This window comes from Paracoccus sp. 22332 (genome assembly GCF_052045125.1).
GTDB lineage: Bacteria > Pseudomonadota > Alphaproteobacteria > Rhodobacterales > Rhodobacteraceae > Paracoccus > Paracoccus haematequi_A.
In genome coordinates this window covers 167,562-279,778 of sequence record NZ_JBQEOI010000001.1, presented here as the reverse complement: position 1 = coordinate 279,778, position 112,217 = coordinate 167,562, and the positions used below count along the sequence as shown (strand labels likewise).

The following is a 112,217-nucleotide window of genomic DNA, read 5'->3' as shown; positions in this document are numbered from 1 at the left end:
CGCGCGGCGGCACGCCCCTATGGCTGGCGATCCTGGCCGGGGGCCTGGGATCCTTGGCCGGGGCCTGGTTCTGGTATCTGGCCGGACGGGCCTTCGGCGCCCACCGGCTGCGTCGCCTGATCGCGCGCCATGGCCGCTGGCTGACCCTGACCCTGTCCGAATTCGCCGCGGCCGAGGGCTGGTTCCGCCGCCATGGCCGGGCCGTGGTGTTCTTCGGCCGCTTCATCCCGACCGTGCGGACCCTGATCTCGATCCCCGCCGGGATCGAGCGGATGCCGCAGGGGCAGTTCCTGCTGTTCACCGCGCTTGGCAGCTTCATCTGGTCGGGGGGGCTGGCCTTGGCTGGATACCTGCTGGAAGACCGCTATGAGGCGGTCGAACACTGGATCGACCCGCTGTCCACGGCGGTCGTTCTGGGCATCATCGCCCTGTATGTCTGGCGCGTGATCCGTTGGAAGCCCGACGCGTAAGGCGCGCCGTCACATCGTGCGGTCCACCACGCCGGACCGTGCCGTGCCCGCGGCGACGAACAGCCCGTTGCCGCCGAACAGCGCGTCCACATAGGCAGCGGCATCCATCGCATTGCCGGCCTGGTCGAACACGTTGACATTGCCGTCGCCATCGACCGACAGAAGACGGCCATAGGTCTTGTGCGTCAGATCGAAGGCGCCCAGTTTGACCGCCCCGTCCTCGCCGCGTTCCAGCAGGGTGCCGGTGACGGTGAAATCGCGTTCCAGCATCGCGGCCGAGACGTTCAGGCGGCCGTTCACCTGGCCCAGATAGGCATTTTCCTTGGCCACCACGTGATTGATGTCGCCAAGCCGGGATGCATTGGCGGGGCGTTGTTGCGCAACTATCGCTTGAGGCGTGACTGCCCCTTTCCCCACTCAACTCGGGCTACGCGGACGATGTCGGCTGTGCCGAGGGCGTTGAAGCGGTTCATGAGTGCGACGCGGATGTGGACTTCGGCGGTCTGGCGATCCAGATCTCTCGCCATGATGCGTTCGCCGAAGGATTTCAGGCAGCGCATCCTCGCCTCGATCCGACTGCGGGCGTGGTATCCAGTCCAACGTTTCCAGAAAGCCCGACCGTAATGTCGGGTGGCGCGCAGGGTGTCGTTTCGGGCGCGTGCCGCCGGGCAATCTTCCTTCCACAGGGCGTTGTTGCGGATCGGAATGATCGGGGTAGCCTCACGCGCGAGGATAGCGGCGTGGCAGCGGCGCGTGTCATAGGCGCCGTCGGCGGTAACCGTGCCGATCTTCTCGTCTGCCGGGATCTGGCTGAGCAGGTCGGACAGAACGGGGCTGTCACCGTCGCGGCTAGGGGTGAATTCCACCGCGCGGATGTCGGACGTGGCCGGGTCCATCGCCAGATGCACCTTGCGCCATTGGCGCCGCCCCTGCACCCCGTGCTTGCGCGGCTGCCATTCGCCGTCGCCGAGGAACTTGATGCCCGTGCTGTCGACCAGCAGGTTGAGTGGCCCGTCGGCGCGGCGATAGGGAATCTGCACGGCCAGGGTCTTCTGTCGGCGACACGGCGTGGAAAAGTCAGGCACCGGCCAGTCCAGCCCCGCCAGCTTCAGCAGGCTCGCCACAATCCCGCCTCGTCAAGGTTCCTCGAACCAGTGGCGGAACCTGGCTCGATCTGGCGAAGCGGCAGCTTGAACAGGACATTGATCGACAGCCAGAACTGTATCGCCGCATCGGAAAACACCGCTGGCCTCCCAGGCTTCCCATCACGCGGTGCAAGCCAGGTCATGTCCGTGTCCACCCAGATCAGCAGCGACCCCCGCTTGCGCAGCGACGCGTTGTAGTTGGACCAGTTCGTCCTGCGATAGCGGGAGGGGTGATGGCTTGCTCAGGCGGCGCGTCTAACGGCAGGAATTCGCGAGGTGAATCCCTCGCCGTTAGACTTGTCCAACATGTATAACCGCCCCTTGCGCAAGAGGGTTTTCAGAGCTGTTTTGCGCGGTGTCGGGTGCTGACATGTATCCGGCCTCATGATGCGACCGTCTCCATGCCGCGGGCCCGTATGGTGTTCGCGGATCAGGTCCAAATCAACGCCGCGTGCTCAAAGGCACGTGTTGCACAACTGGTTCTCCTGACCCCGTCACACGACCGTTGCGCCAAACTGCTCTCAGCCCTCTTCCGCTCCGACGTCTCGCGACCGCTGACGGGGTTTATGCCGCCATGGCCGGAGCCCGGTAGACCTCCTTCGTCTTCAGGATCGCCCAGACGATCCGTGCCATCTTATTGGCCAATGCCACCCTGACCAACATCGGTGGCTTGCGCGTCAGCATGTTACGGAGCCACGTGCCCGGCTGCGCCGCGGCATGGCAGTGTCGCTTGATGATGACGCTGTTCGCTCCGATGATCAGAAGCCTCCGCAGAGAATGCTCGCCCATCCTGGTTGTAGCCCCTAACCTCTGCTTCCCGCCCGTCGAATGCTGCCGCGGGGTGAGGCCGAGCCAGGCGGCAAAGTCGCGCCCCTTGCGGAAGATCTCCGGAGGCGGCGCCAGTGTGGCAAGCGAAGTGGCAATCAGCGGCCCGATGCCCGGAATGGTCATGAGACGGCGCACCACTTCGCTCTCTCGCGCACGGCGATCGATCTCGGCGTCCAGAACTCCGATCTGCCGGTCAAGCTCGGCGAGCATCCCTGCCAGCACATCCAGTGAGGCCCGCGCAGTGGCGGGCAGGTCCGAAGCCTCGCTTTCGATCAGTACGATCAACCGGCCCACGTTCCTCACGCCTTGAGGCACGACATGGCCATATTCGCCCAGATGTCCGCGCAGGGCGTTGATTGCCTGGGTCCGCTGCCGGATCAACAGTTCCCGGACACGGAAGACGCTGGCAGCGCCCTGTGTTTCCTCGCTCTTGATCGGGACGAAGCGCATGCTCGGTCGTTGCGCCGCTTCGCAGATCGCCTCGGTATCGTTCGCATCATTTTTCTGACGCTTGACGAACGGCTTCACATAGGCGGGCGGAATGAGCCTGACGTCATGGCCAAGCTTGACCAATTCCCGCCCCCAGAAGTGCGCGCCTCCGCAAGCCTCCATCGCCACCACACAAGGCGGCAGCGTCGCGAAGAAAGCCAACACCTGCGCGCGCCGCAGCTTCTTTCGAAGCAATGCGCCGCCGCGAGCATCTGCTCCGTGGAGCTGGAATACATTCTTCGCCAGATCGAGTCCGACAGGGGTAATCTCCGACATGACCGCCTCCCAGAATGGATTGTTGCGATCCCACCTTGGCACATCGATGCCGTCGGGGGGCGGTTACACCATCAACGCCGTAACGATATCTTGGTAGGTGGAAAGGGAACGATATTCTCATTGGTGGGGCGGGGGCAGACACATTCACTTTCTATGCGAATGACGGCCAGGACTTCATCAACGATTTTACCGACGGTACGGACAAGATCAGGATCTTCGCCCCCGGCCAGGTGTCCAGCCTTGCCGATGTCACAGTGACGGCATCGGGCACAAGCACCCTTCTGGAGTTCGCCGGAACCAAGGTCACGCTGAATCTGACCGACCCCTCCGCCCTAGACGCCTCGGACTTCATCCTCACATGACGCTGGGGCGGCGCGCCATCCTATCCCGGACCGCGCCGCCGGAAGGCCCAATCACACCACCGACCAGCTTTTCCCGCCATCAACCGCCTGGAACAGCGTGCCCTCGCTGATGTCGTGGACCAGGCCGTGCAGCGACATCTGCCCCCCCTCGACCGCCGCGCGGACAAAGGGGAAGGTCATCAGGTTCTCGATCGACACCAGCACCGCCTCGCGTTCCAGGGCGGCGACCTGCTCGCCCTCGGGCAGATCCCTCACGCGGTCATAGCCGGGGCGCAGGATGTCCATCCAGCGGCCCACGAAGCTGGTCTTTTCCTCAAGCTCGGGCGCGTGGCCGGAACACATCGCATGGCAACCCGCGACGCCGCCGCAATTGGTATGGCCGACGACGATCAGATGCGCGACCTTCAGCGCCTGCACCGCGTATTCCACCGCGGCCGAGGTGCCGTGCTGCAACCCGTCGGGCGCATAGGGCGGCACCAGGTTGGCGATGTTGCGATGGATGAAGAATTCGCCCGAATCCGCCCCGAAAATGCTGGTGACGTGGACGCGCGAGTCGCAGCAGGAAATCACCATCGCGCGCGGGCGCTGACCGTCGGTCGCAAGGCGGCGATACCAGGCGCTGTTCTCGGCATAGGACGTGGCTTTCCAGCCGTGAAAGCGACCTGCCAGGTATTGCGGCAGAGGACGGATGTTATGCATGGCTCACCTTGTCTTGTCCCGCTGCTTGATAGGACGTGATTGAAACAAATTCGAGAGATTTCTTCTGCCGGCGGCAAGCCTTTCTTCACGGCGTGCAGGCATGGTGGCCAGACTGACATGCAAGACAGAAGGCAAGGCAGATGGCACAAATCATGGCGTTGGCCGTATCGGAACCGGTCCGGGTCGATTCCCGCCGCTTGGGCGACATCGTGACCGAACTGGGCGAAACGGCGGCGCAGAACGTCATCGGCCTGGCCCTGGAACAACTGGCGGGCGCCCTAACCGGCGCCGACAAGGCCGTGCGCGCGGGCGACCTGGCCGAAACTGCGCGCCAATGCGACTTGCTGGCCCGGCTGGCCTGGCAGATCGGGCTGCTGTCGCTGGCCGGGGTGGCGATGGATCTGGGTTTTTGCGCCGACCGGCGCGAGGCGGTGGCCATCGGCGCGGTCCATGCCAGGCTGATGCGGGTGGGTAACCGATCGCTGACGGCCATCTGGGATCGCGGCCACCTGGACTGAGACGGGGTTGCGGGGACGCATCCAGCCTGTAATCTCGCCCGCGACCGACCAAGGACAGGCCCCATGACCCCCGATTTCGCCCCCGATTCCGCCGACGCCCTGCCGCTTTGGGCGGTCTGGAAGGGCGATCCCCTGGCCGACCAGGCCGGTCCTTGGCCCGCAGCCAGCGGATTTTCCGGGAAGATGGCCGAGATTTGCCTGCTGCCAAACGCCTCGGGCGGGCTGGCCGGGGCCTTCCTGGGTCTGGGCGACCGCGCACAGGCCAGCCGCCACCGCTTTGCCCTGGCCCATGCCACGGCCCTGCCGCCGGGCACCTGGCGCGTCGCCCTGCCTCAGGGGGCCGACCCGAATGAGGCGGCCCTGGCGCTGCTGCTGGGCCAGTACCGCTTTTCCCGCTACAAGGGCGCGCCCTATGCCGGGCCGCAGTTCATCTGCCCCGAAGGCGCCGATCCCGCCCGGATCCGCGCCCAGGCGGCCGGAGAGTTCCTGACCCGCGACCTGATCAACACCCCCGCCAACGACATGGGGCCTGACGACCTGGAGGCCGCCGCCCGCGCCCTGGCGGATAAGATCGGGGCCAGCATCGCCGTCATCGCCGGCACCGGCCTTCTGGACGCCGACCTGCCGATGATCCACGCGGTCGGCCGCGCCGCCGAACAGGCCCCGCGCCTGATCGACATCCGGCTGGGCGACAGCGGCCCGCGCCTGACCGTGGTCGGCAAGGGGGTCTGCTTCGATACCGGGGGCCTCGACATCAAGCCCTCGGCATCCATGCTGCTGATGAAAAAGGACATGGGCGGGGCGGCCACCGCACTGGGCCTGCTGAAGATGCTGGCGCTGACCGGCGCGGCGGACCGGATGCGGATCCGGGTGCTGCTGCCAGTGGTGGAAAACAGCGTTTCGGCGGGTTCATTCCGGCCGGGCGACGTGCTGACCAGCCGCAAGGGCCTGACGGTCGAGGTGAACAACACCGATGCCGAAGGCCGGCTGATCCTGGCCGATGCGCTGACGCTGGGGGCCGAGGAAGCGCCCGACCTGATGATCTCGCTGGCGACGCTGACGGGGGCGGCGCGGGTGGCGCTTGGACCCGACCTGCCGCCGTTTTACTGCGACGACGACGCCACGGCCGACGCGCTGTCCCGCGCCGCCATGGCGGTGCGCGATCCGCTGTGGCGGATGCCCTTCTGGGACGGCTACGAATCGCAGATCGAGCCGCCCATCGCCGATCTGGACAACGCGCCACCGGGCGGGATGGCCGGGTCGATCACCGCCGCCCTGTTCCTGCGCCGCTTCGCCCAAGGCGCCGGGCGCTATGTCCACATGGATATCTATGGCTGGCAGCCGGTGCTGGCGCCGGGCCGTCCCAAGGGCGGCGTGGGCCAGGGGGCGCGCGCGATCCTGGCGGCCCTGCCGCAGATCCTGCCATGACGCTGGACCGCCGCCTGACCCCCGCCACGGATCGAGTCGCCCTGGACAGCCTGTGCGGGGTGATCGAACGGCCCGCCTATACCCCCGGCCAGGCCGCGCGGCTGATCGTGCCGCTGGCCGACCTGATGACCGCGCCCGATGGTCGCCGCGACCGGCAGGTGAATTTCGGCGCCGATGTCACGGTGATCGAGACGCGTGGGGACTGGTGTTTCGTGCAGGCCGCACTGGACGGCTATTGCGGCTGGATGCCCGCCGCCGCGCTGACCCGCGACCTGGCGCCCGTCACGCATCGGGTGACGGCCCCCGCGACCCATGTCTATCCCGCCCCGGACATGAAGCGGCCGGAACGGGCCAGCCTGTCCCTTGGCGCGCGCCTCTCGGTCACAGGGACCGAGGGGCGCTTCGCCCGGCTGGCCGACGGCGGCTTCGTTCCCATCCAGCATATCGGCGACCAACCCGCGTCCGACCCGGTGTCGGTGGCCGAAAGCCTGCTGGGCACGCCCTATCTGTGGGGCGGCAACAGCCGCTGGGGCATCGACTGTTCGGGGCTGGCGCAGGCGGCGCTGACGGCCTGCGACATCCCCTGCCCCGGCGACAGCGACCTGCAACGCGACGCCTTTCCGGCGGCAGACGACATCCGGCGCGGCGACCTGTTGTTCTGGCCCGGCCATGTCGCCCTGGCCATGTCGCCAGACCTGATGATCCATGCGACCGCCTGGACCATGGCGGTGATCGTCGAGCCTATCGCCCAGGCCATCGCCCGCATCGACGCGCAGGGCGACGGGCCGTTCCTGGGTGTCCGCCGCCCGCCTCTGGCGCAGCCCGCCGCCATCGCCTAGACCGCGCCGGAAAGTAAGGAGACGCGGCCATGTTCACCGTTTCGCTCATCGCATCGCCCCTGCGCGCCAACCTGACGCAGCAGACGGCGCAGGGCCTGGCCGACCGCTGGGGCGGCGGGCCGGTCCGCTGGCTGAACCCCGCCATCGCGGCGGAATTCGACCTGTCCCACAGGCCCGCCGATTTCCAGGACGCCTGGGCCGATCTGCACGCCCAGACGCTGGATCTGGCGATCCAGCCCACCTGGGGGCGGCGCAAGAAAATCCTGCTGGCCGACATGGATTCCACCATGATCGGCCAGGAATGCATCGACGAACTGGCCCATGTCGCGGGCGTCGGTCCGCGCGTGGCCGAAATCACCGCCCGCGCCATGAACGGCGAACTGGACTTCAACGGCGCCCTGACCGAACGGGTGTCGCTGCTGGCGGGCCTGAAGGACAGCGTGATCGCGGATGTGCTGGCCTCTCGCATCACGCTGGCCTCGGGCGGGGCGGAACTGGTGGCGACGATGCGCGCGAACGGCGGCTATGCGGCGCTGGTCTCGGGCGGCTTCACGGCCTTCACGCAGGCGATTGCCGACCGGCTGGGCTTTGACGAACACCGCGCCAACACCCTGCTGGCCGAGGGCGGGCTGCTGACCGGCCAGGTCGGAATGCCGATCCTGGGGCGCGAGGCCAAGGTCGAGGCGCTGCAATCGATCGCGGCGGCGCGCGGCCTGACACCGGCGGATGCGATCGCGGTGGGCGACGGCGCCAACGACCTGGGGATGATCCAGCTTGCCGGGACCGGGGTGGCGCTGCACGCCAAGCCCTCGGTCGCGGCCCAGGCGCAGATCCGCATCGACCACGGCGACCTGACGGCGCTGCTGTACCTGCAGGGCTACTCCGCCAGCGATTTCGTCACGGGCTGATCGCCAGCACCGTGTCCGCCGCTGGACGCGCGACGCTGGCGGCGGCGCCCGTCCCCGCCCAGAAGGCGCCATAGCCGTCGTTCCCCCGTGCCTTGGCGGCGGCATTCAACACCTTTCCGATGTCATAGGCCATCGGATAGCCCGCCACGGCCCGGTCGTCGATGGCGGTAAAGTCATTGACCAGGCAACGCGCCGGACGCCCCGAGATCGCCCGCGTCATCGCCGTCTGCCCGCCCGACAGGGCGGCACGATGGGCGGGCGGGGTGGCCGACTCGGGCGCGCGCAGGAAGGCGGTGCCGCATTGCACGGCGACCGCCCCTGCCGCCATCGCGGCGCGCGCCGCCGCCCGGTCCATGATCGCCCCGGCGGCAACCACCGGCAGCCCCAACGGGACCAAGGCCCGCACAAGGGCCGCCTGATTCAGCCGGGCGTCCGGCCCGTCCGGGTCGAAGATGCCGCGATGGCCGCCCGCCTCCCACCCCTGGGCCACGATCACGTCGAAGCCCGCATCGCGGATCGCCTGCCCCTCGGCGACCGAGGTCGCGGTGGCCCACAGCCTGCACCCAGCCGCTTTCAGCGCCGCGATCTGACCCGGCTCGGGCAGCCCGAAATGGCAGCCGACGATGGCGGGCCGTTCGGCCAGCAGCATCGCCAGCATCGCGTCATTGCCGCGGAAACTGGGATAGATCTCGGACAGCGCGGCGGGCGGCTCGGCCCCGAAGCGCGTGAAGACCGGGCGAAGCACATCGATCCAGCCCGCCTCTCGGGACGGATCGCGGGCGGCCGGGGCGTGGCAGAACAGGTTCACGCCGAACATCCGGTCGGTCCCCTGCCGCACCGCCCGGATCGCTCGGCCCGCCGACGCCGCGTCCAGGGCGCCGAAGGCCAGGAACCCCAAGCCACCCGCATTGCAGACCGCCGCCGCCAGTTCCGGCGTCGAGGTTCCCGCCATCGGCGCCTGCACCACGGGGTGTATCACGTCATCGAACATCGACCGCTCCTGTGTTTTGCCTTGGCACAAGTATCCCATGGGGTGAGCCGCGCCCGGAAGAAAGTCCAGTGGACTTTCTTCAGCGGCGAACGCCTGCCGCCCTGCGGCGGGCCGGGGAGGTGTGAAACCCCCGGCCTTCGCCGCTTTACAAAACCCGGCCAAAGGCGCATGGCGCGCCCCATGCTGGATTTGTCGCTGGACCTTCTGCTGATCCTTGCCGCCGCCGGTTTCGCGGCAGGCTTCATCGACTCGATCGCCGGGGGCGGCGGGCTGATCACCCTGCCGGTGCTTATGCTGGCGGGGATCCCGCCCGCTCAGGCGCTGGCCACCAACAAGGTGCAAGGGGTCTTCGGCGCGGCGACGGCGGCGGTCAGCTATGCCGCGCGGGGGCTGGTGGATCTGCGCAGCCAGTGGAAATCGGCGCTGATCGCCGGGCTGGCCGGGGCGATCGGCGCGGCGCTGGTCAGCTATCTGCCCACCGACAAGCTGAGGCTGGTGCTGCCGGTGATCCTGATCGCCATCGCCCTGTTCTTCGCGCTGAAGCCGGGCCTGAACGACCTTGACCGGGTACAGCGGATCGCGCCCGCCGCCTTTGCCCTGACGGCGGTGCCGCTGGTCGGGTTCTATGACGGGGTTCTGGGACCGGGGGCAGGATCGTTCTACATGATCGCCTTCGTCACCTTGGCGGGTTACGGCGTTCTAAAGGCCACCGCCCATACCAAGCTGTTGAATTTCGCGTCGAACCTGGGCGGGCTTGCGGCCTTCGCCCTTGTGGGCCAACCCTTGTGGCTGGTGGGCATCGTGATGGGCGTGGCGCAGATCGCGGGCGCGATGCTGGGGTCGCGGCTGGCCAGCCGGATCGGCGCGCGGCTGATCAAGCCGCTGCTGGTCGCCACCTCGACCGCGCTGGCCTTGCGGCTGATCTGGCAGATGCTTTAGGACGGAAAGCCCGGCGCCGTCCGCATCTCTCCGGTGGGGATGCCGCGCCAGTTGCGGATCGGATCGGTCAGGAACCGGCCGACCGCCGGGTCGGCCTTGTCCAGAACGCCCAGATGGACCAGCAGGGCGGTGATCGCGGCCTCGGCCGCGCGGGTGCCGCCATCGGTGATCTTCAAGGCCACGCCCAGGCCCTGATCGGGCAGGATCGCCACGAATACCGCCTCGGCCCCGGTCTTGGCGGCGACGCGGCCGCCCATGGCGCGCATCAGGACCGTGCAGGCCCGCCCCTCGCCCGCGACCAGGTCGGGATGGGCGCGCATCGCATCCACAAGCCGCCGCATCGCCCGGCCCCGCCGATCGTCGGCCGGATCGGCAAAACCCGCCATCGCCCGACCCAACCCCGCCAGCGAACAGGACCAGTTCGGGGCCGAGCAGCCGTCGATGCCGTATCCGGGGCTGACCTCTCCGGTGACCTCCTCGAACGCGGCCTTCACGGCCTGCTGGACGGGATGGCCGGGATCGACATAGTCGTCGGCGCCGCCGCCCAGATGCCGGTTCAGCGTCAGGAAACCCGCGTGCTTGCCCGAACAGTTGTTATGCAGCTGGCAGGGAGATTCGCCGCCGCAGGTCAGGCGGCGGTTTTCATCGGGGTCGCGCGGCATGTGGCAGCCGCAGCGCAGATCGGATTCGCCCAGCCCCAACGCATTTAGCCATCGGCCCACGGCGTCCACATGCAGCCGCGCGCCGCTGTGGCTGGCGCAGGCAAGCGCAAGGTGCCTGTCGGTCAGGCCCGCCGCATCGGCCGCGCCGCTTTCGATCAGGGGCAGCGCCTGGATCATCTTGCAGGAGGACCGGGGAAAGATGATCTCGCCTGGACAACCCCAGGCCTCGACCACGCCCTTGGTGTCGCAGATGACGGCATGGCCGCAATGCAGGCTTTCGCGCGGGCCGCCGCGCCGCAACTCGATCAGTTCCGCTGGTCGCATGGCTTTTCCCCTGACAATTGCGCGATTTCCGGCCTTGCGCTCTTTCTCGCGCGGTGATTTTGGCTATCGTGACCGCAGATGGTTGAAAAGACCACGGCAATCGGGAAAAACCCCCCTGATGCGGCGAAAACTATGGCAGGAGGCCAGAGCATGACCAAGACCACGCTGCGCGGCATGACCGCAGCCCTTGCCCTGATCGCGGGCCTGGGGACCGCAGGGGCGCAGGAATCCACCAATGTCGTCGCGACCGAAGGCGACTGGACCGTCTTCGCGGCGGAAAATCCCAAGGAATGCTGGGCGGTGTCGCCGCCCAAGGCGACCCAGAACACCGACGCGAACGGCGCCCCGCGCGAGGTGACTCGCGGCGATATCCGCCTGTACGTGGCCTATCGCCCCGGCCAGAACGGCGAGGTCAGCTTCAGCGGCGGCTATCCCTTCGCCCCCGACAGCACGGTCGAGGTCGATGTCGGCGGCGCCAAGTTCAACCTGTTCACCGAGGGCGAAAGCGCCTGGACCGGCAGCGCATCCGAGGATGAAAAGCTGATCGGCGCCCTGCGCGGCGGCACGAACGCGGTCATCACCGGGCGGTCGTCGCGCGGCACGGTGACCAAGGACACGTTCAGCCTGGCCGGGATCACGGCGGCGACCAACACGGCGCGGGCGCGCTGTCAGTGACGCAGGCCGGGGGACTTCACGTCCCCCGAGCCCTCTGGGGGATATTTGGACCAAGGCAAAGGGGCGAGGCCGGTTGATTTTCGGCCTCGTTTCGCTTATCTGCGGGTCTTTCGCCCCTTATGCCGCCGGTTGACCCATGAACGCGCCCATCACGCAGGATGTCCTCACCCTTCCCCGCAAGCTGCCGGACAGCGGGCGGGTGAACATCATCGGCCTGACGCGCGGCCAGTTGCGCGAGGCGCTGATCGCCGCGGGCACGCCAGAAAAGCAGGCGAAGATGCGCGTGGGCCAGGTCTGGCAGTGGATCTATCACTGGGGCGTCCGCGATTTCGCGCAGATGTCGAACCTGGCCAAGGATTACCGCGCCCTGCTGGCCGAGAAATTCGAGATCGCGCTGCCCGAGATCGTCACCCGCCAGATCAGCGAGGACGGCACCCGCAAGTATCTGGTCCGCATCGCCGGCGGCCATGAGGTCGAGACCGTCTATATCCCCGAGGAAGGTCGCGGCACCCTGTGCGTATCGAGCCAGGTCGGCTGCACGCTGACCTGTTCCTTCTGCCATACCGGCACTCAGAAATTGGTGCGCAACCTGACGGCAGGGGAAATCGTCGGCCAGTTGATGCTGGCGCGCGACGACCTGGGCGAATGGCCCCTTCCCGGCGCCCCCAAGGATGAAACCCGGCTGGTCAGCAATATCGTGCTGATGGGGATGGGCGAGCCGCTGTACAACTTCGACGCCGTGCGCGACGCGATGAAGGTCTGCATGGACAACGAGGGGCTGTCGCTGTCCCGCCGCCGCATCACCCTGTCGACCAGCGGCGTCGTCCCCGAGATCGCCCGCACCGCCGAGGAGATCGGCTGCCAGTTGGCCGTCAGCTTCCACGCCACCACCGACGAGGTGCGCAACGTGCTGGTGCCGATCAACAAGCGGTGGAACATCGCCACGCTGCTGGACGCGCTGCGCGATTATCCGCGGCTGTCGAACAGCGAACGGATCACCTTTGAATACGTGATGCTGGCGGGCGTGAACGACAGCGATGCGGATGCGCACCGGCTGGTCGATCTGATCCGGGGCATTCCCGCCAAGATCAACCTGATCCCCTTCAACGAATGGCCCGGCGCGCCGTATAAACGGTCCAGCAACAACCGCATCCACGCCTTCGCGGACATCATCTACAAGGCGGGCTACGCCAGCCCGATCCGCACCCCGAGGGGCGAGGACATCATGGCCGCCTGCGGGCAGTTGAAGTCGGCGACCGAGCGGGGGCGGAAGTCGCGGGCGGAGATTGCGGCTGAGGTGGGCTGAGGCCCGTCGATTTCATCCGCTCTTTCTGATAACCTTGCCCAAGCGCGTCTTGTGCGAGGTGGTCATGTTGAGGCTCTTACTTTTCGTTGTCGGGGCGCTTGGGGCGGCCCCTGCCCTTGCCGATTGGGTCTATCGGGCCCCCGAAGCATCGGACGACACGGGCAGCGTCTATGTTCAGAACAGGCAGGGACACCGGCTGGATCTTGGATGCGGGAACGGCGGTTTTTTCGGGCTTTCCCTGAGGCCCGATTTGCGGCCCGCCAATGTCAGCCGCATCGAACATGCGATTCTGCAACTGCGTATCGATGAACGCCCGCCTCTGTTTCTGCCAGTGACCTGTCAGGATCATGGCTGCGATCAGGCGGCGCTGCATCTTGGCAAGCCCTTCACCGTCGCCGAGATAGAGGCCATTGTCGCCGCCTTGCGGTCCGGTTCCTCGCTGGAAATCGCCTTGGGCGCGCAAACGATGACACGGTTCAGTCTGACTGGCTCCTCCGCGGCACTTGTCCGCCTGAAAGAACAGAACCCAAGTTGCGAGGGGCTTTGATCCGCAGGCATCAGGCTGGCTTCGGCCACCCATCAATAATCTCCACCGCCTCATCGGCCGTCTCCACATAGCGGAACAGCCCTAGATCCTCCTCTGAAATCGTCCCCGCTTCCGCCAGGCCCTTCCAGTTGATGATTCCCTCCCAGAACTCGCGCCCGAACATCAGGAACGGCACGCGGGCCATGCGGCCGGTCTGGATCAGGGTCAGGGCCTCGAAGGTTTCGTCCAGGGTGCCGAAGCCGCCGGGGAAGATGGTGATCGCCCGCGCGCGCATCAGGAAATGCATCTTGCGGATCGCGAAATAGTGGAAGTTGAAGCACAGTTCGGGCGTGACATAGACGTTGGGCGCCTGTTCGTGGGGCAGCACGATGCCCAGGCCGATGGACTTGCCGCCCGCTTCGTGCGCGCCGAGGTTGCCCGCCTCCATCACGCCGGGGCCGCCCCCGGTGGTGATGACGAATTCCCGCCCGCCCGTTTCCAGGCTGCGGCGGGTCATTTCCTGGGCGAACAGCCGCGCCTCCTCGTAATAGGCCGAAAGCCTCGCCAGCGTCGGCGTGCGCGCCAGGGCCGCGTTCTCGGGCGACGGGATCCGGGCGCCGCCGAACATCACCACCGTCGATTCCACCCCGGCCTCGTCCAGCAGCATCTGCGGCTTCAGCAGTTCCAGTTGCAGGCGGACCGGGCGCAACTCCTCGCGCAGCAGGAAGTCGCGGTCGGTGAAGGCCAGCTGATAGGCGGGCGCGCGGGTCTGCGGCGTGTCGGGGATATGCCGGGCACGATCCGCATCCTCGTCGCTATGCGGAAAGGGGTGGGCGCGGTCCTCGGGGGTCTTGGTCGCGTCGTTCATTCGGATCCTCGTGGCGCCCGGCGGATTGCACGGGCCTTGTCCCAGCCTTATAGCCCAGGGGTGACAGTTTCCACCCGCAGCAGGAGAGGCCGATGACCCAAGCACTTGAGACCGCCATCGAGGCCGCGTGGGAAGCCCGCGCCGAGATCGACAGCGCCACCACGGGCATCGTGCGCGAGGCGGTCGAGGAGACGCTGGCCCAACTGGACAGCGGCGCCCTGCGCGTGGCGGAAAAGCGCGGCGCCGACTGGCATGTGAACCAGTGGGCGAAAAAGGCCGTGCTGCTGTCCTTCCGCCTGAACGACATGGAACAGATGTCGGGCGGCCCGCAGGGGTCCAGCTGGTGGGACAAGGTGCCGACCAAGTTCGAAGGCTGGGGCGACAACCAGTGGCGCGCGGCCGGGTTCCGCGCGGTGCCGGGCGCCATCGTGCGGCGCAGCGCCTATATTGCGCCGGGCGCGGTGCTGATGCCGTCCTTCGTGAACCTGGGCGCCCGCGTGGGCGAGGGCACGATGGTCGACACCTGGGCCACGGTCGGTTCCTGCGCGCAGATCGGCAAGAACGTCCACCTGTCGGGCGGCGTCGGCATCGGCGGCGTGCTGGAACCGCTGCAGGCCGGGCCGACCATCATCGAGGACAACTGCTTCATCGGCGCCCGGTCCGAGGTGGTCGAGGGCTGCATCGTCCGCGAAGGATCCGTCCTGGGCATGGGGGTCTTCATCGGCCAGTCCACCAAGATCGTCGACCGCGAAACGGGTCAGGTGATGTATGGCGAGGTTCCGGCCGGATCGGTCGTCGTCGCCGGGTCGCTGCCGTCGAAGAACGGCGTGAACCTGTATTGCGCGGTGATCGTCAAGCGGGTGGACGCGCAGACGCGCTCCAAGACCTCGATCAACGAACTGCTGCGGGATTGACGACGCTTTACATCGACGCCGACGCCTGCCCGGTCAAGCCAGAGGCGGAACGGGTGGCGACGCGGCTGCGGGTGCCGATGGTGCTGGTCTGCAACGGCGGGCTGCGGCCCCCGGCCAATCCGCTTGTCACGCTGAAGATCGTGGCCGAAGGCCCGGACGAGGCCGACAAGTGGATCGCCGATCAATGCGGGCCGGGCGACGTGGTGGTGACGGGCGACCTGCCCCTGGCCGACCGCTGTTTGAAGGCCGGGGCGCGCGTCGTCACCCATGACGGCGAGGTGCTGAGCCTTGCCAATATCGGCCCGCGCCTGGCGACCCGCGACCTGATGGCGGATCTGCGGGCCTCGAACCCCTTCATGCAGGGGGGCGGCGCCAGCTTCGGCAAGGCGGATCGGGCGCGGTTCCTGCAAGTGCTGGACCGCGAGCTGGGCGCCGCGCTGCGCGGCTGACGAACCGATCCTCACCGCGCCGCGTTGCCCCCCGACCAAAGGGGGCAAGCGTGCAGGACGATCCGACGATACAGGAACTGCTGGAGGCGGCGGGCGATGCCTCGGACGGGGACACGACCACGGTGGGCCAGATCGTGGAATCGCTGGGCGAGAATTCCCTGACGCCGAACCTGATCTTCGTGGCGCTGGCGGTGGTGTCGCCCCTGTCGGGGATCCCGCTGTTTTCGTCGATCTGCGGAATCACCATCGCGCTGATCTCGATGCAGATGCTGGTCGGGCGGGACCATCTGTGGCTGCCCGATTTCGTGATGTCCCGCCAGATCGACAGCGGCAAGCTGGACCGCGCCTTGCAGGCGCTGCGGCGTCCGGCGGGCTGGCTGGACCGCATCACCCGGCCCCGGCTGCGCCTGCTGGTGCGGGGGCCGGTGCGCAAGCTGACGCAGGCGCTGTGCATGATCTGCGGAATGACCATGCCCTTCCTGGAAGTGGTGCCCTTCACATCGACCCTGCTGGGCGCGGTGGTCAGCCTGCTGGCCTTTGGGATGCTGGCACGCGACGGGCTGTTCACCGTGCTGGGCCTTGCCGCGCTGCTGTCGCTGGGGGGCGGCGTGGCCTGGATCCTCGGATAAGCGGCGAAACCCTGTCGTCCTGCCTTGCGCCCTGACCGCGCATGGCTATAACCCCGGACGATTTATCAGCCGCCAGCCCCAGGGGACCGCCATGCCGAAAAGAACCGATATCAAGTCGATCCTGATTATCGGCGCAGGCCCCATCGTCATCGGCCAGGCCTGCGAGTTCGACTATTCCGGCGCCCAGGCCTGCAAGGCGCTGCGCGAGGAAGGCTATCGGGTGATCCTGGTCAACTCGAACCCCGCGACGATCATGACCGACCCGGAAATGGCCGACGCCACCTATATCGAGCCGATCACCCCCGAAATCGTCGAAAAGATCATCGCCAAGGAACGCCCCGACGCGCTGCTGCCGACCATGGGCGGGCAGACAGGGCTGAACACCGCCCTGGCCCTGGCGGATGCGGGCGTGCTGAACCGTTACGGCGTCGAACTGATCGGCGCGCAGCGCGCCGCCATTGAGATGGCCGAGGACCGCAAGCTGTTCCGCGAGGCGATGGATCGGATCGGGCTGGAAAACCCCAAGGCCACCATCGTCGCCGCGCCCAAGGGCGCCAACGGCAAATACGACATCGCCGCGGGCGTTGCCCAAGCCATGGAGGCGCTGGAGGAGATCGGCCTGCCGGCCATCATCCGCCCTGCCTTCACCCTGGGCGGCACCGGCGGCGGCGTCGCCTATAACCGCGACGATTACGAACGGATCGTGCGGTCGGGCCTGGATGCCAGCCCCGTGGCGCAGGTTCTGGTCGACGAAAGCCTGCTGGGCTGGAAGGAATACGAGATGGAGGTCGTGCGGGATCGCAACGACAACGCCATCATCGTCTGCTCCATCGAGAACGTCGATCCGATGGGCGTGCATACCGGCGATTCGATCACCGTGGCCCCGGCCCTGACTCTGACCGACCGCGAATACCAGATCATGCGCAATGGCAGCATTGCGGTGCTGCGCGAGATCGGCGTGGAAACCGGCGGGTCGAACGTGCAATGGGCGATCAACCCCGCCGACGGCCGCATGGTGGTGATCGAGATGAACCCGCGCGTGTCGCGGTCCTCGGCCCTTGCCTCCAAGGCCACGGGCTTCCCGATTGCCAAGATCGCGGCGAAACTGGCGGTCGGCTATACGCTGAACGAGTTGGACAACGACATCACCAAGGTCACGCCCGCGTCCTTCGAACCGTCGATCGACTACGTCGTCACCAAGATCCCGCGCTTCGCCTTCGAGAAATTCCCCGGCAGCAAGCCCGAACTGACCACCGCCATGAAATCCGTGGGCGAGGTCATGGCCATCGGCCGCAGCTTCCACGAATCGCTGCAAAAGGCGCTGGCCTCGATGGAAAACGGCCTGACCGGCCTGGACGAGATCGCCATCGAAGGCGCTGCCGAACAAGGCAAGCCCGCCGTGATCGCCGCCCTGTCCCGCGCCACCCCGGACCGGCTGCGCATCATTGCCGAGGCGATGCGCTTCGGCATGACCGATGACGAAATCCAGCGCGTCACCAGCTTCGATCCCTGGTTCCTGGCCCGCCTGCGCGAAATCGTGGACGCCGAACACAAGGTCCGCCACGAGGGCCTGCCCCAGGACGCCGACGGCCTGCGGGCGCTGAAGATGATGGGCTTCTCCGATGCCCGCCTGGCCCACCTGACTGGCCGCGACGAATCCGACATCCGCCGCGCCCGCCGCGGCGCGGGCATCCTGCCCGTCTTCAAGCGCATCGACACCTGCGCAGCCGAGTTCGAAGCCCAGACCCCCTATATGTATTCCACCTATGAATCGCCCGCGATGGGCGACGTAGAGTGCGAGTCTCGTCCGACCGACGCGAAGAAGGTGGTGATCCTAGGCGGCGGCCCGAACCGGATCGGCCAGGGGATCGAGTTCGACTATTGCTGCTGCCACGCCTGCTTTGCGCTGACCGATGCCGGCTATGAGACGATCATGGTCAACTGCAACCCGGAAACGGTCTCGACCGACTATGACACATCGGACCGGCTGTATTTCGAACCCCTGACGCTGGAACATGTGCTGGAAATCCTGCGGGTCGAACAGGAAAACGGCACCCTGCACGGCGTCATCGTCCAGTTCGGCGGGCAGACGCCGCTGAAGCTCGCCAACGCGCTTGAAGCCGAGGGCATCCCGATACTGGGCACCACGCCGGACGCCATCGACCTGGCCGAGGATCGCGAGCGGTTCCAGAAGCTGCTGAACGACCTGAACCTGCGCCAGCCCGTCAACGGCATCGCCAGCAGCGCCGAACAGGCGCTGGACATCGCCGGGCAGGTCGGCTTCCCGCTGGTGATCCGCCCCTCCTATGTCCTAGGCGGCCGGGGGATGGAGATCGTGCGCGACATGGACCACCTCAAGCGCTACATCACCGAGGCCGTGACCGTATCCGGCAAGAACCCGGTGCTGCTGGACAGCTATCTGTCCGGCGCGATCGAGGTCGACGTGGACGCCCTGTCGGATGGTGAAACCGTCCATGTCGCGGGCATCATGGAGCATATCGAGGAAGCCGGCGTCCATTCGGGCGACTCGGCCTGCTGCCTGCCCCCGCACACACTGGACGCCGCCACTATCGACGAACTGAAGCGCCAGACCGTCGCCATGGCCCGCGCCCTGAAGGTCAAGGGCCTGATGAACGTGCAGTTCGCCATCAAGGACGGCGCGATCTATGTGCTGGAGGTGAACCCGCGCGCCAGCCGCACCGTGCCCTTCGTCGCCAAGGCCACCGACAGCGCCATCGCCTCGATCGCTGCAAGGCTTATGGCGGGCGAGCCGATGTCGAACTTCCCCCTGCGCGCGCCCTATCCGGCGGGCGTCGGCCCCGAGGACGACCTGCCCTTTGCCGATCCGATGACCCTGGCCGATCCGATCACGCCCTGGTTCTCGGTGAAAGAGGCGGTTCTGCCCTTCGCCCGCTTCCCCGGCGTCGACACGCTGCTTGGGCCGGAAATGCGTTCCACCGGCGAGGTGATGGGCTGGGACCGCAACTTCGCCCGCGCCTTCCTGAAGGCGCAGATGGGCGCGGGGTCGAACCTGCCTTTCGAGGGTCGGGTATTCCTGTCGGTCAAGGATGCCGACAAGTCCGAAGCCTTGGCCGATGCGGCCCGCGACCTGACGACGATGGGTTTCCAGTTGATCGCGACCAGCGGCACCGCCGATTTCCTGGCCGCAGCCGGGGTCGAAACCGCCCGTGTGAACAAGGTCTATGAAGGCCGCCCCAATATCGTCGACCGGCTGAAGAACGGAGAGATCGCCATGGTCCTGAACACGACCGAGGGCGCCCAGGCCATCGCCGATTCCCGTGAGATCCGGGCGGTCGCGCTGTACGACAAGATCCCCTATTTCACCACCGCCGCAGGCAGCATCGCCGCAGTGGCCGCCATCAAATCGCGCGAGGAAGGCGAAGTCGGAGTCAGAAGCCTGCAAGCGTGAAGAAACGGGACAGTCGGCGGTCCCGGATGCCGGCTGTCCTGCTTCGACACCGGGGTTCGAAACAGCCCCTGACCCTCGCGCCAAGGACGGCATCCGGTCGTCCGGCGCCGAGGGACAGGCACGGCCCCGCGCGCCGATCAGGCCCGTGACAACAGGGACAGCGCGGCCGTATAGCGATTGCTGGTCGTCGTGGTTTGGATCTGCGACAGCGCAAGATAGCGCGTGGTCAGCTTGTCGATGGTTTCATCGGTCGCGATCTTGGAAAAGCTGCTGCTGCCCAGGACGCGTTCGGACGCCGACATGAATTCCTCCAACTGCCGGTCGACCGGCAGGTTGGCAATCGACTTGCTCATCCCGAACGCGCCCTGAAAAACGGTCCGAAGCTGTTGGTTGCCCAGAACCTCGTACCACAGCGTCTTGTCGCTGGAGGCCCGCGAGGCGAAGGCCTTGACCTCGTTCCGGGCGTTCAGGGCCAGGCGATAGCTTTGATCCCCCTCGCCGACGCGCTTTTCGAATTGCCGCTGGACGTAGGCCTGGCTCAGCGCCTCGCCCGTGGTGGCGGCGTCGCTGCGCTTGCCGAAGGCCTGGGCCAGTTTCAGGTAACGCTTGTCGCCCAGCCGGTTGGCCAGCGACGCGCTGTCGCCCAGGTCGGATTCCAGAACCTTGCGGATGAAGGCCTTGTTGGTCACATCCTCGTCCAGGCCAAAGGCGCCCAGCGCCACCTGCAACATCTTGTAATCGCCGACCAGATCCTCGGCCGTGGTGGTGGCCGTCAGGTTTTCGCGAAGATAGGCGGTGGCGCGCTGGACCACGGGATCCTTGGCCGTAGCCTCGACCTGACGCGATTCCATGCGTTGCAGGACGCGCCATCCGGCCAATCCGCTTAATCCGACATTGATGGCGTTGGCCATGGCATCCTCATTGGCGGCGAGCTTGGATAAGCTGTTCTTCCTGCGGCAGAAGTTCGCGCAGCCGCCGCAGGGCGGGATAGGCCGCGCCTTCCTCGACGCTGGCGCGAGCCTCGCGCAGGGCCGTCTGGCTGGCCTCGTCCTCGAACACCAGGGCAAGCTGGGCGATGGCCAGAAGAAGCTGGCGTTTTCCTTCGTCTGCTTCGGCATCACCCGACAGAATCAACTGGGCGATATAGCAGGCCCGGGCCACAGGTGTGTTCGCGCGGTCGGGGTGGATCGCATCCTTGAGCCGCAGGACATTCGCATTGGGCGTACGGATGGCGATCTTGGACCGGCGGTCGCCGTTTTCGATGACCGCGCCGTTGATCAGCACCCGTTCGTTCGGAGCCAGTTTCAGGACAAGGCCGCTCATGCCGGGGCCTCTTGGCGCAGGCCGCGCATGATGGCCATGTTGATGTCGATCAGCGGGGCAAGCGCAACTTTGCCTGACAGGGCTTGGTGGCCGTGGCGCAAGGCGAAGCCCGCCAGCGACAGCAGCCCGGCGCGGACATGATCCGGCAGCGCATTGCCGGGATCGGCCAGATCGCTGGCAAGGATCGTCCACAGCTGATTGTTCTTGTCCACGGCGGCGATGCGATCGGGGCCTTGCCCGCTGGCATCCGCCTGGCGCAACATTCCGGTCACGCGAGAGAAAATGTCGTATTCGGCATCGCGCGCGGTGCGGACGACGCTGCTGCCATATCCATTGGCGGAGAAAGACGGAACCGCGTTCAAGGTGATCATCCTGATCTTAAGGGTTCAGCAAGAATGGGGCGCCCCAGGGGCGCCCCAAGAGGTCTTGGGATCAGCGGAACAGCGACAGGATCGCCGAGGGTGCCTGGTTGGCGATCGACAGCGCTTGGATGCCAAGCTGCTGCTGCGTTTGCAGGGCTTGCAGGCGGGCCGAGGCTTCCTCCATGTCGGCATCGACCAGCGAACCAACACCGGCCTTCAAGGAGTCAGCCAGCTTGCCGATGAAGTTCGACTGTTCTTCGATTTGCTTTGCCTTGGCACCCAGAGCCGCAGAGCCATTCAGCGCGGTCTGCAAGTTCGCCTCAAGCGCAAGCACTGCCGCCTGTGCGGAAGCGCGATCAGTGATGGCCGTCAGGGCATTCGTTCCGGCCAGCAAGGTTGCTTCAAAGTCAACGGAAGCAACTGCAATGTTGCCAGCAGTCACACCCGTGTTGCTGCGGTCGAGCGACGACAAGACCGTATAGGTCGCGCCGCCGTTCACACCGTTTGTCTTCAGCAGGTTGACGCCGTTCATCTGCGTGCCCGCAATCGTCGCGGTAATCACCGCTGTCTTTGCCGTGATATCGGCTTGGACCTTGGCGAATTCGTAACCATCAGTTCCAGCCCGGGACGCCAGATCCTTCATCTCGGTCAGGGTTTTCGCGATCAGCTCGGCTCCGTCAACAGCAGCCTGAACCGTCGCGCCGGCAACGTTCAGCGAACTTTGGATCGCCTTCGCCGAAGACTGGTCAGCCTCCATCACCTTGGAAATCGCCCAGACGGCCGAGTTATCCTTGGCCGAGTTGATCGACTTGCCGGTCGAAATCTCCGACTGGGCCTTGTTCAGGCTGGAATTCACGTTCTTCAGGGTTTGCAGTGCAACGATGGCGCCGTTGTTGGTCAGAATACTGGACATCTTATCCTCAGATATAATGGACGCTTTGCATCCTTGGTTTCGACGATCGGCCTTCTGACCTTGGGCGTTTATCCCTGTGCCGCTTTTGGCATGACCGCATTCCTAGCAGCCGGTGATTGATGGATACTGAATTTCCCATCGCGCCTCAAATTCCAAACGCGAAGGATTTTATTCAAAATCGCTGGGCCAGCACCGCACTGGTCGGCGTATTGTGGCGCTGACCGGCCTGATCATAGGTTTGCAGGCTGCGCGCGTTCTTCACGATGTCCCGAATCTGGTCGATGGCGCGCTGAGTGCCGCGCGCGGAATCCTCGGCCAGGCGGCGCAAGTGTTGAAGGATCTGTTCGATCTGCGCCTTCGAATCGGCGTCCAGCCCGTCGCATTCGAATCGATGGGCCAGCGTCTCGATCCGGGCGAGGGCCTGGGCCGCATCGCCGGAAATGATGGCCTGTTCGATGCCGCGCAGGATCTCTCGGTGCTTCGGTTTCATTGCGCCACCCATGTGCTGAATCCCAGATCCATGCGGCCCGCGAGGGCGGCAGCCTGCTCCTGGATCAGGAAGCTGGAGAATTGCTCCTCGCCGATGCCGCCGCCGAACGCGCCGGTGTTCGATTTCGGACCGCAATATTTCAGCATCTCCTCAAGAAACATCTGTTCCAGCTGTTCGGATGGCGGTCGCGACGCGGTCGCAGGCGCAGCTGCCGTTGAGATTTGGTTAACCTGCATGAGAATTTTCCTGATTGCGGATATTTTTCATGATTAGCCGGTTGCGGTAAATAAATCGTAAGGACTTATCCTTATTTCTGGCGGCATCACGTTGGGAATCGGGCATATGGCAGACAGTTTCGTTTTACCGGTCATGACCCTGGTGCAAGCCACGGCCGCCGCCGAACCTGTTATCGAGGGCGAGGATGAAGCCGAGTTCGACTTTACCATCGACGACGCGCCGATCGATGATCTGCTGGCCGAGGCGGCGCCTGCGGATGGGGCGGCCGTCTGCCAGGCGCCGCAGGATCTGTTGCAGATGCTGATCGAGGATTTGTCCGGGATCAGCGGTGCCCTGCGCCAAGCCGCGCCGGAAGGCGGCCAACCCGCAGAGGATCCGGTCCCTTCCGATACCAAGGTGGCCTTGCCCGAATCGGCGATGCGGATCGCCGTGCCTGCCGCTGCCGACACCGCACCCGACCTGGCGGTGCAGGTTGCGCCGGACATGCCGCAGATCGACCTTCTGTCCGCCGAACCACCCTCGCTGCACGCGGCGGCGGCGCGCGATGTCGCGGCGGCCGCCCCGGACCAGCCGCTGCCGCCGTCCCGCGTTCCCGTCGCGTCGGTGGTGCGCCAGATGGCCGAGGCCGTCGTCAGCGCCCGCGAGGACCGGATCGAGATTGCCCTGGCGCCCGAGGAACTGGGCCGGATCCGCATGGTGATGACCGGACCGGACCACAGCCCGCATGTGCTGGTCTGGGCCGAACGCCCCGAGGTTCTGGACCAGCTGCGCCGCAACGCCGCCTTTTTGCAGGAATGCTTCGGGGATGCCGGGATGGCCGATGCGTCCTTCGAATTCCAGGGCGACGGCGGCACCGGGTCCGGCCGCGGGCAGCCCTTGCCCGAGGCGTCAGGCCACGGCTTTGACGTCACCGAAACCGTTTCCGTTTCCGTCCCCGCCGCCTGGACGCCCCTGGCGATCCCGGCGCGACTGGACATCCGCATCTGAAAAGGAGAATCGCTTGGTTAACCCCGTCAACGGCTCGACGACCGGAACCACCGGCACGACATCCACGTCCAAGGCCACGGACGCCATGACCGCGCAGTCGGCGAATTTCGACACGTTCCTGCGGATGCTGACCACGCAGTTGCAGAACCAGGATCCGCTGAACCCGATGGAGGGCAGCGATTTCGCCGTCCAGCTTGCGACCTTTTCGGGGGTCGAACAGCAGGCGCAGACGAACAAGCTGCTGGAACAGATGCTGACGCAATCGGGCGGCAGCCTGGGGCAACTGGCCGAGTGGATCGGCAAAGAGGTGCGCACGACCGAACCCGTCTGGTTCGGGGACAAGCCGCTGACGCTGGATGTCCATCCCGACAGCCGGGCCGACAGCGTGACCCTGGTGACGCTGAACGAATCGGGCAAGGAAGTCCTGAGAGAGGAAATCGGACCGGGCGAAGGCCAGATCGACTGGCTGGGCCGCGACGAATATGGCGAAAAGCTGGCCGACGGCCGCTATTCCTTCGTGATCGAGAGCAACCGCGCGGGCGAGGTGATTTCCGAGGATCCGGTCGGCGCCTATGTCCGCGTGGCCGAGGCCGAGGTTGGCAGCCGCGGGGTCGAGCTGATCTTCGAAGGCGGCGGGTCGGCCCTGGCCAGCCAGATCGAGGCGCTGCGCCAGGCGAATTAAAGCTGCGGCAGGAAGCCGCCGCGCATCGCCAGGATCTCGTCGCGGATGCGGACGGTCGCGGCGCTCATCTGCCGGTCGGCGCGGCGCAGCAGATACCAGCTTCGCTGGATCGGCAATCCGATGCCGCGCAGGGCGATCAGACGGCCCGACCGCAGTTCCTCGGTCACGGTGTGCTGGGAAATCAGCGCCACGCCCAGGCCCGCGATCACCGCCTGCTTGATCGTCTCGTTGGTGCCCATCTCGACCGCGCGCCAGGTCGCGCCCTCGCCGATGCGGTCCAGGAAGCGGGTCATCAGGATGCGGGTGCCGGACCCTTCCTCTCGTGACAGGAAGGTCTGGGCCAGCAAGTCGCCCGGCATCACCGGGTCGGCATCGGCCAGCGGGTGGTCGGGCGCGGCGATGATGATGTGCGGATGCGGCCCGACCGGGTCGGCGACCACCGCCGGTTCGCGCGGCGGGCGACCCATGATCGCCAAATCCAGGTCGTCGCCCGCCAGCGCCGCCAGCACCGCGTCGCGGTTGCCGATCCGCAGCGTCACCTCGATATCGGGCAAAAGTCGCAGCAGCCGCGCGACCAGGCCGGGGGCGAAATACTTGCCGGTCGAGACCACGCCCAGCACGACATTGCCGACATGGCCCTGCTGCAAGGCGCCGATCTCTCGGGCCGCGCGGGACAGGGCGGTGGCGATCTGCGATTCCGCCAGCAGCAGCGCCTCGCCCTCGGGCGTGGGGCGGAAGGCGCCATGATCCCCGCGCAGCACCAGGGGGCATCCGGCCAGATCCTCCAGCCCGCGCAACTGGCTGTGGACGGCGGGCGTGGTCAGGCCCAGCAGTCCGGCGGCCGCCGTCAGGCTGCCGCTGTCTGTGACGGCGCGCAGGCAGCGCAACTGGCGCAGGGTGATCCCTTCGGGCTTCATTTCACCAAAATCTAATCTTCCTTCCAGATTATTAAATTTCCTCTAAATCCCCCGACTGTCAATCTGCCCCTACCAGACGCCACGGGAGGGGCCGATGACGACGCCCAGCATTGACACCACGCATATTCCGCCAGACTTCCGCCCCTTGATGCTGGCCCTGGCGCGGGGCGGGGCGACGCTGGCAGGGGTGATCCGGCGCGGCGACGGCAGCCTGTCGGCCGAGGTCGGCACCAACAGCGACGGCGACGGCCAGAAACGGCTGGACGTGCAGGCCGATGCGCTGTTCCGCGACGCGCTGCGCGACGCGGGCATCCGCTGGTTCGCCAGCGAGGAACAGGCCGAACCCGTCGCCATGCAGCCGGGCGGCGCCTTCGCCCTGGCCATCGACCCGCTGGACGGGTCGTCCAACATCGACACCAACGTCTCTATCGGCACCATCTTCGCCGTCTATCCCGCCCAGGACCAGGCCGAGACCAGCTTCCTGCGCCCGGCCCGCGACCTGATCGCGGGGGGATACATCATCTATGGCCCGCGCTGCTGCCTGGTGGTCAGCTTCGGCGACGGCACGCAGGTCTATACGCTGAACCCGGATACCGACAGCTTCGACCTGACCAGCCCGCGCGCGACCCTGCCGGATTGCTTCTTCGAATACGCCATCAACGCCTCGAACTATCGCCACTGGCCGCGTCCGATCCGCGCCTATATCGACGACTGCATCGCCGGGATCGACGGCCCGCGCGCGCGCAATTTCAACATGCGCTGGATCGCATCCCTGGTGGCCGAGGCGCATCGGATCCTGATGCGCGGCGGCATCTTCCTGTACCCGGCCGACGCCCGCAAGGGCTATGAGAGGGGCCGGTTGCGGATGCTGTACGAATGCGCGCCCATCGCATTCGTCATCGAACAGGCAGGGGGCCGCGCGACCGACGGCGCCCTGCCGATCCTGGACGCCGCCATCACCGACCTGCACGGCCGCACGCCGCTGGTCTTCGGATCGGCCGAAAAGGTCGACCGCGTTGCCGCCTATCACGACCTGCCCGATGCCGAGGTCTCGGCCCTGTTCGGCAATCGCGGCCTGTTCCGCGCCTGAGGAAATCCATGAGCAAGAAGCACCCCATCATCTCGGTCACAGGCAGTTCCGGCGCGGGGACGACCACGGTCAAGACCACCTTCGACCAGATCTTCCGCCGCGAGGGCATACGGGCCGTCAGCATCGAGGGCGACGCCTTCCACCGCTTCGACCGCCAGGCGATGAAGGACGAATTGGCCCGCCGCCAGGCGGCAGGCGACCAGACCTTCAGCCATTTCAGCTTCGACGCCAACGAATTGGAAAAGCTGGAGGACATCTTCCGCGTCTATGGAGAAACCGGCCGGGGCGAGACGCGCCATTACGTCCATGACGAACGCGAGGCCGAGAAATGGGGCGCCGCGCCCGGCACCTTCACCCCCTGGGCGCCCTTCGAGGAAGGGTCGGACCTGCTGTTCTACGAAGGGCTGCACGGCGCGGTCGTCAACGACACGGTGAACCTGGCGAAGCTGGCCGACCTGAAGATCGGCGTGGTGCCGGTCATCAACCTGGAATGGATCCAGAAAATCCACCGCGACAAGGCCAGCCGGGGCTATTCGACCGAGGCCGTGACCGACACGATCCTGCGCCGGATGCACGCCTATGTGCATTGCATCTGCCCGCAATTCACCCAGACCGACATCAATTTCCAGCGGGTGCCGGTGGTCGACACCTCGAACCCGTTCATCGCCCGCTGGATCCCCACGCCCGACGAAAGCCTGGTGGTGATCCGGTTCCGCAACCCGCGCGGCATCGATTTTCCCTATCTGACCCAGATGATCGACGGGTCGTGGATGAGCCGCGCGAACTCCATCGTCATTCCCGGCCCCAAGACCGACCTGGCGATGCAACTGATCCTGACGCCGATGATCCTGCGCCTGATCGACGACGCCAAGCGCGCCTGAGGGGGAACCAGCCATGAACCAGATGACCCGCATCGACGCCGCGCTTGAGGCCCGCATGGCCAATGCCATCCGCGCCCTGGCGATGGACGCGGTCGAGGCCGCGAAATCCGGCCATCCCGGTGCGCCGATGGGCATGGCCGATGTGGCGGCGGTGCTGTTCAACCGCTTCATGCGGGTGGATCCCGCCGATCCGACCTGGCCGGACCGCGACCGCTTCGTGATGTCGGCGGGGCATGGGTCGATGCTGGTTTACGCGATCCATCACCTGCTGGGCTATGACGACATGGGCATGGACCAGATCCGCGCCTTCCGGCAGCTGGGATCGCGCACCGCGGGCCATCCCGAATACGGCCATGCCAAAGGGATCGAGGTGACGACCGGCCCCCTGGGCCAGGGCATCGCCACGGCGGTCGGCATGGCGCTTGCCGAACGGATGGCCCATGCCCGCTGGCCGGATCTGGCCGGCCACCACACCTATGTCATCGCCGGCGACGGCTGCCTGATGGAGGGGATCAGCCACGAGGCCATCGACCTTGCGGGCCACCTGCGCCTTGGGCGGCTGATCGTGCTGTGGGACGACAACGGCATCACCATCGACGGGGCCACGGATCTGTCCACCAGCACCGACCAGCAGGCGCGCTTTGCCGCCGCCGGATGGCATGTGCAGGCGGTGGACGGCCACGACCGCGATGCCGTCGCCGCCGCCATTCAGGCCGCGCAGGGGGACGACCGCCCGTCCATGATCGCCTGCAAGACGGTCATCGGATACGGCGCGCCCAACAAGCAGGGCGGCCACGATGTCCATGGCGCGCCGCTGGGTGACGATGAAATCGCGGCGGCCCGTGCCCATCTGGACTGGCCCCATGATCCCTTTACCCTGCCCGAGGACGTGACCACCGCCTGGGCCGCGATTGCCGCGCGCGGCGCGCAGGCTCGGGCCGACTGGGCGGCGCGGCTGGAAACCTCCGCCAACCGCGCCGCCTTTCTTGCCGCCCAGACCGCGCCGGATGCGCCCGCGCTGCGGACCGCCATCGCCGGTCATTGCCACCAGCTTGTCGCGGATCGTCCCAAGGTCGCAACCCGCAAGGCCAGCGAGATGGCGTTGGGGGTCATCAACGCCGCCCTGCCCCAGACCATCGGCGGAAGCGCGGATCTGACCGGATCGAACCTGACCCGGACAAAGGACATGCAGTCGGTCCGCGCGGGCGATTACGCGGGCCGCTATGTCAACTATGGCATCCGCGAACATGCCATGGCGGCGGTGATGAACGGCATCGCGCTGCATGGCGGGTTCATCCCCTATGGCGGGACGTTCCTGGCCTTTGCCGACTATTCGCGGCCCGCGATCCGGCTGGGCGCGCTGATGGGGGTGCGGGTGATCCATGTGATGACCCATGACAGCATCGGGTTGGGCGAGGACGGCCCGACCCACCAGCCGGTCGAGCATCTGGCGTCCCTGCGCGCCATCCCCAACCTCCAGGTGTTCCGCCCCGCCGATGCGGTCGAAACCGCCGAAGCCTGGGAGATCGCGCTGACCAGCCCCGCGACGCCCTCGGTCCTGGCCTTGTCGCGCCAGAACCTGCCCACCGTCCGGACCGAGGACGAGGATGCCAACCGCTCGCGCCGGGGCGCCTATGTGCTGCGCGCCACGCCCGCGCCGCGCGACGTGACGCTGATCGCCACGGGTTCCGAGGTCGAGATCGCCTTGGCCGCCGCCGACCTGCTGCGGGCCGACCGGATCGACGCGGCGGTGGTATCCGCCCCCTGTTTCGAACTGTTCGCCCGCCAGGACCGGGCCTATCGCCAGGGCGTCTTGTGCGATGCCCCCCGCATCGGGATCGAGGCGGCGATCCGCCAGGGATGGGATCTGTTCCTGCGCCCGGAGGACGGCTTCGTCGGCATGACGGGCTTTGGCGCCTCGGCCCCCGCCCCCGCCCTTTACCGCCATTTCGGCATCACGCCCGAGGCCGTCGCCGAACTGGCCCGCAACCTCATCAAGGGAGAGACCTGATGGCCCTCATTACCCTGCGGCAGCTTCTGGATCATGCCGCCGAACATGACTATGGCGTGCCCGCCTTCAACATCAACAACATGGAACAGGGCCTTGCCATCGTGAAGGCGGCGGCCCAGGCCGACGCGCCGGTGATCCTGCAAGCCAGCCGGGGCGCGCGGTCCTATGCGGGCGACATCATGCTGCGTCGCATGGTCGAGGCCCTGGCCGAGATGAACCCGACCATTCCGATCTGCCTGCACCAGGACCACGGCAACAACCTGGCGACCTGCATGTCGGCGATCCGCCACGGTTTTACCTCCGTGATGATGGACGGATCGCTGCACGAGGACATGAAGACCCCCGCCGATTACGACTACAACGTCGCGGTGACGGCCAAGGTGGCCGAGGCCGCCCATGCCGTCGGCGCCAGCGTCGAAGGAGAGCTGGGTGTTCTGGGCAGCCTGGAAACCGGCGAGGCCGCGGCCGAGGACGGATCGGGGGCCGAAGGCAAGCTGGACCACAGCCAGCTTCTGACCGACCCCGACCAGGCCGTCGATTTCGTGCTGCGCACCCGCTGCGACGCGCTGGCGATCGCCTGCGGCACCAGCCACGGCGCCTACAAGTTCACCCGCAAGCCCGATGGCGAGATCCTGGCCATGCATGTGATCCAGGCGATCCACGACCGCCTGCCCGGCACGCATCTGGTGATGCACGGGTCGTCGTCGGTCCCGCAGCACTTGCAGGATCTCATCAACGACTCGGGCGGCGAGATGCCGCAGACATACGGCGTCCCGCTCGAGGAAATCGAGCGCGGCATCCGCATGGGCGTGCGCAAGGTCAATATCGACACCGACTGCCGCATGGCGATGACCGGGCATTTCCGCAAGGTCGCCCGCGACCGCCCGGACGAATTCGACCCCCGCAAGTTCATGATCCCCGCCATGGCCGAGCTGACCGCGCTGTGCCGCGACCGCTTCGAACGCTTCGGCACGGCGGGCCATGCCAGCACGATCCGCGTCATCCCGATGGACGAGATGGCGAAACGCTATGCGTCGGGGGCGTTGGACCCGGCCATCACCGGCGCGAAAGCCGCCTGAGAGGAGGAAGACCCATGAACGAGATGTCGAACCCCAAGCTGGATGCCAAGAAACGGTATTCCGCCGGTGTCCTGAAATACGCGCAGATGGGCTATTGGGAACCCGACTACACCCCCAAGGACACCGACGTGATCGCGCTGTTCCGCATCACGCCGCAGGACGGGGTGGACGCCATCGAGGCGGCGGCGGCGGTGGCGGGCGAAAGCTCGACCGCGACCTGGACGGTGGTCTGGACGGACCGACTGACCGCCTGCGACAAATACCGCGCCAAGGCTTACCGGGTCGATCCGGTGCCGAACAGCCAGGGCGAATACTTCGCCTATATCGCCTATGACCTGGATCTGTTCGAGCCGGGTTCCATCGCCAACCTGACAGCGTCCATCATCGGTAACGTCTTCGGCTTCAAGCCCCTGAAGGCCCTGCGGCTGGAGGACATGCGCCTGCCGGTGGCCTATGTGAAGACCTTCCAGGGCCCGGCGACCGGCATCGTCGTGGAACGGGAACGGCTGAACGTCTATGGCCGCCCGCTGCTGGGCGCGACCGTGAAGCCCAAGCTGGGCCTGTCGGGCCGCAACTATGGCCGCGTCGTCTACGAGGCGCTGAAAGGGGGCCTCGACTTCACCAAGGACGACGAGAACATCAACAGCCAGCCCTTCATGCATTGGCGCGACCGCTTCCTGTACTGCATGGAGGCGGTGAACCGCGCATCCGCCGCCACTGGAGAGGTCAAGGGCACCTATCTGAACGTCACCGCCGGAACGATGGAGCAGATGTACGAACGCGCCAATTTCGCCAAGGATCTGGGCAGCGTGATCGTCATGATTGACCTGGTGATCGGCTATACGGCGATCCAGTCGATGGCGAAATGGGCGCGGGACAACGACATGATCCTGCACCTGCACCGCGCGGGGCACTCGACCTATACAAGGCAGCGCAGCCACGGCGTCAGCTTCCGCGTGATCGCCAAATGGATGCGGCTTGCGGGCGTCGATCACCTGCACGCGGGCACGGTCGTCGGCAAGCTGGAAGGCGATCCGGCCACGACCAAGGGCTATTACGACATCTTCCGCGAGGAGCGGAACCCGATGGCCCTGGAAAACGGCATCTTCTTCGACCAGGACTGGGCGGCGCTGAACAAGATGATGCCTGTCGCCTCGGGCGGGATCCATGCGGGCCAGATGCACCAGCTTCTGACCTATCTGGGCGAGGATGTGGTGCTGCAATTCGGCGGCGGCACCATCGGCCACCCGCACGGCATCCAGGCGGGCGCGACCGCCAACCGCGTGGCGCTGGAGGCGATGGTTTTTGCCCGCAACGCAGGCCGCGACATCTGGAACGAGGGCGAGGACATCCTGCGCGACGCGGCCAAGACCTGCACGCCGCTGAAGCAGGCCCTGGACGTTTGGAAGGACGTGTCCTTCAACTATGCCTCGACCGACGCGCCCGATTTCGCGCCGACGCCCGAAGTGTCGATGTGACCCGCAGCGGTGGGGTGAAACCCCACCCTACAACACCCCGTAGGGTGGGGTTCCACCCCACCTTCCCCCGCCACAAAGGAACACACCCCATGAAACTGCGCCAAGGACAGTTCAGCTTCCTGCCCGACCTGTCGGATGACGATATCCGCGTTCAGGCCCAATACGCCATCGACAACGGGTGGGCGGTGTCGGTCGAATATACCGACGATCCCCATCCCCGGAACACCTATTGGGAAATGTGGGGCCATCCGATGTTCGACAACCCGGACGCCGCCGCCGTGGTCTTCGAGGTGAACGAATGCCGTAAGGAACATGGCGGCAAGTATATCCGCGTCATCGCCTTCGACGCCTCGCCCGGCTGGGAATCGATCCGCATGAGCTTCATCGTGAACCGCCCCGCGACGGAACCGGGCTTCCGCCTGATCCGGCAAGAGGCCGAGGGCCGCAGCGTCCGCTATACCATCGAAAGCTATGCCGTGCGCGAGCCGGAAGGCGCGCGCTATGCCTGAGCGATCCGGGCGGCGTCCCCCCCGCCGCCCGGACCCTGTGCGAAAGACCGGGGGCGCTTCGCCCCCCGGACCCGAGGATATTTGAACCAAGGCAAAAGGCGCCGCGCAGTGCACCGCTCAGGAAGGTGAAAGATGGACGAACCCCGCCCCACCCATGTCGATCTGGCCGCATCCTTCGAGAACAGCGGCGTGCGCGACGTCCTGCGTGAACTGGACGAGACGCTGATCGGGCTGGAGCCGGTCAAGTCCCGCATCCGCGAGACCGCCGCGCTGCTGCTGGTCGATCAGGCCCGCCGCAAGCTGGGCCTGGCGACCGAGACGCCGACCCTGCACATGTCCTTCACCGGCAACCCCGGCACCGGCAAGACCACCGTGGCGCTGAAGATGGCCGACCTGCTGCACCGGCTGGGCTATGTCCGCAAGGGACACCTGGTGACGGTCACGCGCGACGACCTGGTCGGCCAGTATATCGGCCATACCGCGCCCAAGACCAAGGAGGTGCTGAAGAAGGCGATGGGCGGCGTGTTGTTCATCGACGAGGCCTATTATCTGTATCGGCCCGAAAACGAACGCGATTACGGGCAGGAGGCGATCGAGATCCTGCTTCAGGTGATGGAAAACAACCGCGACGACCTGGTGGTGATCCTGGCCGGCTATGCCGACCGGATGGACCGCTTCTTCGCCTCGAATCCCGGCTTCCGGTCGCGGATCGCCCACCATATCGAGTTCCCGGATTATACCGACCCGGAACTGCTGCATATCTCGGAAAAGATGCTGGCGTCGCAGAACTATCGGCTCGACGACGGCGCGCGGGCCGCCATGCGGGACTACATCGCCGCGCGCCGCCACCAGCCGCATTTCGCCAATGCCCGCTCGGTCAGGAACGCATTGGACCGCGCCCGGCTGCGGCAGGCGAACCGGCTGTTCAACGAGGCGAAAGGCCCCATCGACGCCGACCGCCTGTCCCTGATCACCGAACCCGACATCCGCGCCAGCCGCGTCTTTCGCGGCGGGCTTGACGTGGACCGGCTTGACGCGGGTCGCGCGACCGGGCAGGCCGCTGCCGAATGATTGCGAAAGGAATCGCCATGACCTTCGACCGTTCGATCAAGATCGCGCCCTCGATCCTGTCCGCCGATTTCGCCGATTTCGGACGCGAGATCCAGGCCATCGAGGCCCAGGGCGCGGATTGGGTCCATGTCGATGTGATGGACGGGCATTTCGTGCCGAACCTGACCTTCGGCCCGCCCGCCGTGAAGGCGTTCCGCCCGCATGTGAAGACGGTCATGGACGTGCATCTGATGATTGCGCCGGTCGATGCCTATATCGACGCCTATGCCCAGGCCGGCGCCGACATGATCACCGCCCATGTCGAGGCCGGGCCCCATCCGCACCGCACCTTGCAGGCGATCCGGGCCACGGGGAAAAAGGCGGGCATCGCGCTGAACCCCGGCACTCCGGTCGAGGCGGTGGAATACCTGCTGGATCTGGCCGACATGGTGCTGGTGATGACCGTGAACCCGGGCTTCGGCGGGCAGAAGTTCATCCATTCCCAGGTGGACAAGATCGCCCGGCTGCGCGGCATGATCGGCGACCGGCCCATCCATATCCAGGTGGATGGCGGCGTCGATCCCACCACCGCGCCGCTGGTGGCGAAGGCCGGGGCGGATGTGCTGGTGGCGGGATCGGCGGTCTTCAAGGGCGGCTCGGTTGGCCAGCCGCAGGTCTATGGCCAGAACATCCGCGCGATCCGCGACGCCATCGACGGACTGGCGCTGTCAGCCTAGCGCCGCGGCCCAGTCCTCGACCGGATCGCCGCTGCCAAGGCCCGTCACCAGCCCGTTCACCATGAAGGTGGGCGAGACATGGATGCCGTTCTGCCGCGCGTATTTCGCGTGCCGCTTGATCTGCGCCTCAAGCTCGGGAAAGGCGAAGGCTTCCGCCAGAGCCACGCCGCTGCATTCCTCCAGCCGGGCGATGATCTGGTTGGGCGTGGCGTCCATGTTCGGTCCCTTGCGGTGTTGCTCGAACTCGAAGGCTTCGCGGTGATCGGCCACGGCCTGCAACACGCGCCGCGCGGTCTCGCGCCCGCCCTCCAGCATCGAGGCCGCCAGCACGCAGCGCGTCACCACCGGCGAAAACATGTGCCAGGGCTGCGACTGCATCCGCAGCTTCACCGTCACCCGGTCGCGCCCCGCCGCATCCAGGAAGGCGTCCATCTTGCGGAACGCCTTGACCGAAAACGGGCAGGTCGGTTCCAGGAACATCTCGAAGACCTGCGGTCCCCGGCCCCATTCCAACGGATCGGCGGTGCGCGTCGCCATGGCATGGTCCCTTCCGTTTGACATTCGGCCCTGCACGGGCATCCTGCGGCCAGCAACAGGAGATGGCAATGGATCTGGGCATCAGGGGAAAGCGGGGGCTGGTCTGCGCGGCGTCGAAGGGCTTGGGGCGCGGCTGCGCCGAGGCGCTGGCCGAGGCGGGCGTGGATCTGGTCATCAACAGCCGGACCGAGGCCGACATCACCCGCACGGCCAAGGAAATCGCCGCAAAATACGGCGTCGGCGTCACCCCGGTCGCGGCCGATATCACCACCGACGAAGGCCGCGCCAGGGTCTTGGAGGCCGTAGGCCAGGCCGACATCCTGGTCACGAACGCGGGCGGCCCGCCGCCGGGCGACTGGCGGGACTGGAGCCGCGACGACTTCATCCGCGCCCTTGACGCCAACATGCTGTCGGCCATCGCGCTGATGCAGGCCCTGGTGCCCGGCATGATGGATCGCGGCTGGGGCCGGGTGGTCAACATCACCTCTCAGTCGGTGAAATCGCCCATCGCGGCCCTGGGGCTGTCGAACACCGCGCGCACCGGGCTGACCGGCTTTGTCGCGGGCATGTCGCGGCAGGTGGCGGGGCACGGGGTCTGCGTGAACAACATCCTGCCCGGCATCCACGCGACCGACCGCGCCGTCAGCCTGGACAGGGGCGTGATGGAAAAGCAGGGCATCGACATGGAAACAGCGCGGCGCCAGCGGCAGGCGGGGATCCCGACCGGCACCTATGGCGATCCCGGCGACTTCGGCGCCGCCTGCGCCTTTCTGTGCAGCCAGCAGGCGAAGTTCATCGTCGGCCAGAACCTGCTGCTGGACGGCGGCGCGCTGAACGCGACGCTGTAACCGGGACGGACGCCGGGCTACGACAAAAGGCTTGCCTTGCGTCCGCGGCCCGGCTAGCTCTCATCCATCGGAATTCGGGAGAAGCTGGCCCCGCGCCAGTGCCGAAGGAGCAGCCGCCCCGGCGAACTCTCAGGCAGAAGGACCGCTTTCCGCCAAAAACTCTGGAGAGTGGCGCGCCGCGCCCGCCGAAGGGATAACGATCTCAGGCGTCCCGATCCGGTCTGACCGGACGGGGCAGGGACAGAGGGGGCATCGACCGGGCGAACCGCCCGCCACCCGATGCCGGCTGCCCGGCTGTTTGAGAGAAGGAGGTCGCATGACCGACGATCCGCGCCGGACCCCGCTGCACGACCTGCACCTGTCGCTGGGCGCCCGGATGGTGCCCTTTGCCGGATGGGAGATGCCTGTCCAGTATCCGAAAGGGGTGCTGGCCGAACATCTGCATACCCGCGCGCAAGCCGGGCTGTTCGATGTCAGCCATATGGGGCAGGTTGTGATCACACCGCAGGACGGCGATATGGCTGCGGCCGCCCTGGCCCTGGAAAGCCTGATCCCTGCGGATGTGCTGGGCCTTGCGCCGGGCCGCCAGCGTTACGGGCTGTTCACCGGCGATGCCGGCGGCATCCTGGACGACCTGATGTTCGCCAACCGCGGCGATCATTTCCTGCTGGTGGTCAACGCCGCCCGCGCGGAACACGACATCGCCCATATGGGCGGCCTTGGCGGCGTCACGGTGACGCCCGTCACGGATCGCGGGCTGCTGGCGCTGCAAGGCCCGCAGGCCGCAGAGGTTCTGGCCCGGCTGGTGCCGGAGGCTGCGGACATGCGCTTCATGGACAGCCGGATCCTGCCCTGGAAAGGGGTCGATCTGTGGGTGTCCCGGTCCGGCTATACCGGCGAGGACGGGTTCGAGATCTCGGTTCCCGAGGCGCGGCTGCGCGAATTCTCCGAAGATCTGCTGGACCGGCCCGAGGTCGCGCCCATCGGCCTGGGCGCCCGCGACAGCCTGCGGCTGGAGGCGGGGATGCCGCTTTACGGCCATGACATGGATACCGGGGTCACGCCCGCGCAGGCAGGACTGGCCTGGTCGATCCCCAAGGTCCGCCGGACGGGCGGGGCGCGGGCGGGCGGCTTTCCGGGTGCCGAGGCGGTGCTGGCCGAACTGGCGGACGGTCCCGCGATGATCCGCCGGGGCCTGCGCCCCGAAGGCCGCGCCCCGATCCGCGAGGGCGTGGCGATCTTTGCCGAACCTTCGGGCGGCGCGCCGATCGGCCATGTTTCCTCGGGCGGGTTCGGGCCTTCGGTGGGCGCGCCCATCGCTATGGCGCGCCTGCCCGCCGCGCTGCCCGACGGCGCCACCCTCTATGCCGAATTGCGCGGCAAGCGGCTGCCCGCCGCGATCACCCCCCTGCCCTTCATCACGCCATCCTACAAACGCTGAGGAGCGACCCGATGCTGAAATACACCGAGGACCACGAATGGCTGCGCGCCGAGGGCGATGAGATCGTCGTGGGCATCACCCCCCATGCCAGCGAGCAACTGGGCGACGTGGTGTTCATCGAACTGCCCGAGGAAGGCCGCGAGGTCGAGGCGGGCGACGAGGTGGTGGTGATCGAATCGGTCAAGGCCGCATCCGACATCGCGGCGCCGATCTCGGGTGTGATCACGGCGGTGAACACCGCCCTGGCCGATACGCCGGGCAGCGTGAACGACGACCCCCTTGCCGCCTGGTTCTTCCGCATCAGGCCCGCCCAGGGCACCAGTCTGGACGGCTTCATGGATGATGCCGCCTATCAGGCGCTGATCGGCTGAGGCCATCGCCGGGGGCGCTTCGCCCCCCGGACCCCCCGAGGATACTTTTTACACAGAAGATGTGGCGCGCATGACCCGCTGGACCCCGACCGACTATAACCCCGACGATTTCGCGAACCGCCGCCATATCGGACCCTCTCCGGCCGAAATGGCCGAGATGCTGAAGGCGGTCGGCGCCGACAGCCTGGACGCGCTGATCGGCCAGACGGTGCCCGCCGCGATCCGGCAGGACAGCGCGCTGGACTGGCCCGCCTTGTCCGAGGCCGCGCTGCTGGAGCGGATGCGGCAGGTGGCGGCGAAGAACCGGGTCATGACCAGCCTGATCGGCCAGGGCTATTACGGGACGGTCACGCCCCCGGCGATCCAGCGCAACATCCTGGAAAACCCTGCCTGGTACACCGCCTATACCCCCTATCAGCCCGAAATCGCCCAGGGGCGGCTTGAAGCGCTGCTGAATTTCCAGACCATGGTGGCCGATCTGACGGGACTGCCGGTGGCGAATGCATCCCTGCTGGACGAGGCGACGGCGGCGGCCGAGGCGATGGCCATGGCGCGGCGGCAGTCGAAGTCCAAGGCGGACGCCTTTTTCGTGGCCCATGACCTGCATCCGCAGACCATCGCCGTGATCGAGACGCGGGCCGCGCCGCTGGGGATCCGCATCGTCAAGGCCTCGATCGACGATCTTCAGGCGGATCAGGTCTTTGGCGCGATCTTCCAGTATCCTGGCACTTATGGCCATATCCGCGACCTGACCCCCGAGATTACGGCCCTGCACGCGGCGGGCGCGCTGGCGGTGGTGGCGACGGATCTGCTGGCGCTGTGCCTGCTGAAGGAACCGGGGGCGATGGGGGCGGACATTGCGGTCGGATCGGCGCAACGGTTCGGGGTGCCGATGGGCTATGGCGGGCCGCACGCCGCCTTCATGTCCTGCCGCGACGAGCTGAAACGCGCCATGCCGGGACGGATCGTGGGCGTCAGCATCGACGCCAAGGGCAACAAGGCCTATCGCCTGTCGCTGCAAACCCGCGAACAGCATATCCGCCGCGAGAAGGCGACCAGCAATGTCTGCACGGCGCAGGCGCTGCTGGCGGTGATGGCGTCCTTCTACGCCGTCTTCCACGGCCCGGTGGGTCTGCGCGCCATCGCCCAGCGGGTGCACCTGCACGCGGTCACGATTGCCGAGACCCTGCGCGCGGCGGGGGCCGAGGTCGCGCCGGATGCGTTCTTCGACACGATCACCGTCAAGGTCGGCGTTGGCCAGGCGGGCATCCTGGCCGCCGCGCAGCATCGCGGCATCAACCTGCGCCGCGTCGGCCGCGACCGGGTAGGCATCAGCGTCGATGAAACGACCGATGCCGATGTGATCACACGCCTGCTGGACGCCTTCGGCATCACCGATGCCCCCGCGCCCGCGCAGGCCCCGGCGATCCCCGAGGCGCTGCTGCGCGGGACGGATTACCTGACCCATCCGGTCTTCCACATGAACCGCGCCGAATCCGAGATGATGCGTTACATGCGCCGCCTGTCGGACCGCGACCTTGCCCTAGACCGGGCAATGATCCCGCTGGGCAGTTGCACGATGAAGCTGAACGCGGCGGCCGAGATGATGCCGATCACCTGGCCGGAATTCGGCGCGCTGCATCCCTTTGCCCCGGCCGACCAGGCGGCGGGCTATGCCGAGGCCATCGCCGATCTGACCGACAAGCTGTGCCGGATCACCGGATACGACGCCTTTTCCATGCAGCCGAACAGCGGCGCGCAGGGGGAATATGCGGGGCTGCTGACGATTGCCGCTTATCACAAGTCGCGCGGCGAGGATCGCGATGTCTGCCTGATCCCGGTCAGCGCGCATGGCACCAATCCTGCCAGTGCGCAGATGGCCGGAATGAAGGTTGTGGTCGTGAAATCCGCGCCGAACGGCGATATTGATCTGGAAGATTTTGCCGACAAGGCCGCGAAGGCCGGCGACAAGCTGGCGGCGGTGATGATCACCTATCCCAGCACCCACGGCGTCTTCGAGGACACGGTGCGCGACGTGTGCCGCATCACGCATGAGCATGGCGGGCAGGTCTATATCGACGGGGCCAACATGAACGCCCTGGTCGGCCTGGTGAAACCGGGCGAGATCGGCGGCGATGTCAGCCACCTGAACCTGCACAAGACCTTCGCGATCCCGCATGGCGGCGGGGGCCCCGGCATGGGGCCGATAGGGGTCAAGGCGCATCTGGCGCCCTTCCTGCCGGGCGATCCGCAATCGGGCGACGGCGCGGTCAGCGCGGCGCCCTATGGCTCGGCGTCGATCCTGCTGATTTCCTGGGCCTATTGCCTGATGATGGGCGGGGCCGGGCTGACCCAGGCCACGCGGGTGGCGATCCTGAACGCGAACTATATCGCGTCCCGGCTGGCCGGGGCCTATCCGATCCTGTTCATGGGCAACCGGGGCCGGGTGGCGCATGAATGCATCATCGACACGCGTCCCTTCGCCGACCATGGCGTGACCGTGGACGATATCGCCAAACGCCTGATCGACAACGGTTTCCATGCCCCGACGATGAGCTGGCCGGTGGCGGGGACGTTGATGGTGGAACCCACGGAATCGGAAACCAAGGCCGAGATCGACCGCTTCATCACCGCGATGCTGGCGATCCGGGCCGAGATCACCGAGGTGGCCGAGGGCCGCATCCCCGCCGATCAAAGCCCTCTGCGTCACGCGCCGCACACGGTCGAGGATCTGATCGCCGACTGGGACCGCGCCTATTCGCGCGAACAGGGCTGCTTCCCGCCGGGGGCGTTCCGGGTGGACAAGTACTGGCCGCCGGTGGGCCGGGTCGACAACGCCTATGGCGACCGCAACCTGGTCTGCACCTGCCCGCCGCTGGAAAGCTATGCCGAGGCGGCCGAGTGACTGGACCGGCACCGGCCCTGCCCGGTGCCGCCTTCGCGGCTAGAGGCTGATCGCCTCGTCCACGCCCAGCATGATGTTGAGATTCTGGACCGCCGCGCCCGACGCGCCCTTGCCCAGGTTGTCCAGCACCGCAACCACCGTCGCGCAGCCGTTTTCAGCATCGCCCTGGACGGTGATGCGCAGGCGGTTGGTATCGTTCAGATCCGTCGGCACGATGCGCGGACCCGTCCCCGTGGCGACCTCGATGAACCGCTGCCCGGCATAGTGGTCGGCCAGGGCGCGGATCAGGCCGTCCAGCGTCCGCCGGTCGTTCAGGAACAGCGGCACCTGCACCGCCATGCCTTGGGCGAAGTTCCCGACCGAGGGCGCGAAGACCGGCTGCCGGGTCAGGCCCGCATGGGCCATGATTTCCGGGATATGCTTGTGCCGCTGGGTCAGGCCATAGACGAAATGCGCGGGTGCCGCGCCGCTGTCATATTCCGCGATCAGCGCCTTGCCGCCGCCGGTATAGCCGCTGACGGCATTGATCGACAGCGCCTCGTCCGGGGCGACCAGGCCCGCCGCGACCAGGGGGGCAAGAATGGCGATGGCGCCGGTGGAATAGCAGCCGGGATTGCTGACCAGCCGGGCACCCGCGATGCGGTCGCGCGCGGCGGCGTTCAGTTCCGGGAAGCCGAAGGCCCAGTCCGGGGCCACCCGATGCGCCGTCGAGGCATCAATGATCCGCGTGTCCAGACCGCCTGCCAGGGCCACGGCCTCGCGGGCGGCGTCGTCGGGCAGGCACAGGATCGCCACGTCGGCCTGGGCGAAGGCCTCGCGCCGGGCGTCGGCATCCTTGCGCCGGGCCGGGTCGATCTGGATCAGGCGGATGTCGTCGCGCGTTTCCAGCCGCTCGCGGATTTGCAGGCCCGTGGTGCCCGCCTCGCCATCGATGAAAACGCTGTGTGCCATGGTCCGATCCCCGTTTGCTGCGGGGGTTATAGGGGACCGCCGCCCCCCTGCCAATCGGCGCGCGATCAGATCGAGCAGATTTCCGAGCGGGTCAGGAACCGCTTTTCCCGCCCGTTGTCCAGGCTGAACATGCCGCCGCGTCCCGGCACCACATCGATGATCAGGTCGGTATGCGCCCAGGCCTCGGCCTGGGAGGCGCTGATGTAGAAGGGCGCGCCGCCGATTTCCCCCAGCTTCACGTCGCGGTCCCCCACGCGGAAATCGCCCTGCGGATAGCACATGGGCGAGGATCCGTCGCAGCAGCCGCCGGACTGGTGGAACAGGACAGGGCCGTGCTCGGCGGTGATTTCGGCGATCAGGTCAAGGGCGGCGGGGGTCGCGGAAACCTTGCTCATGTCTTCAACCTCTTCTTCAGGAACTCCAGCACCTGACGTTCCTCGGGGCGCAGGCCGGTCTTTTGCAGATCCTCGGCGATTTCGTCCTGCAATTCCAGCTTCAATTCGTCCGCCAGATAGGAATCGATCACCTGGGGATGGACATAGCATTTTCGGCAGATCGTGGGCGTGTTGCCAAGGCGCGCCGCGACCTGCTCGATCGCCTCGCGGATGTTGCGCTTGGCGGCCGCCTGGCTGTCCACGGCCTCGTATTCGGCCAGCGCCAAGGCGGCCAGAACCGTGCCGGTCCAGGTGCGGAAATCCTTGGCGGTGACGTTCCGCCCCGAGATGTCGCGCAGATAGGCGTTCACCTCGGTCGACGTGATCTTCTGCCGCTGGCCGTCCTCGTCCAGATACTGGAACAGGTGCTGGCCGGGGATGTCCTGGGCGGCGCGCACGATCCGGGCCACGCGGCGGTCACGCAGGCCCAAGTTCCATTCCTTGCCCGACTTGCCCTTGAAGCGGAACCGGATCTGGCTGCCGTCGATCTTCACATGCCGGTCGCGCAGGGTGGTCAGCCCGTGCGACTTGTTCTGCCGCGCGTAATCGGCGTTGCCCACGCGGATCATGGTGTTTTCCAGCAGATGCACCACGGTCGCCACGAGTTTTTCGGCAGGCAGTCCGGGCCGCGACATGTCTTGGTCCACCCGGTCGCGGATCTGCGGCAGCACATGGGCGAAGTCCAGCATGTGGTCGTATTTGGCGCCGTCGCGGATGGCGCGGAAATCGGGGTGGTATCGGTATTGCTTGCGCCCCTTGGCATCGCGGCCGGTGGCCTGGACATGGCCGCGCGGATCGGGACAGATCCAGACATCGGTATAGGCGGGCGGGATCGCCAGCGAGGCCAGCCGCGCCCGTTCGGCCTTGTCGGTGATCGTCTTGCCGTCGGGGCCGCGATAGGAAAACCCCGTGCCGGACCGCTGCCGGGTGATCCCGGGCATGTCGTCGTTCACATAGATCAGCCCCGCCTCTTTCGCGGCGTCGCGCGGGTCGGGGATGACGGCATCGTCGGGCATGGGCGTTGATCCGAAAGCGGGAGGCTTTCGGATCAACACCGCCCCGCGCCTTTGGTTGCGCCGCAGGAGGGGACGGCGACAGACGCGGGACGGAAGCGGTCAGATCTCCATCACCATGCGGCCTTCGATCTGGCCCTTGTGCATCCGGGCGAAGATGTCGTTCACATCCTCCAGCCGGGCCTTGTGGATGGTGGCCTTGACCTTGCCGTCGGCGGCGAAGTCCAGCGATTCCTGCAAGTCCAGCCGGGTGCCGACGATGGATCCGCGCACGGTGACGCCGTTCAGGACCATGCCGAAGATGTCCAGCGGGAAATCCCCCGGCGGCAAGCCGTTCAGCGACACGGTGCCGCCCCGCCCGACCATGCCAACGGCCTGCTGGAAGGCCTTGGGGCTGACGGCGGTGACCAGCACGCCCTGCGCGCCGCCATCGGTCTCCTTGCGGATCTTCGCCACCGGATCCTCGGTCATGGCATTGGCGGTGACGGTGGCACCCAGCGTGCGGGCAAAGGCCAGCTTTTCGTCGTCGATGTCGACGGCAGCGACATTCAGGCCCATCGCCTTGGCATATTGCACCGCCATATGGCCCAGGCCGCCGATGCCGGAAATGACCACCCAGTCGCCCGGCTTGGTGTCCGTCACCTTCAGCCCCTTGTAGACGGTGACGCCCGCGCACAGAACCGGCGCGATTTCGGCGAAATCGACGTTCTTGGGCAGATGGCCCACATAGTTCGGATCGGCCACCACATATTCCGCGAAACCGCCATTGACCGAATAGCCGGTGTTCTGCTGGCTTTCGCACAGCGTCTCCCATCCGCCCAGGCAATGCTTGCAGAAGCCGCAGGCGGAATAGAGCCAGGGCACGCCCACCCGGTCGCCCTCCTTCACATGCCGCACGCCCTGGCCCACCGCGGACACGAAGCCCACACCCTCATGCCCCGGAATGAAGGGGGGCTTCGGCTTGACGGGCCAGTCGCCCTCGGCTGCGTGAAGGTCGGTGTGGCAGACGCCGGATGCCTTGATCTGCACCTGGATCATGCCGGGGCCGGGTTCGGGGATCGGCACCTCGTCAATCGACAGGGGTTTGCCGAATTCGCGCACGACGGCGGCTTTCATGGTTTTCGCCATGACGGTTCCTTTCAGTGGTGGGACGGGCCTTGCGGCCCGCCCCGGTGGCATGACGGCCAGCCGTCGTCAGAAGAAGCCCAGCTTCTTGGGGCTGTAGCTGACCAGCATGTTCTTGGTCTGCTGATAGTGGTCCAGCATCATCTTGTGGTTCTCGCGCCCGATGCCCGACTGCTTGTAGCCGCCGAAGGCCGCATGGGCCGGATAGGCGTGATAGCAGTTGGTCCAGACCCGGCCCGCCTTGATCGCGCGGCCGAAGCGGTAGCAGGTATTGGCTTCGCGCGACCAGATGCCCGCGCCCAGGCCGTACAGCGTGTCATTGGCGATCGACAGCGCCTCGTCCTGGTCCTTGAAGGTGGTCACGGACACCACCGGGCCGAAGATTTCTTCCTGGAAGATCCGCATCTTGTTGTTGCCGCGGAACACGGTCGGCTTGATGTAATAGCCGCCCGACAGTTCCCCGCCATGGTCGGCCGCCTCGCCGCCGATCAGAACCTCGGCGCCTTCCTTGCGGCCGATGTCGAAGTAGGAAAGGATCTTTTCCTTCTGCTCCGACGATGCCTGCGCGCCGATCATCGTGGCGCTGTCGCGCGGATCGCCCTGCTTGATCGCCTCGACGCGTTTCAGCGCGCGTTCGATGAAGCGGTCGTAGATCGATTCCTGGATCAGCACGCGCGACGGGCAGGTGCAGACCTCGCCCTGGTTCAGCGCGAACATCGCGAAGCCTTCCAGGGCCTTGTCGAAGAAATCGTCATCCTCGCGCAGCACATCCTCGAAGAAGATGTTGGGCGACTTGCCGCCCAGCTCCAGCGTCACCGGGATCAGGTTTTCGCTGGCATATTGCATGATCAGCCGGCCGGTGGTGGTTTCCCCGGTGAAGGCGATCTTGGCGATGCGCGGATTGCTGGCCAAGGGCTTGCCCGCCTCCAGCCCGAAGCCGTTGACGACGTTCAGCACGCCCGGCGGCAGCAGGTCGGCGATCAGGTTCACGAAGACCATGATGCTGGCGGGGGTCTGTTCGGCGGGCTTCAGCACCACGCAGTTCCCGGCGGCCAGCGCGGGCGCCAGCTTCCACACCGCCATCAGCAGCGGGAAGTTCCACGGGATGATCTGGCCCACGACGCCCAGCGGTTCGTGGAAGTGATAGGCCACTGTGTCGTGGTCGATTTCCGAAATCCCGCCTTCCTGGGCGCGCAGCACGCCCGCGAAATAGCGGAAATGGTCGATGCCCAGCGGCAGGTCGGCGGCCATCGTCTCGCGGATCGGCTTGCCGTTGTCCCAGGTTTCCGCCGTCGCCAGCAGTTCCAGGTTCTGTTCCATCCGGTCGGCGATGCGCAGCAGGATCAGCGACCGTTCCGCGGCCGAGGTCTGGCCCCATTTGTCCTTGGCGGCATGGGCGGCGTCCAGCGCCGCCTCGATGTCGTCGGCGTTGGATCGGGCGATCTCGCCGATCTCGGCGCCGGTGATGGGGGTGGTGTTGGTGAAATACTTGCCCGACTTCGGCGCGGTCCACTGCCCGCCGATGAAGTTGTCGTAGCGCTTGGCAAAGGGCATCACGCCCACGCCCTTGAATTCGTGCGTCTGGTCGTTCGGCATCGTTTCCTCCTCTGGAAATGGCCCGGAGTCTCCCTCTCCGGGTATGGGTCACAGCTTGGCGGGTACACGATTCGTTGCAACCGCCCTTGCCGTGCCGTGACACGGCCCTGTCTCAACCATGAGACAGTCAGCCGGATTTTTCCGCCAGTCCCAGCCGGGACATGCGGCGATACAGCGTCGCCCGCCCGATCCCCAAGGCGCGCGCGGCGGCCGAGACATTGCCGTCGGACCGGGCCAGCGCGCGGACCACGGCGGCGCGTTCGGCCTTGTCGAAGCCGGTCAGATCGTCGTCGCGGCCTAGCAGGTCGGCGGCCGGGCGCGGGCGGATCGCGCCTTCGCGTTCCAGCCCCAGGGCGCGGCGCGCGGCGCGGGTGGCGCCGATGGCCAGATCGTCCTGGTCCACCGCCAGCAGGACAGCGGCGTCCGCCGTGTCGTCGGCCACGACGATGCGCGCGTCGGGAAAGCTGGCGCGGAAGAACACGGCTTCGATGGCCCGCGCGGTCTGCGCCACCTGGGCCGAGATCAGCCGGTTATAGCGTTCGGTCTGCTCGGCGCGGGCAGAGCTGACATCCAGCGCCGCCAGCAACCGCCCGTCCGGCCCCCAGATCGGCGCGTCCATGCAGGACATGCCGGTGTTGCGGGTATGGAAATGTTCGTCGCGGTGGATGGTGACCTGCCGCCCCTCGGCCAGGCAGGTGCCTATGCCGTTGGTTCCCTGCACGGCCTCGGACCACAGAGTGCCCTGCCACAGCCCCCAGTCGCGGAACTGTTCGGCATCCGCGCCATTCACCCGCTGGTCCAGCACCACCCCGTCGGCATCGGTCAGCATCACGTTGCAGCCCGACAGCCCCACCAGATTGAACAACTGATCCAGTTGCGGGGCGGCCACGCGCAGGAACGGATCCATGGCCTGCCGACGCTGGCTCAGTTCCTCAAGCGTCAGCCGTTCGGGGCGGCGGGCGTCGGCCGGATCCAGCCCGTGCTTGAACAGCGACCGCCGCCATGACGCTGTCAGGGCCGAGGTCGCTGAATTCGACTGCGACTGTCTTGCGACGTAATCCGCGTGACGCATACCGGGCCGGCTCCTCCTCGGTCGGTAGCGGACAGTATAACATGCAAGTCGGCAATAGGACCAAGGGCTAATTGCCCCCGGTCCCCGCAGGCAGCCGCCAGGCCAGCACATAATCGCCCAGATCGGTGCCGATGGACCCGTGCCCGCCCGCGACCAGCACCACCACCTGCCGCCCCTGGCTGTCCAGATAGGTCATCGGCGTGGCCTGCCCGCCCGCAGGCAGACGCCCGCGCCACAGTTCGGCCCCGGTGGTCAGGTCATAGGCGCGCAGGTAATTGTCCACGGCGGCGGCCAGGAACACCACGCCCGACCCGGTGACGACCGGCCCGCCGATGCCCGGCATCCCCAGGGGCAGCGGGATCGGCAGCGGCGTCATGTCCATGGTGGTGCCGTTGCGGTGCTTCCAGGCGATCTCGCCGGTGCGCAGGTCGGCGCCCGCGACGAAGCCCCAGGGCGGCTGTTGGCAGGGCACGCCGATGGGCGACAGGAACGGCCCCATCTCGACCGCATAGGGCGCGCCGGTGTTGGAATTCAGCCCCTGTTCGCCGGAATTGGTCGCCCCTTCCGCTTCGGCGGCAGGCACCAGGCGCGAGGTGAAGGCCAGTTGCAGCGGCATTCCGAACATCACCTGACGGCGCGGATCGACGGCGATGCCGCCCCAGTTGAAGACCCCGAAATTGCCGGGATAGACGATCGTGCCTTGCAGCGACGGGGGCGTATAGCGGCCTTCATACCGCAACTGGCGGAACTGGATGCGGCACAGCATCTGGTCGACCAGCGTGGCGCCCCACATCTTCGATTCGGTCAGCGGCTCGGGCTCGAAGGACAGCGCGGAAACCGGCTGGGTCGGGGCCGCGAAATCCTCGGGGACGGTACCCTGGGGGGCGGGACGTTCGGTGATGGGCAGGATCGGCTCACCCGTCTCGCGGTTCAGGACATAGACATCGCCCTGCTTGGTGGGCACGACCAGGGCCGGCACCCGGCCTTGCGGCATGTCCAGATCCAGCAGCGTCGGCTGGGCGGGCGTGTCCATGTCCCACAGGTCGTGATGCACGAATTGCTGCACCCAGCGGGCCTGTCCCGTCGCCACATCCAGCGCCACCACGGAACTGGCATAAGTCTCCTCGGCCTCGTTGCGGAACATGCCCAACTGGTCGGGGGTGCGGTTGCCCATCGGCACATAGACCAGGCCCAGCCCCGGATCCGCCGACAGGGGCGCCCAGCTGTTGGGCGAGGACGGCGTATAAACCTGCGTCGGGTCGTTCACGACGAAGGGCGCGGTGGCGTCGGGATTGCCGGAATCCCAGTTCCACAGCAGCCGCCCGTCGCGCACGTCATAGGCACGGATCACGCCCGACGGTGCGTTGACATCATAGTTGTCGTTGACCGCGCCGCCGATCACCAGCGTGGTGCCGACAATGACGGGTGGCGAGGTCGAATAATAGAACCCCGCCTGCCGGAACGGCATGTTGTGGATCAGGTTCAACGATCCGTTGTCGCCGAATTCCGGGCACAGCGCGCCGGTCGTCGGGTCGATGGCCAGCAGATGCGCGTCAGAGGTCGGCATGAACAGCCTTGTGTCGCATTGCACGTCGGGCGTGGCATCTGCGGCGACGGCGGGGGTCGCCGGATGGTCGGTATCGGCAGGCAGGACCGCCGCCGGTCCGGCGGGGGCCGCGCCGCCATCGCCCGGCCAATAGCTGACGCCCCGGCAGGTCTGATGCTGGCGCTGGCTCAGGGGGCTGATATCGGCCTTGTAGACCCAGCGTTCCGCGCCGGTATCGGCATCCAGCGCCACCAGCCAGTTATGCGGCGTGCACAGATACAGCGTGTTGCCGACCTTGATCGGGGTCGCCTGATAGGTCGTCTCGTCGGTATCCTCGGGCTGTTTCAGGTCGCCCGTCTGATAGGTCCAGGCGGTTTCCAGAGACGCCACGTTCTGCGCCGTGATCTGATCCAGCGGCGAAAAGCGCTGCCCGAAATTGGTGCGGCCATAGGCCAGCCAATCCTGCGGCCCGCCGGGCGGTCCCATGTCGGGATCGGCATTGGCGATCTGATCGGGCAGCGCGCCCTTGATGTCATGCGGGTCGGTGGCAAGGCTGCCCAGCAGGCCCACCCCGGTGATCACCGTCACCGCCGCCAGCGCCGTCCACCCCGGACGCCGCCGCGCGCCGAAGGGCAGCAGCAGCAGAAGGCCCAGGATCAGGAACATCCCCATGCGGGACGCCAGCGCCCACCAGTCGTAACCCGATTCCCACAGCGACCAGGCTGCCAGCAGGATCAGAAAACCGGCATAGATCCATCGCGACAGGTCGCTGCGGTGCAGGACGAAAGCCGCCGTGACCAGCAGCGCCGCGCCGGAAAACCCGATGAAGGGCGATCCGCCCAGAGTGATCAGATAGATGCCGCCCGCCAACAGGATGACACCGATCAGGCCAAAGACGATGGTCAGAAATACGCGCATGGGCTGTCCCCTTTCGAAAGGTGACGCCCAACCGGCGGTTGCGGTTCCCTGTCGGATCGGTTTCAGGCGGGCACGGCCATCGCCGCGCGCGGCCGATAGGGCGGCAGATCGACCCCCGGCCGATACAGCAGCGACTGCCCGTCATGGAACAGATGCAGCGCGGCGGGATCGGCGGTCAGGCGCACCGTCCGTCCGTTCAGGCCCGGATGGATGCCCGGCAGCTTGGCGATGACCGGCACGGCGCCGCCGCGCGTGCCGAAATACAGCAGCGTCACTTCGCCCAAGGCCTCGGTCAGGTCCACGGCGCCTTCGAAGATCGCGGGACCGTCGGTTTCCCGCATATCCTCGGGGCGGACCCCGATGTTGACGCGCATCCCCTCGTCCCCCGCGCGGGTCGGGATCGCCGCCTGCGCGGTGCCGCCGCCATCAAGCCGGACGGTGGTCACGGGACCGGCGGCGGTCACGCGGCCGGGCAGCAGGTTCATGGCCGGGCTGCCGATGAAGCCCGCCACGAATTCGTTGATCGGGCGTTCGTACAGTTCCAACGGCGCGCCGACCTGGGCGATGCCGCCGCCCGCCAGGACCACGATCCGGTCGGCCAAGGTCATCGCCTCGGTCTGGTCATGGGTGACATAGATCATCGTCCGGTCGGGCATCGAAGCCTTCAACTGCGCGATCTCGATCCGGGTCGCGACGCGCAGCGCGGCGTCCAGGTTCGACAGCGGTTCGTCGAACAGATACACCTTGGGATCGCGCACGATGGCCCGGCCGATGGCGACACGCTGGCGCTGCCCGCCCGACAGGGCCTTGGGCAAGCGGTCCAGATAGGGCGTCAGTTGCAGCATCCTTCCGGCGCGGTCGGTTGCCTCCTGCACCTCGGCCCGCGACTTGCCCGCGATCTTCAGCGCGAAGGCCATGTTGTCGCGCACCGTCATGTGCGGATAGAGGGCATAGGACTGGAACACCATGGCGATGCCCCGCTGGCTGGGCGGGATGTCGTTCATCCGCTGGCCGTCGATCTCCAGCGTGCCGCCGCTGATCCGTTCCAGCCCGGCGATCATCCGCAGCAGGGTCGATTTCCCGCAGCCCGAGGGGCCGACGAAGACGATGAACTCGCCCGACCGGATGTCCAGGTCGATATCGCGCAGGACGTTCACCTCGCCATAGGATTTGGCGACATCGGTCAGTTTCAGATCGGCCATGGCGTCCTCCGTTGCACCCCTATCCCTCGATGATCCGCACCTGCCACGGACGCAGGCCCCCCGCCTCGTCGTCCGAAAGGTTGGCGCGGATTTCCAGCGTCTGCTTGTCGTCGGCACGCGTGAAGGTCAGGATCGGCCCATCGACCGACATGTCGGACATCGTGCCGCCGCGCAGCGCCGAATGCTTGCGCCGCAGCCCGATGGCCCAGCGGTAATGGTGCAGCATGGATTGCGCATCGGCTTCCTGCGCGACCACGGTGCGCTGCAGATGGGTATGGGGAATGGGCAGCCAGGGCTTGGCCGTGGAAAAGCCGCCGTTCACGCCCATGTCCCAGACCATCGGCGTCCGGCAGCCGTCCCGGCCCTTGAATTCCGGCCAGAACTCCTTGCCATAGGGATCCTGCAAATCCTCGAAGGCGATCTCGGCCTCGGGCAGGCCCAGTTCCTCGCCCTGGTACAGGCAGACAGAGCCTTTCAGGCACAGCAGCACCGTCGCATAGGCCTTGGCAGCCTGGTCCGACAGGTTCCAGCGGCTGATGTGGCGCACCACGTCGTGGTTCGACATCGCCCAGCACGGCCAGGAATTCGGCGCGACGGAATGCAGGGCTTCGAACACCTCGGAGATGCGGGCAGCGGCAAGATCCTGGCCGGACAGGAAGTCGAAGACATAGGACATCTGCATCCGGCCCGCGACGCCGGTATATTCCTCCAGCAGTTCCAGGGCGCGTTCGCTGTCGCCGATCTCGCCGATCACGGCGGCGCCATAGCTGCGCAGCAGCGTCGCCATCCGTTCCAGGAAGGCGATGTTTTCGGGCTGCGACTTGTCGAACTTGTGGCTTTGGTGGTTGTAGGGATTGACCGCCGGGGCGGTGTCGGACTTGCGCAATTCCTTGGCCAAGGGCGGGTTGTCGCGCAGTTGCGCGTCGTGGAAGTAGAAGTTGACGGTATCCAGCCTGAAACCGTCCACGCCCTTGTCCAGCCAGAATTTCGCCATGTCCAGCAATTCGTCCTGCACTTCCGGGTTGTGGAAGTTCAGGTCGGGCTGCGAGGCCAGGAAGTTGTGCAGATAATACTGTTCGCGCCGCGCATCCCACTGCCAAGAGGTGCCGCCGAACATCGACAGCCAGTTGTTGGGCACGGTTCCGTCCGGCTTGGGATCGGCCCAGACATACCAGTCGGCCTTGGGATTGTCGCGGCTGGCCCGGCTTTCGATGAACCACGGATGCTGGTCCGAGGTGTGCGACATCACCAGGTCGATCATCACCTTCAGGCCCAGTTCGTGGGCGCGTTCGATCAGGACATCGAAATCCTCCATCCGCCCGAACAGCGGGTCGACGCCGCGGTAATCGCAGACATCATAGCCGAAATCCTTCATGGGCGAGGTGAAGAAGGGCGAGATCCAGACCGCATCCACCCCCAGCGAGGCGACATAGGGCAGGCGCTGCGTGATCCCCGCCAGATCGCCGATGCCGTCGCCGGTCGTGTCCTGAAAACTGCGCGGATAGATCTGATAGATCACGCCGCCCTTCCACCAATCCACGGTCTTTTCCGTCAAGTCATCCACCTTTCACCGATCCGGCCAGCAATCCGCGAACCAGATATTTCTGCATCGCAAAGAACACGGCCAGCGGCACCGCGATCGAGATGAAGGCCGAGGTGGCAAGGATTTCCCATTCCCCGCCCTTCGATCCCATCAATTCGCGCAGAACGCCGGTCATGACCAGTTGCTCCCTGGTGTTGCCCAGGAAAACGGTCGCGACAAGCAGGTCGTTCCAGACCCACAGGAACTGGAAGATCGCAAAGCTGGCCAATGCCGGAAAAGACAGCGGAAGGATGATCTTGCGGAAGATCTGGAATTCGGTCGCGCCGTCCACGCGGGCGGATTCGATCACCTCTCGCGGCAGGCCGACCATGTAGTTGCGCAGAAGATAGATCGCCAAGGGCAGGCCGAAGCCGGTATGGGCCAGCCAGATCCCCAGGTATCCCTTGCCGATGCCCAGTTCGTTGTGCAGCCGCAGCAGCGGGATCAGCGCCACCTGCAAGGGCACGACCAGCAGCCCCACCACGGCGGCGGTCAGGATGGCGCGGCCCGGAAACTCCATCCAGGCCAGCGCATAGGCGGCGAAGGCCGCGATCAGGATCGGGATGACGGTCGCGGGGATCGTCACCGTCAGGGTGTTCATGAAGGCGCGGCCTAGCCCTTCGGCGGTCAGCACGCGGGCATAGTTTTCGGTGGTCAGCCGGGCGGGCGCCCCGGTGGTGACGAAGATCCGTTCGCCCCGGCGCATCTCGAACGGGGTGGGCGAGGTCATGCGATAGCTGCCGTCCGGGGCCACCGTGACCTGCCAGCCGTCGCCGATCTCGGCCGTCTCGCCGGGCTGGAAGGCGCCTGGTTCGCGGGCGCGGGTGCCCCAGGCGATCAGGGACTGGCCCTCCTCCAGCACGTTGCCCTCGATCACATAGGCGCCGTCCCGCTGGACCGCATCGTCGCCCGTGCCGGTGCGCACGAAGCCTGTCGCCTGCTGGTCGGAAAACGACTGCCACCAGCCCGAGGTCAGGATCTGGTCGCGATCCCGGAAGGACGATACCAGCAGGCCCAGCGTCGGGACGGTCCACAGCAGCACCAGCAGGAAGGCCGCGATGTTGACCGCCCAGACAAGACCCGATTTCTGTCCGGCCATGCCCTCCATCAGCGCACCTCCCGCCGGGCGTTGACGATGTTCCAGATCATGATCGGCGTGACCAGGATCATCAGGATGATGGCGATGGCCGATCCGCGCCCGTAATCAGGGGTGCCGCGGAACATCCAGTCATACATCAGGTTCGCCAGCACCTGCGTGCCCCATTGCCCGTTGGTCATCACGAACACGATGTCGAAGACCTTGAGGACGACGATGGTGATGGTGGTCCACACGACCGCGATGGTGCCCATGATCTGCGGGACCTTGATCTTGAAGAACACCTGCCAGGGGGATGCGCCGTCCAGGATCGCGGCCTCGATGGTTTCCTCGGGGATGCCGCGCAGGGCGGCGGACAGGATCACCATGGCGAATCCCGTCTGGATCCAGACCAGCACGATCATCAGGAACAGGTTGTTCCAGGGGATCAGCGTCAGCCACAGCTGCGGCTCACCCCCCAAGGCCTGGACGATGGCGTTCAGCAACCCGATCTGGTTTTCGCCCGGCGCGCGGTATTCATAGATGAATTTCCAGATCACCCCGGCGCCGACAAAGCTGATCGCCATCGGCATGAAGATCAGCGACTTGCCGATATTGCCCCATTTCAGACGGTCGGTCAGCTGCGCCGCGATCAGCCCGAACAGCGTGGACAAAGCCGGCACCACCAGCAGCCAGACCAGGTTGTTGCGCATGGATTCGCGGAATTTCCCGTCGTTCAGCAGCCAGGCGTAATTGCCGCCGCCCACGAAGTCGGTGCCCCGCGCATTGTGCAGCGACCGCCACAGGCTGTCGAAGATCGGATAGACCAGATAGACGCCCAGGAACAGGATCGCCGGACCCAGGAACAGCCAGGGGCGGATCTGGTTGGCCTTGCGGATATTGTCACCGGCATTCGGCCCGCGCGGGGGATAGATGCGGTCCAGGATCAGGTTCGATCCCCAGAACCACGCCACGCAGCCGAAGACGCCGATGGCGATGGTGCTGACGGCCAGCCAGAACAGTTCCATTCCGATACCTCGTGAACCGACGACAGGCGCGGCGGCCGGCCCGCCGCGCCGAGGACGTTACTTCAGCGTGGCCCAGGTCTGCTGGATCCGGTCGGCCACGTCCTGCGCGGAAGCGCCGCCGACGAAATTCACCATCCCCGTCCAGAAGGCGCCCGCGCCGACCGCGCCCGGCATCAGGTCCGATCCATCAAAGCGGAACACCGTCGCGTCCAGAAGAACCTGCCCCAGCCGCCGCTGGGTGTCATCCGCATAGGCGTCCATGTTGACGCCGGTATAGGGCGTCGTGAATCCCGACTGCGCCATCCACAACTCATGCGCGGCGGGGGTTTTCAGGAAGTCGATGAAGGCCAGCGCCACCGGGTTGTCGGTGAAAACCCCGAACAGCGTGCCGCCGCCCAGCACCGGCTGGCCCAGGCTGCCGTCGGCGGGGGCGGGGAAATAGAAGAAATCCGCATCCTCGCCCACCACGGTGCCTTCGGGGAAGAAGGACGGGATGAAGCTGGCCTGCCGGTGCATGTAGCAGGCGGGCGGGCTGGCAAACAAACCGGCGGGGCTTTCGCGGAAATCGTTCGACGCGACCGAGGCCGGGCCGCCCGCCACGAAATCGGGGTTCTTGGCGAACCAGCCGAATTCCTCGATGGCCTTGACGACCTTGGGATCGTTGAAGGGCAGCGCGTTGGTGGTCCAGGCGTCGTAATCCTCGGGCGTGTTCAGGCGCAGCATCAGATCCTCGACCCAGTCGGTGGCGGGCCAGCCGGTCGCCCCGCCCGACGCCAGGCCGATGCACCAGGGGGTTTCGCCGTCCGCCGCGATCTGTTCGGTCAGCGCCTTCAGATCCTCGTAGGTCGTGGGGATCTCGTATCCCGCATCCTCGAAGTTTTCCGGGACATACCAGACCAGCGACTTCACATCGGCCTTGTAGGGGAAGGCGAAGAAATGCTCGGTTCCGTCCTTGCCCGCATAGGTGCCAAGCGCGGCCCAGCTGTCGCCCGCCGCATAGTTGTCGCGCACCCATTGCGCGGTGTCCTCGCCCAGGTCGCGCAGGTATCCCTTGGATGCCAGATCCGCCGCCAGCCCCGGCTGCGGCAGCACGGCGATGTCGGGGGGCGAACCGGCCTCGCTGTCGATGACGATCTGCTGTTCGAAGCTGGTGGACCCGGAATAGTTCACGGTCGCGCCCGTCGCATCCTCGAAATAGGCCGCGATCGAGGTGAAAAGCTCTTGGTCCGGTCCCAGCCAGGGCGCCAGGATCGTCACGCTCTGGCCTTGCAGGTCGGAATGGGCGGCGCCGAAATCCTCGAGGCTCTGCCAGTCGATGCGGTCGTCGCTGCCCTTTTCGATCACCAGCTGCGCCTGGGCGCCGCCGGCCATCAGCGCGGCAATCGCCACGGTCGCATGAAACGATGTCCTCATGTCCTTCCCCCTTCGATCTCCGCATCTTATGCGCGAGAATTTGTGCCGATGGTCTCTTGATAAGACCCATCCTGTCAAACGCTTATTCCCATTCCAGTTCCTTGAAGGCGGCCGTCGCGTCGCGCGCGGCAGAGTCCGGGAAGGATGCCCAGTCCGCTGCGAAGGGCTGCAAGGCGGCGACGATGGCGGGGACCGCCTGCGACAGGGGCAACCCCTGCGCGACGGCCTTTCGGGTGCTGGCGGCCAGGACAGTCAGGAATTCCCGCTGCGCGCCCACCGCCTGCGGCCAGTCCGCCGCGACCGGCCCGTGGCCCGGCACGATGGGACCGGCGGTCTGGCCCGCAGCCATCCAGTCCAGCCAACCGGGCAGCGATCCATCGACGATGGGGGTCAGCCCGCGAAACACCAGATCGCCCGCGAACAGCGTGCCGGTGGCGCTGTCGCGCACGGTCAGGTCGTTGTCGCTGTGCGCCGGGCCGGTCGCGGTCAGCGTCAGGATGCGCCCGCCCAGGTCGATGTCCAGCCGGTCCGCCACTTCGATGTCGGGCAGCACGACCCGCGTGCCGATCATCGGCCCCGGCCCGTACAGATCGGTCAGGTTGTCCAGATAGACCGGGCCGCGCGCCGCCAGCGCATCGCCCAGCCGGGCATGGCCGACGATGGCGGCGCCCGCCTCGCGGAAGACCTCGGCCCCGAAGGCATGGTCGGGGTGCATATGGGTGACGATCAGGTGGCTGATCGGCTTGTCGCTGATGCGCCGGATCGCCGCGAACAGGGCCTGCCCCTGCTGGCGGGACGCGCCTGCGTCGATCACCGCGATGCTGTCGCGCCCGATGATGAAGCCCAGGTTGGCGATCCAGCCGTCCGGGCTGTCCTCGAACTGGGCGATCTGGCCGATATGGACGTGGATTCCCTGGGCCACCGCCTGGACCGGCAGGGCGGGCAGGTCGGCCAGGAGCGCGCAGGACAGGCCCCCCTGGACCAGCGAGGGGCGGTCCCCCAGCCACGTTTCGGCGATTCGCGGCGCCTGGGCCTTGCAATCCGCCAGGGCCGCAAACGGCTGCGCGACCAGTGTCATGGGGGCGCAGGTCGGGGGATTGGCGGCAAGGCAGGCGGATAGGATGGCATGAAACATTGCCGGATCTTCCCAATGTGACGGGTTGCGCGTTCCAACTTTTCGTGACCTCCGACCTTAGTCGTGTTGAATCGCGTTGTCTCTGGGCTAACATCACAGACAGTCGCCATCCTGGCGGCCGTGGATTTGGAGGAAATGCATGGCTTGGACGAAACCCATCCTGAAAGAAATCGCCTGCGGCATGGAAATCAACATGTACGCCCCGGCCGAGGACGAACCCGTCCTGTTCTGAAGCGTTCGCTTCAGGCATCATGACCGGCCCCGTCCGACGCGATCGGGCGGGGTCTTTTCGTCAGGGGGATCATGCGGATCATCGTGCTGGGCGCAGCGGCGGGCGGCGGCCTGCCGCAATGGAACTGCGGCTGCGGCAACTGCAACGCCGCGCGGGCCGGGCGTATTCCGGCGATGACGCAAAGCTCGGTCGCGGTCAGCGCGGATGGGCGGGACTGGGCGATCCTGAACGCCTCGCCCGACATCCGCGCGCAACTGGCGGCGACGCCCGCGCTGCATCCGACCGGGCTGCGCGACATGCCGCTGCGCTCGGTGCTGGTCACGAACGGCGATATCGACCATGTGGCGGGGCTGCTGACGCTGCGCGAAAGCCAGCCGTTTGCGCTGTATGCGACGCCCGTGATCCATGCGGCGCTGTCCGCGAACCCGATGCTGGCCGCCCTGCGCGAGGATCTGGTGCCGCGCCGGACCGTGGCCTTGGAGCAGTCCATCGACCTGGCGCCGGGGCTGACCGCCACGCTGTTCGCGGTGCCGGGCAAGGTGCCGCTGTATCAGGAAGGCGCGGTGGTCGAGACCGGCCTGGTCGGCGAAACCACCGTGGGCGTGGAGCTGGCGGCGAACGGGCGCCGCGCGCTGTATATCCCCGGCTGCGCCGACCTGCCGGGCTGGCTGCTGGACCGCATCGCAGGCGCCGACCTGCTGATGTTCGACGGCACCCTGTGGGAGGATGACGAGATGATCCGCATGGGCCTGGGCCAGAAGACCGGCCTGCGCATGGGCCACATGCCGGTGGTGGACACGATTGCCGCCCTGCGCGGCCTGGCCGTCGGGCAGCGGGTCTTCGTCCACATGAACAATTCGAACCCGCTGACCGATCCCGGCAGCACGCAGACCGCCGAAGCGCAGGCCGCTGGCTGGCAGATCGGCCGCGACGGAATGGAGATCACGCTGTGAAGGATATTCGCGACACCGCCCAATCGCGCGAGGATTTCGAGGCCCGGCTGCGCGCCATCGGCGCCGAACGCTATCACGACCGCCATCCGTTCCACGAACGGCTGCATGGCGGCCATTGCACCCCGGACGAGGTTCGCGCCTGGGTCATCAATCGCTGGATGTATCAGTCCCGCATCCCGATGAAGGACGCGGCCTTCATGTCGCGGGTGGAAGACCCGGACCTGCGCCGCGCCTGGCGCAAGCGGATCGCGGATCATGACGGCGGCGTCACCGAAGGCGGCGGCATCCGCCGCTGGCTGGCCCTGGCGCAGGCTGTGGGGCTGGACCCCGATTATGTCGCCAGCGGGGTGGGCATCATGCCCGCGACGCGTTTCGCGGTGGAGGCCTATGTCCGCTTCGTCCGCGACATGCCCTTGCTGGACGCGGTGGCCGCCAGTCTGACGGAACTGTTCGCGCCGAAAATCCATGCCCAGCGGATCGAGGGGCTGCTGGCCCATTACGATTTCGCCGACGACGCCAGCCTGTCCTATTTCAAGAAGCGCCTGACCGAGGCGCCCGAGGACGTGGCCTTCGGGCTGGATTACGTCCTGACCCATGCCGACACGCTGGAAAAACAGGACGCGGCGGCGGCGGCGCTGATCTTCAAGACCGACGTGCTGTGGGCGCAGCTTGACGCGCTGTGGCACGGCTATGTCGAGGGCAACATCCCGCCGGGCGCCTGGCGGCCGGGAGAGGGGATGGCAAAATGAACGCCCAGCCAGCCCCTCCAAGGCCAGCCGCCCTGATCGAACCCGACGACATTCCCTATCTGCCGCGCGGCGTGCGGCTGGCGGATGACCGGGTGCGCGGCATCCGCGTCTTGCAGGCCCCCGAACGGGCCATGCAGCTGGACGCCATCGGCGATGCGATCCTGTCGGAACTGGACGGCCAGCGCAGCATGGCCGGAATCGTCCACGACCTTGCCGTTCGCTATAATGCGCCCGACGATCAGATCGCGGGCGACGTGCGCGATTTTCTGACCGGACTGATCGAACGGCGCATGGTCTTTGTGAAGGACAGGTCATGAAGGACCAGCAGCATCAGCCCCGCGACCTGGACGGCAACCCCGTCACCCCCGGCCTGCCCATGGCCATGCTGGCCGAGGTGACGCATCGCTGCCCGCTGGCCTGCCCCTATTGTTCGAACCCCGTGGAACTGACCCGCGCCGCCCAGGAACTGACCGCCGACGACTGGGGCCGGGTGTTTCGCCAGGCCGCCGACCTGGGGGTGTTGCAGGTCCATGTCTCGGGCGGGGAACCCGGCGCGCGGCGGGATCTGGCGCAGATCGTGGCTCACGCGCGCGATGCGGGCCTGTATGTGAACCTCATCACCTCGGGGATAGGCATCACGCGCGACCGGCTGGAAGAACTGGACCGTGCGGGCGTCGATCACGTGCAACTGTCCTTGCAGGGGATCCGCCCCGACATGGCCGACCGGATCAGCGGCCATCCCGGATCCTGGGACAAGAAGATGGGTTTCGCCGACTGGGTGCGCGACATCGGCTTCCCGCTGACCATCAACGCCGTGGTCCATCGCCAGAACCTGGAACGCCTGCCCGACATGATAGACTTGGCCGAACGGCTGGGCGCGCGCCGGATCGAGGTCGCGACGGTGCAGTTTCACGGCTGGGCGGATCTGAACCGCCGCGCGCTGATGCCCACCCGCGACCAGGCGGCCACGGCGCGGCAGGTGGTGAACGACGCCCGCATCCGGCTGCGCGGGCGGATGGTCATCGACTATGTTCCCGCCGACCACCACGCCGTCTATCCCAAGGCCTGCATGGGCGGCTGGGGATCCACCGGCCTGAACGTCGCGCCCGACGGAACCGTCCTGCCCTGCCACGCCGCGCAGTCGATCACCTGGATGCGCTTCGAGAATGTGCGCGACCGGGATCTGGACGACATCTGGCTGAATTCGGACAGCTTCAACGCCTTTCGCGGCACCGCCTGGATGCCCGAACCCTGCCAGGGCTGCGACCGCAAGACCGTGGATTTCGGCGGCTGCCGCTGCCAGGCCATGGCGCTTGCGGGCGATGCGCGGGCGACCGATCCTGTCTGTTCGCGGTCGCCCTTCCACGCCGACGTGGTGGCCCGCGCCGAGGCCGATGCCCAGGCCGACACCGCCGACTTCATCTATCGCCGCATGAAAAAAGGGGATTAGACATGAAGACCCTTGCCCTTGTCGCGCTGCTGCTGGCCGGACCGGCGGCGGCGCAGGACAATCCGCTGAAGAATTCGCCGACCTGGGACGATCTGCGCGATTCCGTGCTGGGCCTGTCGGCCGATGTGCCGCAGGACGCGGGCGTGCTGGATCTGGACGCCCCGGTCCGCGCACACGAGGCCGCCATCGTCCCGATCCGCCTGACCCAGCCCGCCGACGCTCCGCCGGTCCAGGCCGTGACCCTGGTGATCGACGAGAATCCCGCCCCCGTCGCCGCCGAATACAGCTTCGGCCCGGCCATGGCGCCCTTGGATTTCGAATTCCGCGTCCGCGTGGACAGCTATTCCGACGTGCGCGCCATCGCCGATACCGGCAACGGCACCCGCGTGATGGCGGGCCGCTTCGTCAAGGCTTCGGGCGGCTGTTCGGCCCCGGCGGGCAAGGACATGGCCGAGGTGGAAGCGACGATGGGCCAGATGCGCTGGAAAAGCGCCGTCCAGGACGGCCGGACCATCGGCACGCTGATGATCCGGCATCCGAATTTCTCGGGCCTGCAACGCGACCAGGTGACGCTGCTGAACATCCCCGCCCATTTCATCGACCGTCTCGAAGTCCGGCAGGGCGACGACCTGCTGTTCAGCCTTGCCGCCGGTATCTCGATCAGCGAGGATCCGGTGTTCCGCTTCGCCTATGCCCCCAACGGCCAGCCGATCCATGTCCATGCCGAGGATACGGACGGCAATACCTGGGACCACAGCTTCGATGCCGTCAATGGATAAGGACACCATCATGACCAAACGCGCGACCATCGCCGTCGATATTCAGAACGACTATTTCCCCGGCGGAAAATTCCCGCTGGAGGGCATGGAGGACGCCGCCGCCAAGGCACGCGCCGTGCTGGACGCCGCCCGCCGACGCGGCGACCTGATCGTGCATGTTCGCCACGAATTCGCCGACGATTCGGCGCCGTTCTTCCATCCCGGCAGCGAGGGCGCGGGCATCAACCCGACTGCGGCGCCGCAGGGGGACGAGATCGTCGTGACCAAGAACAACGTCAACGCCTTCAAGGATACCGGCCTGCAACGCATCCTGGACGACAACGGCGTCACCGACGTGGTGATCGTCGGCGCCATGAGCCATATGTGCATCGACGCCGCCACCCGGGCGGCATCCGACCTGGGCTACAAGACCACGGTGATCGCCGATGCCTGCGCGACCCGCGACCTGGAATTCCAGGGCACGACCGTCCCCGCCGCCCAGGTCCATGCCGCGATGATGAGCGGGCTGGCCTTCGGCTACGCCACCGTCACGGACGCGCAGGACTGGATCGCCGGTCAACCCGCCTGACGCGCCCGGCCCGGCGGGACCGCGACCTTGGTCGCATCAGCAGGCTTGCGTTGGCGCACAGCAGGCCTACAATCGTGAAAGAATGTTGCGGAGGGGAGACCGCGATATCATCCGAGGAGGAATCACGATGACAGCCGCAGCCATGCAGGCCCGTGCGCCGCAGACGCCACGGCAAAGCGCCGATCAGGTCCGGGAAATCCTGATCGTGGACGATCACCCGCTGATGTGCGATGCCCTGGCGTTGACCCTGAAGATCAGCTTCGGCCTGAAGAATGTGCGGACCGCCCGCAGCCTGGGCGCGGCCCTGGACGGGATCAAGGCGCAGGGCGCGCCGGACGCGGTGATCCTGGACCTGAACCTGCCCGACGCGCGCGGGGCCGAGGGGATCGTCACCCTGCGCCGCCAGTTGCCGGACGTGCCGATCACCATGATCTCGGCCGACATGGACAGCGCCATGATCTCGGCGGCGATGGCCGCAGGGGCGCAGGGCTATATCAGCAAGTCTCTGGGCCGCGAGGCCCTGGTGGACAGCCTGCGCCGCATGTGGGAGGGCGAGCATGTCACCCCCGAAGGCTATGCGCCCGACCAGGCCGATGCGGACGATGCGGCCAAGGCCGAACTGGCGCGCCGCTTCGCAACCCTGACGCCGCAGCAGATGAAGATCCTGCGGCTGATCTGCCAGGGCAAGGCGAACAAGGAGATCAGCTATGACCTGTCCATCGCCGAGGCGACGGTAAAGACCCACATCACCGCCATCATGTCCAAGATCAACGCCCGCCGCCGCACCCAGGCGGTGCTGCTTGCCAATACGGTCCGCCTGTTCGAGGCGGGCTGATGATGGATACCGGCCCGGCAGCGAAGGAGGGCGCCACCGGGCCGGTGGCCGTGCAGGCCGACCGCGGACAGGCCGATCACGGCCGGATCCTGCTGGACGGCCTGCGCGGAGCCAATCCGGGCCTGGTCCTGATCTTCGGCGCGCATGGTCCCGAACTGGCCGCGCTTGACGCGGCGCTGCGGGCGGGCCTGCCCGAGGGCTGCGTGATCGCGGGCTGTTCGTCCGCAGGCGAAATCGGGCCGTCCGGCTATGCCAGCGACAGCGTGGTCGCCATCGGCTTTCCGGCGGCGCATTTCCGGGCCTCGGCCCTGGTGCTGCCCGATCTGGACGCCTTGCCGGTGTCGGACTGGATGGCGGCGCTGCGCCGGTTGCAGGCGGGCTTCGGTCCCGATCCGCAGCGGTCGCTGTTCGGGCTGCTGCTGGTCGACGGGCTGGCGGGCCAGGAAGACGCCCTGGTGGCCACCATCGACGCGGCGCTGCCCTCGGTTCCGACGCTGGGCGGATCGGCGGGCGACGGGCTGCTGTTCCGCCAGACCTGGCTGCTGGCCCAGGGCAAGGTCGTGACCAATGCCGCCGTCTTCCTGCTGGTCGAAACCGACCTGGCCGTCAGCGAGGTGACCTTTGCCCATTTCAGCCCCACCGACCGGCGCGTGGTCGTCACCGCCGCGATCCCCGAAAAGCGCCGCATCCTGGAACTGAACGCCGAACCGGCGGCCGAGGAATATGCCCGCCTGACCGGACTCGCCCCCGACGCCCTGACGCCCACCGAATTCGCGCGCCATCCGCTGTTGCTGCGGATGGGCCGCCACCATCACGTCCGGGCGATCAGCGCGCAGACCGGCGACGGCGGGCTGTCGCTGATGTCGGCCATCGACACCGGCACGGTCCTGACGCTGGGCCGGGCCGAGGACATGACCCAGGGCTTCGCCGAGGCGCTTGCCGCCCTGCCCCGCCCGCCGCTGATGGTTCTGGCCTTCGACTGCATCCTGCGCCGCCTGGCGGTCGAACGCGAAGGCCTGAGCGACCAGATGTCGGAACTGCTGGCGCGGTATCGCGTGGCGGGGTTCAACACCTATGGCGAACAGCACAGCGGGATGCATGTGAACCAGACCTTCGTGGGACTGGCCTTCATGCCCAACACGGATGCGGCAACGACCCATGCTGCGTGACGACGACGGTCCCGAACGCCGGGTCGAAAAGCTGGCCCGCATCAACCAGGTGCTGATCGACCGCATCGACCGGCTGGAGGAATCGCGCGGCTCGGCCTGGTCGATGTTCCAGGCCGCCGTCGCCCTGGAACAAGAGGTGATGGCCCGCACCCGCGACCTGGAACGCGCCCTGGCCGACCTGTCGCAACGCAACCGCGAACTGGCCGTCGCCCGCGCCTCGGCCGAGGAAGCCAATCGATCCAAGACCCGCTTCCTGCGCGCGGCCAGCCACGACCTGCTGCAACCCCTGTCGGCGGCGCGGCTGTTTTTGTCGATGCTGGCGGACACGCCGATGACCGAACATCAGGCCGAACTGACCGACCGGCTGTCGGGGGCCTTCGAATCGGTGGAACAGCTGATGCACGCGGTCTTGGACATCTCTCGGCTGGACAGCCAGCGGATCGAATTCCACCGCCAGCCGGTGCCCTTGGGCGATCTGTTCCGCAAGCTGGCCATCGAATACGCCCCCCTGGCCGAAGCGAAGGGGCTGCGGCTGTCCTTCGTGCCCACCGATGCGGTGGTCGAAAGCGACCCGGTCTTCCTGCGGCGGATCGCGCAGAACCTGGTGTCGAACGCCATCAAGTATACCAACCGGGGCGGCGTGGTGGTGGGCGCGCGCAAGCGCGGGTCGCTGGCCTGGCTGTGCGTCTATGACACGGGGGTGGGCATCCCGGCCGTGGACCGGAACCGGATCTTCGACGAATTCCAGCGGCTTGGCAACGACAACCGGACACCAGGAATGGGCCTGGGCCTGTCCATCGTGCGCCGCGCCTGCGCCAAGCTGGACCACCCGATCCGCCTGGATTCCGAGGCGATGCGCGGCACGGTCTTTCGCGTCGGCCTGCCCCTGGTCCAGCGTCAGGACCGCAGCGGCCCGGACCGGCCCGCCCGCGCCACCCTGCCCCTGCGCGGCCGGGTCGCCCTGGTGGTGGAAAACGACCAGGGGATGCGGCGCGGATACGAGATGATCCTGCGCGATCGGCTGGGGATGGTGGCCCGCATCGCCGGCGGCACGGCCGAGGCCCTGGCGACCATGGGCGACGACCCGCCCGACGTGATCCTGGCCGACTACAACCTGGAAAACGGCGATACCGGCGTCCAGGCAATCGCCGCCCTGCGCCGATCGGCGGGCCAGGCGATCCCCGCCGTGATGATCACCGCCCATCGCGACCCGCAGATCGCCCGCAACTGCGCCGCCATGCAGGTGCATCTGATGGAAAAGCCCGTGCGCCCCTCGGAACTGGCCGAGATGCTGGGCGGCATCCTGGCATGATCTGCGACCAAAGGCCGAGGGCGCGCGCGGTGGGGCTTGCCCTTCGCCGCGGGGGGCGCAAACTGCCCGGGCATTGGGGGAGGGTTAGCATGAAACGAGCCATTGCCGCGGCCTTGTGGCTGGGGCTGTCGGTCCTGTCGCCGGGCATTGCCCCTGCGGGCGAGGCGGGCGACGCCGTCTTTGCCGAACGCGGCCCCTGGTCCATCGAGGGGCGCGACCTGCACTGGTCCCTGCATGTCGAGGGGCCGCAGGCTCCGGGCTTTGTGCCGGTCCGGGACGGCAGCCTGACGCTGACCCAGGTGATCGACCCCACCGACAGCCAGCCGGTGCTGCAACTGGTCCAGCAGACCGATTCGCGGACCCGGCGGATCGGGCCGTTCCCGATCTCGGCCGGGGATCCGGTGCTGACCTTCTTTCTGGAACAGGTTACCCGCGACATGGCGACCCTGACCGGGGGCAGCCCGTTCTATATCCGCAACCGCATCAAGGAGGCGCTGTTCCAAGGCGGCAGGATCGCCGCGCAACAGGGCGGGTCGGTCGCCAGCTTCCAGCCCTTCGCGGACGATCCGAACGCCAACCGGATGAAGGGGTTCGAAACGCTGACCCTGACCTTCCTGCTGGGCGATCCGTCCCAGCCGATCCGCGAACTGCGCGCCGAAACGGCCGGGGCGCAGCCCGGCTATGTCCAGCGGATGGCGCTGCAATGATCGCCCGGCTGGCCTTGCTGGCCCTGGCGACGGGCGCGGCGCCCGCCTGGGCGCAGGCGGTGAACGATTATCCGACCAATGCGCGGGCGGAATACGTCTTTGCCTGCATGGCGACGAACGGCCAGACCCGCGACATGCTGGACCGCTGTTCCTGCGCCATCGACCAGATCGCCGAGGTGTTGCCCTATGACGATTACGTCAGCGCCGAAACGGTGTTGCGGATGCAGCAGACGACCGGCGAACGATCCGGCATGTTCCGGGGAATGCCGCAGATGACCGAGATCATCGCCCATCTGAAACGCGCCGAGGCCGAGGCCGAGATTTTGTGTTTCTGAGCGGCGAAAGGTCCTTCAGTCCAATGCCCGCCCATGATCCGGCTGGACCCCGCTAGACCAGCACCATCCCGATCGCTGCCCCCGCGCCAAGCGCCAGCGCCAGCGCCAGCCAGACCGGCGCGCCGCGGCGGATCACGACCGGCTGGATACGGCGCGCGTCCTCGGGATGGGCGCGTTCCCACAACGCCTGTTCGACCATGCGCGGCAACAGGGGGCCGTAACGCCCCACGGTCTGCGCCACGCGCGCCATGTCGCCTGCCAGCGCACGGGGTCCGATGTTCGACTTGATGTAATCCGACACCACCGGCTTGGCCGCGTCCCAGATGTTCAGCTGCGGATCGACCGACCGGGCCACACCTTCGACCACGACCATGGTGCGTTGCAGCAGGATCAGCTGCGTCTGGGTCTGCATCCCGAAGCGTTCCGTCACCTCGAACAGATAGGCCAGCAGGTTCGCCATGGAAATCCGGCTGGCATTGGCGCCGAAGATCGGCTCGCCCACGGCGCGCAGGGCGCGGGCGAATTGCGCCTCGTCGCGGTCGCGGGGGACATAGCCCGCCTCGAAATGGACGCGGGCGACGCGGCGGTAATCGCGCTGGATGAAGCCATACAGGATCTCGGCATAGATGCGGCGGGTGTATTCGTCGATCTCGCCCATGATGCCGAAGTCATAGGCCAGCACGTCGCCATTCGCCGCGACCTTCAGGTTGCCGTGATGCATGTCGGCATGAAAGAACCCGTCGCGCAGGGCGTGCTGCAAAAACAGCTGGATCACCCGCGTGGCGATGCGGCTGACATCATGGCCCGCCGCCAGCAGCGCGGCGCGGTCGCCCATCGGCAGGCCCTCGGCCCAGTCCGAGGTCAGGACGCGGCGCGAGGACAGATCCCAATGCGGACGGGGAACGGCAAAGCCCGGATCGTCCTTGGTGTTTTCGGCGAATTCCGACGCGTTCGCCGCCTCCAGCCGCATGTCCTGTTCGGCGGTGACGGTGGCTTCGAAATGGGCCACCACGTCGCGCGGGCGCAAGCGGCGGCTGCCGGGGGACAGGAATTCGATGATCCCGGCGGCGAAATGGAACGCGTCGATATCGCGGCGGAAGGCCCCCGCGATTCCGGGGCGCAGCACCTTGACCGCGACCTCGCGCCCCGTCTCGCGCACGCGGGCGCGGTGGACCTGGGCGATCGAAGCCGCCGCCACGGGTTCCGAGAATTCGGAAAACAGCAGATCGACCGGCATCCGCAGGTCGGCCTGGATGATCTCCTTCGCCTGCCCGGTCGGGAATGGCGGCAGGCGGTCCTGCAACATCCGCAACTGGTCGGCCATCTGCACGCCGACCACATCCGCGCGGGTCGAGAGGATCTGGCCGAACTTGATATAGGCCGGGCCAAGCGCGGTGATCGCCCGCGTGATCGGCGGCAGCGCCGGGTCGCCCTTGTAGCCCAGCCAGCGGAACGGCCAGCCCAGGATCCGCGCGGCGACGCGCAGCCGGGGCGGCGCCTCCATCGCGTCCAGGACCGCGCCCATCGCGCCGGTGCGCTCGAAGGTGGCGCCGGTGCGGATCAGGCGCAGAAGGTTGTGCGGTCCCCTCAAAGCTTCCAGCCCGAATGCAGGGCGGCGATGCCCATCGACAGGTTGCGATACTGCACGCGGTCGAAACCGGCGGCGCGGATCAGATCGGCGAAGGCGTCCTGGTCGGGGAACTTGCGGATCGATTCGACCAGATACTGATAGCTGTCGCGATCCCCCGTCACCGCCTGGCCCATCGCCGGGATGACGTTGAAGGAATAGCGGTCATAGGCCCATTGCATCGCGGGCACCGGGATCCGACTGAACTCCAGCACCATCAGCCGCCCGCAGGGGCGCAGGACGCGATGGGCCTCGGCCAGGGCGTCGGGGATGCGGGTGACGTTGCGGATGCCGAAGCTGATCGTATAGCGGTCGAAGCTGTTGTCGGCAAAGGGCAGCGCCATCGCATCGCCCGTGACCCAGGACAGCCGGTCGGATTTCTCGACCGCGTCGGCGCGCTTGCGCCCCTCGACCAGCATGGATTCGGTCATGTCGCAGACGGTGACGCGGGCGCCCGGCGCACGGTCCAGAAACCGGAAGGCGATGTCGCCCGTGCCGCCCGCCACGTCCAGCAGGTGCTGACCTTCGCGCGGCGCCAGCCAGTCCATCATCGCGTTCTTCCAGACCCGGTGGATGCCCGCGCTCATCAGGTCGTTCATCAGGTCGTAACGGGACGCGACGCTGGAAAAGACCCCGTGGACCATCCCGGCCTTGGCATCCTCGTCCACGGTCTGGAAACCGAAATGGGTCTGCTTCTTGTCGTTCATCCGCTTGCCGATCCGCTGTTTCATCGCCAGATAGATCCGACGCGCCTGCGGCACAATGGATCGAAAGGACCGGGATTGCCAGAACTGCCCGAAGTCGAAACCGTCCGCCGCGGCCTGTTGCCGCATCTGGAAGGACAACGCATCGCGCGGGCCGAGGTTCGCCGCCCCGACCTGCGCTGGCCTCTGCCGGTCGATCTGGTGCAGGTGCTGACCGGGGCCATGGTGACGGCGCTGCGGCGGCGGTCGAAATACCTGCTGGCGGACCTGGACCGGGGCGGCACGCTGCTGATGCATCTGGGGATGTCGGGGCGGATGCTGGTCCAGGACGCATCGCTGGGCGATTTCCACCGCGACCCGGCGATCCTGCCGCGCCATGACCACGTGGTGCTGACGACCGAGGCGGGCAGCACGATCACCTTCAACGACGCCCGCCGCTTCGGCATGGTGGATCTGATCCGCGAGGGGTCGGCGCATCCGCTGCTGGACCATCTGGGGCCCGAGCCCTTCGACGGCGCCTTTACCCCGGCCTATCTGGCTGCGGCCTTTGCGGGCCGCCGGGTGCCGGTGAAACAGGCGCTGCTGGATCAGCGGATCGTCGCGGGCCTGGGCAATATCTATGTGTCCGAGGCGCTGCACCGCGCGGGCATCGACCCGCGCCGGGCGGCGGGGCGGATCGGGGCCGCGCGCATCGCCGCATTGGTCGGCCATATCCGCGACGTGCTGACCGATGCCATCGCGGCGGGCGGATCCAGTCTGCGCGACCACCGCCAGGCCAGCGGGGAACTGGGCTATTTCCAGCACAGCTTCCGCGTCTATGACCGCGAGGGCGCGCCCTGCCCCACCCCCGGCTGTTCGGGCAGCATCCGCCGGATCGTGCAGGGGGGGCGGTCCAGTTTCTTCTGCCCTGCCTGCCAGCGTTAGGCTGCTTGGCTTTCCGCCCGCGCTTTTGATAGGGTCCGCCACGAACCTTTTGCAACCGGGACGCACCATGGCCTATGACACCATCATCGTCGAGATCGAGGGCAGCGTCGCCCTGATCCGGCTGAACCGCCCCGAGGCGCTGAACGCGCTGAACACCGCGCTGATCACCGAACTGGGCCAGGCCCTGGCGGAAGCCGACCGCAATGACAAGATCCGCTGCGTCGTTCTGACCGGCAGCGAAAAGGCCTTCGCCGCCGGGGCCGACATCAAGGAGATGTCCACCAAGACCTTCGTGGACGCCTATGACGAGGATCTGTTCGGCGCGAAGATCGATGCGATCACCCGCATCCGCAAGCCGATCATCGCCGCCGTTTCGGGCTATGCCCTGGGCGGGGGATGCGAACTGGCGATGATCTGCGACTTCATCATCGCCGCCGACACCGCGAAATTCGGCCAGCCGGAAATCAACCTGGGCGTCATCGCGGGCATCGGCGGCACCCAGCGGCTGACCCGATTCGTGGGCAAGTCCAAGGCCATGGACATGCACCTGACCGGCCGCTTCATGGACGCGGCCGAGGCGGAACGGTCGGGCCTGGTCAGCCGCGTGGTCCCCGCCGCCAAGCTGATCCCCGAGGCCATGGCCGCCGCCCGCAAGATCGCCGAGAAATCCCAAGTCTCGGTCAAGGCCGCGAAAGAGGCCGTCAACCGCGCCTACGAGACGACCATGGCCGAGGGCATCCTGTTCGAGCGGCGCAATTTCCAGGCGCTGTTCTCGACCGAGGATCAGAAGGAAGGCATGGCCGCCTTCCTGGAAAAGCGCGAGCCGCAATTCCGCGACCGCTGATTTTTCGGCTTTCCTTTGCGGGCCATTTGCCTTATAGGCCCCGGCTTACATGCGCGTGGGCCCGCTTAGGCAAGAATCATGACCGCTTTCCCCGGAATGCGGCGTCTTGGGTCTTTTGCGCAATCGAAACGCTGAAGACCTGAACAGGAAGAACAAGACCCATGGCCAACTCGCCCCAGTCCAAGAAACGCGCCCGCCAGATCGAGCGTCGCACCGACGTGAACAAGGCCCGCCGTTCGCGCATCCGCACCTATCTGCGCAAGGTCGAAGAGGCCATCGCCTCGGGCAATGCCGACGAGGCCAAGGCGGCCCTTCAGGCGGCCCAGCCCGAACTGATGCGCGGCGTCACCAAGGGCGTGGTCCACAAGAATACTGCGTCGCGGAAAATCTCGCGCCTGGCATCGCGCGTGAAGGCCCTGTCGGCGGCCTGATTCTCGCGCCGTCCGCGGCGCTGATTGCCTTGAAATCGCGGCCCCGCGGGGCCAGGAAACCCGGTCGGGTGCGGTTGCGAAACCGCGCCCGATTTCCGTTTCTGCGCCTGCGAATGTTGCAAAAATGCCCACATATCAAGGCGTTCAGGATTCTTTCCTTTCGAGTCAAAGGGCTCGGAGATTCGATTTGGCAAAGCCCCTGTCAAGCACATAGTTCGGTTGCAGCAGGCCGCGCGCCATTGCTAACGTCATGGGGCGATTCACGTCGCTGTGTTGGGGGACGGGCCGGTTTCCCGACGATCCTGAAGGGTCGCGGGCATCGGTCGGGCCAGAAGGCTTCAGGCGCCTTCAAGCCCTCGGGTTGTTCTTGCAGACGGCTGCCACCGGCTGTGCGGAACCCCGTGTCTTGGATTGAACCTCGGGCGAAAGCCTCGTCATGCGACCCGTTCGGGGCCGCAGGGTGGGGTGTTGCCGCAGTTCAGTCCGTCCGGCCCGCGTCGGGGATCCTGTTTCGCCGGAAGGTCCGGCGAAGGCTGGGGACAGGAAAGATAGGGCAGACCATGGACGAGATCTGGGGCCAGGCATGCGCCGCGCTTGAAACAAGCGTGGGGCCGAACAACTTCAATCATTGGATCAAGCCCCTGCGCCTGACCGGCGTGGATTCGGGGATCGCCCATTTCGCCAGCCCGACGCGCTTCATTTCCGACTGGGTGAACCGCCACTTCGCCAAGGACATCCTGGGCGAGCTGAGCCGCCACGGCGCCACCGTGGAGCGCCTGCGGTTCGAGGTCGTGCCCCAGACCGCGCCCGGCCGCGCCCGTCCGGCCGCCGCCGCCGCTGCCGCGAAGCCCGCGCGCCCCGTCGCAAGCGCCGCCGCGCCCGCCACGGCGCGGGTGGGCCGCACGGATCTGGGCGCGCCGCTGGATCCGCGCTATACCTTCGGCAATTTCGTTGTGGGCAAGCCCAACGAACTGGCTCATGCCGCCGCGCGCCGCGTGGCCGAGGGCGGGCCGGTCGGATTCAACCCGTTGTTTCTCTATGGTGGCGTGGGCCTGGGCAAGACGCACCTGATGCACGCCATCGCCCATGATTATCAGACGCGCCATCCGGCGGCGCAGGTGCTGTATCTGTCGGCCGAACAGTTCATGTACCGCTTCGTGCAGGCGCTGCGCGAAAGCACGATCATGGATTTCAAGGGCATGTTCCGCAACGTGAACATGCTGATGGTCGACGACGTGCAGTTCATTGCCGGCAAGGACAGCACCCAGGAAGAATTCTTCCACACCTTCAACGCCTTGGTCGATCAGGGCAAGCAGATCGTCATTTCCGCCGACCGCGCCCCTGCCGAGATCAAGGGCCTTGAGGAACGCATCAAGTCGCGCCTGTCCTGCGGACTGATCGTGGACCTGCATCCCACGACCTATGAATTGCGCCTGGGCATCCTGCAATCCAAGACCGAGGGCTTCCGCGCCCAGCAGCCCGATCTGGAGATCGGCGCGGGGGTGCTTGAATTCCTGGCCCACCGGATCACCACCAACGTCCGCGTGCTGGAAGGCGCGCTGCAACGGCTGTTCGCCCATGCCAGCCTGCTGCGCCGCGAGATCACGCTGGAGGTGGCCCAGGAATGCCTGGCCGACATCCTGCGCACCAATGACCGCAAGATCTCCATCGACGACATCCAGCGCAAGGTCGCGGAACATTACAACATCCGTCTGGCCGACATGGTGGGGCCCAAGCGCGCCCGCAACGTCGCGCGTCCCCGGCAGATCGCCATGTACCTGTCCAAGCAGTTGACCAGCCGGTCCCTGCCGGAAATCGGCCGCCGCTTCGGCGGGCGCGATCACACCACGATCATGCACGGCATCCGCAAGGTCGAGGAACTGGTGGTCGAGGATCACGCCCTGGCCGAGGATGTGGCCCTGCTGAAGCGCCTGCTGGAAGCCTGAACGAAACGCTTGTGACTGCCTGCGCGGGCCGTTACAAAACAGGTCCGTTTACGGGCCGGAATGGCCGCAGGCACAGGGAAAAGCGATGAAATTCTCGATCGAGCGCGCCGTTCTGGTCAAGGCCGTCTCTCAGGCCCAGTCGGTCGTGGAACGGCGCAACACCATTCCAATCCTAGCCAACGTCCTGATCGAGGCCACGCCCGAAGGCGTCAGCTTCCGCGCCACCGACCTGGATACCGAGGTCGTGGACCGCGCCCCCGCCCAGGTGGAACGCCCCGGCGCCACCACCGTCAGCGCGGTGATGCTGAACGAGATCGCGCGCAAGCTGCCCGACGGGGCCCTGGTCCAGATCAGCAGCGACGATGCGGCGGGGCGGCTGTCGGTGCAGGCCGGGCGGTCGTCCTTCAGCCTGGCCACGCTGCCGCGCGAGGATTTTCCGGTCATGGCGTCGTCGGAATACAGCGCCAATTTCAAGGCCAAGGCCGATGTGCTGCGGCGCCTGTTCGACAAGGCGAAGTTCGCCATCTCGACCGAGGAGACGCGCTATTACCTGAACGGCGTCTACATGCACGTCGCCCAGGTCGACGGCCAGCCGATGCTGCGCTGCGTGGCGACCGACGGGCACCGGCTGGCGCGGATCGACGCGCCGCTGCCGGTCGGCGCGGACGAGATGCCGGGCGTGATCGTGCCGCGCAAGACGGTCGCCGAACTGCGCAAGCTGCTGGACGACGACGATACCGACATCGCGGTGTCGGTCAGCGAAACCAAGGTGCGCTTCGCCACGCCGACGCTGACGCTGACATCCAAGGTGATCGACGGCACCTTCCCGGATTATTCCCGCGTCATCCCGATGAACAACGCCCGCAAGCTGGAGGTCGACGCGACCGACTTCGCCCGCGCTGTGGACCGGGTGGCGACCGTCAGCAGCGAACGGTCGCGCGCCGTCAAGCTGGCGCTGGATCAGGACCGGCTGATCCTGTCGGTGAACGCCCCCGACGCCGGCGCCGCCGAGGAGGAGCTGATCGTGGCTTACGCCGACGACCCGCTGGAAATCGGCTTCAACGCCAAGTACCTGCAGGAAATCGCCAGCCAGGTGGACCGCGACAACGCGGTGTTCCTGTTCAACGGCTCGGGCGATGCCGCGCTGATCCGCGAAGGGTCCGACCAAAGCGCGGTCTATGTCGTCATGCCGATGCGGGTGTGACGCTTACCCATCTGTCGCTGGCGCAGTTCCGGTCATGGTCCCGGCTGGATCTGGATCTGGACCACCGGCCGCTGGCGATCTTCGGCCCGAACGGATCGGGCAAGACCAACATCTTGGAAGCCGTGTCGATGCTGGCGCCGGGTCGCGGCCTGCGCGCCGCGCCCGCCCCCGATCAGGCCCGGCAGGGGCGCGACGCGGGCTGGCGGATCCGCGCTGCGGTGGACGACCACGCGGTCGAGACCGCCGCCCCACCGGGCCAGTCCCGCAGCGTCCTGATCGACGACAAGCCGATGGCGCAGACGGCCTTGGGGCGGCTGCTGCGGATCCTGTGGCTGGTGCCCGCGATGGACCGGCTGTGGTCCGACCCTCCCGAGGCGCGGCGCCGGTTCCTGGACCGCGTGACTCTGAGCCTGTTTCCCGACCATGCCGACGTGGCGCTGACCTATGACCGGGCGATGCGGGAACGCAACCGCCTGCTGAAGGACCAGATCGGCGATCCCGGCTGGTATCGCGCGCTTGAAGCGCAGATGGGGGATGCGGGCGCGGCCCTGACGCGCAACCGCCAGGCGGCGCTGACGGCGATCATGGCCGCGCAGGACGGCGGCGACTTTCCCGCCGCGACCCTGACCCTGTTGCCGGGCGAAGGCCAGGCCGACGACCCCGATCCCGACAGCATCGCCGCCCGCCTTGCCGCGATGCGTCCCCGCGACCTGAGCGCGGGCCGCAGCCTGACCGGCCCGCACCGCGCCGATCTGGGCGCGCATTGGGGGCCGCAGGACATGCCCGCCGCGCTGTCGTCCACCGGCGAACAGAAGGCGCTGCTGCTGTCCCTGATCCTCGCCAATGCCCGGGCGCTGTCGGACCAGCCGGTCGTGCTGCTGCTGGACGAGGTCGCGGCCCATCTGGATGCCGACCGCCGCGCGGCGCTGTACGACCGGATCTGCGCCCTGCCCGCGCAGAGCCTGCTGACCGGCACCGGGCCGGAGCTTTTCGACAGCCTCGGCCCCCGTGCCCGGCGGCTGGCGGTGACGCGCGACGACGGGGTTTCGACGGCTGCGGAAATCGCCGCTTGAACCGCGCCGAAAGGGCAGAAAAATCCCGTCTTTCCCGTGACTTTCCCTGCCGGAACGCTTATATCGGCAGCACAGGAACAGGACACTTTCACGCATGGCCGACACGATCCCGCAAAGCGCCGAATACGGCGCCGATTCCATCAAGGTTCTCAAAGGGTTGGAGGCTGTTCGCAAGCGGCCCGGCATGTATATCGGCGATACCGATGACGGATCCGGCCTGCACCACATGGTCTACGAGGTCGTGGACAACGGCATCGACGAGGCCCTGGCCGGTCACGCCGACTATGTGCGGGTCAAGATCCACGCCGACAACAGCGTCTCGGTGCGCGACAACGGCCGCGGTATCCCCACCGACATTCATGCCGGCGAAGGCGTCTCGGCGGCCGAGGTCATCATGACCCAGCTTCACGCGGGGGGCAAATTCGACCAGAACAGCTACAAGGTCTCGGGCGGGCTGCACGGCGTCGGCGTGTCGGTGGTGAACGCGCTGTCGGACTGGCTGGAACTGCGCATCTGGCGGAACGGCAAGGAACATTACGCCCGGTTCGAACATGGCGACACCGCCGAACACCTGCGCGTGGTGGGCGACGCCGCGCCGGGCGAAAAGGGGACCGAGGTGCGGTTCCTCGCCTCGTCCAAGACCAACGATCCGAACGGAACGTTTTCCAACCTGGACTACGTCTACAAGACCCTGGAAAACCGCCTGCGCGAACTGGCCTTCCTGAACAGCGGCGTCCGCATCATCCTGGAAGACGAACGCCATGCCGAGGTTCAGCGCACCGAGCTGTTCTATGAAGGCGGTGTGCGGGAATTCGTGAAATACCTGGACCGTTCCAAGACCGCCGTCATGTCCGAGCCGATCTTCATGACCGGCGAGAAGAACGGCATCGGGGTCGAGGTCGCGATGTGGTGGAACGACAGCTATCATGAAACCGTGCTGCCCTTCACCAACAACATCCCGCAGCGCGACGGCGGCACCCATCTGGCGGGCTTCCGCGGCGCGCTGACCCGCGTCATCACGAAATACGCTCAGGACAGCGGCATCGCGAAAAAGGAAAAGGTCGATTTCACCGGCGACGACGCCCGTGAAGGCCTGACCTGCGTGCTGTCGGTCAAGGTGCCCGATCCGAAATTCTCCAGCCAGACCAAGGACAAGCTGGTCTCGAGCGAGGTTCGTCCGGCGGTCGAGAACCTGGTCGGCGAGAAGCTGGCCGAGTGGTTCGAGGAAAACCCGGCCGAGGCGAAGCTGATCACCGGCAAGATCGTCGAGGCGGCACTGGCCCGCGAGGCCGCGCGCAAGGCGCGCGAGCTGACCCGGCGCAAGACGGCGATGGACGTGGCCTCGCTGCCCGGCAAGCTGGCCGATTGCCAGGAAAAGGATCCGGCCCTGTCCGAACTGTTCATCGTCGAGGGTGACAGCGCGGGCGGGTCCGCCAAGCAGGGCCGGTCGCGGCAGAACCAGGCGGTGCTGCCCTTGCGCGGCAAGATCCTGAACGTCGAACGGGCGCGCTTCGATCGGATGCTGTCGTCGGAAATGATCGGCACGCTGATCACCGCGCTTGGCACCGGCATCGGGCGCGACGAATTCAACCTGTCGAAGCTGCGTTACCACAAGATCGTCATCATGACCGATGCCGACGTGGACGGCGCGCATATCCGCACGCTGCTGCTGACCTTCTTCTTCCGGCAGATGCCCGACCTGATCGACGCGGGGCACCTGTATATCGCGCAGCCGCCGCTGTACAAGGTGTCGCGCGGGCGGTCCGAGGTCTATCTGAAGGACGAGGCCGCGCTTGAGGATTACCTGATCCAGCAGGGCATCGACGGGGCGGCGCTGCGGCTTGCCTCGGGCGAGGAGATCACCGGCGCGGACCTGGCCCGCGTGGTGGACGAGGCGCGGACGGCGCGCCGCATCCTGCGCGCCTATCCGACCCATTACCCGCCCCACATCACCGAACAGGCGGCCATCGCGGGCGCGCTTCTGCCGGGCCGGATCGATGCGGACGCGCAGGGTGCGGCCAGTGCCGTCGCCGCCCGTCTGGACATGATCGCCGAGGAATACGAACGGGGCTGGACCGGCCGGCCGACCCAAGACGCGGGGATCCGCCTGTCCCGCACCCTGCGCGGGGTCGAGGAGAACCGGACCCTGGACGGCCAGATGCTGCGCAGCGCCGAGAGCCGCCGCCTGGGCGAGATGACCCGGGCCTTGCAGGATGTCTATGGCCAGGGCGCCCGTCTGGTGCGCCGTGACCGAGACCAGCCGATCTTCGGCCCGCTGGGACTGTTGCAGGCGATCTTCCTGGAAGGCGAAAAGGGCCTGTCCCTGCAACGCTACAAGGGTCTGGGAGAGATGAATCCCGAACAGCTGTGGGAAACCACCCTGGATCCGGGCGCGCGCACCATGTTGCAGGTCCGGGTCGAGGACGTGGCCGAGGCCGAGGATCTGTTCACCAAGCTGATGGGCGATGTGGTCGAACCGCGCCGGGAATTCATCCAGCAGAACGCGCTGAGCGTGGAAAACCTGGATACCTGACCGGGCGCTGTGACGGATTTGCCGCCCCCGCGCTTTTGCTTGAAGGCCGAATCAACTCATGGTTGCCGCAGCGGAAGGCTGGCGCTATGGCCTCGCCATCAGTGCCGGCCCGCCCGGCGGGTGTTTTTATCATTTGAGGATCTGGTCATGCGTTACACCGCCGTTCTTGCAACCTGCGCAGTGGGAATCTTGTCGGCTGCGTCCGGCGCCCTGGCAGGCGGCTTCGCCGCCCCGGTCGTGGAACCCGCAGGCGCCGCGCCGGTGGTCGAAACCGCCCGCGACGACTGGACCGGCCCTTATGTCGGCGGCTCGCTGGGCTACAGCTTCGGCGCCGATGACGAGATCGGGCTGGATTTCTATGACGGCGACAGCCTGATCGAACGCAATCCGGGCCTTGGGTCCGTAGACGTCAAGGGGCTGACGGCGGGTGTTCACGCAGGTTACCGCTGGCAGCGCAACAACTGGGTGTTCGGCCCGGAAGTGTGGCTGGAAAGCGGCAGCGTCGATGCCGCGGACGACGTTTCCCTGGACGGCCTTACCGTGGAATCCTCGGTCAACTACATCATCGGCCTGCACCTCAAGGCCGGCTATGTGGTCGACCCCCGGACCTTGGTCTATGGGACGGTCGGCGCGGTTCATGGCGATTTCGACTATGAAATGTCGGACGCCGGTGGGACGACGACCGAAGGGTACAGTGCAGGCGGCTATTCGGTGGGCCTTGGCATCGAACGCAGGGTCCGGCCAAACTTGGCGGTCTTTGCCGAATGGCAATACCGCAACTTCGGCAAGACGGACCTGACCTTCGACAACACCACCGCCGAGGTGCTGACCCGGGCCACGCCCGAACATCACAACATCAAGGCCGGCGTGAACTTCAGCTTCTGACGCCGCGGCGCACCGTCAAAGGGCCGGAGGCGCAGGGCCGCCCGGCCTTTTTCATGCCCGATGACCCCGGCGCAGGGTCGTGCCGACCGGAACCGGCAGCGCCCGCGTTCCGCCGCAGGCGATGGCCAGACCCTGCGGCACCAAGGCTGACAGCGCCGGGCTGTCGATGGCCAGCCCGCCGGTATAGGCACCAAAGGCGGGCAGGATCAGGTGGTCCGGGCCGATCAGGAAACAGCGCCGCCGCTCTCCGACCAGCCGGATGCAGGGATGGAAATGGCCCGACACGTCCGGTCCCGGCCCGGCCTGGTGGCGCAGCACCAGACCGTCGGTCAGTTCCGCCACCGTTTCCCCCGGCAGACGCGGGCAGACGGGGGACGGGTCGTGGTTGCCGCTGACCCAGATCCAGCGGCGGCCCCGCGCCATGCCGTGCAGCCGGTCGCACAGCATGTCGGGCAGCGCCAGAGCGGCCGCGTCGTCGTCGAAGCCATCGCCCAGGCTGACCACGCAGGCGGGATCGGTGGCGGCGATCTCGGCCTCCAGCCGGTCAAGCGTCGCCAGCACCTCGTAAGGCGGCAGCAGCGACCCGCCCCGCCGGGCCATGCGTTCGGATTTTCCCAGATGCAGGTCGGCGACCACCAGCCAGCGGCGGTCGGGCCAGAACAGCGCGCCGGACGGCCGGGCCTGCAAGGATTGCCCCGCGAAGTCGAAGCCGTAACTCACGCCAAGCCCGCCTCGGCCATCAGGGCGGCGGCCTCGGCTTCGGCCAGGCGTTCGCGGCCCGCGCCGCTGATCGGCACCCGACCGTATTCCAGCAGCAGGGGCGCCGCCAGCGGGGTGACGCGGCCCGTCATGCGGTGGTCGATCTGCGGGGAACGGTCCAGCATCTCCTCGATCCGGTCGAAATCGACAAGACCCCGCCGCGCCTCGTCGGCGGTGATCCGCAACAGCAGGTGGTCGGGGTCATAGCGGCGCAGGGTATCGTAAAGGATGTCGCTGGAAAAGGTCGCCTGCTTGCCCGACCGGCGCCCGCCCGGCATGTTCCGCTGGATCAGGCCCGAGATGATGGCGACGTTGCGGAAGGTCCGCTTCATCACCGCGTTGCCCGCCAGCCAGTCGCCCAAGCCCGCGCGCAAGCCGTCGCGGTCCAGCAGCGGCGCGGGATCGGCGACGGGATCCAGCGACCAGATCAGCAGCGCGTAATCAGTGGCGATGAAGCCCAGAGGGCCAAGCCCCGCCTCCTCCATCATCCGGGTCATCAGCAGGCCCAGGGTTTGCAGCGCATTGCGCCCGGCAAAACCGTACAGCGCGAAATGCCACTTGCCCTGGAACGGAAAGCTTTCGCTGACCAGCACGCCGGGGCGCGGCAGGACGCTGATCTGATCCTGGAGAGCCAGCCAATCGGCGGTGTCGGGCGGCAGCACCCAATGGCGCGCAGGATCGCCGATCAGCGCCTGGACCCGATGCGACAACTGGGTCGAGGTCGCCAGCTTCAACCCCGAATAGACCGCGATCCGAGGCTGGCGGGTCGGCTGCTTCGTCACCTCGATCACCATTTCGCGCATCGCGTCATAGCGGACGGTCTGCCCGCCGATCAGGAAGGTGTCGCCCGGCACCAGGGTCGCGGCGAAGCTTTCCTCGACCTCGCCCAGCGGCACGCCGCCGCGTCCCCGCAGCCGGACCTTCAGCATCTCGGCCTCGACGATGGTGCCGACATTCATGCGCAGGTCGCGGGCGGCGCGCGGATCGCGCAGCCGCCACAGCCCGTCGCGTTGCATCAACCGCTGCCAGCGGTCATAGGCGCGCAGGGCGTAACCCCCGGTCGCCGCGAAATCCAGGGTGTCGTCGAACTGCGCGCGGGTCAGGCCGCGATAGGGACCGGCGGTTCGGACTTCGCGGAACAGCGCGTCGGCGTCGAAGGGACCGGCGCAGGCCGTCAACAGGATATGCTGGCAAAGCACGTCCAGCGGGCCGGGGCCGCGCGGGTCGCCGTCCAGGTCGTGTTCGTGCACGGCCTCAAGCGCGGCGACGCATTCGATCACCTCGAAGCGGTTTGCGGGCACGATCCGGGCGCGGCTGGGCGCGTTATAGCGGTGGTTCGCCCGCCCGATCCGCTGGACCAGCCGCTTGACGTTCTTGGGCGCGCCGACCTGGATCACCAGATCGACCGCGCCCCAGTCGATGCCCAGATCCAGGCTGCCGGTCGCCACCACGGCGCGCAATTCACCCACCGCCATCGCAGCCTCGACCCGCTGGCGGGCCTCGCGGGCCAGGCTGCCGTGATGCAGCCCGATGGGCAGGTTGTCGTCATTCGCCGCCCACAGCGCCTGGAAGAACAGTTCCGCCTGGGCGCGCGTGTTGATGAAGATGATCGTGGTGCGGGCCTGCCGGATCTGGTCCAGAACCTCGGGCACCGCGTAATGGCCGCCGCCGCCCGACCAGGGCGCGGGACGCGCGGTGGCCAGCATGGCGATGTCGGGTTCGGGGCCGGGGTCAGCCTGAATCACCGTGGCGCCGCCCATGAAATCGGCCAGGGCGCCCGGATCCTCGACCGTCGCGGACAGGCCCGTGGCGATCAGGTCCGGCGACAGGCTGCGCAGGCGGGCCAGGCACAGCATCAACTGGTCGCCGCGCTTGTTTTCTGCCAGGGCGTGCAATTCGTCCAGCACCACCCGGCGGACGCTGCCGAAGATCTGCGGCGCCTGTTCATAGGACAGCATCAGCGCCAGCGATTCCGGCGTGGTCAGCAGGATCTGCGGCGGATCGACCCGCTGCCGCGCGCGCTGCGAGGACCGCGTGTCGCCGGTCCGATCCTCGACCCGCACAGGCAGGTTCAGTTCGGCCACCGGGCGCGCCAGGTTGCGGGCGATATCCGCCGTCAGCGCCTTCAGGGGCGAGACATAGAGCGTGTGCAGCCCCCGGTGCCCGTCCTTCAGATCGACCAGCGAGGGCAGGAAACCGGCCAGCGTCTTGCCGCCGCCGGTCGGCGCGATCAGCAGCGTGTCGCCCTTGGCCTCCAGCAGCGCGATCTGATGCGGATGGGGCTGCCAGCCCTGCCGGGAGAACCAGTCCTGGAAATCGGGCGGCAGGCTCACGCGATCATCGCCTTCAGGGTGGACAGGTGGTCCGCCTCGGACACCGGCTTGTCCCAGCGGATCCGGCTGATGCGGGGAAAGCGCATCGCCACGCCCGATTTGTGGCGGCCGGAGGCGTTCAGCCCCTCGAACGCGACCTCCAGCACCAGCTTCGGCGCGACCGAGCGGACGGGGCCGAAGCGTTCGACGGTGTTGTTCCTGACGAAGCGGTCCAGTTCGCGCAACTCCTCGTCCGTAAAGCCGAAATAGGCCTTGCCGACTGGCACCAGCTGGTTGCCGTCCCACAGGCCAAAGGTGAAATCGCTGTAAAATCCCGACCGCTTGCCATGGCCCCGCTGTGCATACAGAAGCACCGCATCGACGACATGCGGGTCGCGCTTCCACTTGAACCACGGCCCGCGCGGGCGGCCGCCGACATAGGCGCTGTCGCGGCGCTTGATCATCACGCCCTCGATCACGGGGGCGGGCGGATCGGCGCGCAGCGCGGCCAGGTCGTCCCAGGTGGCAAAGTCCAGCAGCGGCGACAGGTCGATGCGGTCGCTACCGAAATCCGCGCCCTCCAGCACGGCGCGACGTTCGGCCAGCGGCAGGTCGCGCAGGTCGCGGCCCTGCCAGATCATCGCGTCATAGACCCGCATCCCGGCCGGATGGCTGTCCAGCATCCCGCGCCCGACCTGCTTGCGGCCCAGGCGCTTTTGCAGGTCGCCGAACACCGCAACGTCATCCCCGCGCCGGACCAGCAGTTCACCGTCCAGGGCGCCGTCGAAATTCAGCGCCTCGATCAGGTCGGGAAAGCTGGCGCTGATATCCTCTCCGGTGCGGGAATACAGGCGGCGGGTGCCCGCATCGTTGATGGCCTGCACGCGGATGCCGTCCCATTTCCATTCCGCGACGTAATCGGCGGGGTCGAAAGCCCGAAGCTGGTCCAGATCGACCGGCGTGGACAACATCACCGGGCGGAACGGGGCCTTGGCCGCATGTTCGGGCCGCGTCCCGCCCGCGATCCAGTGGAACAGCGGCTCATAGGGGGGCGTCAAGCCATGCCAGATTTCCTCGATGGCGGCCACGTCGGGGGCGCCCATCTCGGCCAGGGCCATCCGGGCCATCCGGGCGGACAGGCCGACGCGCATATTGCCGGTCGCCAGCTTCAGAAAGGCCAGCCGCTGCGACGGCCCCAGACGATCCAGCATTGCGGCGATGGCGGCGGGAAGGCCCGCCTTGCCGGTTTCCGACAGCAGGGCGACCGCCTGATGCAGGGGCACGTCCTCGTCCCGGTCGCTGTTCCACAGCAGCGCGATGGTTTCCGCCAGGTCGCCCACGAAATCATAGGACAGCGCGAAAAGCTGTTCGTCCACGCGTTCGACCATCAGCCCGCGAAGCAGGCCGGGTGTCACGGTGCGCAGCTTCAGATCGCCGGTCAGCGCGGCCAGGGCAAAGCCGCGATCCGGGTCGGGCGTGGCTTCCAGGTAATGCCGCAACAGCCGCAGCTTGGCATTGCGCGCGGGGGTGAAGGCCAGGCGTTCCAGCAGGGTGGCGAAAGCCCTCATTCCGGCTCGTCCTCGTATCCGACCAGACGCAACGGGCGGGCGGGGATGCCCTGGATTTCGCACCAGCGCAGCAATCCGTCCTCTGCCCCGTGGGTGATCCAGACTTCCTGCGGGGCAAGCTCGGTAATGGTCTGCGTGACCTGCGGCCAGTCCACATGGTCGCTGATGACCAGGGGCAGTTCGACGCCCCGCTGACGCGCCCGCGCCCGCACCGCCATCCAGCCCGAGGCGAAGCCGATCACCGGGTCACGGAACCGCTGCACCCAGGCGCTGGCAAAGGCGGATGGCGGGGCGATCACCAGTTGCGCATCGACCTTGTCGGCGGTCGCGGGAACCAGCGGGCCAAGGTCGATGCCTTGCGCGACATGATAATCGCACAGCCGTTGCAGCGCGCCGTGGATGGCGATGGGGCCGTCGAGGCCGGCCGCGCGGGCCAGCATGATCAGCCGCTGCGCCTTACCCAGGGCATAGGCGCCGATCAGGTGGGGCCGTTCGGGGAATTCGGCCATGCTGGCCAGCAGCCGCGCCATCTCTTGCGCCGGGTCGGGATGCTTGAAGACCGGCAGGCCGAAGGTCGCCTCGGTCACGAAGATGTCGCAGGGCACGGGTTCGTAAGGCGCGCTGACCGGGTTGGGATGGCGGCAGTAATCGCCGGACACCACGATCTTCGGCCCGGCATCGGGCTGCACGGCGATCTGCGCCGATCCCAGGATATGCCCGGCGGGATGGAAGCTGACCGTGGTGTCGCCGATCCGCACCGGACCGTCCGCCGCCTGGGTCTTGCCCGCGAAGTCCTCGCCATAGCGGATCGCCATGATGTCCAGCGTCTGCCGCGTCGCCATCACCGCGCCATGGCCCGACCGGGCGTGATCGCCATGGCCATGCGTGATCAGCGCGCGCGACACCGGGCGGATCGGGTCGATGTGGAAATCACCGGGGGGGCAGTAAAGCCCGGCCGGCGTGGGGTGCAGGATCTGATCGGCGCGCATGGGTCCAAGATGGTGAACATTCCATGAAAATCAACGCTGCGCCGATGCGCCCCGTTCCTCGCGCGTCCGGGCAAAGTCGCGCACCATCGCCACCCGGTGCGGGCGGAAGCTGTCGCCCGTCGGGCTGGCCGCCGCGATGCGGTTGACGTGGAAGACGCGGTAATCCATCCGCAATCGGCAATGCGCCAGCAGCATCAGCGAGCGGTCGGAATAGGACAGGCCCAGCGGCCAGATCACCCGCTGCGTCCGCTGGCCCGCCAGATCGGCATAGTCGATCCGCAGCGCCTGCTCGTCCCAGCAGGCCGCCCGGATCAGGCCCAGATCGACCTGCGGCGCCGGACGGTCGGGGGTTTGCAGGAAACAGCGCATGACCGCGTGCAGCGCCTGGCGCGCTTGGCGTTCCGGCAGCGTCGCCACGATCCGCGCCAAGGCGTCGCGGCCCGCCTGGACCAGTTCCGCATCGCCCACCCCCGCCAGCGATTCGACGGCCAGCCGCAGGGCCTCGATCTCAAGCCGGGAAAAGCTCTGCGGCGGCAGGGCCGGATCCTCGGTCAGGGTGTATCCCAGCCCCGCCGCCCCGTCGATCAGCGCGCCGCCCGCGCGCAGCGTGGCGATGTCGCGGTAAAGCTGTCGGGATGAGACGCCGGTCTCCTGGGCCAGCCGCGCGGCGGTCACGGGCGCGGGCAGGCGGCGCAGCCTGTCCATCAGGCGCATCAGGCGGTCGGTGCGGGCCATGCTGCCACTTTCTGTCAGGGCTTTGCGCTATCCTGCCGCCACAGCAAACCAGGAGGCAAGCCCATGCCCACGCTTTACCACGCCCCGCAAAGCCGTTCGGATACCATCGTCACGCTGATCGACCTGATGGGCATCCGCACCCGCATCGACATCGTCGAGGTGACGATTCCCCGCCAGGACGGCAGCGGCGCCCGCGACCTCAGGAACCCCCACCCCGAGGGCAAGGTGCCCTATCTGGTCGACGGCGACGATCATGTCCGCGAACGCGGCGCGATCATCGCCTGGCTGACCGACCGCTTTCCCGAAAGCGGGCTGGGCCGGCCGGTCGGCCATCCGCAGCGCGGCGCCTTTCTGTCCTGGCTGTTCTATTACCAGGGCGTGATCGAGCCGGTGCTGCTGTTGCATTACCTCAAGATCGACCATCCGGCCTTGCAGGCGACCCTTCGCGATTACGACACCATGATCCGGCGGATCGAGGAAGCGGTGGCCGACGCGCCCTTCCTGCTGGGGCAGGATTTCTCGGCGGCGGATCTGCTCTGCGCTTCGCCTTTCGTGTTCTTCGGCGACCTGATGCCGGTGACGCCGCCGGTGAGGGCCTGGGTGGACCGCTGCGTGGGGCGGATGAAGCAAGGCTAGGCGGGCGGCGGGCGCCTGACCGGGACCACGGGCGCGGGCGCCTTGGACAGCTGCACGGCCAGGATGCCCGCCATGATCACGCCCACGCCGATCACGTCGCCCATGGCAAGCTGTTCGCCCAGCAGCAGCGCCCCGGTGGCCACCCCGAAGAACGGCGTCAGGAAATGGAAGGTCGCGGCCCGCACGGCGCCGATCCGGCCGACCAGCTTGAACCAGACCCAGGTCGCCACAAGGCCGGGCACGATCACCGTATAAAGAAACGCCCAGACCAGACGGGGGGTGTAATCGACATGCCAATCCTCGACGATCGGGGCGATCACCCACAGGGTCGCCGATCCGACCAGCATTTGCAGGCCGACGATCATCATCACATTGCCGCCAGAACTGGCGCCCCGCACGGTCAGCGTGGCGACGGCCAGGGCCAGGGCGGCGGCAAAGCACATCAGGATGCCCACCGGGTCGCTGCCGCCGCCTTGCAGCCGCGCGCCCATGATGATCGCCACCCCGGCCAGCCCCAGGGCCAGGCCCGCGACCCCCAGCGGGCGCAGCCGTTCGCCCATCAGCATCCAGCCCAGCAGGGCCACGATCAGCGGCATGGTGGCCGCGATGATCGAGGCCAGCCCCGCCTCGATCCACTGCATCGCCACCCAGTTGAGGCCCAGATACAGCGCGTTCTGGCACAGCCCCAGGATCACCACCGCCCGCCACTGCGCGCGGGTCAGGGCGCGCCAGGTCTCTCCCATCAACAGGGCGATGACGACGCCCGCCGCCCCCGACAGCAGAAAGCGCAGGGCCAGGGCGAACAGCGGCGGCACCTCGGTCACGATCATCCGGGTCGAGGTGAAGGCCGAGGCCCACATCACCGCGAAGAACACCCCCATCAGGATCGCGCGAATGTCCATTCTGGCCCCGTGTCTTGCAGATGATGCAGAAGGGCTAGCAGGTCGAGGCGGCGGCGGGAAGGGTCATCTGCGGATTCCGATGGCGTCGCTGACCCGCCGGATTGCTGCGGCCGCGCGCCATGCAATTCCTCAGGAATCCCTGCAAGACAACGAAAAAGGCCGCGCCCACCGGCACGGCCCTGTCATCGCGATGTCGCCGGGATCAGCTGTTCACGCTGTCCTTCAGCGCCTTGGCGACCGTCACCTTGACCTGCTTGTCGGCGGGCTTGGTCATCATTTCCTGGGTCTGCGGGTTGCGGACCTGGCGTTCCGGGCGGGCGCGGCAGGCGATCTTGCCGATGCCGGGGATCGTGACCGAGCCGCCGGCGGCGACTTCACGGCTGACGACGGCGGCGATCGCGTCCAGCGCGGCCGCGGCCGATTTCTTGTCCGAACCCATTTCCTCGGCCAGGGTCGCGACAAGCTGGGTCTTGGTCATCGGTTTCGCGGATGGCGTGGCCATGAATCTGTCTCCTCTTGCCCGGTTTTCGGGGGCTGCGAATAGCGCCTTTTTCGGCATATCGCCTGCTACACACGGTTTTGCCCAACAGATCAAGCGTTTTTCGCCCGTTTCCGCGAAAGCAGGCGCCGCCCGGCCAGTTGACGCCGGGTCACAGGAAGGCCGTCTCGTGGAAGGACCGCAATTTCCGCGAGTGGATCCGTTCCAGCGGCATCTCGCGCAGCTTTTCCATGGCGCGGATGCCGATCAGCAGGTGGCTGGCGACCTGGGTGCGGTAGAAATCGGTGGCCATGCCCGGCAGCTTCAATTCGCCGTGCAGCGGCTTGTCGCTGACGCACAGAAGCGTGCCGTAAGGCACCCGGAAGCGGAACCCGTTGGCGGCGATGGTGGCGCTTTCCATGTCCAGCGCCACGGCGCGCGACAGCGACAGGCGATGGATCGGGGTGTCGCGCAGTTCCCAGTTGCGGTTGTCGATGGTGGCGACGGTGCCGGTGCGCATGATCCGCTTCAGCTCGTATCCCTCAAGCTGCGTGACCTCGGCCACGGCCTCCTGCAAGGCGACCTGGACCTCGGACAGGGTGGGCAGCGGCACCCAGACGGGCAGGTCGGCGTCCAGGACGTGATCCTCGCGCAGATAGGCATGGGCCAGCACGAAATCGCCCAGCCGCTGCGAATTGCGCAGCCCCGCGCAATGGCCGACCATCAGCCAGGCATGGGGACGCAGCACCGCGATATGGTCGGTCGCCGTCTTGGCGTTCGACGGGCCGACGCCGATATTGACCAGGGTGATCCCCTGCCCGTTCGCCCGCTTCAGGTGATAGGCGGGCATCTGCGGCATCTTCGCCAGGGCCGCCAGCGGCGCCTCGGCCTCGAAGATCTGCTGGTTTCCCGGCGCCACGAAGCTGTCATATCCCAGCGAGGGATCGGCCAGGGCGCGACGGCCGAACGCCTCGAATTCGTCGACATAGAACTGATAGTTCGTGAACAGGACGAAATTCTGGAAATGCTCGGCCGCGGTGGCGGTGTAATGGTGCAGCCGCGCCAGGGAATAGTCGATGCGCTGCGCCGTGAAGGCCGCCAGGTGCAGCGAACCGTCCGCCATCGGGCCTGCGACGCCGTTCACGATGTCGTCGTTCATGGTGTTCAGATCCGGCACGTCGAACACGTCGCGCAGGCTGAAATCAAGGACGCCTTCCTGCGGCACCGCCAGTTCGCTTTGGGCGGCGACGGCGAAGTGTACCGGCATGGGCGTGTCGCTGATCCCCACCGTCACCGGAACGCCGTGGTTGCGCATCAGCAGCGCGATCTGTTCGCGCAGGTAATTGCCGAACAGATCCGGGCGGGTCACCGTCGCCGAATAGCTGCCGGGCGACACGACATGCCCGAAGGACAGGCGCGAATCGACCGACGGATGGGTCGGCACGGTCAGGCGCAGTTCGGGATAATAAGCGCGGAACCGGGCGGCGGGCTTGTCGCCCTCCAGCGCCTTGGTGAAACGATCCAGCAGGAAGCCCGTCGACTGGGCGTAAAGATCCTGCAACTGCGCGACGGCGGCATCGGCATCGGTGAATTGCCGGCGGCCCGGCGCATCAGGGCTTTCGACGGGCAGGTATCGGGAATCCGTGTCCATTCTTGTTATCCTTCTTTCCCCCGACCCTGCCAGCCCGGCCCCGCGCAGGCAAGCGTCTGGCGCCGGGCGGCAGGGGCCGTTACGCTGGCGTCATGAAGATGCTTGTTTTCGGTCACGGCTATTCGGCCGGTTTTCTGACGCCCCTGCTGCGGGCGCGCGGCTGGCGGGTGCTTGGCACCACGCGCGGCGATCCCGGCCGGCTGGCGGCGGCGGGCGCGACCCCGATCCTGTGGCCCGGAGAAGAGGCGCGGCTGCGCGAGGAGATCGCCCAGGCCGACGCGGTGCTGGTGTCGACCGCGCCCGGCCCGCGGGGCGATCCGGTGCTGGCGGCGTTCCGCGACGATCTGGCCCGCGCCCGGCTGCGCTGGCTGGGCTATCTGTCCACGACCGGGGTTTATGGCGATCGCGACGGCGGCTGGGTGGACGAGGACAGCGTTCTGGACGGGTCCGGCCCGCGCGGCCAGGCCCGCATCCGGGCCGAGCACGCCTGGCGCGACCTGGCCGATGGCGCGGGCCTGCCGCTGCATATCTTCCGGCTGGCGGGGATCTATGGTCCCGGACGCGGGCCGTTTCAGAAGATCCGCAACGGCACCGCGCGCCGGATCATCAAGCCGGGCCAGATCTTCTCTCGCATCCATGCCGAGGACATCGCCCAGGTTCTGCTGGCATCCTTGGACCGTCCCGCTCCGGGCACCGCCTATAATGTCTGCGACGACGATCCGGCCCCGCCGCAGGACGTGCTGGCCCATGCGGCGGATCTGCTGGGCCTGCCGCCGCCGCCCGAAATCGCCTTCGAGGATGCCGAGATGACGCCGATGGCGCGGTCTTTCTATCAGGACAGCAAGCGCGTCTCGAACCGGCGCATCAAGCGGGATCTGGGCGTCGCGCTGCGCTATCCCGATTATCGCAGCGGCCTGGCGGCGATCCTGGCGGGCGAAGATACGCCGCATGGACTTCGCCCCGCGCCCGTGCATGATCCGCGCGCATGAGTGACGATGTGGATGTGCTGATCGCCGGGGGCGGGCTGAACGGCCCGACGCTGGCCCTTGCCCTGGCGGGGGCCGGGCTGCGGGTGGCCGTGGTCGATCCGCGCCCCGCCGACGCGCGGTCGGGCGACAATTTCGACGGGCGCGCCTATGCGCTGGCGGTGGCGTCCCAGCGGCTGCTGAAGGCGCTTGGGCTGTGGGGCGGGCTGGCGGGGGACAGCCAGCCGATCCTTCAGGTCAAGGCATCCCAAGGCCAGCCGGGCGAGGGTGCGGCGCCCTTCTTCCTGCATTTCGACAGCGCCGAAATCGAGGAAGGCCCGGTCGGCTTCATGCTGGAGGATCGGTTCCTGTATCGCGCGCTGCTGGCGGCGATGCGCGACAGGGTGCGGCATCTTCCGGGCCTGTCGGTGACGGATCACCGGCCCGCGCCCGGCGGGGTCGCGGTCACGCTGTCCGATGGCCGGCAGATCGGCGCGCGGCTGCTGGTCGGCGCGGACGGGCGCGGGTCGGGTGTGGCGGCGCGGGCCGGGATCCGGCGGCGCGGCTGGGATTACGGGCAGACCGCGCTTGTCGCCGCCATCGTGCACGACCTTCCGCATCACGGCATCGCGCAGCAGTATTTCATGGCCCACGGCCCCCTGGCGATCCTGCCCCTGCCCGGCAACCGCAGCAGCGTCGTCTGGTCCGAGACCCATGCCGATGCCCGCGCCATCGCCGCCCTGCCCGACGACGCCTTTCTTGACGTGCTGCGCCCGCGCTTCGGCGATTACCTGGGCCGGATCGAACTGGCGGGCTCGCGCTTCACCTATCCGCTGAGTCTGTCGCTGGCCGACCGCTATGTCGCGGATCGCGTGGCGCTGATCGGCGACGCGGCGCATGGGGTGCATCCCATCGCGGGACAGGGGCTGAACCTGGGGCTGCGCGACGTGGCCGCCCTGGCCGAGGTTCTGGTCGATGCCGCCCGGCGGGGCGAGGATATCGGATCGGACCTGGTGCTGGAACGCTATCAGGGCTGGCGGCGCTTTGACGGCACATTCCTTGCCCTGGGCATGGACGGGGTGAACCGGCTGTTCGCCAGTTCCAATCCGATCCTGTCTGCGGCGCGGGGCCTTGGCATGGGGGCGGTCAGCGCGGTGCCTGCGCTGCGGCGCGGCTTCATGCGGCAGGCGGCGGGGCTGTCGGTCCATCCGATGCCGCGGCTGCTGACGGGACGGGCGTTGTAGGGGGGCCTTGCCCCCGTCCCTTCGGGACTCCCCCAGGGTATTTGGGCAAAGGTGAAGCTCAAGCGGTCATCATGCGCGCGGCTTGCGTGAGGTCGGCGGCGAATTGCTGGCGCGCCTGCGCCGCCGGCTTCGGATCCAGCCGCAGGATCAGGCTGGGATGCCAGGTGATCAGCACCGGGCCGCCGTCCAGCGCGGTCTCGACGCTGCCGCGCCGGGGGGTCAGCGGGGCGCGGTCGCCGGTCAGCGCGAAGGCGGCGGTCGCGCCCAGGGCCACGGTCAAGCGGGGCCGGACGAAGCGGCGCTCAATGTCCAGCCACCATTTGCAGTGCCGGATCTCTCCGGTCGCGGGGTTCTGGTGGATGCGGCGCTTGCCACGCGGGGTGAACTTGAAATGCTTCACCGCATTGGTTAGCCAAGCCTGCGCGGGGTCGAGACCCACGCCCGCCATGGTCTGCCGCAGCAACTGACCCGCCGGGCCGACGAAAGGGCGGCCTTGCAGGTCCTCGTGATCGCCGGGCGCCTCGCCCACGATCATCAGCGGTGCCGACGGATCGCCCTCGCCCCAGACGGTCTGGGTCGCGGCGTGGCACAGATCGCAGCGGGTGCAGCGGCTGGCCTGCTGGCGGGCGGCGTTCAGCGTGTCGGGCGGGCGGTCGTCGGGCGCCTGCCGGATGCGCGCCGTGACACGGGCCGCGAAGGCGGGGGCGACGGTGGCGCCTGCGTCTCGCATTGCCTGCACCCGGCGCGGCGCGTCGGCCAGCATCTGCGCGATCAGCCCGGTTTCGGGCAGGTTCTTCCAGTATTTCACCGGCATTTCCGACCGCATCGCCTGGGTCTTGATCCGAGCCGGGTTGAAGATACTGGCGAAATAGGTCTGCCACAGGTCGTGGCTGGCATCCGGCGGCAGGGTCGGACGCGGCGTGGGCGGCTGGAAGTTCAACGTGCCATCGAAGCACGCGATTCCCTCGGGTGTGGCGATCAGCCAGTCCATGTCGGCGAAGCGGCGGGCGAAGAAGGGCGCCCCGGCTTCCAATATCGGGTGTTCGGGTTCGAACCAGGCGGCGAAGCTGCGGCGCGGCCCCTGCGCGGGCAGTTCATGGAAGCGCACGAAGGCGTGCATCTTGTGGATGTCGCGCCGCACGGATTTCGCCATCCGCGCCAGCCGGTCGGTCAAAGGATCGGCGGGATTGGCGATGAAGCCCCGGTCCTGCTGCAAGCGGATCAGCGCCGCATACAGCAGCGCCCAGCGTTCGGGATCGGAATGGCTGGCCACGGTCTGGGCCAGGCCCAGAAACTCGTTGCTGGCCGTCACGGGATGCGGGCCGGGCGGCGGAACCGGATCCGTTCCGAACAACCCGGCATCGCCCCAAGCCACCTGATCGGGTGCCACACGGTTGCCTGCAAGCTGGCGGGCCGCGTCGCGCCAGGCCTGGAACGGGCCAAAGCGGGGCAGATCGATCTGAATCACAGCAGTTGCAACTGTTCGGGCTGCGGCGCGAAGCGGGCGCGCAGGCCTGCGCTGTCGGTCAGCGCGCCGGGATGCCAGTCGGGCAGCGTCACGAAAGCCCGCGCCTTGGACATGATCGCCCCCATCCGCAACAGATCCGCGTATCGCACCGGCCCGTTGCGCCGCGCGGCCAGGATCCGCGTCACCGTTTTGGTGCCGAAGCCGGGCACCCGCAGCAGCATGTCCCTGGTTGCCCGCGCCACATCGACCGGAAACTGCGCGCGGTTCGCCAAGGCCCAGGCCAGCTTGGGGTCGATCGCCAGATCCAGGTTGCCCGAGGGATGGGCCGCGCCGATCTCCTCGGCCTCGAAGCCATAGAAGCGCATCAACCAGTCCGCCTGATACAGGCGGTGTTCGCGCATCAAGGGCGGCTTGATCAGCGGCAGCGCGGCCGAGGCATCCGGGATCGGACTGAAAGCCGAATAATAGACACGCTTCAGGTCATAGCCGGAATAGAGATTGGCCGATGTCCTGAGGATGTCGCGGTCGGTCGTGCCGTCCGCGCCGACGATCATCTGCGTGGACTGGCCCGCAGGGGCGAAACGCGGCGGCCGCTTGCCGGTATGGGTCCGGTCCTTCGCGGCCTCGCGCGACAGGCGGACATCGGCCATGGCGGCGCGGATCGTCTCGGGCCGTTTTTCGGGCGCCAGTTCGCGGATGCTGGCGTCCTGCGGCAATTCGATGTTCACCGACAGCCGGTCGGCGAACAGCCCCGCCTGCGCCACCAGGTCGGCCGAGGCGTCGGGAATCGTCTTCAGATGGATATAACCGCGAAATCCGTGATTCACCCGCAGCGTCCGGGCGATGCGCACCATCTGCGACATGGTGTCGTCCGGGCTGCGGATGATGCCGGATGACAGGAACAACCCCTCGATCATGTTGCGGCGATAGAATTCCAGCGTCAGCGTCACGACCTCGTCCGGGGTGAAGCGGGCGCGTTCCACGGTGCTGCTGACCCGGTTGATGCAATAGGCGCAGTCGTAGATGCAGAAGTTCGTCATCAGGATCTTCAGCAGGCTGATGCAGCGCCCGTCCGGGGTATAGGCGTGGCAGATCCCCATCCCTTCGGTCGAACCGATGCCGCCCGCCCGCGAATCGCGCCGGGTCGTGCCGCTGCTGGCGCAGGAGGCGTCGTATTTCGCCGCGTCCGACAGGATCGCGAGCTTCTGCTGCAAGGTTCGCGGGGCCATGCGGACAATCTAAGTTCGCGGAATGTTCCGTTCAACATGATCTATGTTTGCCGTCACTTCACCGCCGCATTGCCACCATCGGCATAAAGCGCCGATCCGGTGACGAAACTGGACATCGGGCTGCACAGAAACAGCGCCGCCTGGGCGATCTCCGTGGGGTCGGCGATGCGCTTCATTGCATGCAGGCCCGCCGCCCAGGCGCGCTGCTGGGCGTCGCCCGCCAGATCCGTGTCGGTGCCGCCGACGATCAGCGCATTGGCGCGGATGTTCCGGTCGCCGTAATCGGCGGCGATGCCCTTGGCCAGACCCATCAGCCCGGCCTTGGCCGCGCCATAGGCCGCCATGCCGGGCAACCCGACGCTGGTGCCCACGAAGCTGGAGGTGAAGACCATCGCCCCGCCCCCGCGCGCCAGCATCGCCGGAATCTGGGCCCGCGCGCCCAAGAAGGCGGCCGTCAGGTTGGTGGCCAGAACCGGCTGCCAGTCCTGCGGCGTCAGATCGGCCAGCGGCCTCACCGCGCCGACGATTCCGGCATTGTTCACCGCGATGTCCACCCCGCCGAAGCGGTCGGCGGCACAGGCAATCAGGCGGTCATGGGTGGCCGGGTCGCAGACATCCCCCGCCACGGCGGCGGCCCGGCCGCCCGATGCGGTGATCCGCCCGGCCAGATCCGCCAGCATCTCGGCGCGGCGGGCGCACAGCACCACAGCCGCGCCCTGTCCGGCGAACAGCAGCGCGATCGCCCGACCGATACCCGCCGATGCGCCGGTCACGATCGCCACCTTGTCTTTCAGTAAAGTCATGGGACTCTCCTTTTTCATTGCCCATGCCCCGCCTAGCGCGGCTCGCGGCAGGGCGGGCGCGCGGATCGGGCGCGGCATCCGCCCGGAACCCTCACGCCGCCGAGAGCGTTCGCCGCCCGGCCCATCCGTCAGACGTGATGTGCATCCCGAACCGAAAAGGATAAGATCGGCGCCATGAACATCAGATCCCTCGCCCTTGCGCCCGCCCTTGTTCTTGGCCTTGCCCTTCCGGCCCTGGCCGAGAAGATCCCGCTGAACGAATTGTCGCGCTATCTCAACCGGATGACGACGGCGACGGCGGAGTTCACGCAGGTCAATCCCGACGGCTCGATCTCGACCGGGACGGTCTATATCCAGCGGCCCGGACGGGTGCGGTTCGAATACAACAACGACAACACGCTGGTCATGGCGTCGGGCGGAAACGTCGCGGTGTTCGATCCGAAATCGGGCGGGCCGCAGCAATATCCGCTGTCGCAGACGCCGCTGTCGATCATCCTGGACGCCAATGTGAACCTGGGCCGCGCGAACATGGTCACGGCGCATACCGAACAGAAGAACGCCACGGTGGTGACCGCGCAGGATCCGCAGAACCCGCAATACGGCAACATCCAGATGGTCTTCACCGGCGGGCCGACACAGCTGCGCCAATGGGTCGTGACCGACGACAGCGGCCAGAAGACCACCGTGATCCTGGGCGAGATGCGCGAGGGCGGGTCGATCCCGGCGTCCAAGTTCTCGATCAACAACGAACTGGCACGGCGCAACTGATCGGTCGGGGTGGACCCATCACGGCGGCTGATGGGTTGCATCACGCCGCAGGGGCTTGATCTTCGGGCGGGACAGGTCCAACGCTGGCTGCGACGTTTCGCCGCGCAGGTTCAGCCATGCCCACCCAGTCCCGCCTGTTCACCCCCATCCTGGTCGGCGGGTCGCTGATCCTGCTGATCAACTTCGCGCTGCGGGCCAGTTTCGGCGTGTTCCAGATCCCCATCGCCGCCGATTTCGGCTGGCCGCGCGCGGAATTCTCGCTGGCCATCGCCATCCAGAACCTGGCCTGGGGGATCGGTCAGCCGATCTTCGGCGCGCTTGCCGAACGCTGGGGCGACCGCTGGGCGATCATCCTGGGCGCGCTGCTGTATTCGGCGGGGCTGATCCTGACCTCGATGGCGACGACGCCCGCCACCATGCAGCTGCTGGAGGTGATGGTCGGCTTCGGCATCGCGGGCACCGGCTTCGGGGTGATCTTGGCGGTGGTCGGGCGCGCCGCCAGCGATGACAACCGCAGCCTGGCCCTAGGCATCGCCACCGCCGCCGGATCGGCGGGACAGGTTTTCGGCGCCCCCCTGGCCGAGGTTCTGCTGGGTTTCTATTCCTGGCAGATGGTGTTCGTGATCTTCGGCGCGATCGTGCTGTCCTGCCTGCTGTTCCTGCCGATGCTGGGCGACGGCAAGCCCGCCAGCCGCCACGAGTTGGAGGAAAGCCTGGGCAGCGTCCTGGGCCGGGCCTTCCGCGACCCGTCCTATCTGATGATCTTCGTGGGGTTCTTTTCCTGCGGTTATCAGCTTGGCTTCATCACCGCGCATTTTCCCGCCATGGTGACGGAAATGTGCGGGCCGATCAGTCCGATGGGCACGCTGGCCAGCATCGGCATCACCACCACGTCCGCCCTGGGCGCGGCGGCGATCAGCCTGATCGGGCTGGCCAATATCGCCGGGTCGATCCTCGCGGGCTGGCTGGGCAAGCGCTATACCAAGAAGTACCTGCTGGCGGGGATCTATACCCTGCGCACCATCGCGGCGGCGGCCTTCATCCTGCTGCCGATCACGCCGCTGAGCGTCATCGTCTTTTCGCTGGTGATGGGCGCGCTGTGGCTGGCGACGGTGCCGCTGACCTCGGGATTGATCGCCTATATCTATGGGCTGCGCTATATGGGGACGCTCTACGGCTTCGTGTTCCTGTCGCATCAGCTGGGGTCGTTTCTGGGCGTCTGGCTGGGCGGCGCGCTGTATGACGCGCATGGCGATTACACGCTGGTCTGGTGGGTCGGGGTGGGCGTCGGCGCGCTGAGCGCGCTGATCCACCTGCCGGTGCGGGAAGCGCCGTCCCGCCTGCCCGCGGCGGCTGCGGCGGTTTGACGCCACCGGGCAGCGGTTCTAGGGTCCGGCCGCGCCACGAACAGGATTCGCCCATGACCACCCCGCCCCGCCGCCATCACCCGTCGGAACGCGCCATCGCGATCCGCTATCAGCAACGATCAGCCGAGGTGAAGGCCCTGCAACGCCAGTGCTATGCCCTGGCGACGCTGCGGCTGAAGGCGGCGGTCCAGGCGAACGGCACCGGCAAGGGCCTGGCCGTGGTCAGCGACATCGACGAGACGATCCTGGACAACACTGCCGTGATGGCCCATGCGATGACCCTGGGCGAAGCCATGGACGGGTTCGAGACCTGGAAGCTGTGGGAACGCGAGGGCGCGCCGCATCTGCTGCCGGGGGCGGCCGATTTCTTCCATCTGGCCGACCGGCTGGGGGTGACGATCTTCTACGTCTCGGACCGATTCGAGGAAAACAAGCTGGCGACCATCGCCACGCTGTCGCGCCTGGGCCTGCCGCAGGTCCATGCCGACCATGTGCTGCTGTTCGGCCCGCCCAAGGCCGAACGCCGCGCCGCCGTGGAACGCGACCACCGCGTCATCCTGCATCTGGGCGACACGCTGCACGATTTCCACGGCTGCTTCGCCGACGCGACGCTGGAAGACCAGCACCGCCTGGCCGAGGATCACGCCGACCGCTTCGGCGAGGACTGGATCGTCTTCCCGAACGCCGCCCATGGGACATGGATGGAGGCGGAACTGCGCCCTTGGGATGCGCCCAGACGAGGCTGATGCCAGGTTAGATCAATGGTTAATGAGGCGGAATCAGGAAACGCACTGCGTTTCTCGCGCCCTTTGCACAACGGTGCAACCAGAGACAGCGACGCCCCCACGACCCCGGAAGGCCGGCGCCGCCGTGTCGGGCGGTGGGCGAGCCTTGAAGACCCGGCGGTTCAGGGGGAAATGTCGCGACGTGGCGAAGGCGAGGGCCTTCGCCAATCCCCCTCAGTCCTCCAGATGCCCCGCAATCGCCCGGCCCAAGGCAAAGGCGCGCTGCTCCAGGATCACCGGCGTCTCGCAGACATAGGTCAACGACTGCTGGCGTTCGGTGAAGACCCGCTGGTCCCAGTCCAGCGCCTCTTCGGCGGCGTCGATGGCGTCGAAATCGGGCGGGTCGGCCTGCTCCATTTCGACCATCCTGGCGCGTCGTTCCTCGATTCGCCGGGCCAGATCGACCTGACTGTGGCCGTATCGGGCGATGCCCGCGATCAGGGCGGCGCGGTCGGGTTCGATCTTGTCCATGATCGCGACCATTAGCGCCGTCAGATGCGCATCGTCCGCGTCCTCGGCGAACTCGGCGATGGCGGCCTCGGCTTCCTCCAGCGGCAGACGGCGCTGTTCCAGCCGGGCGGCAAGCGCCTCGATCTTCGGGTCGCGGGCCAGGTCCGCCACCCGGTCGTCGGGAACCGGCCCGGTCCAGACCTGGCCCAGCGACAGATGCGGCTGCTTGCGCTGGATGCAGGGCCAGTCGGGATCGGTGCCGGTGGCCGCCCAGACGGGCGCTGCGGCAAGCATCAGGGCGAATGCGATGGCAGGTTTCATCCCCTCTCCTTCCTTCTGGCCCAAAGGCCCTTGGCGGGATCATACATGAAGACGGCGGCGCCGAAAAACACCGCAAGGCAGCCCGCGACCACCGCCAGAGCCTGCCCGTTCCATTGCAGATACAGCGCGAAGCGGATCAGTTCGACCGCATAGGTGAACGGGTTCGCCGCGCAGATGTCGTGCAGGAGCGGCGAGCTTTCCCGCATCCGCCACAGCGGATACAGCGCCGAGGACGCGAAGAACATCGGGAAGATCACGAAGTTCATCACGCCCGCGAAATTTTCCAGCTGCCGGATGGCGGATGACAGGAACAGCCCTAACGCGCCCAACATCAGCCCCGACAGGACCAGCGCCGGCAACACCGCGACATAGCCCCAGGCGGGCGGGCGGATGTCCCAGAACCAGGCGATGGCCAGAAAGGCATAGGCCTGGATGATCGACACGATCACGCCCGCCATCAGCTTCGATCCCAGCAGGAACCACCGGGGAAAGGGGCTGACCAGCAACGTCCGCATGGCCCCGGTTTCACGGTCATAGACCATCGACAGCGACGACTGCATCCCGTTGAACAGCTGGATCATCGCCACCAAGCCGGGGGTCACATAGACCTCGTACAGCACATAGGTCTGATAGGGCGGCGTGATCGACAGGCCCAGCACGGCGCGGAAGCCCGCGGCGAAGATGAACAGCCAGACCAGCGGGCGCACCAGCGCGGCCAGAAATCGCCCCCGCTGCTGGACGAAGCGCAGCGTCTCGCGCCAGGCGATGCCGCGGAAGGCGGTGAACCAGGCCGACGGGGGAAAGCGGCGTTCGGTCATGCGGCGGCCCCGGTCAGGGCCAGGAAGGTCTGGGTCAGCCCGGCGGGTCCAGCGATGGCTGCGGCCTTGCCCGCCCGCAACACGCGGCCCCGATGCAGGATCACCAGGTCGTCGTCGGGCTGGATCTCGTCCAGGATATGGGTGGCCCACAGCGCCGAAACGCCCTCGGCCGCGATCAGGCGGCGGGTCAGGGCCAGAACCTCGGCCCGCGATTTCACGTCCAGACCCACGGTCGCCTCGTCCAGCAGCAGCAGGTCGGGGCGGTGGACCAGCGCGCGGGCGATTTCCGCGCGCCGCTGCTGGCCGCCCGACAGGGCCGACACGCGGTCGTTCGCCCGGCTTTCCAGATCCACCTGCGCCAGCACCTGGGCGATGCGGTCGCGCGACCGGCGGCGCGGAATGCCGTGCAGGGCGGCGTGATAGGCCAGGTTCTGCGCCACCGTCAGGTCGGCATCCAGGGCGCGGCTTTGGAACACCGCCCCCAGGCGGGCCATCGCCTGGGCAGGCTGGCGGCGCAGGTCGTGGCCCGCGACCTCGATGCTGCCGGACACGTTGCTGTAAAGCCGCGTCACCAGCGAGAACAGCGTGGTCTTGCCCGCGCCGTTCACGCCCAGAAGCGCGGTGAAGCTGCCGCGCGGCACCGTCAACGACACGTCCGACAGCGCCGAAACGCTGCCGAAGCGGTGCGATAGGCCGGTGATGCGCAGGGCGCAGGCCGGGTCAGTCAAGAACGGGGTTCCCCATCGCCTCTCCTATTGGATGTTGAACACCGCCTGCTGGGTGTCACCCGAGGATCCGGGAATCGACAGTGTATAGCGTCCCGGCGTCACGGCAACAAAGCTGATGGTCGCAGTCCCGGCATTGTCGAATTCGATGCTGTGGACGCCCATCGGCCGGATCTCGATGTCGTTGATGACGATCTCGTTGATCCAGATGGCGCGGAAGAAGTCGCCGCCCGACAGCGCCAGTTCCTGACTGCCGTCCGCATTGATGTCGATGCGGTAGAAGCCGCCCGATTTCAGCGTGTATTCGCCCCCCGCGACGGGCGATCCCGATGCCAGCGTCAGAGGCGCCAGATCGGTGCGGTTGTCGCGCGCCATGATGCCGGAAAAGCCGTAATCGAACTTGCCCTGGGCGTCATAGGTGGCCGCAGCCTCGCCCGCGTCCTCGCCTTCATCGTCGTCGTCATCCTCCTCGGCTGCCGCCGCATCGGGGGCGGCCTCGGTCGCGGCGGCGCCTTCGGGGGCGGCGGTCTCCTGCGCGGCGGCAGGGACGGACAGGCCGGCCATGATCATCAGGATGGTCAGCAAACGGGTCATCAGGTTTCCTCCCTCACAAATTCGATTCGGTCCGCCTCAGTTCGGCGCGACCACGACGCCCCAGGGCTGCTGGCCCACGGGGACGGATTTCACGACTTCGCCGGCAGCCACGTCGATCACCGACACGTCGTTGGAATTGCCGTTGGTGGTGAACAGGTATTTCTCGTCCGGGGTGAAGGCCATCTGCCAGACCCGTTGGCCGACCAGCAGGTAATCCGTCACCTCGTCGGTTTCGCCGTCGATCACGGCGACGCGGTTCGACGGGCCAAGCGCCACGAAGACCTTCTTGCCGTCATTCGTCACCCGCACGCCGACCGGCTGGATCGCCTCGGGCAGCACGCCCGGAACCTCGAAGGTGATCTTCTTGGTGATCTGCTGCGTGGCGGGGTCGATCACGCTGACGGTGCCGCCGATCTCGGCGCTGACATACAGTTTCGTGCCGTCGTGGTTGTATTCGGCAAAGCGGGGGCGCGAATCGACCAGCACGTTCGCCACGATCTCGAACGTGTCGGTGTCGATGAAATGCGCCATGTTGGTGGTTTCCGAGGTGTTGATGACGATCTTGCCATCCGGGCTGACGCCCATGCCCTCGGGTTCGACGCCCACCGGGATTTCGGCCAGAACCTTGTGGGTCTTCACGTCGACCACGGTGACCAGGTTATCATCCTCGTTCGCGACATACAGCGGGTTGCCCGAAGGATGCAGCACGAACAGTTCCGGATCGGGGCCGGACGGCAGGGTGTGCAGCTCCTCCATGGTGTTGGGATCGAACACCCGGACCAGGTTGTCGTCGGACGCGCAGACGTAAAGTTCGGTCCCGTCCGGGGAAATGGTGATGCCGCGCGGGCGGTTGCCGACCGGATAGGTGCCGATCACCTCCAGCGTCTCGCTGTCCAGAACGGTCACGTCGTTGCCCTTTTCGTTGCTGACGAAGACGCGGTTGGCCAAGGCGGGTTCGGCCAGGACCGCAAGCGCCGGGGCGAGGATCAGGATATGTTTCATGGAACCTCCGGGAATGTGCATTCGGTTTCGGGACGGTCGATGCCCAGCGTGTCCAGCGCGCTTGTCTGGTGCAGATACTGGTCCTGCGGACTGACCGAGGTGGTCAGCACCCCCGTCGTCAGCAGGATCGGCTGACGAACCTGGTGGTCCCAGTCGCGCACCGTCAGCTTCTGGCCCTTGAAGCCTGCCACGTCGAACTGCTCCGACAGGATGAATTCGCGCAGCGTGGCCGGATCGGCGGACTGTGTGCGCGTCGCGGCCTCGCCCACGATGCGCAGCGCCAGCCAGGCCTGATAGTCGTCCTCTCGGATCGGGCGGTTGGCCAGCTTCTCGAAGCGGTTCTGGAACTGCATCGCGCCCCAGGCCTCCATCGCGGGATGCCAGCTTCTGGGCACCAGTCCGGCGGAACCGGCGACGGGGCGGGGATCCCAGGTCAGATAGGGCAGATAGGGGGCGAAGATGTCGCTTTCGTCCGCCGCGACCAGGATGTCGTAATCGGGCGCGCGCTGCGTGAAGACGGGCATCTGCGCCTGAACCTGCACATGGCCCGAATCGGTGCTGCGGGCGCCGCCGGTGTCTTCATAGACCCGTTCCTCGACGATCTTGGCGCCGAACTTGGCAGCCGCGCGGCGATAGGCGGCGGCCAGATCCTCGTCCTCGGGGTGGCTGCCCTTGACCAGCAGCCAGTCGGGCCAGTTCTTCCACATCAGGAACTGCGCCAGGGCATCGGCCAGCATCGCGTGGCTGGGCGCGACATGGATGGTGTTGGCGCGGCAATCGGCCCCGCGCAGGTTGTCGCCCCGCGCCCGCGCGTTCAGCAGCATGGCCCGATCGCCCGCCTGGTCGGCCAGGGCCAGCGTGGTCGCGCCGTCCGCCAGCACCACGACGAACTGGATGCCGTCGGCGATGATCCTGTCCAGCTCGGCCGCCGCCGTTTCGGGGCTGGCCGTGACCTCGACCGCCTCGAAATCCTGGTTCATGAAGCGGCCGGTTGTGTCGTTGTCCTCGATCGCCAGGCGCGCGCCTGCGAAGCCCTGGTCCGCGACCGGCAGATCCAGCCGGGAAATCGGCGGCAGCCTTTCGGCGTCCACGCGCAGCACGGCGGCGCGGATCTGCTGCATCTGCGGCTGCTGCTGGGCCAGGGCAGATCCGGCCAGCGCGGTGGCACCAGCCAAAAGTGCTATGATTCCCTTGAACATTTCATCTCTCCCTGTGGGTCATGTTGGGTCGCGGACCATCCTGGGACAAGACGGTTTATGTTCCCGGCGCAGCCGGGAAGATTTGGATCAATCTTAGGTCGTATGGACGCGGGCGGGCGGGCGTCGCATGGTCGAAGGGCATTCGACAGAAAGCGGAACAGATGATGCAGAAGATCCTGGGCCTTGCCGTTGCCGCCACGCTGGCCCTGACCCTGACAGCCCAGGCCCATGGCCCGTCGCGGCTGAAGACCGAACAGTCGGTCGTGCTGAACGCCACCCCGGACGAGGTGTGGCAGACCATCGGCAAGTTCGACGACTTCGATTGGCACCCCGCCGTCGCCAGCACCGAAATCACGCCCGCAGGCGCGCCCGCCGATATCCCCGAGGAATCGACCCGCATCCTGCACCTGAAGGCGGAAAGCGGCGATCCGACCATCACCGAAAAGCTGATGTCCATCGACCCCGACAAGCGGCAGTACAAGTACATGATCACCGGTGTCGCGGTCGAGATCCTGCCGGTCACGAACTATTCGTCCACCCTTCAGGTCAAGGACAAGGACGGCAAGGCCGAGGTGGTCTGGAAGGCCGGGTTCTATCGCGGCTATCCCAACAACGATCCCCCCGCGAACCTGAACGACGACGCGGCCATGGCGGCGGTCAACGGCGTCTATCAGGCGGGCCTGGACGCCCTGGCCGAACGCTTCGGCAAGGCCGAGTGAGGCTTGCCGCCCTTGCCCTGATGCTGTCATCCTCCGCCTTGGCGGGGGATTTGGCTTTCGTGACCAGCCAGAACGCCGACATGGTGACGCTGGTCGATACCGCCTCGGGGCAGGTGCTGGCCCGGACGCCGGTCGCGGGCAAGCCCGCGCCGGTGGCCTATGACCCCGCAGCGGGCCGCGCCTATGTGATCGCGGCGGAAACCGGGCGGCTGTCCGTCATGGACGAAAGCGGCGGCGTGACCGCCAGCCGCGATCTGGGCGAAGGCGCCTTCGGCCTGGCGGCGGCGCCGGGGGGTGGGCTGTTCGTGACCGACTGGTTCGGGGCGCATCTGACCCGGCTGGACGCCGATCTGAAACCGCTGTGGCAGGTGCCCACCGGCGCCGCCCCTGCGGGGGTGGCGGTCAGCGATGACGGGCGATGGGTGGCGACGGCGGATCGCGACGACGACCGGATCACCATCTTCGACGCCGCGACCGGGACGCTGCTGCACCGGGTGGCGACGGCGGGGGCGCATCCCTTCGGGATCACCTTCCACAACGGGCGGTTCTGGACGGCGGATGTGCAGGGCGACACGGTGTCGGTGATCGACGCCGCGACCGGCACCTTGGCGGGACAGGTGCCGACCGGCAGCCATCCCTATGCCGTGGCCTTCGCCGGGGGGCGGGGCTTCGTGACGAACCAGTATGCGGGCACCCTGACGGTGTTCGATCCCGAAACGCTGGCGGTCCTGGATGAAATCCCGGTCGGCGATTATCCCGAGGGGATCAGCCCCCTGCCCGGCGGCGATGCGGTGGCGGTCGCCAACTGGGATTCCGACACGCTCGTGGTGGTCGATGCGGCGACGCTGGCGATCACGGCAGAGATCGACATGCCGTCGGGTCCGCGCGCCTTCGGGCAGTTCACGGGTCGGCAGGCACGGCCCTGACCAGCGGCGCGCCGCCTGCGGCCAGCCAGCCCTCGATCCCGCCGGGGAACCAGTGGACGCCGACATAGCCCAGGGCCACCGCGCGGCGGGCGGCATTCCAGCTCATCCAGCAGTCGGCGCGGCAGAAGATCACCAGCGGCGCGGCCTTGTCGCCCCCGGACGCCTGGTCCAGCCCCCGTTCCAGCCGCGCCTGTTCGGCGGGGGCCAGGTTTTCCCAGCCGGTATCCCACAGCCAGACCGCGCCGGGGATCGTCTCGTGCGGCGGTTCGCGCCAGAGCGTGCCTTCGGGCAGCCCCTCGGGCCGGGTCTTGCGCGGCAGGACGTCCAGGAATGGAACGCCCTGGCCATGCAGCCGCAGCGCCTGGGCCGCGTCGATGACCACGGCGCCTCGCAGGCTGGCGGGGACCGGGGCGCGGTAGGGTTCGCCCCGATAGGTTTCGGGTTCGGGCACCTGGGCGGCAGCCGGTCCCGCCAGCAGCAAGGCCAGCAGGACCGCGCGGATCACTGGATCAGTTCCTTGCCGTAATCGTCGACCAGCGGAACGCCCGCGTCGCGCAGGATGGCGTGGATCTCGTCCTGGTGACGGCGGATCAGGCTGTTCAGCTGCCGCTTCCATTCCTGTTCCGGCAGCCGCACCCCCATGGTGATGCGATAGAACATCTTCGGCCCCGAGGTTTCCTTCAGCAACGGCGTGAACTGCAAATCCGGGTCGTCCTTGACGCGCGGCCCGGCCAGCGGCCCCCACAACACGGCGGCGTCCAGCGTGCCGTCCTTGACCCCCGCGATCAGATCCCCCACCGGATCCTTGACCCGCCGGTCCACGAACAGGTCGGCGCCGCGCATGTCCTTGGCCAGCCCGGCCTGCGCCATGATCGTGGCGGGCGGCGATCCGGCGATCACCCCGATGGGATGATCCTTCAGCGCCGGATCCGTCAGGTGATCGACCCCCGCCAGATCGCCGTCCTTGCGCGTCACGATGCCGAAGACCGAGGTGTAATAGTGGTTGGTGTTCTGCACCAGCTCGTCGCCCTGGGCATAACCCATGACCACGTCGCAATCCCCGGCCCGCAGCGTCCGGGCGATGAAGCCCATGCCCGACGGGAACCAGGTATAGGTCACCGGCACGCCCAGCCATTCGCCGAAGGCCTGGGCCAGCCGGTTCTCGAAGCCGGTCCCGTCCCGCGTCGACATCGGCGCATTGGCCGGATCCGCGCAGACACGGAACTGCGTGGTGGAGCGCAGATCCGCCACCTGGGCCGCCGCAGGCGCCGCGCCCAGGATCACTGCCGCCATCAGCCAGCGAAGGATGCCCATGTCACATCGACATGCAGGAATCTTCCTGCGCGGTATATTCCTCGGACTTGTCGGCGCGTTCGGCGGGACGGCCGCGCGGCAGCTCGTCGGTGCCCCGTGCCAGCAGATAGACATAGATGTCGTCGATATAGCACCAGACGTTCTTGTTGGTCCCGAACGCAGGCATCACCAGGTTGGCGGCGGTGTTCACGTCCTGCTTGCCCGAGGCGACGATCTCCTGGAAGTCGTAGTAATCCATCCGCAGCACCGAGGTCTTCAGCGCGGGGGCATAGGTCGACCCCTCGCCGTCGGGACCGTGGCAGACATGGCATTCGGCGGAATAGCGGCGGAAGCCGTTGAAGGTCGCGAAATCGACGACGCCGTTCTCGATCTTGAAGGTCGGGATGCCTTCCGCGTTGTACCAGCGGCCGTTTTCCTGGCTGACAGGGGTGATGTCCATGCCGTTGGGAAGGGTGGTGGCGCCTTCGGCCATCTCGACCGGCGCATCGCCCGCCTCTCCGGCGGCGGGATCCGCAGGGTCCGCAGCCGCCGCGCCCGATGTCGCGGCCGCCGCGCCTGCGCCGGCTTCGGCGGGCGGCGGGGTCTGGGTCGTCGTGTCCTGCGCCCAGGCGGTCGTTGCCATGGTCGCGGCAAGGACCAGCGACGCAAGGCTGGTGATGGCGTTCATGCTGTCATTCCTCCCAAAGGTCAATTTACCCGTCCTCCCCAGGTAAAACTCCCCCCGAGATTATCCTCGGGGGGAGCGATGGATAGCGCAAGTTTGCGTTAGCGGGCCGAAAGTATTAGCCGCTGGTGCCACCTTCGGCAGGCGCCGGTTCCGCTGCGGGTTCCGCTGCGGCCGAGGCTTCGCCCGGCAGTTCGAAGACGGTCAGCTGGCCGCCCAGTTCGGTGTAATCCGACAGCGCGGCATATCCGCCCACGGCGCCCAGGCCCTCGTTCGGGTTGGTCAGACCGGCCGCCAGACCGATCCCGGCCCAGCCGCCGACACCCGACAGGACGCCGATATACTGTTTGCCGCCATGGACATAGGTCATCACGTTGCCGATGATCCCGGACGGGGTCTTGAACCTGTAAAGCTCTTCGCCCGTATCGGCATCGACCGCCTTCAGATAGCCTTCCAGCGTGCCATAGAACACCACGTCGCCAGCGGTCGCCAGGGCGCCCGACCAGACCGAGAACTGTTCAGGCAGCGACCACTTGATCTTGCCCTCGATATTGTCCCAGGCGATGAAGTTGCCCATGCCGCCATGGCTGTTCGGGGCCGGATACATCGACAGCGTGGCGCCGACATAGGGCTGGCCCGCGGTATAGGCGACGCGGAACGGTTCATAGTCCATGCAGACGTGGTTGGTCGGCACATAGAAGGTCTGGGTCTTGGGCGAATAGGACGCGGGCTGCTGGTCCTTGGTCCCCAGCGCCGCCGGGCAGATGCCGGTGGTGTTCTCGTCCTCGCCGTTCTGGGCGGTCGAGTATTCGGCGACCACCTGCGGGCGGCCATACTGGTCGCTGTTGGGGTCCATCTCGACATGGGTGGCCCAGTTCACGGCCGGGTCGAACTTCTCGGCGACCAGCAGTTCGCCCGATTCCCGGTCCAGCGTATAGGCAAAGCCGTTGCGGTCGAAATGGGTCAGCAGCTTGCGCATCTGGCCATCGACTTCCTGGTCGGTCAGGATGTTCTCGTTGACGCCGTCGAAGTCCCATTCGTCATGGGGCGTCATCTGATAGAACCACTTGGCCATGCCGGTGTCGGCATCGCGCGCCATGATGGTCATCGACCAGCGGTTGTCGCCCGGGCGCTGCGACGGGTTCCAGGTCGAGGGGTTGCCGGTGCCGTAATAGATCAGGTTCAGATCCGGGTCATACGAGAACCAACCCCAGATCGTGCCGCCGCCGATCTTCCACTGGTCGCCTTCCCAGGTGCTGAGGCTGCTGTCCTTGCCGATCGGCTTGCCCAGATGGGTGGTCTTTTCGGGATCGACCAGCATGTCTTCGTCGGGGCCGGTCGAATAGGCCTTCCAGGCCACTGATCCGTCCGCCAGGTTCAGCGCGGTCATCCGGCCACGGACGCCGTATTCGCCGCCCGAGACGCCGACCATCACCTTGTCCTTGACCGGCATCACGGTCGCGGTCAGCGTTTCGCCGATGGCCGGATCGCCGATCTTGGTGGACCACTTCACTTCGCCCGACTTGGCGTCCAGCGCCACGACGGTGGTGTCGGCCTGCGACAGCAGGATCATGCCGTCGGCATAGGCCAAGCCCCGGTTGACGGTATCGCAGCACATGACCGCGATGACCTCGGGATCCTGCTGGGGTTCATAGCGCCACAGGATCTTGCCGTCATTGGCCAGATCCAGGGCGAAGACGTTGTTGGGGAACGGCGTGTGGACATACATGATGTCGCCGATCACCAGGGGGCTGCCCTCGTGGCCGCGCAGCACCCCGGTCGAGAAGGTCCAGGCCACCCGCAGGTCGGCCACGTTGTCGCGGTTGATCTGGTCCAGTTCGGAATAACGCTGGTTGGCGTAGTCGCCGGTCTGGATCGCCCATTGTTCCGGTTTGGCGGTCTCGGCCAAGACGCTGTCATTGGCATAGGCCGTGCCCGACAGAAGCAGCACGGCGACCGTGCTGTTCAGCAATCTTTTCATGAAAGTTCCTCCGCTGTTGGACGCGGGCGACAGGTTCCCTCCTCCGGTCGCCGTCCTGGAGGTAGTCTTTGGCGGACAATGCCTTGCGTCAATCTGCCGCCCCGGCAATTGCCCCTAAAGTCTTAGGTCCAAATGCCAGAGCGGACGGGAAACTTCGGCAAGCCCCTTACAGCAGTCTTTCGGCGTGCCACATCACATGATCGCCCATGAAGGACTGGACGAAGAAATAGCTGTGGTCATAGCCGGGCTGCATCCTGAACTGCCCCGGCTGGCGGCGGGCCATCATCGCCTGGGCCAGCGATTCGGGCCGCAGCTTGTCCAGGAACTGGTCGGCGCTGCCCTGGTCGATCAGCACCTCGCCCGGAAAGCCGCGTTCGGTCATCAGGATCGTCGCGTCATGGGCGCGCCAGGCGCTGCGGTCGCTGCCCAGATAGGCGGTCAGCTGCTTCTGGCCCCAGTCGGATTCGGTCGGGTTGGCGATGGGGGCAAAGGCCGAGACCGACTTGTAGCGTTCGGGATGGGTCATGGCGATGGTCAGGGCGCCGTGTCCGCCCATGGAATGGCCGGTGATGCCCATCGCCTCGCGGTCGATGGCGAAATTGGCGCCGACCAGTTCCGGCAATTCGTGGACGATGTATTGCCACATGCGGAAATGCGGCTTCCAGGGATCCTGGGTGGCATCGACGTAAAAGCCCGCGCCCTGGCCCAGGTCATAGGCCTCGTCGTCGGCCACCCCCTCGCCGCGCGGCGAGGTGTCGGGAAAGACGATGGCGATGCCCGCATCCGCGCACCATTGCTGGGCGGCGGCCTTGGTCATGGCGTTTTCATGGGTGCAGGTCAGGCCCGACAGATACCACAGCACCGGCACGCGTTCGTGCGCCACCAGTTCGGGCATGAAGACCGCGAAGGTCATGTCGGTGCCGGTCGATTGCGACGTGTGGCGGTAAACGCCATGGGTGCCGCCGAAGCTGCGGTTTTCCGAAACGGTTTCAAGGCTCATCTGATTCTCCGTCTTTGCCTGATGGGCCACAGGCGGCCCGAGTCGCGGGCATCAAGGCGAAATTCGGCATCGGCGGCAATGGCGAATGGCCGATCCTGCCACGAAGGAAGCGGTCGCCATGCCTGCGCGCTTCTTGTGGCCTGGGCCTGGCCGGGCCTATCCTGCGCGCATGACCACGATCCTTCACCGCCTATGCCTTCTTGCCATGATCGGAGCGGCGCTTCTTGCCGCGCCAGCCAGCGCGGCGCCGGCCCAGCCGCTGACGATGACCGCGCAGACCTCGCCGGACGGCAGCAGGCTGGGCCTGTCCTGGACGGCGCGGGGCGGGGCGATGCCGCAGGTGTTCCGACGGAGTCTTGGACAGACCGGCATCGAAAGCTGGGCGTCCTATCAGCCTGAAATCCTTCTGCCGCAGCGCATTCTGGATGTCGGACTGCAGCCCGGCCAAGCCTATGAATACCAGATCAGGCTGGAGACGGCGGACAAGACCCTGATCGGCTATTGGACTGCGGGCACCAAGGTTCCGGTCGCGCCGCAGTCGGGCCGCGCGGTGCTGGTGGTCGACGACACGCTGGCGGCTGTCCTGGCCGACCGGCTGGACCGGCTGATGATGGATTTGCTGGGCGACGGCTGGACAGTCACCCGGATTGACGCCCCGCGCAGCGCCTCGGATCCGGCCGATAACATGATCCGCGCGATCGCGCTGCGCCAGCGGATCAGCGATGTTCTGACCGCGAATCGCGGCGCGGCCTCGGTGCTGCTGATCGGGCATCTGCCGGTCGTCAGAAGCGGCTGGATCGCACCGGATGGCCATGACAAGCATCCACAGGCGACCGACCTGTTCTATGTGACGCCGGATGCGTTCTGGCGACCCGCCCAGACACCGGCAGGCGAGCTTGCGCTGCACCCGACGCTGATCCCCGGCGGCCATATCGCGGCCCCGATCGGGCGGGTGGATTTCGCCGACCTGTCACCCGAATTCGGAACCGAGACCGATCTGCTGGCGGCATGGCTGGACCGCAACCACGCCTGGCGGCGGGCCGAGGCGCCGGCGCCCCCGCGCGCCTATGCAGCAAGCGACCATCTGACCGTGGAAAAGCTGGGGCTTGTGAACATTCTCGGCCCCAAAGCGGTGATCGAGGCCGGGCATCACAACCATCAAGGCAAGGGGCCATACCTGTTCGGCATCGATTTCGGCAGCCATCGCGGCCTGGACTATGCCGAAAAGCCGCCTGTCGAGGCCGTCTTCACCATCAATTTCGGCAGCGGAAAGCAGCAATTCGACCGGGGCGACAATCCGATGCGGGCGCTTGTCGCGGCCTCGGACAGGGCGCTGACGACGGCGTGGGGCGGCAGGCCGTCATGGCTGCTGCACGGGATGGCGCTGAATGAGACCATCGGGCAGGCGCAGATGCGGACGGCGAACAACGGCGATGTCACCAAAGGCATGTTGGAGACGCGCGAATACGGGCTGACGGGCAATTACGACTGGATCAATCCGGTGTGGGTCAATCTGATCGGCGACCCGACGCTGCGACCCTTTCCGCAGCGCCCGGCGACGGCATTCACCGCCACCCGCGACGGCAACGGGGTCCGGCTGGGCTGGCGCCTGCCCGAGGATGCGGAATCGGCCGTTCTGTACCGGGCCGACCATCGCGAGGGACCGTATACGGTCATCGCCGAAGACCAGCGGGGCACAGAGTTCAGCGACCCCAACGCCCCCGCGAAGGCGTGGTACATGCTGCGCGCCAAGGGGCTGGCACAGGTCAATGCGGGATCGGTCTATCGGCTGTCGGACGGGGTATTCGTCGAGGCACCCTGAACCGATGCCGGGATGACCAAGCAAAGCGCGCAACGCCTTGGCCGCCCGCGGCCGGACAGGTCGTGATACATGCGATCCGCCCGCCGGGGGATATGGCCCCGACAGGGTTGGTGCCCAGGGCCTGCCCGTCAAGTTCAGCGATAAACCGGCTGAAGGATCGTCCAGATGGCGTCGTGATCCGTGGCCGCCACGGGGCGGATGGTGACCGCCCCGCAAGCCATTATTTCAGTTCGTCCACGCTGCGGATGACCTTGCCCAGAAGGCCGTAATCCAGCGCCTCTTGCGTGTTCAGCCAGAAATCGCGCTGCGTGTCCTTTTCGATCCGCTCGACGCTCTGGCCGGTCGCCTCGGCGAAGATCTGGTTCAGGCGGTCGCGCATCAGGCGCACCTGTTCCGCCTGGATCATCATGTCCGAGGAGGTGCCGCCGATCCCGCCCGAGGGCTGGTGGATCAGAAAGCGCGTGTTGGGCAGGCAGAAGCGGTTTTTCTTCTTCGCCGCGACGAAGATCAGCGCGCCCGCCGACGCCACCCAGCCCGACCCGATGGTGCGCACGGTGGGGCGGATGAACTTGATCACGTCATGGATCATGTCGCCCGATTCCACATGCCCGCCGGGCGAGGAGATCAGCATGTTGATCGGGCGGTCCGAGTCCTCGGCCAGGGCCAGCAGATGCGCCACGGTGCGCTGCGCCAGCTTGTCGTTGATCGTGCCCGCGACGATCACGGTGCGCGACTTGAAATACAGCTTGCCGATCTTGTCGCCTTCGGGAAGGCCCAGGCCGCCGTCCTTCTCGCCCTCGTGGCGCCGGTCGTCCTCTTCCGGTTCGTCGTCGTCGTCATCGTCCAGCCACTGGTGACGCATCGGCCTGCTCCTTTGTTCCTCATGGCGACGGCGGGACCATGGCCCCGCCGTTCTTTTACCTATGCAGGGATGAACGATCAGTAAAGGACGACCGAACGGATCGACTCGCCCTTGTGCATCAGGTCGAAGCCCTTGTTGATGTCGTCCAGGCCCATGGTGTGGGTGATCATCGGGTCGATCTCGATCTTGCCGTCCATGTACCAGTCGACGATCTTCGGAACATCGGTGCGGCCGCGCGCGCCGCCGAAGGCCGTGCCCTTCCAGATCCGGCCGGTGACAAGCTGGAACGGACGGGTGCTGATTTCCGCCCCGGCCGCCGCCACGCCGATGATGATCGACTGGCCCCAGCCGCGATGGGTGCATTCCAGCGCGTCGCGCATCACCTTGGTGCTGCCGGTCGCGTCGAAGCTGTAATCCGCGCCGCCGATCTGGTCGAAGGGGGTCTTGGTCATCTCGACGATATGCTGGACGATGCTGCCGTCGATCTCCTTGGGGTTGACGAAATGCGTCATCCCGAAACGCTCGGCCATCTCTTTCTTGTCGTTGTTCAGGTCGACGCCGATGATCATGTCGGCGCCCGCCAGCCGCAGGCCCTGGATCACGTTCAGACCGATGCCGCCCAGGCCGAACACGACCGCCTTCGCGCCGATTTCCACCTTGGCGGTGTTGATCACCGCGCCGATGCCGGTGGTCACGCCGCAGCCGATATAGCAGATCTTGTCGAAGGGCGCGTCCTCGCGGACCTTCGCCACCGCGATTTCCGGCAGCACGGTGTAGTTCGAGAAGGTCGAGCAGCCCATGTAGTGATAGATCGGCGTGCCATCCAGCATCGAAAACCGGGTGGTGCCGTCGGGCATCAGGCCCTTGCCCTGGGTGGCGCGGATCGCGGTGCAGAGGTTGGTCTTGCCCGACAGGCAGGACGCGCATTGCCGGCATTCCGGGGTATACAGCGGGATGACGTGATCGCCCGGCTTGACGCTGGTCACGCCCGGCCCGACCTCGACCACCACGCCCGCGCCCTCGTGGCCCAGGATCGCCGGGAAGATGCCTTCGGGATCGTCGCCCGAGCGGGTGAATTCGTCGGTGTGGCAGATGCCGGTGGCCTTGATCTCGACCATCACCTCTCCGGCCTTCGGGCCCTCCAGGTTGACTTCCATCACTTCCAGCGGCTTGCCCGCCTCCAAGGCGACGGCGGCACGGGTTCTCATCACACTTCTCCTATCCGTTCGGGCGTTCTTTTATAAAGCCACAGGGGCCGCGAGGCGGCCCCTTGGTTGTGCGTGGGGAT

The 112,217-nt window shown here is 67.1% G+C and carries 109 protein-coding genes, 2 pseudogenes and 1 riboswitch (1 of these 112 only partly in view); of the genes and pseudogenes, 57 read left to right on the top strand and 54 right to left on the bottom strand.

What is annotated here, in order from left to right; all coding sequences use genetic code 11:
• A protein-coding gene (locus ACTJI6_RS01335; protein ID WP_126153992.1) for a DedA family protein crosses the window boundary here: on the top strand, window positions 1-470 show its 3' portion. It extends 130 nt beyond the left edge of the window; 470 of the gene's 600 nt are visible here — the last part of the coding sequence; its start codon lies off the left edge, out of view; the stop codon is at window positions 468-470.
• 9 nt (window positions 471-479) lie between these two features.
• On the opposite strand, the gene ACTJI6_RS01330 is transcribed toward ACTJI6_RS01335, so the two are convergent.
• The 3 genes and pseudogenes from ACTJI6_RS01330 to ACTJI6_RS01320 all read right to left on the bottom strand — a co-directional run bounded on the left by ACTJI6_RS01330 (window position 480) and on the right by ACTJI6_RS01320 (window position 3,208).
• Window positions 480-800, bottom strand: a complete 321-nt coding sequence (locus tag ACTJI6_RS01330; protein ID WP_440797160.1) for a hypothetical protein — start codon at window positions 798-800, stop codon at window positions 480-482.
• Between the two features lie 53 nt (window positions 801-853).
• Window positions 854-1,861 (bottom strand): annotated as a pseudogene (locus tag ACTJI6_RS01325) (IS5 family transposase).
• 318 nt (window positions 1,862-2,179) lie between these two features.
• A complete protein-coding gene (locus ACTJI6_RS01320; RefSeq protein WP_440797158.1) occupies window positions 2,180-3,208 on the bottom strand; it encodes an IS110 family transposase in 1,029 nt (342 codons plus the stop codon).
• A gap of 113 nt (window positions 3,209-3,321) precedes the next feature.
• Here ACTJI6_RS01320 and ACTJI6_RS01315 point away from each other — a divergent pair, with 113 nt between their 5' ends.
• Complete coding sequence (locus ACTJI6_RS01315) at window positions 3,322-3,570, top strand: hypothetical protein (RefSeq protein WP_440797332.1); 249 nt, start codon at window positions 3,322-3,324, stop codon at window positions 3,568-3,570.
• A gap of 51 nt (window positions 3,571-3,621) precedes the next feature.
• Here the strand turns inward: ACTJI6_RS01315 and ACTJI6_RS01310 are convergent, their stop codons facing one another.
• A complete protein-coding gene (locus tag ACTJI6_RS01310) occupies window positions 3,622-4,269 on the bottom strand; it encodes a carbonic anhydrase (RefSeq protein ID WP_440797156.1) in 648 nt (215 codons plus the stop codon).
• 140 nt (window positions 4,270-4,409) lie between these two features.
• Between ACTJI6_RS01310 and ACTJI6_RS01305 the strand changes: the two genes are divergently transcribed.
• From ACTJI6_RS01305 to serB, 4 genes are all read left to right on the top strand, one after another.
• Window positions 4,410-4,787 carry a hypothetical protein gene (locus ACTJI6_RS01305; RefSeq protein ID WP_440797154.1) on the top strand — a complete coding sequence of 126 codons (378 nt, stop codon included), beginning with the start codon at window positions 4,410-4,412 and terminating at the stop codon, window positions 4,785-4,787.
• 63 nt (window positions 4,788-4,850) lie between these two features.
• Complete coding sequence (locus ACTJI6_RS01300) at window positions 4,851-6,215, top strand: leucyl aminopeptidase family protein (RefSeq protein ID WP_440797152.1); 1,365 nt, start codon at window positions 4,851-4,853, stop codon at window positions 6,213-6,215.
• Entirely contained in the window at window positions 6,212-7,054 is an 843-nt protein-coding gene (locus tag ACTJI6_RS01295; RefSeq protein ID WP_440797150.1) for a C40 family peptidase, read from the top strand. The genes ACTJI6_RS01300 and ACTJI6_RS01295 overlap by 4 nt, the downstream gene beginning before the upstream one ends.
• Window positions 7,055-7,083: 29 nt before the next feature.
• Entirely contained in the window at window positions 7,084-7,962 is an 879-nt protein-coding gene (gene serB / locus ACTJI6_RS01290) for a phosphoserine phosphatase SerB (protein WP_440797148.1), read from the top strand.
• On the opposite strand, the gene ACTJI6_RS01285 is transcribed toward serB, so the two are convergent.
• Entirely contained in the window at window positions 7,952-8,953 is a 1,002-nt protein-coding gene (locus ACTJI6_RS01285; protein ID WP_440797146.1) for an NAD(P)H-dependent flavin oxidoreductase, read from the bottom strand. The genes serB and ACTJI6_RS01285 overlap by 11 nt on opposite strands.
• Before the next feature lie 180 nt (window positions 8,954-9,133).
• On the opposite strand from ACTJI6_RS01285, the gene ACTJI6_RS01280 reads away from it, so the two are divergent.
• Window positions 9,134-9,892: a TSUP family transporter gene (locus ACTJI6_RS01280; protein ID WP_126154087.1), complete on the top strand. Its 759-nt coding sequence runs from the start codon at window positions 9,134-9,136 to the stop codon at window positions 9,890-9,892.
• Here the strand turns inward: ACTJI6_RS01280 and ACTJI6_RS01275 are convergent.
• Window positions 9,889-10,878, bottom strand: a complete 990-nt coding sequence (locus ACTJI6_RS01275; RefSeq protein ID WP_440797144.1) for an asparaginase — start codon at window positions 10,876-10,878, stop codon at window positions 9,889-9,891. The genes ACTJI6_RS01280 and ACTJI6_RS01275 overlap by 4 nt on opposite strands.
• A gap of 150 nt (window positions 10,879-11,028) precedes the next feature.
• On the opposite strand from ACTJI6_RS01275, the gene ACTJI6_RS01270 reads away from it, so the two are divergent.
• The 3 genes from ACTJI6_RS01270 (at window position 11,029) to ACTJI6_RS01260 (ending at window position 13,406) form a co-directional block, all read left to right on the top strand.
• A complete protein-coding gene (locus ACTJI6_RS01270) occupies window positions 11,029-11,553 on the top strand; it encodes an invasion associated locus B family protein (RefSeq protein ID WP_126154003.1) in 525 nt (174 codons plus the stop codon).
• Window positions 11,554-11,689: 136 nt separating this feature from the next.
• On the top strand, window positions 11,690-12,859 hold the full coding sequence (rlmN, locus tag ACTJI6_RS01265) for a 23S rRNA (adenine(2503)-C(2))-methyltransferase RlmN (RefSeq protein ID WP_440797142.1): 1,170 nt from the start codon (window positions 11,690-11,692) through the stop codon (window positions 12,857-12,859).
• A gap of 34 nt (window positions 12,860-12,893) precedes the next feature.
• On the top strand, window positions 12,894-13,406 hold the full coding sequence (locus tag ACTJI6_RS01260; RefSeq protein ID WP_440797140.1) for a hypothetical protein: 513 nt from the start codon (window positions 12,894-12,896) through the stop codon (window positions 13,404-13,406).
• A 10-nt stretch (window positions 13,407-13,416) separates the two neighbouring features.
• On the opposite strand, the gene ACTJI6_RS01255 is transcribed toward ACTJI6_RS01260, so the two are convergent.
• Window positions 13,417-14,253 carry an LOG family protein gene (locus ACTJI6_RS01255; protein ID WP_440797138.1) on the bottom strand — a complete coding sequence of 279 codons (837 nt, stop codon included), beginning with the start codon at window positions 14,251-14,253 and terminating at the stop codon, window positions 13,417-13,419.
• A gap of 92 nt (window positions 14,254-14,345) precedes the next feature.
• On the opposite strand from ACTJI6_RS01255, the gene dapD reads away from it, so the two are divergent.
• The 4 genes from dapD to carB all read left to right on the top strand — a co-directional run bounded on the left by dapD (window position 14,346) and on the right by carB (window position 19,675).
• On the top strand, window positions 14,346-15,167 hold the full coding sequence (gene dapD, locus ACTJI6_RS01250) for a 2,3,4,5-tetrahydropyridine-2,6-dicarboxylate N-succinyltransferase (protein WP_440797136.1): 822 nt from the start codon (window positions 14,346-14,348) through the stop codon (window positions 15,165-15,167).
• Window positions 15,164-15,616 carry a YaiI/YqxD family protein gene (locus ACTJI6_RS01245; RefSeq protein WP_440797134.1) on the top strand — a complete coding sequence of 151 codons (453 nt, stop codon included), beginning with the start codon at window positions 15,164-15,166 and terminating at the stop codon, window positions 15,614-15,616. Before dapD ends, ACTJI6_RS01245 begins: the two co-directional genes overlap by 4 nt.
• 50 nt (window positions 15,617-15,666) lie before the next feature.
• Complete coding sequence (locus ACTJI6_RS01240) at window positions 15,667-16,245, top strand: exopolysaccharide biosynthesis protein (RefSeq protein ID WP_440797132.1); 579 nt, start codon at window positions 15,667-15,669, stop codon at window positions 16,243-16,245.
• Window positions 16,246-16,336: 91 nt separating this feature from the next.
• The gene (carB, locus tag ACTJI6_RS01235) at window positions 16,337-19,675 is read left to right on the top strand and encodes a carbamoyl-phosphate synthase large subunit (RefSeq protein WP_440797130.1); all 3,339 of its coding nucleotides are present in this window, start codon (window positions 16,337-16,339) and stop codon (window positions 19,673-19,675) included.
• A 137-nt stretch (window positions 19,676-19,812) separates the two neighbouring features.
• On the opposite strand, the gene ACTJI6_RS01230 is transcribed toward carB, so the two are convergent.
• From ACTJI6_RS01230 to ACTJI6_RS01205, 6 genes are all read right to left on the bottom strand, one after another.
• The gene (locus ACTJI6_RS01230; protein WP_126154011.1) at window positions 19,813-20,586 is read right to left on the bottom strand and encodes a DUF1217 domain-containing protein; all 774 of its coding nucleotides are present in this window, start codon (window positions 20,584-20,586) and stop codon (window positions 19,813-19,815) included.
• A gap of 7 nt (window positions 20,587-20,593) precedes the next feature.
• A complete protein-coding gene (flbT, locus tag ACTJI6_RS01225; RefSeq protein ID WP_440797128.1) occupies window positions 20,594-20,998 on the bottom strand; it encodes a flagellar biosynthesis repressor FlbT in 405 nt (134 codons plus the stop codon).
• Window positions 20,995-21,360: a flagellar biosynthesis regulator FlaF gene (gene flaF, locus ACTJI6_RS01220; RefSeq protein WP_440797126.1), complete on the bottom strand. Its 366-nt coding sequence runs from the start codon at window positions 21,358-21,360 to the stop codon at window positions 20,995-20,997. Before flaF ends, flbT begins: the two co-directional genes overlap by 4 nt.
• A 70-nt stretch (window positions 21,361-21,430) precedes the next feature.
• Window positions 21,431-22,273, bottom strand: a complete 843-nt coding sequence (locus ACTJI6_RS01215; RefSeq protein ID WP_126154014.1) for a flagellin N-terminal helical domain-containing protein — start codon at window positions 22,271-22,273, stop codon at window positions 21,431-21,433.
• A 172-nt stretch (window positions 22,274-22,445) separates the two neighbouring features.
• A complete protein-coding gene (locus ACTJI6_RS01210) occupies window positions 22,446-22,763 on the bottom strand; it encodes a hypothetical protein (protein ID WP_440797123.1) in 318 nt (105 codons plus the stop codon).
• Window positions 22,760-22,924: a hypothetical protein gene (locus ACTJI6_RS01205; protein WP_440797121.1), complete on the bottom strand. Its 165-nt coding sequence runs from the start codon at window positions 22,922-22,924 to the stop codon at window positions 22,760-22,762. Before ACTJI6_RS01205 ends, ACTJI6_RS01210 begins: the two co-directional genes overlap by 4 nt.
• A gap of 181 nt (window positions 22,925-23,105) precedes the next feature.
• Here ACTJI6_RS01205 and fliK point away from each other — a divergent pair, with 181 nt between their 5' ends.
• The gene (gene fliK / locus ACTJI6_RS01200; protein WP_440797120.1) at window positions 23,106-23,987 is read left to right on the top strand and encodes a flagellar hook-length control protein FliK; all 882 of its coding nucleotides are present in this window, start codon (window positions 23,106-23,108) and stop codon (window positions 23,985-23,987) included.
• 13 nt (window positions 23,988-24,000) lie between these two features.
• Window positions 24,001-24,669: a flagellar hook capping FlgD N-terminal domain-containing protein gene (locus ACTJI6_RS01195; protein ID WP_440797118.1), complete on the top strand. Its 669-nt coding sequence runs from the start codon at window positions 24,001-24,003 to the stop codon at window positions 24,667-24,669.
• Here the strand turns inward: ACTJI6_RS01195 and cbbR are convergent.
• Complete coding sequence (gene cbbR, locus ACTJI6_RS01190; RefSeq protein WP_440797116.1) at window positions 24,666-25,586, bottom strand: LysR family regulator CbbR; 921 nt, start codon at window positions 25,584-25,586, stop codon at window positions 24,666-24,668. The genes ACTJI6_RS01195 and cbbR overlap by 4 nt on opposite strands.
• Before the next feature lie 94 nt (window positions 25,587-25,680).
• On the opposite strand from cbbR, the gene ACTJI6_RS01185 reads away from it, so the two are divergent.
• The 8 genes from ACTJI6_RS01185 to rpe all read left to right on the top strand — a co-directional run bounded on the left by ACTJI6_RS01185 (window position 25,681) and on the right by rpe (window position 34,421).
• Window positions 25,681-26,676 carry a class 1 fructose-bisphosphatase gene (locus ACTJI6_RS01185; RefSeq protein ID WP_440797114.1) on the top strand — a complete coding sequence of 332 codons (996 nt, stop codon included), beginning with the start codon at window positions 25,681-25,683 and terminating at the stop codon, window positions 26,674-26,676.
• A gap of 8 nt (window positions 26,677-26,684) precedes the next feature.
• Window positions 26,685-27,557, top strand: a complete 873-nt coding sequence (locus tag ACTJI6_RS01180) for a phosphoribulokinase (RefSeq protein ID WP_440797112.1) — start codon at window positions 26,685-26,687, stop codon at window positions 27,555-27,557.
• Between the two features lie 22 nt (window positions 27,558-27,579).
• The gene (gene tkt, locus ACTJI6_RS01175) at window positions 27,580-29,568 is read left to right on the top strand and encodes a transketolase (protein ID WP_440797330.1); all 1,989 of its coding nucleotides are present in this window, start codon (window positions 27,580-27,582) and stop codon (window positions 29,566-29,568) included.
• Window positions 29,568-30,647, top strand: coding sequence for a class II fructose-bisphosphate aldolase (fba, locus tag ACTJI6_RS01170; protein ID WP_440797110.1), 1,080 nt, complete (start codon window positions 29,568-29,570; stop codon window positions 30,645-30,647). Before tkt ends, fba begins: the two co-directional genes overlap by 1 nt.
• Window positions 30,648-30,661: 14 nt before the next feature.
• On the top strand, window positions 30,662-32,125 hold the full coding sequence (locus ACTJI6_RS01165; protein WP_206436889.1) for a form I ribulose bisphosphate carboxylase large subunit: 1,464 nt from the start codon (window positions 30,662-30,664) through the stop codon (window positions 32,123-32,125).
• An 89-nt stretch (window positions 32,126-32,214) separates the two neighbouring features.
• Window positions 32,215-32,634, top strand: a complete 420-nt coding sequence (locus ACTJI6_RS01160; RefSeq protein WP_440797107.1) for a ribulose bisphosphate carboxylase small subunit — start codon at window positions 32,215-32,217, stop codon at window positions 32,632-32,634.
• A 132-nt stretch (window positions 32,635-32,766) separates the two neighbouring features.
• Window positions 32,767-33,705, top strand: a complete 939-nt coding sequence (gene cbbX / locus ACTJI6_RS01155) for a CbbX protein (RefSeq protein ID WP_440797105.1) — start codon at window positions 32,767-32,769, stop codon at window positions 33,703-33,705.
• Window positions 33,706-33,722: 17 nt separating this feature from the next.
• Window positions 33,723-34,421, top strand: coding sequence for a ribulose-phosphate 3-epimerase (gene rpe, locus ACTJI6_RS01150; RefSeq protein ID WP_440797103.1), 699 nt, complete (start codon window positions 33,723-33,725; stop codon window positions 34,419-34,421).
• Here the strand turns inward: rpe and ACTJI6_RS01145 are convergent.
• Window positions 34,413-34,958 (bottom strand): DsbA family protein, encoded by a 546-nt coding sequence (locus tag ACTJI6_RS01145; protein WP_440797101.1) that lies wholly within the window; start codon window positions 34,956-34,958, stop codon window positions 34,413-34,415. The two genes, rpe and ACTJI6_RS01145, sit on opposite strands and share 9 nt — an antisense overlap.
• 68 nt (window positions 34,959-35,026) lie before the next feature.
• Here ACTJI6_RS01145 and ACTJI6_RS01140 point away from each other — a divergent pair, with 68 nt between their 5' ends.
• The 4 genes from ACTJI6_RS01140 to gcvP all read left to right on the top strand — a co-directional run bounded on the left by ACTJI6_RS01140 (window position 35,027) and on the right by gcvP (window position 40,523).
• A complete protein-coding gene (locus tag ACTJI6_RS01140) occupies window positions 35,027-35,806 on the top strand; it encodes an SDR family oxidoreductase (RefSeq protein WP_440797099.1) in 780 nt (259 codons plus the stop codon).
• A 65-nt stretch (window positions 35,807-35,871) separates the two neighbouring features.
• A riboswitch (glycine riboswitch) is annotated at window positions 35,872-35,961 on the top strand.
• Window positions 35,962-36,122: 161 nt separating this feature from the next.
• Complete coding sequence (gcvT, locus tag ACTJI6_RS01135; RefSeq protein ID WP_440797097.1) at window positions 36,123-37,247, top strand: glycine cleavage system aminomethyltransferase GcvT; 1,125 nt, start codon at window positions 36,123-36,125, stop codon at window positions 37,245-37,247.
• Between the two features lie 14 nt (window positions 37,248-37,261).
• Window positions 37,262-37,618 (top strand): glycine cleavage system protein GcvH, encoded by a 357-nt coding sequence (gene gcvH, locus ACTJI6_RS01130; protein WP_440797328.1) that lies wholly within the window; start codon window positions 37,262-37,264, stop codon window positions 37,616-37,618.
• Between the two features lie 70 nt (window positions 37,619-37,688).
• On the top strand, window positions 37,689-40,523 hold the full coding sequence (gcvP, locus tag ACTJI6_RS01125) for an aminomethyl-transferring glycine dehydrogenase (protein WP_440797095.1): 2,835 nt from the start codon (window positions 37,689-37,691) through the stop codon (window positions 40,521-40,523).
• Window positions 40,524-40,562: 39 nt separating this feature from the next.
• On the opposite strand, the gene argC is transcribed toward gcvP, so the two are convergent.
• The 13 genes from argC to ACTJI6_RS01060 form a co-directional block, all read right to left on the bottom strand.
• Window positions 40,563-41,474: an N-acetyl-gamma-glutamyl-phosphate reductase gene (argC, locus tag ACTJI6_RS01120; protein WP_440797093.1), complete on the bottom strand. Its 912-nt coding sequence runs from the start codon at window positions 41,472-41,474 to the stop codon at window positions 40,563-40,565.
• A gap of 65 nt (window positions 41,475-41,539) precedes the next feature.
• Window positions 41,540-41,869 (bottom strand): DUF779 domain-containing protein, encoded by a 330-nt coding sequence (locus ACTJI6_RS01115; protein WP_440797092.1) that lies wholly within the window; start codon window positions 41,867-41,869, stop codon window positions 41,540-41,542.
• Window positions 41,866-42,924: a DNA topoisomerase IB gene (locus ACTJI6_RS01110; protein ID WP_440797090.1), complete on the bottom strand. Its 1,059-nt coding sequence runs from the start codon at window positions 42,922-42,924 to the stop codon at window positions 41,866-41,868. Before ACTJI6_RS01110 ends, ACTJI6_RS01115 begins: the two co-directional genes overlap by 4 nt.
• Window positions 42,925-43,023: 99 nt before the next feature.
• Complete coding sequence (gene adhP, locus ACTJI6_RS01105) at window positions 43,024-44,049, bottom strand: alcohol dehydrogenase AdhP (protein WP_440797088.1); 1,026 nt, start codon at window positions 44,047-44,049, stop codon at window positions 43,024-43,026.
• Window positions 44,050-44,115: 66 nt separating this feature from the next.
• A complete protein-coding gene (gene adh, locus ACTJI6_RS01100; protein ID WP_440797086.1) occupies window positions 44,116-45,642 on the bottom strand; it encodes an aldehyde dehydrogenase in 1,527 nt (508 codons plus the stop codon).
• Between the two features lie 127 nt (window positions 45,643-45,769).
• Window positions 45,770-46,714, bottom strand: a complete 945-nt coding sequence (locus ACTJI6_RS01095; protein ID WP_440797084.1) for a GAF domain-containing protein — start codon at window positions 46,712-46,714, stop codon at window positions 45,770-45,772.
• 67 nt (window positions 46,715-46,781) lie between these two features.
• Window positions 46,782-49,178 carry a membrane-bound PQQ-dependent dehydrogenase, glucose/quinate/shikimate family gene (locus ACTJI6_RS01090; RefSeq protein WP_440797082.1) on the bottom strand — a complete coding sequence of 799 codons (2,397 nt, stop codon included), beginning with the start codon at window positions 49,176-49,178 and terminating at the stop codon, window positions 46,782-46,784.
• Between the two features lie 62 nt (window positions 49,179-49,240).
• Window positions 49,241-50,380: an ABC transporter ATP-binding protein gene (locus ACTJI6_RS01085; protein ID WP_440797080.1), complete on the bottom strand. Its 1,140-nt coding sequence runs from the start codon at window positions 50,378-50,380 to the stop codon at window positions 49,241-49,243.
• A 19-nt stretch (window positions 50,381-50,399) separates the two neighbouring features.
• On the bottom strand, window positions 50,400-51,944 hold the full coding sequence (locus tag ACTJI6_RS01080; RefSeq protein WP_440797077.1) for an alpha-amylase family glycosyl hydrolase: 1,545 nt from the start codon (window positions 51,942-51,944) through the stop codon (window positions 50,400-50,402).
• Entirely contained in the window at window positions 51,937-53,070 is a 1,134-nt protein-coding gene (locus ACTJI6_RS01075) for a carbohydrate ABC transporter permease (protein WP_440797075.1), read from the bottom strand. Before ACTJI6_RS01075 ends, ACTJI6_RS01080 begins: the two co-directional genes overlap by 8 nt.
• A complete protein-coding gene (locus tag ACTJI6_RS01070) occupies window positions 53,070-54,065 on the bottom strand; it encodes a carbohydrate ABC transporter permease (RefSeq protein ID WP_126154041.1) in 996 nt (331 codons plus the stop codon). Before ACTJI6_RS01070 ends, ACTJI6_RS01075 begins: the two co-directional genes overlap by 1 nt.
• Before the next feature lie 57 nt (window positions 54,066-54,122).
• The gene (locus ACTJI6_RS01065; RefSeq protein WP_440797073.1) at window positions 54,123-55,478 is read right to left on the bottom strand and encodes an ABC transporter substrate-binding protein; all 1,356 of its coding nucleotides are present in this window, start codon (window positions 55,476-55,478) and stop codon (window positions 54,123-54,125) included.
• Window positions 55,479-55,560: 82 nt separating this feature from the next.
• Window positions 55,561-56,613 carry a quinoprotein relay system zinc metallohydrolase 2 gene (locus ACTJI6_RS01060; protein ID WP_440797071.1) on the bottom strand — a complete coding sequence of 351 codons (1,053 nt, stop codon included), beginning with the start codon at window positions 56,611-56,613 and terminating at the stop codon, window positions 55,561-55,563.
• A gap of 139 nt (window positions 56,614-56,752) precedes the next feature.
• Here ACTJI6_RS01060 and pqqA point away from each other — a divergent pair, with 139 nt between their 5' ends.
• From pqqA to ACTJI6_RS01000, 12 genes are all read left to right on the top strand, one after another.
• Entirely contained in the window at window positions 56,753-56,845 is a 93-nt protein-coding gene (gene pqqA / locus ACTJI6_RS01055) for a pyrroloquinoline quinone precursor peptide PqqA (protein ID WP_043131127.1), read from the top strand.
• 71 nt (window positions 56,846-56,916) lie between these two features.
• Window positions 56,917-57,798 carry a pyrroloquinoline quinone biosynthesis protein PqqB gene (gene pqqB / locus ACTJI6_RS01050; RefSeq protein WP_440797068.1) on the top strand — a complete coding sequence of 294 codons (882 nt, stop codon included), beginning with the start codon at window positions 56,917-56,919 and terminating at the stop codon, window positions 57,796-57,798.
• Complete coding sequence (pqqC, locus tag ACTJI6_RS01045; protein ID WP_440797066.1) at window positions 57,795-58,547, top strand: pyrroloquinoline-quinone synthase PqqC; 753 nt, start codon at window positions 57,795-57,797, stop codon at window positions 58,545-58,547. Before pqqB ends, pqqC begins: the two co-directional genes overlap by 4 nt.
• Entirely contained in the window at window positions 58,544-58,864 is a 321-nt protein-coding gene (gene pqqD / locus ACTJI6_RS01040) for a pyrroloquinoline quinone biosynthesis peptide chaperone PqqD (protein WP_440797064.1), read from the top strand. The genes pqqC and pqqD overlap by 4 nt, the downstream gene beginning before the upstream one ends.
• Window positions 58,861-59,997, top strand: a complete 1,137-nt coding sequence (pqqE, locus tag ACTJI6_RS01035) for a pyrroloquinoline quinone biosynthesis protein PqqE (RefSeq protein WP_440797062.1) — start codon at window positions 58,861-58,863, stop codon at window positions 59,995-59,997. Before pqqD ends, pqqE begins: the two co-directional genes overlap by 4 nt.
• Window positions 59,998-59,999: 2 nt before the next feature.
• Window positions 60,000-60,776 carry a quinoprotein dehydrogenase-associated SoxYZ-like carrier gene (locus ACTJI6_RS01030; protein ID WP_440797060.1) on the top strand — a complete coding sequence of 259 codons (777 nt, stop codon included), beginning with the start codon at window positions 60,000-60,002 and terminating at the stop codon, window positions 60,774-60,776.
• A 10-nt stretch (window positions 60,777-60,786) separates the two neighbouring features.
• The gene (locus ACTJI6_RS01025) at window positions 60,787-61,344 is read left to right on the top strand and encodes a cysteine hydrolase family protein (RefSeq protein WP_440797057.1); all 558 of its coding nucleotides are present in this window, start codon (window positions 60,787-60,789) and stop codon (window positions 61,342-61,344) included.
• A 127-nt stretch (window positions 61,345-61,471) separates the two neighbouring features.
• A complete protein-coding gene (locus ACTJI6_RS01020; RefSeq protein WP_126154049.1) occupies window positions 61,472-62,179 on the top strand; it encodes a response regulator transcription factor in 708 nt (235 codons plus the stop codon).
• Window positions 62,179-63,348, top strand: coding sequence for an FIST N-terminal domain-containing protein (locus ACTJI6_RS01015; RefSeq protein ID WP_440797055.1), 1,170 nt, complete (start codon window positions 62,179-62,181; stop codon window positions 63,346-63,348). Before ACTJI6_RS01020 ends, ACTJI6_RS01015 begins: the two co-directional genes overlap by 1 nt.
• Complete coding sequence (locus tag ACTJI6_RS01010) at window positions 63,338-64,660, top strand: ATP-binding response regulator (RefSeq protein WP_440797053.1); 1,323 nt, start codon at window positions 63,338-63,340, stop codon at window positions 64,658-64,660. Before ACTJI6_RS01015 ends, ACTJI6_RS01010 begins: the two co-directional genes overlap by 11 nt.
• 89 nt (window positions 64,661-64,749) lie before the next feature.
• Window positions 64,750-65,367, top strand: coding sequence for a hypothetical protein (locus ACTJI6_RS01005; RefSeq protein WP_440797051.1), 618 nt, complete (start codon window positions 64,750-64,752; stop codon window positions 65,365-65,367).
• Entirely contained in the window at window positions 65,364-65,702 is a 339-nt protein-coding gene (locus tag ACTJI6_RS01000; RefSeq protein WP_440797049.1) for a hypothetical protein, read from the top strand. Before ACTJI6_RS01005 ends, ACTJI6_RS01000 begins: the two co-directional genes overlap by 4 nt.
• 52 nt (window positions 65,703-65,754) lie before the next feature.
• Here the strand turns inward: ACTJI6_RS01000 and ubiB are convergent, their stop codons facing one another.
• Both ubiB and ubiE read right to left on the bottom strand, forming a co-directional pair.
• Complete coding sequence (gene ubiB / locus ACTJI6_RS00995) at window positions 65,755-67,293, bottom strand: 2-polyprenylphenol 6-hydroxylase (RefSeq protein WP_440797047.1); 1,539 nt, start codon at window positions 67,291-67,293, stop codon at window positions 65,755-65,757.
• Entirely contained in the window at window positions 67,290-68,036 is a 747-nt protein-coding gene (gene ubiE, locus ACTJI6_RS00990; protein ID WP_440797326.1) for a bifunctional demethylmenaquinone methyltransferase/2-methoxy-6-polyprenyl-1,4-benzoquinol methylase UbiE, read from the bottom strand. The genes ubiB and ubiE overlap by 4 nt, the downstream gene beginning before the upstream one ends.
• A gap of 75 nt (window positions 68,037-68,111) precedes the next feature.
• On the opposite strand from ubiE, the gene mutM reads away from it, so the two are divergent.
• From mutM to ACTJI6_RS00950, 8 genes are all read left to right on the top strand, one after another.
• Complete coding sequence (gene mutM / locus ACTJI6_RS00985) at window positions 68,112-68,957, top strand: bifunctional DNA-formamidopyrimidine glycosylase/DNA-(apurinic or apyrimidinic site) lyase (protein WP_440797045.1); 846 nt, start codon at window positions 68,112-68,114, stop codon at window positions 68,955-68,957.
• A 67-nt stretch (window positions 68,958-69,024) separates the two neighbouring features.
• Complete coding sequence (locus tag ACTJI6_RS00980; RefSeq protein ID WP_440797043.1) at window positions 69,025-69,801, top strand: enoyl-CoA hydratase; 777 nt, start codon at window positions 69,025-69,027, stop codon at window positions 69,799-69,801.
• Window positions 69,802-69,962: 161 nt separating this feature from the next.
• Window positions 69,963-70,232, top strand: coding sequence for a 30S ribosomal protein S20 (gene rpsT / locus ACTJI6_RS00975; RefSeq protein WP_126154056.1), 270 nt, complete (start codon window positions 69,963-69,965; stop codon window positions 70,230-70,232).
• Between the two features lie 560 nt (window positions 70,233-70,792).
• Window positions 70,793-72,178, top strand: a complete 1,386-nt coding sequence (gene dnaA, locus ACTJI6_RS00970; protein ID WP_440797040.1) for a chromosomal replication initiator protein DnaA — start codon at window positions 70,793-70,795, stop codon at window positions 72,176-72,178.
• Window positions 72,179-72,263: 85 nt separating this feature from the next.
• A complete protein-coding gene (dnaN, locus tag ACTJI6_RS00965) occupies window positions 72,264-73,382 on the top strand; it encodes a DNA polymerase III subunit beta (RefSeq protein WP_440797038.1) in 1,119 nt (372 codons plus the stop codon).
• Window positions 73,379-74,455 (top strand): DNA replication/repair protein RecF, encoded by a 1,077-nt coding sequence (gene recF, locus ACTJI6_RS00960; protein WP_440797036.1) that lies wholly within the window; start codon window positions 73,379-73,381, stop codon window positions 74,453-74,455. The genes dnaN and recF overlap by 4 nt, the downstream gene beginning before the upstream one ends.
• 94 nt (window positions 74,456-74,549) lie before the next feature.
• Entirely contained in the window at window positions 74,550-76,988 is a 2,439-nt protein-coding gene (gene gyrB, locus ACTJI6_RS00955; RefSeq protein ID WP_440797034.1) for a DNA topoisomerase (ATP-hydrolyzing) subunit B, read from the top strand.
• A gap of 147 nt (window positions 76,989-77,135) precedes the next feature.
• Window positions 77,136-77,873, top strand: a complete 738-nt coding sequence (locus ACTJI6_RS00950) for an outer membrane protein (RefSeq protein ID WP_440797032.1) — start codon at window positions 77,136-77,138, stop codon at window positions 77,871-77,873.
• 51 nt (window positions 77,874-77,924) lie between these two features.
• Here the strand turns inward: ACTJI6_RS00950 and pdeM are convergent, their stop codons facing one another.
• The 5 genes from pdeM to ACTJI6_RS00925 are packed head-to-tail and all read right to left on the bottom strand — an operon-like array spanning window position 77,925 to window position 84,236.
• Entirely contained in the window at window positions 77,925-78,593 is a 669-nt protein-coding gene (gene pdeM, locus ACTJI6_RS00945; protein ID WP_440797030.1) for a ligase-associated DNA damage response endonuclease PdeM, read from the bottom strand.
• Window positions 78,590-80,965, bottom strand: coding sequence for a ligase-associated DNA damage response DEXH box helicase (locus ACTJI6_RS00940; RefSeq protein WP_440797028.1), 2,376 nt, complete (start codon window positions 80,963-80,965; stop codon window positions 78,590-78,592). The genes pdeM and ACTJI6_RS00940 overlap by 4 nt, the downstream gene beginning before the upstream one ends.
• Complete coding sequence (locus ACTJI6_RS00935; protein WP_440797026.1) at window positions 80,962-82,512, bottom strand: cisplatin damage response ATP-dependent DNA ligase; 1,551 nt, start codon at window positions 82,510-82,512, stop codon at window positions 80,962-80,964. The genes ACTJI6_RS00940 and ACTJI6_RS00935 overlap by 4 nt, the downstream gene beginning before the upstream one ends.
• The gene (locus tag ACTJI6_RS00930) at window positions 82,509-83,501 is read right to left on the bottom strand and encodes a ligase-associated DNA damage response exonuclease (protein ID WP_440797024.1); all 993 of its coding nucleotides are present in this window, start codon (window positions 83,499-83,501) and stop codon (window positions 82,509-82,511) included. The genes ACTJI6_RS00935 and ACTJI6_RS00930 overlap by 4 nt, the downstream gene beginning before the upstream one ends.
• Window positions 83,502-83,531: 30 nt before the next feature.
• Window positions 83,532-84,236: a helix-turn-helix transcriptional regulator gene (locus ACTJI6_RS00925; protein WP_440797022.1), complete on the bottom strand. Its 705-nt coding sequence runs from the start codon at window positions 84,234-84,236 to the stop codon at window positions 83,532-83,534.
• Window positions 84,237-84,299: 63 nt separating this feature from the next.
• Here ACTJI6_RS00925 and ACTJI6_RS00920 point away from each other — a divergent pair, with 63 nt between their 5' ends.
• Window positions 84,300-84,872 (top strand): glutathione S-transferase family protein, encoded by a 573-nt coding sequence (locus tag ACTJI6_RS00920; protein ID WP_440797020.1) that lies wholly within the window; start codon window positions 84,300-84,302, stop codon window positions 84,870-84,872.
• Here ACTJI6_RS00920 and ACTJI6_RS00915 read toward each other — a convergent pair.
• The 3 genes from ACTJI6_RS00915 to ACTJI6_RS00905 form a co-directional block, all read right to left on the bottom strand.
• Window positions 84,869-85,774 carry a DMT family transporter gene (locus ACTJI6_RS00915; protein WP_126154068.1) on the bottom strand — a complete coding sequence of 302 codons (906 nt, stop codon included), beginning with the start codon at window positions 85,772-85,774 and terminating at the stop codon, window positions 84,869-84,871. The two genes, ACTJI6_RS00920 and ACTJI6_RS00915, sit on opposite strands and share 4 nt — an antisense overlap.
• Before the next feature lie 202 nt (window positions 85,775-85,976).
• Window positions 85,977-86,276 (bottom strand): HU family DNA-binding protein, encoded by a 300-nt coding sequence (locus ACTJI6_RS00910; protein ID WP_126154069.1) that lies wholly within the window; start codon window positions 86,274-86,276, stop codon window positions 85,977-85,979.
• A 148-nt stretch (window positions 86,277-86,424) separates the two neighbouring features.
• Window positions 86,425-87,903 carry an AMP nucleosidase gene (locus ACTJI6_RS00905; RefSeq protein ID WP_440797018.1) on the bottom strand — a complete coding sequence of 493 codons (1,479 nt, stop codon included), beginning with the start codon at window positions 87,901-87,903 and terminating at the stop codon, window positions 86,425-86,427.
• Between the two features lie 92 nt (window positions 87,904-87,995).
• Between ACTJI6_RS00905 and ACTJI6_RS00900 the strand changes: the two genes are divergently transcribed.
• Entirely contained in the window at window positions 87,996-88,892 is an 897-nt protein-coding gene (locus ACTJI6_RS00900; RefSeq protein ID WP_440797016.1) for an SDR family oxidoreductase, read from the top strand.
• Window positions 88,889-90,112, top strand: coding sequence for a UbiH/UbiF/VisC/COQ6 family ubiquinone biosynthesis hydroxylase (locus tag ACTJI6_RS00895; RefSeq protein ID WP_440797013.1), 1,224 nt, complete (start codon window positions 88,889-88,891; stop codon window positions 90,110-90,112). The genes ACTJI6_RS00900 and ACTJI6_RS00895 overlap by 4 nt, the downstream gene beginning before the upstream one ends.
• 58 nt (window positions 90,113-90,170) lie before the next feature.
• Here the strand turns inward: ACTJI6_RS00895 and ACTJI6_RS00890 are convergent, their stop codons facing one another.
• Genes ACTJI6_RS00890 through ACTJI6_RS00880 form a run of 3 tightly spaced genes read right to left on the bottom strand, consistent with a single transcriptional unit; the run spans window position 90,171 to window position 93,612 of the window.
• The gene (locus tag ACTJI6_RS00890) at window positions 90,171-91,580 is read right to left on the bottom strand and encodes a UdgX family uracil-DNA binding protein (protein ID WP_440797011.1); all 1,410 of its coding nucleotides are present in this window, start codon (window positions 91,578-91,580) and stop codon (window positions 90,171-90,173) included.
• Window positions 91,577-92,809 carry a putative DNA modification/repair radical SAM protein gene (locus ACTJI6_RS00885; RefSeq protein WP_440797009.1) on the bottom strand — a complete coding sequence of 411 codons (1,233 nt, stop codon included), beginning with the start codon at window positions 92,807-92,809 and terminating at the stop codon, window positions 91,577-91,579. Before ACTJI6_RS00885 ends, ACTJI6_RS00890 begins: the two co-directional genes overlap by 4 nt.
• Window positions 92,810-92,862: 53 nt before the next feature.
• Window positions 92,863-93,612: an SDR family oxidoreductase gene (locus tag ACTJI6_RS00880; protein WP_126154075.1), complete on the bottom strand. Its 750-nt coding sequence runs from the start codon at window positions 93,610-93,612 to the stop codon at window positions 92,863-92,865.
• Between the two features lie 174 nt (window positions 93,613-93,786).
• Between ACTJI6_RS00880 and ACTJI6_RS00875 the strand changes: the two genes are divergently transcribed.
• The 3 genes from ACTJI6_RS00875 to ACTJI6_RS00865 all read left to right on the top strand — a co-directional run bounded on the left by ACTJI6_RS00875 (window position 93,787) and on the right by ACTJI6_RS00865 (window position 96,493).
• Window positions 93,787-94,380: a LolA family protein gene (locus ACTJI6_RS00875; protein WP_440797007.1), complete on the top strand. Its 594-nt coding sequence runs from the start codon at window positions 93,787-93,789 to the stop codon at window positions 94,378-94,380.
• Window positions 94,381-94,496: 116 nt separating this feature from the next.
• A complete protein-coding gene (locus tag ACTJI6_RS00870) occupies window positions 94,497-95,747 on the top strand; it encodes an MFS transporter (RefSeq protein WP_440797005.1) in 1,251 nt (416 codons plus the stop codon).
• Window positions 95,748-95,800: 53 nt separating this feature from the next.
• Window positions 95,801-96,493 (top strand): 5'-nucleotidase, lipoprotein e(P4) family, encoded by a 693-nt coding sequence (locus tag ACTJI6_RS00865; RefSeq protein WP_440797003.1) that lies wholly within the window; start codon window positions 95,801-95,803, stop codon window positions 96,491-96,493.
• Between the two features lie 213 nt (window positions 96,494-96,706).
• On the opposite strand, the gene ACTJI6_RS00860 is transcribed toward ACTJI6_RS00865, so the two are convergent.
• The 6 genes from ACTJI6_RS00860 to ACTJI6_RS00835 are packed head-to-tail and all read right to left on the bottom strand — an operon-like array spanning window position 96,707 to window position 101,641.
• Complete coding sequence (locus ACTJI6_RS00860; protein WP_440797001.1) at window positions 96,707-97,303, bottom strand: hypothetical protein; 597 nt, start codon at window positions 97,301-97,303, stop codon at window positions 96,707-96,709.
• Window positions 97,300-98,121 carry an ABC transporter permease gene (locus ACTJI6_RS00855; RefSeq protein WP_126153420.1) on the bottom strand — a complete coding sequence of 274 codons (822 nt, stop codon included), beginning with the start codon at window positions 98,119-98,121 and terminating at the stop codon, window positions 97,300-97,302. The genes ACTJI6_RS00860 and ACTJI6_RS00855 overlap by 4 nt, the downstream gene beginning before the upstream one ends.
• Complete coding sequence (locus tag ACTJI6_RS00850) at window positions 98,118-98,849, bottom strand: ABC transporter ATP-binding protein (protein ID WP_440796999.1); 732 nt, start codon at window positions 98,847-98,849, stop codon at window positions 98,118-98,120. Before ACTJI6_RS00850 ends, ACTJI6_RS00855 begins: the two co-directional genes overlap by 4 nt.
• Before the next feature lie 24 nt (window positions 98,850-98,873).
• The gene (locus tag ACTJI6_RS00845) at window positions 98,874-99,440 is read right to left on the bottom strand and encodes a hypothetical protein (protein WP_440796997.1); all 567 of its coding nucleotides are present in this window, start codon (window positions 99,438-99,440) and stop codon (window positions 98,874-98,876) included.
• Between the two features lie 36 nt (window positions 99,441-99,476).
• Window positions 99,477-100,442: a YVTN family beta-propeller repeat protein gene (locus tag ACTJI6_RS00840; RefSeq protein ID WP_126153423.1), complete on the bottom strand. Its 966-nt coding sequence runs from the start codon at window positions 100,440-100,442 to the stop codon at window positions 99,477-99,479.
• A complete protein-coding gene (locus ACTJI6_RS00835; RefSeq protein WP_440796995.1) occupies window positions 100,439-101,641 on the bottom strand; it encodes an ABC transporter substrate-binding protein in 1,203 nt (400 codons plus the stop codon). Before ACTJI6_RS00835 ends, ACTJI6_RS00840 begins: the two co-directional genes overlap by 4 nt.
• 164 nt (window positions 101,642-101,805) lie before the next feature.
• Here ACTJI6_RS00835 and ACTJI6_RS00830 point away from each other — a divergent pair, with 164 nt between their 5' ends.
• Both ACTJI6_RS00830 and ACTJI6_RS00825 read left to right on the top strand, forming a co-directional pair.
• Window positions 101,806-102,360, top strand: a complete 555-nt coding sequence (locus ACTJI6_RS00830; protein WP_440797324.1) for an SRPBCC family protein — start codon at window positions 101,806-101,808, stop codon at window positions 102,358-102,360.
• A 59-nt stretch (window positions 102,361-102,419) separates the two neighbouring features.
• Window positions 102,420-103,286 carry a YncE family protein gene (locus ACTJI6_RS00825; protein ID WP_440796993.1) on the top strand — a complete coding sequence of 289 codons (867 nt, stop codon included), beginning with the start codon at window positions 102,420-102,422 and terminating at the stop codon, window positions 103,284-103,286.
• Here ACTJI6_RS00825 and ACTJI6_RS00820 read toward each other — a convergent pair.
• The 5 genes and pseudogenes from ACTJI6_RS00820 to fghA form a co-directional block, all read right to left on the bottom strand.
• A complete protein-coding gene (locus tag ACTJI6_RS00820; protein ID WP_440796991.1) occupies window positions 103,261-103,791 on the bottom strand; it encodes a PQQ-dependent catabolism-associated CXXCW motif protein in 531 nt (176 codons plus the stop codon). The two genes, ACTJI6_RS00825 and ACTJI6_RS00820, sit on opposite strands and share 26 nt — an antisense overlap.
• A complete protein-coding gene (locus ACTJI6_RS00815; protein ID WP_440796989.1) occupies window positions 103,788-104,600 on the bottom strand; it encodes a substrate-binding domain-containing protein in 813 nt (270 codons plus the stop codon). The genes ACTJI6_RS00820 and ACTJI6_RS00815 overlap by 4 nt, the downstream gene beginning before the upstream one ends.
• 1 nt (window position 104,601) lies before the next feature.
• Window positions 104,602-105,267 (bottom strand): c-type cytochrome, methanol metabolism-related, encoded by a 666-nt coding sequence (locus tag ACTJI6_RS00810; protein ID WP_440796987.1) that lies wholly within the window; start codon window positions 105,265-105,267, stop codon window positions 104,602-104,604.
• A 184-nt stretch (window positions 105,268-105,451) separates the two neighbouring features.
• Window positions 105,452-107,245, bottom strand: a pseudogene (locus tag ACTJI6_RS00805) (methanol/ethanol family PQQ-dependent dehydrogenase); the annotation flags it as partial.
• Window positions 107,246-107,411: 166 nt separating this feature from the next.
• Window positions 107,412-108,245 (bottom strand): S-formylglutathione hydrolase, encoded by an 834-nt coding sequence (gene fghA, locus ACTJI6_RS00800; RefSeq protein WP_440796985.1) that lies wholly within the window; start codon window positions 108,243-108,245, stop codon window positions 107,412-107,414.
• A gap of 169 nt (window positions 108,246-108,414) precedes the next feature.
• Between fghA and ACTJI6_RS00795 the strand changes: the two genes are divergently transcribed.
• Complete coding sequence (locus ACTJI6_RS00795) at window positions 108,415-110,067, top strand: hypothetical protein (protein ID WP_440796983.1); 1,653 nt, start codon at window positions 108,415-108,417, stop codon at window positions 110,065-110,067.
• 220 nt (window positions 110,068-110,287) lie between these two features.
• Here ACTJI6_RS00795 and ACTJI6_RS00790 read toward each other — a convergent pair whose 3' ends face one another.
• The gene (locus ACTJI6_RS00790; protein WP_440796981.1) at window positions 110,288-110,929 is read right to left on the bottom strand and encodes an ATP-dependent Clp protease proteolytic subunit; all 642 of its coding nucleotides are present in this window, start codon (window positions 110,927-110,929) and stop codon (window positions 110,288-110,290) included.
• A gap of 77 nt (window positions 110,930-111,006) precedes the next feature.
• On the bottom strand, window positions 111,007-112,137 hold the full coding sequence (locus tag ACTJI6_RS00785) for an S-(hydroxymethyl)glutathione dehydrogenase/class III alcohol dehydrogenase (RefSeq protein WP_126153429.1): 1,131 nt from the start codon (window positions 112,135-112,137) through the stop codon (window positions 111,007-111,009).
• Window positions 112,138-112,217: the final 80 nt, after the last annotated feature.

Bases quoted from the DNA above. Each gene is read 5' to 3' on its own strand.
- ACTJI6_RS01320 (WP_440797158.1), bottom strand. From the start codon at position 3,208: ATGTCGGAGATTACCCCTGTCGGACTCGATCTGGCGAAGAATGTATTC.
- ACTJI6_RS01310 (WP_440797156.1), bottom strand. From the start codon at position 4,269: ATGCATAACATCCGTCCTCTGCCGCAATACCTGGCAGGTCGCTTTCAC.
- ACTJI6_RS01305 (WP_440797154.1), top strand. From the start codon at position 4,410: ATGGCACAAATCATGGCGTTGGCCGTATCGGAACCGGTCCGGGTCGAT.
- ACTJI6_RS01300 (WP_440797152.1), top strand. From the start codon at position 4,851: ATGACCCCCGATTTCGCCCCCGATTCCGCCGACGCCCTGCCGCTTTGG.
- ACTJI6_RS01295 (WP_440797150.1), top strand. From the start codon at position 6,212: ATGACGCTGGACCGCCGCCTGACCCCCGCCACGGATCGAGTCGCCCTG.
- serB (WP_440797148.1), top strand. From the start codon at position 7,084: ATGTTCACCGTTTCGCTCATCGCATCGCCCCTGCGCGCCAACCTGACG.
- ACTJI6_RS01285 (WP_440797146.1), bottom strand. From the start codon at position 8,953: ATGTTCGATGACGTGATACACCCCGTGGTGCAGGCGCCGATGGCGGGA.
- ACTJI6_RS01280 (WP_126154087.1), top strand. From the start codon at position 9,134: ATGCTGGATTTGTCGCTGGACCTTCTGCTGATCCTTGCCGCCGCCGGT.
- ACTJI6_RS01275 (WP_440797144.1), bottom strand. From the start codon at position 10,878: ATGCGACCAGCGGAACTGATCGAGTTGCGGCGCGGCGGCCCGCGCGAA.
- ACTJI6_RS01270 (WP_126154003.1), top strand. From the start codon at position 11,029: ATGACCAAGACCACGCTGCGCGGCATGACCGCAGCCCTTGCCCTGATC.
- rlmN (WP_440797142.1), top strand. From the start codon at position 11,690: ATGAACGCGCCCATCACGCAGGATGTCCTCACCCTTCCCCGCAAGCTG.
- ACTJI6_RS01255 (WP_440797138.1), bottom strand. From the start codon at position 14,253: ATGAACGACGCGACCAAGACCCCCGAGGACCGCGCCCACCCCTTTCCG.
- dapD (WP_440797136.1), top strand. From the start codon at position 14,346: ATGACCCAAGCACTTGAGACCGCCATCGAGGCCGCGTGGGAAGCCCGC.
- carB (WP_440797130.1), top strand. From the start codon at position 16,337: ATGCCGAAAAGAACCGATATCAAGTCGATCCTGATTATCGGCGCAGGC.
- ACTJI6_RS01230 (WP_126154011.1), bottom strand. From the start codon at position 20,586: ATGGCCAACGCCATCAATGTCGGATTAAGCGGATTGGCCGGATGGCGC.
- flbT (WP_440797128.1), bottom strand. From the start codon at position 20,998: ATGAGCGGCCTTGTCCTGAAACTGGCTCCGAACGAACGGGTGCTGATC.
- ACTJI6_RS01215 (WP_126154014.1), bottom strand. From the start codon at position 22,273: ATGTCCAGTATTCTGACCAACAACGGCGCCATCGTTGCACTGCAAACC.
- ACTJI6_RS01210 (WP_440797123.1), bottom strand. From the start codon at position 22,763: ATGAAACCGAAGCACCGAGAGATCCTGCGCGGCATCGAACAGGCCATC.
- ACTJI6_RS01205 (WP_440797121.1), bottom strand. From the start codon at position 22,924: ATGTTTCTTGAGGAGATGCTGAAATATTGCGGTCCGAAATCGAACACC.
- fliK (WP_440797120.1), top strand. From the start codon at position 23,106: ATGGCAGACAGTTTCGTTTTACCGGTCATGACCCTGGTGCAAGCCACG.
- cbbR (WP_440797116.1), bottom strand. From the start codon at position 25,586: ATGAAGCCCGAAGGGATCACCCTGCGCCAGTTGCGCTGCCTGCGCGCC.
- ACTJI6_RS01185 (WP_440797114.1), top strand. From the start codon at position 25,681: ATGACGACGCCCAGCATTGACACCACGCATATTCCGCCAGACTTCCGC.
- ACTJI6_RS01180 (WP_440797112.1), top strand. From the start codon at position 26,685: ATGAGCAAGAAGCACCCCATCATCTCGGTCACAGGCAGTTCCGGCGCG.
- tkt (WP_440797330.1), top strand. From the start codon at position 27,580: ATGACCCGCATCGACGCCGCGCTTGAGGCCCGCATGGCCAATGCCATC.
- fba (WP_440797110.1), top strand. From the start codon at position 29,568: ATGGCCCTCATTACCCTGCGGCAGCTTCTGGATCATGCCGCCGAACAT.
- ACTJI6_RS01165 (WP_206436889.1), top strand. From the start codon at position 30,662: ATGAACGAGATGTCGAACCCCAAGCTGGATGCCAAGAAACGGTATTCC.
- ACTJI6_RS01160 (WP_440797107.1), top strand. From the start codon at position 32,215: ATGAAACTGCGCCAAGGACAGTTCAGCTTCCTGCCCGACCTGTCGGAT.
- cbbX (WP_440797105.1), top strand. From the start codon at position 32,767: ATGGACGAACCCCGCCCCACCCATGTCGATCTGGCCGCATCCTTCGAG.
- rpe (WP_440797103.1), top strand. From the start codon at position 33,723: ATGACCTTCGACCGTTCGATCAAGATCGCGCCCTCGATCCTGTCCGCC.
- ACTJI6_RS01145 (WP_440797101.1), bottom strand. From the start codon at position 34,958: ATGGCGACGCGCACCGCCGATCCGTTGGAATGGGGCCGGGGACCGCAG.
- ACTJI6_RS01140 (WP_440797099.1), top strand. From the start codon at position 35,027: ATGGATCTGGGCATCAGGGGAAAGCGGGGGCTGGTCTGCGCGGCGTCG.
- gcvT (WP_440797097.1), top strand. From the start codon at position 36,123: ATGACCGACGATCCGCGCCGGACCCCGCTGCACGACCTGCACCTGTCG.
- gcvP (WP_440797095.1), top strand. From the start codon at position 37,689: ATGACCCGCTGGACCCCGACCGACTATAACCCCGACGATTTCGCGAAC.
- argC (WP_440797093.1), bottom strand. From the start codon at position 41,474: ATGGCACACAGCGTTTTCATCGATGGCGAGGCGGGCACCACGGGCCTG.
- ACTJI6_RS01115 (WP_440797092.1), bottom strand. From the start codon at position 41,869: ATGAGCAAGGTTTCCGCGACCCCCGCCGCCCTTGACCTGATCGCCGAA.
- ACTJI6_RS01110 (WP_440797090.1), bottom strand. From the start codon at position 42,924: ATGCCCGACGATGCCGTCATCCCCGACCCGCGCGACGCCGCGAAAGAG.
- adhP (WP_440797088.1), bottom strand. From the start codon at position 44,049: ATGGCGAAAACCATGAAAGCCGCCGTCGTGCGCGAATTCGGCAAACCC.
- adh (WP_440797086.1), bottom strand. From the start codon at position 45,642: ATGCCGAACGACCAGACGCACGAATTCAAGGGCGTGGGCGTGATGCCC.
- ACTJI6_RS01095 (WP_440797084.1), bottom strand. From the start codon at position 46,714: ATGCGTCACGCGGATTACGTCGCAAGACAGTCGCAGTCGAATTCAGCG.
- ACTJI6_RS01090 (WP_440797082.1), bottom strand. From the start codon at position 49,178: ATGCGCGTATTTCTGACCATCGTCTTTGGCCTGATCGGTGTCATCCTG.
- ACTJI6_RS01085 (WP_440797080.1), bottom strand. From the start codon at position 50,380: ATGGCCGATCTGAAACTGACCGATGTCGCCAAATCCTATGGCGAGGTG.
- ACTJI6_RS01075 (WP_440797075.1), bottom strand. From the start codon at position 53,070: ATGGAGGGCATGGCCGGACAGAAATCGGGTCTTGTCTGGGCGGTCAAC.
- ACTJI6_RS01070 (WP_126154041.1), bottom strand. From the start codon at position 54,065: ATGGAACTGTTCTGGCTGGCCGTCAGCACCATCGCCATCGGCGTCTTC.
- ACTJI6_RS01065 (WP_440797073.1), bottom strand. From the start codon at position 55,478: ATGAGGACATCGTTTCATGCGACCGTGGCGATTGCCGCGCTGATGGCC.
- ACTJI6_RS01060 (WP_440797071.1), bottom strand. From the start codon at position 56,613: ATGTTTCATGCCATCCTATCCGCCTGCCTTGCCGCCAATCCCCCGACC.
- pqqA (WP_043131127.1), top strand. From the start codon at position 56,753: ATGGCTTGGACGAAACCCATCCTGAAAGAAATCGCCTGCGGCATGGAA.
- pqqB (WP_440797068.1), top strand. From the start codon at position 56,917: ATGCGGATCATCGTGCTGGGCGCAGCGGCGGGCGGCGGCCTGCCGCAA.
- pqqD (WP_440797064.1), top strand. From the start codon at position 58,544: ATGAACGCCCAGCCAGCCCCTCCAAGGCCAGCCGCCCTGATCGAACCC.
- pqqE (WP_440797062.1), top strand. From the start codon at position 58,861: ATGAAGGACCAGCAGCATCAGCCCCGCGACCTGGACGGCAACCCCGTC.
- ACTJI6_RS01030 (WP_440797060.1), top strand. From the start codon at position 60,000: ATGAAGACCCTTGCCCTTGTCGCGCTGCTGCTGGCCGGACCGGCGGCG.
- ACTJI6_RS01025 (WP_440797057.1), top strand. From the start codon at position 60,787: ATGACCAAACGCGCGACCATCGCCGTCGATATTCAGAACGACTATTTC.
- ACTJI6_RS01020 (WP_126154049.1), top strand. From the start codon at position 61,472: ATGACAGCCGCAGCCATGCAGGCCCGTGCGCCGCAGACGCCACGGCAA.
- ACTJI6_RS01015 (WP_440797055.1), top strand. From the start codon at position 62,179: ATGATGGATACCGGCCCGGCAGCGAAGGAGGGCGCCACCGGGCCGGTG.
- ACTJI6_RS01010 (WP_440797053.1), top strand. From the start codon at position 63,338: ATGCTGCGTGACGACGACGGTCCCGAACGCCGGGTCGAAAAGCTGGCC.
- ACTJI6_RS01005 (WP_440797051.1), top strand. From the start codon at position 64,750: ATGAAACGAGCCATTGCCGCGGCCTTGTGGCTGGGGCTGTCGGTCCTG.
- ACTJI6_RS01000 (WP_440797049.1), top strand. From the start codon at position 65,364: ATGATCGCCCGGCTGGCCTTGCTGGCCCTGGCGACGGGCGCGGCGCCC.
- ubiE (WP_440797326.1), bottom strand. From the start codon at position 68,036: ATGAACGACAAGAAGCAGACCCATTTCGGTTTCCAGACCGTGGACGAG.
- ACTJI6_RS00980 (WP_440797043.1), top strand. From the start codon at position 69,025: ATGGCCTATGACACCATCATCGTCGAGATCGAGGGCAGCGTCGCCCTG.
- rpsT (WP_126154056.1), top strand. From the start codon at position 69,963: ATGGCCAACTCGCCCCAGTCCAAGAAACGCGCCCGCCAGATCGAGCGT.
- dnaA (WP_440797040.1), top strand. From the start codon at position 70,793: ATGGACGAGATCTGGGGCCAGGCATGCGCCGCGCTTGAAACAAGCGTG.
- dnaN (WP_440797038.1), top strand. From the start codon at position 72,264: ATGAAATTCTCGATCGAGCGCGCCGTTCTGGTCAAGGCCGTCTCTCAG.
- gyrB (WP_440797034.1), top strand. From the start codon at position 74,550: ATGGCCGACACGATCCCGCAAAGCGCCGAATACGGCGCCGATTCCATC.
- ACTJI6_RS00950 (WP_440797032.1), top strand. From the start codon at position 77,136: ATGCGTTACACCGCCGTTCTTGCAACCTGCGCAGTGGGAATCTTGTCG.
- ACTJI6_RS00935 (WP_440797026.1), bottom strand. From the start codon at position 82,512: ATGAGGGCTTTCGCCACCCTGCTGGAACGCCTGGCCTTCACCCCCGCG.
- ACTJI6_RS00930 (WP_440797024.1), bottom strand. From the start codon at position 83,501: ATGCGCGCCGATCAGATCCTGCACCCCACGCCGGCCGGGCTTTACTGC.
- ACTJI6_RS00925 (WP_440797022.1), bottom strand. From the start codon at position 84,236: ATGGCCCGCACCGACCGCCTGATGCGCCTGATGGACAGGCTGCGCCGC.
- ACTJI6_RS00920 (WP_440797020.1), top strand. From the start codon at position 84,300: ATGCCCACGCTTTACCACGCCCCGCAAAGCCGTTCGGATACCATCGTC.
- ACTJI6_RS00915 (WP_126154068.1), bottom strand. From the start codon at position 85,774: ATGGACATTCGCGCGATCCTGATGGGGGTGTTCTTCGCGGTGATGTGG.
- ACTJI6_RS00910 (WP_126154069.1), bottom strand. From the start codon at position 86,276: ATGGCCACGCCATCCGCGAAACCGATGACCAAGACCCAGCTTGTCGCG.
- ACTJI6_RS00905 (WP_440797018.1), bottom strand. From the start codon at position 87,903: ATGGACACGGATTCCCGATACCTGCCCGTCGAAAGCCCTGATGCGCCG.
- ACTJI6_RS00900 (WP_440797016.1), top strand. From the start codon at position 87,996: ATGAAGATGCTTGTTTTCGGTCACGGCTATTCGGCCGGTTTTCTGACG.
- ACTJI6_RS00895 (WP_440797013.1), top strand. From the start codon at position 88,889: ATGAGTGACGATGTGGATGTGCTGATCGCCGGGGGCGGGCTGAACGGC.
- ACTJI6_RS00885 (WP_440797009.1), bottom strand. From the start codon at position 92,809: ATGGCCCCGCGAACCTTGCAGCAGAAGCTCGCGATCCTGTCGGACGCG.
- ACTJI6_RS00880 (WP_126154075.1), bottom strand. From the start codon at position 93,612: ATGACTTTACTGAAAGACAAGGTGGCGATCGTGACCGGCGCATCGGCG.
- ACTJI6_RS00875 (WP_440797007.1), top strand. From the start codon at position 93,787: ATGAACATCAGATCCCTCGCCCTTGCGCCCGCCCTTGTTCTTGGCCTT.
- ACTJI6_RS00870 (WP_440797005.1), top strand. From the start codon at position 94,497: ATGCCCACCCAGTCCCGCCTGTTCACCCCCATCCTGGTCGGCGGGTCG.
- ACTJI6_RS00865 (WP_440797003.1), top strand. From the start codon at position 95,801: ATGACCACCCCGCCCCGCCGCCATCACCCGTCGGAACGCGCCATCGCG.
- ACTJI6_RS00860 (WP_440797001.1), bottom strand. From the start codon at position 97,303: ATGAAACCTGCCATCGCATTCGCCCTGATGCTTGCCGCAGCGCCCGTC.
- ACTJI6_RS00855 (WP_126153420.1), bottom strand. From the start codon at position 98,121: ATGACCGAACGCCGCTTTCCCCCGTCGGCCTGGTTCACCGCCTTCCGC.
- ACTJI6_RS00845 (WP_440796997.1), bottom strand. From the start codon at position 99,440: ATGACCCGTTTGCTGACCATCCTGATGATCATGGCCGGCCTGTCCGTC.
- ACTJI6_RS00840 (WP_126153423.1), bottom strand. From the start codon at position 100,442: ATGAAACATATCCTGATCCTCGCCCCGGCGCTTGCGGTCCTGGCCGAA.
- ACTJI6_RS00835 (WP_440796995.1), bottom strand. From the start codon at position 101,641: ATGTTCAAGGGAATCATAGCACTTTTGGCTGGTGCCACCGCGCTGGCC.
- ACTJI6_RS00830 (WP_440797324.1), top strand. From the start codon at position 101,806: ATGCAGAAGATCCTGGGCCTTGCCGTTGCCGCCACGCTGGCCCTGACC.
- ACTJI6_RS00815 (WP_440796989.1), bottom strand. From the start codon at position 104,600: ATGGGCATCCTTCGCTGGCTGATGGCGGCAGTGATCCTGGGCGCGGCG.
- ACTJI6_RS00810 (WP_440796987.1), bottom strand. From the start codon at position 105,267: ATGAACGCCATCACCAGCCTTGCGTCGCTGGTCCTTGCCGCGACCATG.
- fghA (WP_440796985.1), bottom strand. From the start codon at position 108,245: ATGAGCCTTGAAACCGTTTCGGAAAACCGCAGCTTCGGCGGCACCCAT.
- ACTJI6_RS00795 (WP_440796983.1), top strand. From the start codon at position 108,415: ATGACCACGATCCTTCACCGCCTATGCCTTCTTGCCATGATCGGAGCG.
- ACTJI6_RS00790 (WP_440796981.1), bottom strand. From the start codon at position 110,929: ATGCGTCACCAGTGGCTGGACGATGACGACGACGACGAACCGGAAGAG.
- ACTJI6_RS00785 (WP_126153429.1), bottom strand. From the start codon at position 112,137: ATGAGAACCCGTGCCGCCGTCGCCTTGGAGGCGGGCAAGCCGCTGGAA.